This window comes from Methylobacterium sp. Leaf118 (assembly GCF_920984675.1).
In the GTDB taxonomy this organism is placed as follows: domain Bacteria; phylum Pseudomonadota; class Alphaproteobacteria; order Rhizobiales; family Beijerinckiaceae; genus Methylobacterium.
Genome location: NZ_CAKLBV010000002.1, coordinates 1 through 112277 on the forward strand (window position 1 = coordinate 1; position 112277 = coordinate 112277).

100 protein-coding genes, 1 tRNA gene and 1 riboswitch (1 of these 102 running past the window's edge) are annotated in these 112277 nt (G+C 70.4%); of the genes, 51 read left to right on the plus strand and 50 right to left on the minus strand.

Translation table 11 applies throughout. From position 1 onward, the window contains the following. Positions 1–685 precede the first annotated feature (685 nt). From LW587_RS01150 to LW587_RS01205, 12 genes are all read right to left on the minus strand, one after another. The gene (locus LW587_RS01150) at positions 686–1015 is read right to left on the minus strand and encodes a hypothetical protein (protein ID WP_232627773.1); all 330 of its coding nucleotides are present in this window, start codon (positions 1013–1015) and stop codon (positions 686–688) included. Between the two features lie 245 nt (positions 1016–1260). Continuing rightward, positions 1261–1476: a hypothetical protein gene (locus LW587_RS01155; RefSeq protein ID WP_232627774.1), complete on the minus strand. Its 216-nt coding sequence runs from the start codon at positions 1474–1476 to the stop codon at positions 1261–1263. Beyond that, entirely contained in the window at positions 1473–1769 is a 297-nt protein-coding gene (locus LW587_RS01160; protein WP_232627775.1) for a hypothetical protein, read from the minus strand. Before LW587_RS01160 ends, LW587_RS01155 begins: the two co-directional genes overlap by 4 nt. 217 nt (positions 1770–1986) lie before the next feature. Beyond that, positions 1987–2061: transfer RNA gene (locus LW587_RS01165), tRNA-Gly, on the minus strand. Between the two features lie 103 nt (positions 2062–2164). Next, positions 2165–3793 (minus strand): hybrid sensor histidine kinase/response regulator, encoded by a 1629-nt coding sequence (locus LW587_RS01170; protein WP_232627776.1) that lies wholly within the window; start codon positions 3791–3793, stop codon positions 2165–2167. Positions 3794–4106: 313 nt separating this feature from the next. Next, positions 4107–5390 carry a M48 family metalloprotease gene (locus tag LW587_RS01175; RefSeq protein WP_232627777.1) on the minus strand — a complete coding sequence of 428 codons (1284 nt, stop codon included), beginning with the start codon at positions 5388–5390 and terminating at the stop codon, positions 4107–4109. Between the two features lie 5 nt (positions 5391–5395). Then, the gene (locus tag LW587_RS01180) at positions 5396–6682 is read right to left on the minus strand and encodes a DUF898 family protein (protein WP_442919075.1); all 1287 of its coding nucleotides are present in this window, start codon (positions 6680–6682) and stop codon (positions 5396–5398) included. Between the two features lie 113 nt (positions 6683–6795). Beyond that, positions 6796–7026, minus strand: coding sequence for a YbdD/YjiX family protein (locus tag LW587_RS01185; protein ID WP_232627779.1), 231 nt, complete (start codon positions 7024–7026; stop codon positions 6796–6798). A 4-nt stretch (positions 7027–7030) separates the two neighbouring features. Continuing rightward, complete coding sequence (locus LW587_RS01190) at positions 7031–9088, minus strand: carbon starvation CstA family protein (RefSeq protein WP_232627780.1); 2058 nt, start codon at positions 9086–9088, stop codon at positions 7031–7033. A gap of 190 nt (positions 9089–9278) precedes the next feature. Then, positions 9279–9905, minus strand: a complete 627-nt coding sequence (locus LW587_RS01195) for a TPM domain-containing protein (protein WP_232627781.1) — start codon at positions 9903–9905, stop codon at positions 9279–9281. Beyond that, positions 9895–10698 carry a TPM domain-containing protein gene (locus LW587_RS01200; protein WP_442919076.1) on the minus strand — a complete coding sequence of 268 codons (804 nt, stop codon included), beginning with the start codon at positions 10696–10698 and terminating at the stop codon, positions 9895–9897. Before LW587_RS01200 ends, LW587_RS01195 begins: the two co-directional genes overlap by 11 nt. A 12-nt stretch (positions 10699–10710) precedes the next feature. Then, on the minus strand, positions 10711–11358 hold the full coding sequence (locus tag LW587_RS01205; protein ID WP_232627782.1) for a LemA family protein: 648 nt from the start codon (positions 11356–11358) through the stop codon (positions 10711–10713). A gap of 139 nt (positions 11359–11497) precedes the next feature. Between LW587_RS01205 and LW587_RS01210 the strand changes: the two genes are divergently transcribed. Together LW587_RS01210 and LW587_RS01215 are read left to right on the plus strand one after the other, a co-directional pair. Next, the gene (locus LW587_RS01210; protein ID WP_232627783.1) at positions 11498–11824 is read left to right on the plus strand and encodes a SelT/SelW/SelH family protein; all 327 of its coding nucleotides are present in this window, start codon (positions 11498–11500) and stop codon (positions 11822–11824) included. Positions 11825–11921: 97 nt separating this feature from the next. Next, positions 11922–14063: a sensor histidine kinase gene (locus LW587_RS01215; RefSeq protein WP_232627925.1), complete on the plus strand. Its 2142-nt coding sequence runs from the start codon at positions 11922–11924 to the stop codon at positions 14061–14063. 278 nt (positions 14064–14341) lie between these two features. Here LW587_RS01215 and LW587_RS01220 read toward each other — a convergent pair whose 3' ends face one another. The 4 genes from LW587_RS01220 to LW587_RS01235 all read right to left on the minus strand — a co-directional run bounded on the left by LW587_RS01220 (position 14342) and on the right by LW587_RS01235 (position 19576). Next, positions 14342–15178: an aldo/keto reductase gene (locus LW587_RS01220; RefSeq protein WP_232627784.1), complete on the minus strand. Its 837-nt coding sequence runs from the start codon at positions 15176–15178 to the stop codon at positions 14342–14344. Between the two features lie 158 nt (positions 15179–15336). Further along, complete coding sequence (locus LW587_RS01225) at positions 15337–16095, minus strand: Crp/Fnr family transcriptional regulator (RefSeq protein WP_232627785.1); 759 nt, start codon at positions 16093–16095, stop codon at positions 15337–15339. Positions 16096–16249: 154 nt separating this feature from the next. Then, positions 16250–17785 (minus strand): glycogen synthase GlgA, encoded by a 1536-nt coding sequence (gene glgA, locus LW587_RS01230; protein WP_232627786.1) that lies wholly within the window; start codon positions 17783–17785, stop codon positions 16250–16252. A 189-nt stretch (positions 17786–17974) separates the two neighbouring features. Beyond that, positions 17975–19576, minus strand: a complete 1602-nt coding sequence (locus LW587_RS01235; RefSeq protein WP_232627787.1) for an alpha-amylase family glycosyl hydrolase — start codon at positions 19574–19576, stop codon at positions 17975–17977. Positions 19577–19875: 299 nt separating this feature from the next. On the opposite strand from LW587_RS01235, the gene LW587_RS01240 reads away from it, so the two are divergent. Together LW587_RS01240 and LW587_RS01245 are read left to right on the plus strand one after the other, a co-directional pair. Continuing rightward, positions 19876–22410, plus strand: a complete 2535-nt coding sequence (locus tag LW587_RS01240; RefSeq protein ID WP_232627788.1) for a glycogen/starch/alpha-glucan phosphorylase — start codon at positions 19876–19878, stop codon at positions 22408–22410. A gap of 311 nt (positions 22411–22721) precedes the next feature. Next, positions 22722–23012, plus strand: coding sequence for a hypothetical protein (locus LW587_RS01245; RefSeq protein ID WP_232627789.1), 291 nt, complete (start codon positions 22722–22724; stop codon positions 23010–23012). 15 nt (positions 23013–23027) lie between these two features. On the opposite strand, the gene LW587_RS01250 is transcribed toward LW587_RS01245, so the two are convergent. The 3 genes from LW587_RS01250 to LW587_RS01260 form a co-directional block, all read right to left on the minus strand. Further along, on the minus strand, positions 23028–23984 hold the full coding sequence (locus LW587_RS01250) for a ferredoxin--NAD(+) reductase (protein ID WP_232627790.1): 957 nt from the start codon (positions 23982–23984) through the stop codon (positions 23028–23030). Between the two features lie 83 nt (positions 23985–24067). Further along, positions 24068–24421 carry a hypothetical protein gene (locus LW587_RS01255; RefSeq protein WP_232627791.1) on the minus strand — a complete coding sequence of 118 codons (354 nt, stop codon included), beginning with the start codon at positions 24419–24421 and terminating at the stop codon, positions 24068–24070. 114 nt (positions 24422–24535) lie between these two features. Next, positions 24536–27448, minus strand: coding sequence for an EAL domain-containing protein (locus tag LW587_RS01260; protein WP_442919077.1), 2913 nt, complete (start codon positions 27446–27448; stop codon positions 24536–24538). A gap of 311 nt (positions 27449–27759) precedes the next feature. On the opposite strand from LW587_RS01260, the gene LW587_RS01265 reads away from it, so the two are divergent. Continuing rightward, on the plus strand, positions 27760–28776 hold the full coding sequence (locus tag LW587_RS01265; protein ID WP_232627792.1) for a glycosyl transferase: 1017 nt from the start codon (positions 27760–27762) through the stop codon (positions 28774–28776). Then, positions 28773–29696 carry an NAD-dependent epimerase/dehydratase family protein gene (locus LW587_RS01270; RefSeq protein WP_232627793.1) on the plus strand — a complete coding sequence of 308 codons (924 nt, stop codon included), beginning with the start codon at positions 28773–28775 and terminating at the stop codon, positions 29694–29696. The genes LW587_RS01265 and LW587_RS01270 overlap by 4 nt, the downstream gene beginning before the upstream one ends. Positions 29697–29804: 108 nt before the next feature. On the opposite strand, the gene LW587_RS01275 is transcribed toward LW587_RS01270, so the two are convergent. The 8 genes from LW587_RS01275 to LW587_RS01310 all read right to left on the minus strand — a co-directional run bounded on the left by LW587_RS01275 (position 29805) and on the right by LW587_RS01310 (position 37012). Then, positions 29805–30206: a thiol-disulfide oxidoreductase DCC family protein gene (locus LW587_RS01275; protein ID WP_232627794.1), complete on the minus strand. Its 402-nt coding sequence runs from the start codon at positions 30204–30206 to the stop codon at positions 29805–29807. A gap of 5 nt (positions 30207–30211) precedes the next feature. Continuing rightward, positions 30212–30382 (minus strand): hypothetical protein, encoded by a 171-nt coding sequence (locus LW587_RS01280; protein WP_232627795.1) that lies wholly within the window; start codon positions 30380–30382, stop codon positions 30212–30214. Positions 30383–31350: 968 nt separating this feature from the next. After that, positions 31351–33315 (minus strand): polysaccharide biosynthesis protein, encoded by a 1965-nt coding sequence (locus LW587_RS01285; protein WP_232627796.1) that lies wholly within the window; start codon positions 33313–33315, stop codon positions 31351–31353. 65 nt (positions 33316–33380) lie between these two features. Then, on the minus strand, positions 33381–34232 hold the full coding sequence (locus tag LW587_RS01290) for a DUF1206 domain-containing protein (RefSeq protein ID WP_232627797.1): 852 nt from the start codon (positions 34230–34232) through the stop codon (positions 33381–33383). A 5-nt stretch (positions 34233–34237) separates the two neighbouring features. Continuing rightward, positions 34238–34573, minus strand: a complete 336-nt coding sequence (locus tag LW587_RS01295; protein ID WP_232627798.1) for a hypothetical protein — start codon at positions 34571–34573, stop codon at positions 34238–34240. Positions 34574–34597: 24 nt separating this feature from the next. Further along, complete coding sequence (locus LW587_RS01300) at positions 34598–34810, minus strand: hypothetical protein (RefSeq protein WP_232627799.1); 213 nt, start codon at positions 34808–34810, stop codon at positions 34598–34600. A gap of 103 nt (positions 34811–34913) precedes the next feature. After that, on the minus strand, positions 34914–35474 hold the full coding sequence (locus LW587_RS01305; protein WP_232627800.1) for a Uma2 family endonuclease: 561 nt from the start codon (positions 35472–35474) through the stop codon (positions 34914–34916). A gap of 89 nt (positions 35475–35563) precedes the next feature. Then, entirely contained in the window at positions 35564–37012 is a 1449-nt protein-coding gene (locus LW587_RS01310) for a homospermidine synthase (protein WP_232627801.1), read from the minus strand. 273 nt (positions 37013–37285) lie between these two features. Between LW587_RS01310 and LW587_RS01315 the strand changes: the two genes are divergently transcribed. Further along, positions 37286–37489: a hypothetical protein gene (locus LW587_RS01315; RefSeq protein WP_232627802.1), complete on the plus strand. Its 204-nt coding sequence runs from the start codon at positions 37286–37288 to the stop codon at positions 37487–37489. A 109-nt stretch (positions 37490–37598) separates the two neighbouring features. Here the strand turns inward: LW587_RS01315 and LW587_RS01320 are convergent, their stop codons facing one another. Further along, positions 37599–38156, minus strand: a complete 558-nt coding sequence (locus LW587_RS01320; RefSeq protein ID WP_232627803.1) for a GNAT family N-acetyltransferase — start codon at positions 38154–38156, stop codon at positions 37599–37601. A gap of 148 nt (positions 38157–38304) precedes the next feature. Further along, positions 38305–39471 carry a type III PLP-dependent enzyme gene (locus LW587_RS01325; RefSeq protein ID WP_232627804.1) on the minus strand — a complete coding sequence of 389 codons (1167 nt, stop codon included), beginning with the start codon at positions 39469–39471 and terminating at the stop codon, positions 38305–38307. A gap of 699 nt (positions 39472–40170) precedes the next feature. Here LW587_RS01325 and LW587_RS01330 point away from each other — a divergent pair. From LW587_RS01330 to LW587_RS01345, 4 genes are all read left to right on the plus strand, one after another. Then, positions 40171–41745, plus strand: a complete 1575-nt coding sequence (locus tag LW587_RS01330) for a glucan biosynthesis protein G (protein WP_232627805.1) — start codon at positions 40171–40173, stop codon at positions 41743–41745. Beyond that, positions 41742–42248 (plus strand): GNAT family N-acetyltransferase, encoded by a 507-nt coding sequence (locus tag LW587_RS01335; RefSeq protein WP_232627806.1) that lies wholly within the window; start codon positions 41742–41744, stop codon positions 42246–42248. Before LW587_RS01330 ends, LW587_RS01335 begins: the two co-directional genes overlap by 4 nt. Positions 42249–42436: 188 nt before the next feature. Continuing rightward, entirely contained in the window at positions 42437–43522 is a 1086-nt protein-coding gene (locus tag LW587_RS01340; protein WP_232627807.1) for an alkene reductase, read from the plus strand. A gap of 71 nt (positions 43523–43593) precedes the next feature. After that, on the plus strand, positions 43594–44271 hold the full coding sequence (locus LW587_RS01345; protein ID WP_232627808.1) for an HAD hydrolase-like protein: 678 nt from the start codon (positions 43594–43596) through the stop codon (positions 44269–44271). Here the strand turns inward: LW587_RS01345 and bamE are convergent. Continuing rightward, on the minus strand, positions 44265–44762 hold the full coding sequence (gene bamE / locus LW587_RS01350; protein ID WP_232627809.1) for an outer membrane protein assembly factor BamE: 498 nt from the start codon (positions 44760–44762) through the stop codon (positions 44265–44267). The two genes, LW587_RS01345 and bamE, sit on opposite strands and share 7 nt — an antisense overlap. Before the next feature lie 156 nt (positions 44763–44918). Between bamE and LW587_RS01355 the strand changes: the two genes are divergently transcribed. From LW587_RS01355 to LW587_RS01405, 11 genes are all read left to right on the plus strand, one after another. Then, complete coding sequence (locus LW587_RS01355) at positions 44919–45470, plus strand: ubiquinol-cytochrome C chaperone family protein (RefSeq protein ID WP_232627810.1); 552 nt, start codon at positions 44919–44921, stop codon at positions 45468–45470. Continuing rightward, positions 45467–45982 carry a YceD family protein gene (locus tag LW587_RS01360; RefSeq protein WP_232627811.1) on the plus strand — a complete coding sequence of 172 codons (516 nt, stop codon included), beginning with the start codon at positions 45467–45469 and terminating at the stop codon, positions 45980–45982. The genes LW587_RS01355 and LW587_RS01360 overlap by 4 nt, the downstream gene beginning before the upstream one ends. A 145-nt stretch (positions 45983–46127) precedes the next feature. Next, positions 46128–47198 (plus strand): phosphate acyltransferase PlsX, encoded by a 1071-nt coding sequence (plsX, locus tag LW587_RS01365; RefSeq protein WP_232627812.1) that lies wholly within the window; start codon positions 46128–46130, stop codon positions 47196–47198. 33 nt (positions 47199–47231) lie between these two features. Then, positions 47232–48218 (plus strand): beta-ketoacyl-ACP synthase III, encoded by a 987-nt coding sequence (locus LW587_RS01370; RefSeq protein WP_232627813.1) that lies wholly within the window; start codon positions 47232–47234, stop codon positions 48216–48218. A 211-nt stretch (positions 48219–48429) separates the two neighbouring features. Next, the gene (locus tag LW587_RS01375; protein WP_232627814.1) at positions 48430–48753 is read left to right on the plus strand and encodes an integration host factor subunit alpha; all 324 of its coding nucleotides are present in this window, start codon (positions 48430–48432) and stop codon (positions 48751–48753) included. A 193-nt stretch (positions 48754–48946) separates the two neighbouring features. After that, entirely contained in the window at positions 48947–49456 is a 510-nt protein-coding gene (locus tag LW587_RS01380) for a MerR family transcriptional regulator (protein WP_232627815.1), read from the plus strand. 131 nt (positions 49457–49587) lie between these two features. Then, positions 49588–49986: a hypothetical protein gene (locus tag LW587_RS01385; RefSeq protein WP_442919078.1), complete on the plus strand. Its 399-nt coding sequence runs from the start codon at positions 49588–49590 to the stop codon at positions 49984–49986. Positions 49987–50122: 136 nt separating this feature from the next. Then, on the plus strand, positions 50123–50593 hold the full coding sequence (locus LW587_RS01390) for a 4-aminobutyrate aminotransferase (RefSeq protein WP_232627817.1): 471 nt from the start codon (positions 50123–50125) through the stop codon (positions 50591–50593). Between the two features lie 271 nt (positions 50594–50864). Beyond that, positions 50865–52817 carry a PrkA family serine protein kinase gene (locus LW587_RS01395; protein WP_232627818.1) on the plus strand — a complete coding sequence of 651 codons (1953 nt, stop codon included), beginning with the start codon at positions 50865–50867 and terminating at the stop codon, positions 52815–52817. Positions 52818–52925: 108 nt separating this feature from the next. Further along, positions 52926–54224: a YeaH/YhbH family protein gene (locus LW587_RS01400; protein ID WP_232627819.1), complete on the plus strand. Its 1299-nt coding sequence runs from the start codon at positions 52926–52928 to the stop codon at positions 54222–54224. Between the two features lie 59 nt (positions 54225–54283). After that, complete coding sequence (locus LW587_RS01405; protein WP_232627820.1) at positions 54284–55855, plus strand: SpoVR family protein; 1572 nt, start codon at positions 54284–54286, stop codon at positions 55853–55855. A gap of 40 nt (positions 55856–55895) precedes the next feature. Here the strand turns inward: LW587_RS01405 and purN are convergent, their stop codons facing one another. Next, positions 55896–56558, minus strand: coding sequence for a phosphoribosylglycinamide formyltransferase (gene purN, locus LW587_RS01410; protein WP_232627821.1), 663 nt, complete (start codon positions 56556–56558; stop codon positions 55896–55898). Next, positions 56555–57622: a phosphoribosylformylglycinamidine cyclo-ligase gene (purM, locus tag LW587_RS01415; RefSeq protein ID WP_232627927.1), complete on the minus strand. Its 1068-nt coding sequence runs from the start codon at positions 57620–57622 to the stop codon at positions 56555–56557. The genes purN and purM overlap by 4 nt, the downstream gene beginning before the upstream one ends. Before the next feature lie 321 nt (positions 57623–57943). On the opposite strand from purM, the gene LW587_RS01420 reads away from it, so the two are divergent. The 6 genes from LW587_RS01420 to LW587_RS01445 all read left to right on the plus strand — a co-directional run bounded on the left by LW587_RS01420 (position 57944) and on the right by LW587_RS01445 (position 65047). Further along, the gene (locus LW587_RS01420; RefSeq protein WP_232627822.1) at positions 57944–59056 is read left to right on the plus strand and encodes an AI-2E family transporter; all 1113 of its coding nucleotides are present in this window, start codon (positions 57944–57946) and stop codon (positions 59054–59056) included. Between the two features lie 77 nt (positions 59057–59133). Further along, positions 59134–59841, plus strand: coding sequence for a hypothetical protein (locus LW587_RS01425; RefSeq protein ID WP_232627823.1), 708 nt, complete (start codon positions 59134–59136; stop codon positions 59839–59841). Positions 59842–59893: 52 nt separating this feature from the next. Then, complete coding sequence (locus LW587_RS01430) at positions 59894–60349, plus strand: hypothetical protein (protein WP_232627824.1); 456 nt, start codon at positions 59894–59896, stop codon at positions 60347–60349. Between the two features lie 284 nt (positions 60350–60633). Beyond that, positions 60634–62187: a malonate--CoA ligase gene (locus tag LW587_RS01435; RefSeq protein ID WP_232627825.1), complete on the plus strand. Its 1554-nt coding sequence runs from the start codon at positions 60634–60636 to the stop codon at positions 62185–62187. Positions 62188–62320: 133 nt separating this feature from the next. After that, the gene (locus tag LW587_RS01440; RefSeq protein ID WP_232627826.1) at positions 62321–63826 is read left to right on the plus strand and encodes an HWE histidine kinase domain-containing protein; all 1506 of its coding nucleotides are present in this window, start codon (positions 62321–62323) and stop codon (positions 63824–63826) included. Positions 63827–63877: 51 nt separating this feature from the next. Further along, a complete protein-coding gene (locus tag LW587_RS01445; protein ID WP_232627827.1) occupies positions 63878–65047 on the plus strand; it encodes a YihY/virulence factor BrkB family protein in 1170 nt (389 codons plus the stop codon). Positions 65048–65060: 13 nt separating this feature from the next. Here LW587_RS01445 and LW587_RS01450 read toward each other — a convergent pair whose 3' ends face one another. After that, on the minus strand, positions 65061–66101 hold the full coding sequence (locus LW587_RS01450; protein WP_232627828.1) for a DUF6925 family protein: 1041 nt from the start codon (positions 66099–66101) through the stop codon (positions 65061–65063). Positions 66102–66177: 76 nt separating this feature from the next. Next, positions 66178–66374: riboswitch (cobalamin riboswitch) on the plus strand. 198 nt (positions 66375–66572) lie between these two features. On the opposite strand from LW587_RS01450, the gene LW587_RS01455 reads away from it, so the two are divergent. The 4 genes from LW587_RS01455 (at position 66573) to LW587_RS01470 (ending at position 71335) form a co-directional block, all read left to right on the plus strand. Further along, positions 66573–68021: a PepSY domain-containing protein gene (locus LW587_RS01455; protein WP_232627829.1), complete on the plus strand. Its 1449-nt coding sequence runs from the start codon at positions 66573–66575 to the stop codon at positions 68019–68021. A gap of 140 nt (positions 68022–68161) precedes the next feature. Further along, positions 68162–68578: a peptide-methionine (R)-S-oxide reductase MsrB gene (msrB, locus tag LW587_RS01460; RefSeq protein WP_232627830.1), complete on the plus strand. Its 417-nt coding sequence runs from the start codon at positions 68162–68164 to the stop codon at positions 68576–68578. A 210-nt stretch (positions 68579–68788) separates the two neighbouring features. Beyond that, entirely contained in the window at positions 68789–70108 is a 1320-nt protein-coding gene (locus LW587_RS01465; protein ID WP_232627831.1) for a hypothetical protein, read from the plus strand. 180 nt (positions 70109–70288) lie between these two features. Then, the gene (locus LW587_RS01470) at positions 70289–71335 is read left to right on the plus strand and encodes a MaoC family dehydratase (RefSeq protein WP_232627832.1); all 1047 of its coding nucleotides are present in this window, start codon (positions 70289–70291) and stop codon (positions 71333–71335) included. 13 nt (positions 71336–71348) lie between these two features. Here LW587_RS01470 and LW587_RS01475 read toward each other — a convergent pair whose 3' ends face one another. Then, entirely contained in the window at positions 71349–72140 is a 792-nt protein-coding gene (locus LW587_RS01475; RefSeq protein WP_232627833.1) for a TSUP family transporter, read from the minus strand. 212 nt (positions 72141–72352) lie between these two features. Between LW587_RS01475 and LW587_RS01480 the strand changes: the two genes are divergently transcribed. Both LW587_RS01480 and LW587_RS01485 read left to right on the plus strand, forming a co-directional pair. Then, complete coding sequence (locus LW587_RS01480) at positions 72353–72595, plus strand: DUF6894 family protein (RefSeq protein ID WP_232627834.1); 243 nt, start codon at positions 72353–72355, stop codon at positions 72593–72595. A 250-nt stretch (positions 72596–72845) separates the two neighbouring features. Next, positions 72846–73589: a class I SAM-dependent methyltransferase gene (locus LW587_RS01485; RefSeq protein ID WP_232627835.1), complete on the plus strand. Its 744-nt coding sequence runs from the start codon at positions 72846–72848 to the stop codon at positions 73587–73589. A gap of 279 nt (positions 73590–73868) precedes the next feature. On the opposite strand, the gene LW587_RS01490 is transcribed toward LW587_RS01485, so the two are convergent. The 7 genes from LW587_RS01490 to LW587_RS01520 all read right to left on the minus strand — a co-directional run bounded on the left by LW587_RS01490 (position 73869) and on the right by LW587_RS01520 (position 79772). Continuing rightward, complete coding sequence (locus tag LW587_RS01490) at positions 73869–74360, minus strand: hypothetical protein (protein ID WP_232627836.1); 492 nt, start codon at positions 74358–74360, stop codon at positions 73869–73871. Between the two features lie 127 nt (positions 74361–74487). After that, positions 74488–74949: a hypothetical protein gene (locus LW587_RS01495; protein WP_232627837.1), complete on the minus strand. Its 462-nt coding sequence runs from the start codon at positions 74947–74949 to the stop codon at positions 74488–74490. 68 nt (positions 74950–75017) lie between these two features. Continuing rightward, positions 75018–75914, minus strand: coding sequence for a ParB/RepB/Spo0J family partition protein (locus LW587_RS01500; protein WP_232627838.1), 897 nt, complete (start codon positions 75912–75914; stop codon positions 75018–75020). Between the two features lie 33 nt (positions 75915–75947). After that, positions 75948–76778 (minus strand): ParA family protein, encoded by an 831-nt coding sequence (locus LW587_RS01505; RefSeq protein WP_232627839.1) that lies wholly within the window; start codon positions 76776–76778, stop codon positions 75948–75950. Then, a complete protein-coding gene (rsmG, locus tag LW587_RS01510) occupies positions 76775–77410 on the minus strand; it encodes a 16S rRNA (guanine(527)-N(7))-methyltransferase RsmG (protein ID WP_232627840.1) in 636 nt (211 codons plus the stop codon). The genes LW587_RS01505 and rsmG overlap by 4 nt, the downstream gene beginning before the upstream one ends. 7 nt (positions 77411–77417) lie before the next feature. Next, positions 77418–79298, minus strand: coding sequence for a tRNA uridine-5-carboxymethylaminomethyl(34) synthesis enzyme MnmG (gene mnmG, locus LW587_RS01515; RefSeq protein ID WP_232627841.1), 1881 nt, complete (start codon positions 79296–79298; stop codon positions 77418–77420). Between the two features lie 189 nt (positions 79299–79487). Continuing rightward, the gene (locus LW587_RS01520) at positions 79488–79772 is read right to left on the minus strand and encodes a DUF6894 family protein (RefSeq protein ID WP_232627842.1); all 285 of its coding nucleotides are present in this window, start codon (positions 79770–79772) and stop codon (positions 79488–79490) included. Positions 79773–80082: 310 nt separating this feature from the next. Here LW587_RS01520 and LW587_RS01525 point away from each other — a divergent pair, with 310 nt between their 5' ends. Further along, positions 80083–81099 carry a PAS domain-containing protein gene (locus tag LW587_RS01525; protein ID WP_232627843.1) on the plus strand — a complete coding sequence of 339 codons (1017 nt, stop codon included), beginning with the start codon at positions 80083–80085 and terminating at the stop codon, positions 81097–81099. A gap of 24 nt (positions 81100–81123) precedes the next feature. Here LW587_RS01525 and mnmE read toward each other — a convergent pair whose 3' ends face one another. Together mnmE and leuS are read right to left on the minus strand one after the other, a co-directional pair. Next, on the minus strand, positions 81124–82467 hold the full coding sequence (gene mnmE / locus LW587_RS01530; protein ID WP_232627844.1) for a tRNA uridine-5-carboxymethylaminomethyl(34) synthesis GTPase MnmE: 1344 nt from the start codon (positions 82465–82467) through the stop codon (positions 81124–81126). 14 nt (positions 82468–82481) lie between these two features. Further along, a complete protein-coding gene (leuS, locus tag LW587_RS01535; protein ID WP_232627845.1) occupies positions 82482–85091 on the minus strand; it encodes a leucine--tRNA ligase in 2610 nt (869 codons plus the stop codon). Between the two features lie 330 nt (positions 85092–85421). On the opposite strand from leuS, the gene LW587_RS01540 reads away from it, so the two are divergent. Further along, on the plus strand, positions 85422–86141 hold the full coding sequence (locus tag LW587_RS01540) for a YggS family pyridoxal phosphate-dependent enzyme (RefSeq protein ID WP_232627846.1): 720 nt from the start codon (positions 85422–85424) through the stop codon (positions 86139–86141). 5 nt (positions 86142–86146) lie between these two features. Here LW587_RS01540 and aroB read toward each other — a convergent pair whose 3' ends face one another. Further along, positions 86147–87871, minus strand: coding sequence for a 3-dehydroquinate synthase (gene aroB / locus LW587_RS01545; protein WP_232627847.1), 1725 nt, complete (start codon positions 87869–87871; stop codon positions 86147–86149). Positions 87872–88128: 257 nt separating this feature from the next. Here aroB and LW587_RS01550 point away from each other — a divergent pair, with 257 nt between their 5' ends. The 8 genes from LW587_RS01550 (at position 88129) to lpdA (ending at position 98745) form a co-directional block, all read left to right on the plus strand. Beyond that, on the plus strand, positions 88129–88860 hold the full coding sequence (locus LW587_RS01550; RefSeq protein WP_332839814.1) for a TetR family transcriptional regulator: 732 nt from the start codon (positions 88129–88131) through the stop codon (positions 88858–88860). A gap of 350 nt (positions 88861–89210) precedes the next feature. Then, positions 89211–90173 (plus strand): malate dehydrogenase, encoded by a 963-nt coding sequence (gene mdh, locus LW587_RS01555; protein WP_232627849.1) that lies wholly within the window; start codon positions 89211–89213, stop codon positions 90171–90173. A gap of 70 nt (positions 90174–90243) precedes the next feature. After that, positions 90244–91440 (plus strand): ADP-forming succinate--CoA ligase subunit beta, encoded by a 1197-nt coding sequence (gene sucC / locus LW587_RS01560; RefSeq protein WP_232627850.1) that lies wholly within the window; start codon positions 90244–90246, stop codon positions 91438–91440. Between the two features lie 8 nt (positions 91441–91448). Further along, a complete protein-coding gene (gene sucD, locus LW587_RS01565; RefSeq protein WP_232627851.1) occupies positions 91449–92333 on the plus strand; it encodes a succinate--CoA ligase subunit alpha in 885 nt (294 codons plus the stop codon). A 209-nt stretch (positions 92334–92542) separates the two neighbouring features. Further along, positions 92543–95527 carry a 2-oxoglutarate dehydrogenase E1 component gene (locus LW587_RS01570; RefSeq protein WP_232627852.1) on the plus strand — a complete coding sequence of 995 codons (2985 nt, stop codon included), beginning with the start codon at positions 92543–92545 and terminating at the stop codon, positions 95525–95527. Positions 95528–95535: 8 nt separating this feature from the next. Continuing rightward, positions 95536–95856 carry a YciI family protein gene (locus LW587_RS01575; protein ID WP_232627853.1) on the plus strand — a complete coding sequence of 107 codons (321 nt, stop codon included), beginning with the start codon at positions 95536–95538 and terminating at the stop codon, positions 95854–95856. Between the two features lie 75 nt (positions 95857–95931). Beyond that, positions 95932–97239, plus strand: a complete 1308-nt coding sequence (odhB, locus tag LW587_RS01580) for a 2-oxoglutarate dehydrogenase complex dihydrolipoyllysine-residue succinyltransferase (RefSeq protein WP_232627854.1) — start codon at positions 95932–95934, stop codon at positions 97237–97239. Positions 97240–97344: 105 nt separating this feature from the next. Next, positions 97345–98745 (plus strand): dihydrolipoyl dehydrogenase, encoded by a 1401-nt coding sequence (gene lpdA / locus LW587_RS01585; protein ID WP_232627855.1) that lies wholly within the window; start codon positions 97345–97347, stop codon positions 98743–98745. Between the two features lie 430 nt (positions 98746–99175). Here lpdA and LW587_RS01590 read toward each other — a convergent pair whose 3' ends face one another. Both LW587_RS01590 and ndk read right to left on the minus strand, forming a co-directional pair. Next, entirely contained in the window at positions 99176–99556 is a 381-nt protein-coding gene (locus tag LW587_RS01590; protein ID WP_232627856.1) for a hypothetical protein, read from the minus strand. A 201-nt stretch (positions 99557–99757) separates the two neighbouring features. Beyond that, a complete protein-coding gene (gene ndk / locus LW587_RS01595; RefSeq protein WP_232627857.1) occupies positions 99758–100180 on the minus strand; it encodes a nucleoside-diphosphate kinase in 423 nt (140 codons plus the stop codon). A 272-nt stretch (positions 100181–100452) separates the two neighbouring features. On the opposite strand from ndk, the gene LW587_RS01600 reads away from it, so the two are divergent. Together LW587_RS01600 and LW587_RS01605 are read left to right on the plus strand one after the other, a co-directional pair. Beyond that, on the plus strand, positions 100453–100974 hold the full coding sequence (locus tag LW587_RS01600; protein WP_232627858.1) for a DUF2147 domain-containing protein: 522 nt from the start codon (positions 100453–100455) through the stop codon (positions 100972–100974). Between the two features lie 344 nt (positions 100975–101318). Continuing rightward, positions 101319–103427: a carbohydrate porin gene (locus LW587_RS01605; protein WP_232627859.1), complete on the plus strand. Its 2109-nt coding sequence runs from the start codon at positions 101319–101321 to the stop codon at positions 103425–103427. Positions 103428–103602: 175 nt separating this feature from the next. Here LW587_RS01605 and LW587_RS01610 read toward each other — a convergent pair whose 3' ends face one another. From LW587_RS01610 to LW587_RS01620, 3 genes are all read right to left on the minus strand, one after another. Continuing rightward, on the minus strand, positions 103603–104631 hold the full coding sequence (locus LW587_RS01610) for a helix-turn-helix domain-containing protein (protein WP_232627860.1): 1029 nt from the start codon (positions 104629–104631) through the stop codon (positions 103603–103605). Between the two features lie 510 nt (positions 104632–105141). Then, positions 105142–106002, minus strand: a complete 861-nt coding sequence (locus LW587_RS01615) for a phosphoribulokinase (protein ID WP_232627861.1) — start codon at positions 106000–106002, stop codon at positions 105142–105144. A 140-nt stretch (positions 106003–106142) separates the two neighbouring features. Continuing rightward, positions 106143–107192, minus strand: a complete 1050-nt coding sequence (locus LW587_RS01620; protein WP_232627862.1) for a class 1 fructose-bisphosphatase — start codon at positions 107190–107192, stop codon at positions 106143–106145. A gap of 215 nt (positions 107193–107407) precedes the next feature. Between LW587_RS01620 and LW587_RS01625 the strand changes: the two genes are divergently transcribed. Beyond that, positions 107408–108373: a LysR family transcriptional regulator gene (locus LW587_RS01625; RefSeq protein WP_232627863.1), complete on the plus strand. Its 966-nt coding sequence runs from the start codon at positions 107408–107410 to the stop codon at positions 108371–108373. Then, complete coding sequence (locus tag LW587_RS01630) at positions 108370–109599, plus strand: NAD(P)/FAD-dependent oxidoreductase (RefSeq protein ID WP_232627864.1); 1230 nt, start codon at positions 108370–108372, stop codon at positions 109597–109599. Before LW587_RS01625 ends, LW587_RS01630 begins: the two co-directional genes overlap by 4 nt. A gap of 15 nt (positions 109600–109614) precedes the next feature. Here the strand turns inward: LW587_RS01630 and LW587_RS01635 are convergent, their stop codons facing one another. Continuing rightward, positions 109615–109887, minus strand: a complete 273-nt coding sequence (locus tag LW587_RS01635; RefSeq protein WP_232627865.1) for a helix-turn-helix domain-containing protein — start codon at positions 109885–109887, stop codon at positions 109615–109617. A 346-nt stretch (positions 109888–110233) separates the two neighbouring features. Here LW587_RS01635 and LW587_RS01640 point away from each other — a divergent pair, with 346 nt between their 5' ends. The 3 genes from LW587_RS01640 to cysK all read left to right on the plus strand — a co-directional run. Then, positions 110234–110734: an META domain-containing protein gene (locus LW587_RS01640; protein WP_232627866.1), complete on the plus strand. Its 501-nt coding sequence runs from the start codon at positions 110234–110236 to the stop codon at positions 110732–110734. Between the two features lie 134 nt (positions 110735–110868). Beyond that, positions 110869–111069 (plus strand): hypothetical protein, encoded by a 201-nt coding sequence (locus LW587_RS01645; protein ID WP_232627867.1) that lies wholly within the window; start codon positions 110869–110871, stop codon positions 111067–111069. Between the two features lie 298 nt (positions 111070–111367). Next, positions 111368–112277, plus strand: the 5' portion of a protein-coding gene (gene cysK, locus LW587_RS01650) for a cysteine synthase A (protein WP_232627868.1). It continues 71 nt past the right edge of the window; the window shows 910 of its 981 coding nt (coding positions 1–910); its start codon is at positions 111368–111370; its stop codon lies beyond the right edge, outside the window.

Sequence of the window (112277 nt, forward strand, 5' to 3'; positions counted from 1 at the left end):
CGAGAACGAGGTTAGGGGGTCAGAATTGGACGCCGATCCCCCGCCTCAAGGGGTCATAGTTGCACGCCGAAACACAGTCGGCGGAGGCATCGATGTTGGGTGCCTATCGGTCGGCCCGCCCCACCTCACGAGCTTCGCATTCTTCGGCTTCAACTAGATGGCTGGGGAGCGTTGTCCGGGTTTCGGGCTGCGGCGCAATCCAGTCCGGCGACCAGTACGAGGTAGGGCTACCTACAGTCAGGTTCCTGGAGTCCGGTTCGGACGCCTCCTGAACGACCGCGTCGGCCTGGTTGTGGAACGTGGCTGGCCACGGTCCGGTTTCGGCGCGTTTGCACGCTAGGTGCGGCCGCCGCACGTCTCGGCGACGCTGATCTCGCTGGTCTGCCGCTATACTGGTTGGCACGACTGGGCGAGCATACGGCACGGATCTCACCACGTCGAAGCAGACGACGAAGGCAGCAGATGGGAGGGACACCTACGGGTCACAAGGGTAGATTGTAGGCACGCAGACGGAATATCTTGGAAGGAATAGATTTCGTAAAAATACTGCCCTCGCGCCGAGGTTCGCCCACGCGCTGCGCGGGGCGGCCCTCTGTCAGGAAGGGCCGCCCCGCAATGCCGCCGAGCTCGGGGCCCGCTACGCCCGGCGCGATGCCGAGCGGCGGAAGGGGAAGGCCAAGGCCCGTTAGGCGGCGGCGCGGTCGTCGCCCCACACCAGGCACATGGCCGCTGCCTCAGCCTCTTCCCGGCAGGGGACGCGGAGGATGCGAAGCTGCACGGCCTCGCTGCCCGCGGCGATGGCCTTGAGGCGCTCCTCACCCTTCAGGAGGGCGCACGCGATATCGGTGCCCTCCTTCCAGTAGCCGTAGGCGAGGTCGGCCCCGGAGAAGGCGGCCCCCATCCAGGTGCTGTGGTTCACGCCGCTGGCGAGGCACTGCTCCTGAACGCGGCGGGCCTCTTCGAGCTCGCGGCGGAGGGTGTCGGCGTCGAGCTGGTGCTTGTCGATGATGCGCATCGGGTGTGCTCCCTGGTTTCGATGGTGCCACCATGACGAGGAGCGCTTCTGATTTATCTGAATCGATTCCATAAAATTAGACCGACCGTTCGGGAATATTGCGCTTACCGTTTGAACACCTTAACTACATCAGTAAAATGCAATTTATTAATGTAGTTTGTACGAGTCAGGTTCTCGTTCTGTTCTCAAGAATGACTTCTATAGAAGTCACTTTCAGGACCCGTCTGAGGCCCTCCGTTAACCTCTCAGGGCTGAAATTTTTCGCGGATAGCGGTCTCGACGGCGGGGCCCAGGCCGTCCGCCTCTGCCCCGTGCGGGCGGACCTCGTTAAGGAGCACCGGCTCCCCGCCGCGGCGGACGACGACGGTGCTGCGGTCCGGGCCGACCATGACGCGGACCACGACCTTGACGACCGCGCCGGCGCCGGGGCCGTCCTGGGATGGGTAGAGAGGGTCGCTCATGCCGACACGGTGTCAGCTCGCGCAGGCGCCGGCAACGCCTCGAACCGCCCGTACCGGCGCGTCGTCGGCCGGGCGATGAGGAGCTCCCGCCGGTACGCCAGGCAGACGTCGGCGACCGCGGCCTCGCCCGTGTAGCGCGTCGCCGGCGCCGGGCCCTCGATGCGGGCATGGTGGCGGCAGGCCGCGCACCGGCCGGCGGGGTCCTCGCGGCGGAATCCCCGCACGTCGTCGGGGACGGCATGCGGCCGCGTCCCGGAGAGCGAGGTCAGGCTGAGGTAGGCGTTGGCGGGCATGGCGGCCTCCGGAGGGTGACCACCTATCTTTCGTGCGAGGGTGCCGGAGTTCGACACAGGAAAGTTCGAGGGGCTGTCCCAGGCCGAATCAGGCGGGCCATGGGCCAGGCCTGAAACTGGTATCATGCTGGTATCAGGCCGAAATCTGATACCAGAACAGCCTCGAAAGAACTTGAGGAAGTCCTCGCAACCGCCTGATGGCAATGCGCTAAGGGGTTGGAGCGGGCGATCGGGATCGAACCGACGACATTCAGCTTGGGAAGCTGACGTTCTACCACTGAACTACGCCCGCAACGGATGCGTTTTGAACGGCTCCGGGGGCGCGAGTCAACGTCTTTCCTGAGGGCGCCGGGCGGGCGGTCGCGGATTCATCGCGGGCAAGCGGGGCGGAGGCCCTACCCCACGCCGGTCGGGCCATCGATGACGCGGCGCACCCGGCGGGCGAGCTCCATGCGCTTGTAGGGCTTGTTGATAATCTCGAACTCGGTACCGCCCGCGTCGGTGCGCTCCAGCGAGGCCTCGGCATAGCCGGTGGTGAGCAGCACCGTGATCTTCGGCTGACGCTCCCGGGCGGCGCGGGCCAGCATCACGCCGTTCATGCCGCCGGGCATGATCAGGTCGGTGAACAGGAGGTCGATGCGCTCCTCGCCGTCGAGGATGTCGAGGGCCGCCTTCGGCGTATCGACCACGACGACCCGGTAGCCGAAATCCTCCAGGATCGTGCCCGCCGTCGCCGCCACGTCCGGCCGGTCGTCGACGACGAGCACCCGTTCGGTGCCGTGCCGGTCGGCGGCGCGCTGGACGGGCTTGGCCTCTTCCTCGGCCTTCTGATCGGAGGCCGGGAACAGGAGGCGCACGGTCGTGCCGTGGCCGACCTCGGAATGGATCTTGACCGAGCCGCCCGACTGCTTGACGAAGCCGTAGACCATGGCAAGGCCGAGCCCGGTGCCCCGCCCCTCCCCCTTGGTGGTGAAGAACGGCTCCATCACCCGCGTGAGGATCTCCGGCGGCATGCCCGAGCCGGTATCGGTCACCGAGACCACCACATAGGCCCCCGGCGGCACCGTCCTGGTGAGCGCGGTGTCCTCGTCCTCGATCAGCTGGTTTCCGGTCCGCACCGTCACGGTGCCGCCGTCCGGCATCGCGTCGCGGGCGTTGATGAGCACGTTGAGGAGGGCCACCTCGGCCTGGGTCGGGTCGATGCGCGTCGCCCAGAGGTCCGCCGCCAGCACGGATCGCAGCTCGATGTCCTCGCCGAGCGTCCGGCCGATCATCTCGCTCATGCCCTCGACGAGGCCGTTGAGGTTGAGGAGCCGCCCCTCCAGGCGCTGCTTGCGGGAGAAGGCGAGGAGCTGGTGGGTGAGCTTGGCCGCGCGGTCGGTCGCCGCCCGCACCGCCTCGCCGGCCCGGCGCATCCGGGCCACGTCGAGGGTGGGATGATCGAGCAGCGCCAGCATCACCTCGTTGTGGCCGGAGACGACCTGCAGGAGATTGTTGAAGTCGTGGGCGATGCCGCCGGTGAGCTGGCCCAGGCTCTCCATCTTCTGCGCTTGGTAGAGCGATTCTTCCGCGTCGCGACGGCGCGAGACGTCGAGCTGGGAGCCGAAGAAGTAGACGAGGTCGCCCGAGCGGTTGAAGACCGGGCTCACGAACAGCGCGTTCCAGAACGAGGACCCGTCCTTGCGGTAGTTCAGGATCTCGGTGGCGAATTCCCGCTGCTCGGCGATGGCGGACCGCACCTCCGCGATGGTGTCGCGGTCGGTCTCGGGCCCCTGGAGGAAGCGGCAATTGTTCCCGATCAGCGCCTCGACCGTGTAGCCGGTCATGCGGATGAAGGCCCGGTTGGCGAAGATGATCGGGTTGTCCGGCTGGCGCGGGTCCGTGACGATCATCGGCATACGCGTCCGCTCGACAGCCGCGAAGAAGATGTCGTGGTGCTGATCGATGACGCCCATGGGGCCGCCGCTCCCGCTCACCGGCGTGTTGGGGCCAGGCGCCTGCGGCTTCTCGGGCGAAGTGGGCATGAAGACGGACGTCCCGTGGGAGCGACCCACGGGGTCGGATGCTGCGACCCTAATCCAATCGCACCGAAAGCTGTTCCCCGGAATTTCGGGAGATGAACAGGTGTTGAACGACAGAAGGTCGCATGGGGATCGGTGTGAGACCGCTCGCGACAAGTCTCCGTGCCGTGGCGAGGACTGAATTGTACGAAAGGATACAGTGGGCCGTGATCCGGGAACCTCCCGCCCGGGGGCTGCGGAGCGGATGAGTCTTCGAGGGGCCGACCGTCGCCGCCGCGTCTGCCGAGTGATGCTCCCGGGCGAGGCGGGGCACCGCTTACGGGGGCCGGGTGGGTGGGCTCGCGGCGCCATCCCCGGTCGTCCCGTCCTGCCGATCCTTCGGCTTCGGATCGTCCGCCTTCGGGTCTTTTGGGTTCGGTTCCTTGGCTGTCGGTTCCTTGGCTGTCGGTTCCTTGGCTGTCGGTTCCTTGGCCTTCGGATCCTTGGCCTTCGTCTCCTTGGCCTTCGTCTCCTTGGGCGGGCAGATGCCGCGCAGGGTCTGCCACTCGGCCTCCGTCAGGAGGCCACTCGTGCCCGGGACGTTGGCCGGGGTCTCTCCCGCCGTGGCGCGGATCGTCCTCGCCCGCTCGGCGGTGTAGGGGTGCGAGCGCAGGAAGGCGGTCGCGCTGGGTCGCTCATGCGCCCCGTCGGTGATGCGCTCCAGGATGCCGGCCAGCGCCCGCCCGTCGCCGCCGGCCCGGCCCACCGCCGACACGGCGGCGGCGTCCGCCGCGCGCTCCGCATCGCGGGAATAGCCCGCCGAGATCGCCGCCTGGCCGATCGTCACCAGCACGGTCGAGCCGGTCAGGTCGCCGAGGACGAGGCTGAGCAGGAACGAGGTGCCGCCCGCCCTGATGATCGAGCGCACGGGGTCGCGGGCGGCCACGTGCCCGAATTCGTGGGCGAGGATGCCGGCGAACTCGTCGGGGCTCTTCGACTTCGTGAGAATGTCCGACAGGATGATGACCCGGCCCCCCGGCAGGGCCAGGGCGTTGGCCAGGGCGTGGCGGCGCACGCTCACCTGCGGGGCCACCGGCAGGGACATGGTGGCGGAAAGCCGCGCCGTCAGCCGGTCGAGCACCGCCCGTCCCTCCGGCTCAAGGCACAGGGGCGGAGTGCCGAGAAGCCCGACCACCTGCCGGTCGACCGCCTCGCCGAGGCGCGCCTCGATCGCCGCGGGCACCAGCGGGGCGATCAGGCGGGAGGCTACCGGGACGCCGTAGAGCGCGGTCAGCACCACCGAGACCCCCGCCGCGATCGACCACAGCACGAGGCGGGTCAGCCCGCCCCCGCGCTCGGTCCGGGCCAGGTCGGGGCAGCACGCCGCCAGCGCGTCGGCGAAGGCCGTGTCCTCGAACTCGACGCTGCCCGGCGCGCTCGAATGCCCGATCCGGGTGAGCGGCGGCGCGGTCTCGGCGGCGCGCAGGTCGAGCAAGCTCCAATCGAGCCGCCGGTCCTCGCCCACGATCTCCAGCCGCTCGCCGAGCTGCAGCCGCACCCCATGGGCGCGGGCGCTGCGCCCGTCGAAGTAGCGGCCCGTGGTGGTCAGTGGCGCGCTCACCCGCCTCAGAACCCGATTTCCAGGGCGCCGCCGACATCGAGCGCGTCGGCGAGACCTTCGTTCAGGCCGCTCGCGGGCGTGCGCGAGGAGGCGACGATGGCCTCGAGGGCGGCGACGTTCTCGATGCGGGTCGCGTTCGCCACCGCCTCCCACAGGCCGAGCATCACGACGCGGGTGTAGATCACCGCCATGCCGAACACCGTGGCGACATAGAGCAGCCCGCCGCCGAACAGGGCCGCCGACTGCTGGCCGGGGTTGGCCGTCGGGCCGATGACGCCGAACACGATCGCGACGAGGATGCCGATCACCAGGCTGAAGCAGGCCACCGTCACCAGGTAGACGAAGTAGGGCCAGTAGAAGGAGCGCGCCTTCAGGTGCGAGGTGAGGCGCGCCTCCCCCAGATGCGTGGCGGAGAGGAAGGCGCGGGTCTCGCGGGCGCGATAGAAGGGGATCAGCAGCAGGATCAGCGGGAGGGCGAAGCCGAGCGTGGCCATGAACCAGCCGAAGGACGTGGCCACCGCCGTGCCCGCGTAGCGGGGATTGAAGATGAAGGCGTTCCCCTTGCCCTTCGGATGCGGCACGAACAGGTCCACGGGCGGAGAGAAGTCGACATTGTTCAGAAAGGCGAGTCCGGTCGCGAGGATCGGCAGCAGGCCGACCCCGTAGAAGGCGAGCCAGGGCAGCAGCACCGAGCGTCCCGTCGCGGTCGAGCGCAGCCGGCTCTCGCCGATCAGCGTGTGGTCGATGCGGTAGCGCTCCAGGCTGGCGCGCATGAACGGGAAGGCGAGGCCGAGCGTCAGGATCGTGAGGAGCCACCACAGGGTGGCGCGCAGCAGATACGCGGCGGCGGAGCCGTCCTGGCCCAGGCGGATGCCGCGCCAGCGGGTGCGCGAGGCGCGGTAGCGCCGCCCGCGGAAGACCGCGTATTGCCCGAGCAGGAACAGGAACACGCCCGACAGGATCGGCACGGCCGGCGCGAAGAGCGGCACGGCGAAGCCGAGGATGAACAGGACGAGGTAGACCGGCACCAGGATGGCGAGGGCCACGAGGAAGCCGAGAAACAGCTCCTTGCCGCGGCCGAGATACTCGGCCGGGCTGCCCGCGATCAGCGTGCGGCTCCAGAAGAAGCGCCGCAGGTCGGTCATGTACCAGAAGCGATAGATCGTGAAGGTCACGGCGGTGAGGAGCAGCCCCTTCACCACGAGGCCGGTCAGGCCCTTCGCTCCCTCGTCGAAGGCCACGAAACCCCTGGTCCCGCGCCGGTCGTCATCTGCGTGCATTGTCGTCCGCATCTCCATGCGGGCGGGAGAGTAGCCAAGCTTTCGCTACTTGCACGCGAAAAAGCGCCGCATCGCGGGAATTTCGCGGATGACGGCGCCTCTTCGTTCGTGCTGGTTTCCGCCGCTCAGCAGCAGCGGAAACCTGAGGTGTTGCCGACGCCGAAACGGGCATTCTCGCGGTTGCGAAAGAACTCCCGCTCGGTCATCGGCGCCTGGTCCGGGTGGGTCTTGGCGATGTGGGCGACGTAGGCGCCGTAATCGCCCTGTCCGACCATCAGGCGTGCGCCGTCGCAGACGCATTTGTTGAACGCCTTGAGGCGATCGCGAAAACTCTGCGACGGGGCCGGGACTGCCATGGTGTCACTCCGCCGGGGCGAGCCTGGGGTCGGCTTCCAGCGCCGTCCAGCGATCGGCACGGTAGGCCTTCACGCAGGCCATGACGCCGAACACCACGATCGCCACGACGAGGCCGACGAAGAACACGGCGAGGGCCGCGTCGATCCGGTCGTTGAAGACGATCTTGTGCATGTCGGCCATGTTCTTGGCCGGCGCCAGCACCTTGCCCTCGGCGATCGCCGTCGAGAACCGCTCCGCGTGGGAGAGGAAGCCGATCTTCGGGTCGGGCGAGAAGATCTTCTGCCAGCCGGCGGTCAGGGTGCAGATGCAGAGCCAGATCGTCGGGATGATGGTGACGAAGGCGTAGCGCTCGCGCTTCATCTTGAAGATCACTACGGTGGCGAGCGTCAGGGCCACCGCCGCCAGCATCTGGTTCGAGATGCCGAAGAGCGGCCAGAGCGTGTAGATGCCGCCCAGCGGATCGGTCACGCCCTGGTAGAGGAAGTAGCCCCAGGCCGCCACGCAGAGCCCGGTCGCCACCAGGCTCGGGGCCCAGGCCGAGGTGTCCTTGAAGCGCGGCGAGAGCAGGCCGAGCAGGTCCTGGAGCATGAAGCGCCCGGCCCGCGTGCCGGCATCGACGGCCGTCAGGATGAACAGGGCCTCGAACAGGATGGCGAAGTGGTACCAGAAGGCCATCATCGCCTTGCCGCCGACGGCCGAGGAGATGATGTGGGCCATGCCCACGGCGAGCGTCGGGGCGCCGCCGACGCGCGAGATGATCGAGTGTTCGCCGACATCCTTGGCGGTCTGGGCGATGACGTCGGCGGCGATCGGGAAGCCGAGGTTGGTCACGGCCGCCGCCGCGCTTTCCGGCGTGGTGCCGACGAGGCCGGCCGGCGAGTTCATGGTGAAGTAGATGCCTGGATCGATCACGCTGGCGGCCACCAGCGCCATGATCGCCACGAAGCTCTCCATCAGCATGCCGCCGTAGCCGATGAAGCGGGTGTCCATCTCGTTGTCGACGAGCTTGGGGGTCGTGCCCGACGCGATCAGCGCGTGGAAGCCCGACACCGCGCCGCAGGCGATGGTGATGAACAGGAACGGGAACAGCGAGCCCGCCCAGACCGGGCCGGTGCCGTCGACGAACTTCGTCATGGCCGGCATCTGCATGTGCGGCGCGACGACGACGATGCCGAGCGCCAGGCCGACGATGGTGCCGATCTTGAGGAAGGTCGAGAGGTAGTCGCGCGGGGCGAGCAACAGCCAAACGGGGAGGATCGCGGCGACGAAGCCGTAGCCGATCAGCATCCAGGTCAGCTGGGTGCCGGTGAAGGTGAAGGCCGGGCCCCAGACCGGGTGCTCGTTGATCTGGCCGCCGCCGAGGATCGCGGCCATCAGCAGGACGAAGCCGATGATCGAGACCTCGCCGATCTTGCCCGGCCGGATGTAGCGCGCGTAGAGGCCCATCAGGATCGCGATCGGGATCGTGGCCGCGACCGTGAAGGTGCCCCAGGGGCTCTCGGCCAGCGCCTTGACCACGATCATCGCCAGCACGGCGAGCAGGATCACCATGATCATGAAGGTGCCGAACAGCGCGATCACGCCGGGGATCACGCCGAGCTCGGCCCGGATCAGCTCGCCCAGCGAACGCCCGTCGCGGCGCATCGAGATGAACAGGATCATGAAGTCCTGCACCGCGCCCGCGAGCACGACGCCCGCCAGGATCCAGAGCATGCCGGGCAGGTAGCCCATCTGCGCGGCGAGCACCGGGCCGACCAGCGGGCCCGCGCCCGCGATCGCCGCGAAGTGGTGGCCGAACAGGACGGTCTTGTTGGTGGGAACGTAGTCGAGGCCGTCGTTGTGGCGGTGGGCCGGCGTCTCGCGCGTCGGATCGAGGCGCATCACCCGGTCGGAGATGTAGAGGGAATAATAGCGGTAGGAGATGAGGTAGACGCAGACCGCCGCCACCACGACCCACAGGGCGTTGATGGCCTCGCCGCGATGGGTCGCGACGATGGCGAGCGCCGCGGCGCCCAATGCTCCGACCAGGGCCCAGGGCCCGTGCTTCTGTAACGCGCCCATCGACGCCTCGCTCCGTGAGTGGCCGCGTTCTTGATGCAGGCGGCCTTAAGCGGGCTCTGTTTGGCGCAATTTTCTTCCCCCGACCAGTTGCCCGGACTTACACCGGCCGCGTTTGTTCAAGGCCTCCGGCCGGGGGTGGGCTTGCGCAAACGCGGCCGGCTCTCAACCGGGCGCTGCACGGTCCGACCGCTTAGTCCAGCACGATGACCCGGTTGGGCAGTTCGTCGCCCGCGGCGTCGCCCGGCAGGGCCGCTTCCAGCCGCGCGCCCACGCGCTCCACCGCGGCGGCGAGCCCGGCCCCGAGCGCCCCCTGCCCCGCCGCCGCGAGAAGGTCGGAGACGATGCCGTGCCATTCGCTCTCCGGGATGCGCGCGCGGACCGCGGAATCCGCGATGATCTCGGCGTAGCGCTCGGCCAGGGCCACGTAGATCAGGACGCCGGTGCGGCCCCGCGTGCCGGGGAGGCCGTGAGCCAGGAACTCGCGGCGGGCGGCCGCGTGGGCCCGCTCCCGTCGCCAGGGGCGGGGCGTGAGCGCGATCCGCACCCGCTCGTTCAGCGTGGCGGCCAGCGCCGCCAGCACCGCCCCGGCCTGGGCGAGCGCGATCTCGGCGGCGGACACATGCGTCAGCAGGATCAGCGGCCAGGGCAAGGCGAGGCTCACCCCGAGGGCCAGCCCCAGGGCCGGCGAGCGGTAGAGCCCGGCCCGGGCGGCCACCAGCACGACGATCTCGCCCGCGGTGCCGGCCTCGGCCCGGCCGATCGCCTGGGCGATCCGCGCGCGCTCGGATTCGGTCAGGATCGCCGCGCTACCAGTCACCGGAGGCTCCCCCGCCGCCCGACGAGCCGCCGCCGCCGGAGAACCCGCCGCCCCCTGAGAACCCGCCGCCGTCGGAGAAGCCCCCGCTCCAGCCGCCGGAAGACGGGCCCGGCACGAACACGATGCCCCCGCCCCGCTTGCGCCGCCCGCCGGAATTCATCCGGGCGAGCACGAGGATCAGCACCAGGATGACGACGATCCAGAACACGACCGTGACGGGATCGACCGCATCCCCCCGCACGGGGGCGCGGCGCTGCCATTCCTCGGCATCCCCCGACAGGATCGAGAGGATCGCGTCGACCCCGGCCTCGACGCCGCCGGAAAAGTCGTTCTGCTTGAAGCGCGGCGTGATCGCCGTGGTGACGATGACCTTGGTGAGCGCGTCGGTGAGCGCCCCTTCGAGGCCGTAGCCGACCTCGATGCGGACCTTGCGCTCGGTCGGCGCCACGAGGAGCAGCACGCCGTTGTTGGTCTTGGCCTGGCCGAGCTTCCACGCCCGGAACAGGCGGTTGGCGAAATCCTCGACGGTGAGGCCCTGGAGCGAGGGCACGGTGGCGACGGCGACCTGATCGCCCGTCTTGTCGTCATGCGCCTTGAGCTTGGCCTCGATCCGCGCCTTCGCCTCGGGCGCGAGGAGGTTCGCGCCGTCGACCACGCGGCCGGTGAGCGTCGGCAGGGCGGGCTCCGCGGCGAGCGCCGCCCCCGCGGCGAGGGCGAGCAGCAGGGCGGCCAGCGGCGCCAGCAGCCAAGGGCCGAGGCCGCGGGCCGCCGGTCCGTGCGCGGTCAGGCTCACCGACGGTGGACGCTAGAACTTCACGTTCGGCGCGCGCTCGGCGCCGGGCGTCGAGGTGAAGGTCTCCATGGGCTTGGCCTCGGGGTAGAACCACGCGGCGATCCAGCGACCCGGAATCGTGCGGATCTCGGTGTTGTAGGCCTGGACCGACTGGATGTAGTCGCGCCGGGCCACCGCGATGCGGTTCTCGGTGCCCTCGAGCTGGGATTGCAGGGCCAGGAAGTTCTGGTTGGACTTCAGGTCCGGATAGGCCTCGACGGAGGCGAGCAGGCGCCCGAGCGCGCCGGAGAGCTGGTTCTGCGCGTCCTGGAACTGCTTGAACTTCGCCGGGTCGCTGACCGTGGAGGCATCGACCTGCACGCTGGTCGCCTTGGCACGCGCCTCCGTCACCTTGGTCAGCGTCTCCTGCTCCTGCTTGGCGTAGCCCTTCACGGTCTCGACGAGGTTGGGGATCAGGTCGGCCCGGCGCTGGTACTGGTTCTGCACCTCGCTCCACGAGGACTTGGCCTGCTCCTCCAGGCTCGGCACGCGGTTGATCGCTCCGCAGCCCGACAGGCACAGCGACAGCCACAGCGCGGCGAGGGCGCTGGCGAGCCGGCCGAGCACGGGCGTGCGCAGCGGCGCGCGGGCCGCGGCGCGGGGGCTGAGGGAGACGGGCATGGGCGGCGAACTCCGGGACGGACGGGGACCTGTCCCGCCGAAAGCGGGACCTTGACGGGTCGGGAGATAGGGGCACGGGCCCATCGCGGGAAGAGCGGACGGTTGACAACGCCCGGCCGATAGGGACGCTGTCCCCGGAATGGACGAGGCTCCCGACGACCCCCTCCCGTCGCCTCCCGGCCGGCCGCGTGTCGCGATCACCTACTGCACCCAGTGCCAGTGGCTGCTCCGCGCCGCCTGGATGGCGCAGGAGCTTCTCTCCACCTTCCGCGACGATCTCGGCGAGGTCGCCCTGGTGCCGGGCACCGGCGGCGTCTTCGTCATCGCCTTCGAGGGCGAGACGATCTGGGAGCGGGTGCGCGACGGCGGCTTCCCCGACGTGAAGACCCTCAAGCAGCGGGTGCGTGACCGGATCGATCCGGCGCGGGACCTAGGGCATGTCGATCGTGCTGCACAGCGACCCTGATTCCCGCCCCCCGGTGCCGGAGGCCGCCGTCTCTCCCTCGGATGCCGGCCCCGCCCCGCCTGCGTCCCCGGCGCCGCGGGACGGCCTGATCCGGCGCCTGTCCGTCCGGTTCGGCCAGCGCGGCTTCTCCACCCAGTTCTACCTGATCATGCTGGTGATCGCGTTGATCGGGCCGGGCCTGATCTTCACCGCGATCCTGCTGACCCGCTATGCCGCGACGGAGCGCGCCCGCTTCGAGCAGGATGCGCGGGAGAACGTGCGCGGCATCGCCCTCTCGATCGACCGCGACACGGCGGGCCTCGTCTCGGTGCTCCAGACGCTCGCGACCTCGCCGCGGCTCAAGGACGGCGAATTCGCCAATTTCGAGAACCAGGCCCGCCTCGTGCGCGACGCCACCGGCCTCGACATCGTGCTGCGCCGCCTCGACGGCCAGCAGGTCGTCAACACTGCGCTGAAGGCCGGGGCGCCGCTGCCGGTCACCTCCCTGCCGATCGACCACGAGCTGCGCATCAGCGGCCAGCGCTCGATGGTGACGGGCTACCTCGCCGGCGTGACCCCGGATCAGGCGAGCTACGCCGTCGCCGTGCCGGTGCGGATCGAGGATGTGGTCACCTACTTCCTCAGCTTCACGGTGCCGGTGAGCCGGATCGAGGGGATCCTGGCCCGCGAGCAGGTGCGCGGCTGGGTCTCGGGCGTGTCCGACCGGGAGGGCATCGTCCTCGCCCGCCTGCCCGAGCTGCCCGGCGTGGTCGGGCGCCCGCGGCTGGCGACGCTGCGCCAGACCGCGACCGGGACCCCCGGCGTTTGGGAGGGCCGCGACCGTGCCTTCAAGCGCGTCACGGTGGTCGAGGCGCGCTCGCGGCTCAACGGTTGGACCGCGGGGGCGAGCATCCCGCGCGAACTCGTCGACGAGCGGCTGCATCGCTGGATCTGGGCCTTCGGCGGCTTCGGGCTGCTGGTGCTGGCGACCTCCTCGGTGCTCGCCGTGCATCTCTGGTCACGGGTCTCCAAGCCCCTGCGCCAGCTCGCGGCCTCCGGGCCGGCTTTGGCCCGCGGTCAGGCGATCCCGCGGATCGCCTCGCCGATCCACGAGATCCGTCGCCTCGGCGACGTGCTGTCGGAGGCCTCCCTGCGCCTGCGCACCCGCAGCGAGGAGCGCGACCGGGCGCTCGCCGAGACGCAGCGCGGCCTCTCCGCCCTCAAGGAGAGCGAGGCGCGCTTCCGCCACATGGCCGATTCCGCGCCGGCCCTGATCTGGATGACCGACGAGACCGCCCAGGTCGTCTTCGCCAACATGCATTTCGACCACCTGTTCGGCCGTCCGGCCGCGGAGATGGCGGGGGGCGGCTGGGAGACGATCGTGCATCCGCCGGATCTGCCCCTCTTCCTCTCGATCTTCGAGGAGGCGTTCCAGAGCCGGCAGCCGTTCCGGGCCGAGATGCGGGTGATCGACCGCAACGGCGAGATCCGCTGGCTGCGCTGCGAGGGCGTGCCGCGGCTCGATGACGGGGGGCACTTCCTCGGCTTCACCGGCTGCAGCGTGGATGTCAGCGACGCCAAGCGGGCCGAGGAGCATCTGCGCCTGCTCATCAACGAGCTGAATCACCGGGTGAAGAACACCCTCGCCACCGTCCAGTCCATCGCGATGCAGTCCCTGCGCAACCTGGAGGGCGAGGAGGCGGAAGCCGCCCGCGGGGCCTTCGAGGCCCGCCTTCTCGCCCTGGCCCGGGCCCACGACGTGCTGACCCGGGAGAGCTGGGAGGGGGCCGAGCTGAAGACCGTGGTGGCGGACGCGATCCGCCCGCTGGAGGCCACCGACGGGCAGGAGGCCCGCTTCGTTGTCTCGGGGCCGCGCCTGCGGCTGGCGCCGCGGCTCGCGCTCTCCATCGCCATGGCCCTGCACGAACTCGGCACCAACGCGGTCAAGTACGGGGCCCTCTCGAAGGAGGGGGGCAAGGTCACGATCACCTGGACGGTGCAGCGCCGGCCCGAGCTGAGCCTGTCCCTGCGCTGGAGCGAATCCGGTGGCCCTCCGGTGAAGCCGCCGACCCGCCGGGGCTTCGGCTCGCGCCTGATCGAGCGCAGCCTCGCCCGCGAGCTCGCCGGCACGGTCGCCCTGCATTACGAGCCCGAGGGCGTGGTCTGCACCATCGAGGCTCCGGTGCCGCCGCCGGGCCTGCTGGAGCGCAAGGGCGCCACCCAGCTCGCCGCGGCCAAGCCGCTGCCGCTGGCGGGATAGGTCGGTGCCGAGGCCGTGAACTCAGGTCGAGGACAGGAGCCGCCATCGATTGCGGCTGCTACGATCACACGATGCCCCTCATTCCGGGGCGCGCGGCGAACCCGGAATCCATGATTGGGCACAGTGCTCCGAGAGGCCGCGCAACACGGGTCGATTCCGGGTTCGCCTGCGGCGCCCCGGAATGACGTCGAGGAAAATAGCGGCCATGAGGTCGCGTTAGCCCGGGTCGGGAGCCTTGGCCCGGCACCGAAACGATGGCCGTTTCGGCCCGCAGGGTCCTAATGGAACGTCGCGGGGTCCGGCCCGATCCGGCCATCCGCCCGGTCGAGCCCGGCGATCGCCGCGCGGTCCCCGGCGGTGAGCGTGAATCCGAACAGGTTGAGATTCTCGCTGATGCGGGTCGGCGTGGCCGATTTCGGGATCGCCACGTGACCGGTCTCGAGATGCCAGCGCAGCACGACCTGGGCCGGGGTGCGGCCGAGGCGCCCGGCGATCCGGGCGATGACCGGATCGTCCAGAACCTGCGCCTTGCCCAGCGGGCTCCAGGCCTCGGTGACGATGCCGAGCCGGGCATGGGCCGCGCGCAGGGCATGCTGCTGGAAGTGGGGATGCAGTTCGATCTGGTTGAGGGCGGGAGCCTCGCCGGTCTCGGCCAGGAGCCGGTCGAGCTGCGCCTCGGTGAAATTGGAGACGCCGATCGAGCGGGCCCGGCCCTCCTCGCGGAGGCGGATCAGGGCGCGCCAGCTGTCGAGATAGAGCCCACGGTCCGGGCAGGGCCAGTGGATCAGGTAGAGATCGACATGGTCGAGTCCGAGCCGGACGAGGCTCTCGTCGAAGGCGCGCAGGGTCGCGTCGTAGCCCTGGCTGTCGTTCCACAGCTTGGTCGTCACGAACACGTCGGCCCGCGGCACGGCCGTCTCGCGCAGGGCCCGGCCCACGCCGGCTTCGTTGCCGTAGACCGCGGCGGTGTCAACCGAGCGGTAGCCGTTTCCGAGCGCCGTCCCGATGAGGGTCGGCGCCGCCGCCGCTTCCAGGCGGTAGACGCCGAGGCCGAGCTGAGGGATCGATCGCCCATCGTTCAGGGCGATCCGGGGGACGGGATCGGGGGATGCCATGGCTGCCAGCCTACGCGCGGCCCGGGCAACGGCCCAGGCGAAGGGCGCGGAGAATCGGCAAGATTCTTCCTGCCGTACAGGCATGACACCGCAGGGGGTGGGCTGCGCCGGGATCAGGGCCGCGCGGTCCGGCCGAGCGGCGCATCAGGTCCGGCGCATCAGGGTCTGGCCTCGCCCTCCGGCCGCCGGATGAGGTGGAGATAGGCCGGATCGAAATCGCAGAAGGCGCGCAGGCGCTCCACCTCGGGCACGTGGAGACGGCGGTCCTGAAGCCGGATCAGGCCCTCGGTGCGCAGGTCGCGCAGGATGCGGCTGACGTGAATCGTGGTGATGCCGAGGATGTCGGCGAGCATCGGCTGGGTCATCGGCATCGGGCATTCATGCGACCCGGCCGCCCCGACGATCTGCTGGCGCAGCAGCAATTCGCAGAACAGGTGCGCGAGGCGCCGGTCGGCGGTGCGCTGGCCCATATTGGCGAGCCATTCCCGCAGGATGCTTTCGTCGACGAGCGTCGCCCACCACAGGGCGCGGGCGAGGCGCGAGTCGCGGAAGACCAGGGCGTCGATCCGGTCCTGGGGCACGTCCGCGATGGTGCAGGCGGTCAGCGCCGCGATGTAGTGGTCGGAGGGGCCGAGCACGACCGATTGCAGATCGCAGAAATCGCCGGGCAGGAGGAGGCCGAGGATCTGGCGCCGGCCGTCGTCCACGAGCTTGTAGCGGAAAGCGACCCCCTCGACGACGAGATGGACGCCGACCGCCGGATCCCCCGCCCGGACGATGTCCTGCTGCGGCTCCGCGGTGCGGTCCGGCCGGAACAGGTCGGCCAGGATGGCTTGGTCGCCGGCGTCGAGATCGACGCCGTGGCGGAGCTTGCGGATCAGCGGGTTGCCGCGTGGGACGGTGACCAGGGCATCCATGGGCGCACGGCGCGAGGCCGGGTTCTCTGTCAGGAACCGGGTAGATGGGACGATGCCGCGTTCGGTCCATCCCTCCGCGGCGGTGGATTTGCGCTCCGTGCCCGTCGGGTGGGGATGATCCGTCTCGGTGTCCGGTAGGCCCGGAGGGCGCGCCTCAGGCGGCCTTCCAGCGGCGGGCCGCGTTGTTGCCGAAGGCGCGGGCGTAGAGGCCGCAATAGCTCAGCGCCGCCCGGTCCCAGCCGAAGGCGCGCGACATGGCGCTGCGGCGCATGGTGTTGAGCCGCTTCTTCTGCCCGAACGTCTCGAAGGCGCGGCCGATCGCCGAGACCAGCCCCCGGGGCGAGGCATCCGCGAAGGTGAAGCCCGTGACCCCGTCCTCCACCGTGTCGTTGAGCCCGCCGGTGCGGCGCACGATCGGCAGGGAGCCGAAGCGCTGGGCATACATCTGCGCCAGACCGCAGGGTTCGAAACGGGAGGGCATCAGGAGGAAGTCGCTGCCCGCGAAGATGCGGCGCGCCTCGGTCTCGCGGAAACCGACATGGACGCCGACATGGTCGGGGTGGCGTCCGGCCAAGTCACGGAGCGCCTCCTCGAAGCGGCCCTCGCCCTGGCCGATGACGACGAGCTGCCCGCCCCCGGCGACGATCGATTCGGCGGCGCTGATGCTGAGGTCGATCCCCTTCTGGTGGACGAGGCGGGAGACGATGGCGAAGAGCGGCCCGCGGGACACCGCCATGCCGAACTGCTTGCGCACCTCTTCGGCGTTGGCGCGCTTGCCCTTCCAGTCGTCCGGCTCGAAGCGGGCGGCCAGATGCGGGTCGGTGCGCGGGTCCCAGCTCTCGTCGATGCCGTTGAGGATGCCCGTCAGCCGCCCCTGCGCGGCGCGGGTGCGCAGGAGCCCGTCGAGGCCGCAGCCGCCCTCGGGCGTGGTGATCTCGCGGGCATAGGTCTCGCTCACCGTGGTGACGTGCGAGGCGTGGTAGAGGCCGGCCTTGAGGTAGGAGAGCTGTCCGTAGAACTCCACGCCATCCATCTGGAAGGCATAGTCGGGCGCTCCGATCCGCCCCAGGGTCTCCCGGGGAAACAGGCCCTGATAGGCGAGGTTGTGGATCGTCAGCACGCTCGGGCGGCGGATGCCGAGCCACGCCATGTAGGCGGGCGCCAGAGCGGTCTGCCAGTCGTTGAGGTGCAGGAGATCGGCCGACCAGAACGGGTCGAGCCCGGCGGCGAGTTCCGCCGCGGCCCGGCTGAGCCGGGCGAAGCGCAGGTCGTTGTCGCCGAAATCGCCCGCGGCGTCGCCGTAGGGCGTGCCCTCGCGCTCGTAGAGGTCGGGGGCGATCAGGGCGTAGACGCCGAGCCCGTCCGCCGTGGTGCCGAAGCCGAGATCGCAGGCCGGCACGCCCGCGAAGGCGGGAAGGCGGCCGACGATGGTGAGGTTCTGCAGGCCGGCAAGCACGCTGGCATAGCCCGGGATCAGCACGCGCACGTCGTAATGGTGCCGCAGGGCCCGCGGCAGGGCGCCCGCGACCTCGCCGAGACCGCCGGTCTTGACGAAATCCGACATCTCCGGGGTGGCGTAGAGAATCCGGGGAAGAAGAGAATGGCCGTGATCCGGCGGGAACCGCGTATCGGGTCCGTGTGAGAACGTCACCTCGGCGGCCGGCAGGTCGCCGAGATCCACGTATGCCATCGAAACGTCCCCGAGCCCCTGGCGCCGCGTCTGGACGGCAGTGATGGCCGCTGCGGCGCTTCGCATCACAATGCTCCGGACTACGCTCTGTTCCGTTGCATCGCACAATTCAGGCCATGTTCAGAGTATGATTCGCGTCGCGCCGCCCGCGTGCGCCTCATGGAGCGCATGTCGATGACGCATATGCGTTCATCTGGATGTTTCCGGCCGCAGCACCACGCCCTCGTCCGGCCCCAGGGGGAACGGCCCTCGCCCGCGCTCCCCGGCGCGGCCGGGCCGCGTCGAGAGCAGCACCTCCCACTCGTCCTCGCCCAGGGGAACCGCGCGGGGGTCTGCTCCGAAATTGAGCAGAATCTGGAGGGTGGCGCCCTCCGCGAAGCGCTCGTAGGCGAACATCTCCGCGGCGAGGTCCGGCGGCAGCTCGATCCCGCGCCAGCCGCCGACCGAGAGGGCGGCGTGGTCCCGCCGCAGGGCGAGCAGGCGGCGATGCAGCGTCAGGATCGAGCCGGGGTCGTCGCGCATCGCCTCGACGTTGCGGTGGTCGGCATCCGCGCTCAGCGGCAGCCACGGCTCGGCCGCGCTGAAGCCGGCGCCCGGGCCGTCGTCCCACTGCATCGGCGTGCGGACCGGATCGCGGCCATGGCCGGGCTCGTTCCGCTCCCACGGATCCCGGACCCGGTCCGGCGGGATCGGCACGTGGCCGAGGCCGATCTCGTCGCCGTAATAGAGCGTCGGCGTGCCGCGCAGGGTCAGGAGCAGCATCGCGGCGACGCGTGCCTGCGCCGGGCCGACCCGGGCGGCGATGCGCGGGCGGTCGTGGTTGCCGAGCACCCAGTTCGGCCAGCCGCCCTCGGGAAGCGCCGCCTCGTATTCCGCCACCAGGGCGGCCACGGCCTCGGCCCGCCACGGGGTCTCGAGAAGCTGGAAGTTGAAGGGCAGGTCGGCGGCCTTCAGATCCGGGCCGTAATAGGCCACCAGCCGCTCGATCGGAAGGTAGATCTCGCCGATCAGCACCCGCTCCCCGAACGCGCGCAGCACCGCCCGCAGGCCGGCGATCACCTCGATCACCTCGGGCCGGTCGCAGGAATAGACCTGGGCGAACCGGTTGATGCCGGGCTGGTGCGGCGCGAAATCGGGATTGTCCGGGTTGTCGCGGAATCCCTCGTCCTTGATGAGGTGCCAGATCACGTCGACCCGGAACCCGTCGACGCCCCGCTCCAGCCAGAAGCGCAGCACGTCGTGCATCGCCGCGCGCAAGGCGGGATTGCGCCAGTTCAGGTCCGGCTGCTCGGGCAGGAAGGCGTGGTAGTAATATTGCCCGGTGGCCTCGTCCCGGGTCCAGGCGGGGCCGCCGAAATTCGAGAGCCAGTTGTTGGGCGGGCCGCCATCGGGCGCCGGATCGCGCCAGATGTACCAGTCGCGCCGGGGCGAGGTTCGGCTCGCTCGGCTCTCGGCGAACCAGGGATGCGCGATCGAGCTGTGGTTGGGGACGAAGTCGAGGATCACCTTGAGGCGGCGCCGATGCGCCTCGGCGATCAGGGTGTCGAAGTCCGACAGCGTGCCGAACAGCGGATCGACGGCGCAGTAATCGGCCACGTCGTAGCCGAAATCCGCCATCGGCGAGCGGTAGAAGGGCGAGATCCAGACGGCGTCGACGCCGAGCCAGGCGAGGTAGTCGAGCCGGGCGGTGATGCCGGCAAGGTCGCCGACGCCGTCGCCGTCGGTGTCCTGGAACGAGCGCGGATAGACCTGATAGACGGTCCCGCTCTTCCACCAGATCGTCTCGGTCATGGGATCTCCCCGGCCGCCGTCGTCCGGTCCGGAGGGGTAGGGTCGTTCAGGCGCCCTTCAAGCGGGGAACGGCATTTCCCATCGCGGGGCCTTGCGGTGGGGGCAGCCCTGTGTCGACGAGGACACAGGACGGCAGGCACGCCACTTGCGAAAGCGGTCCCCGCCCATCTGTGTCTCGACAAGCCTCGGCATCCACAACACCATGCGGGCGCAGGGTTGTCGGACTTCGTCCCGCCGCAAGAAGCGGGCAGGGTTCGGCGCGAACCGATCGAATCGGCTGCGATGAAGGGGGTTTTCCGGTGCTGAACGAAGCTCTGTCCGTGTCCCTCAGGAGCGGCGAAGCGGACACATCCGCTTCTTCCACGAAGCCGGCTGCCGCCGCCGCCACATATGTGAAGCCGGCCGGCCGGGACGGGACCGATCCCGTGGTGGCCCTGCGCGAGGATATCCGCGCCAAGCTCATCTACATTCTGGGCAAGACGCCGGAGACGGCGCGCGAGCGCGACTGGTTCGCCGCCACCGCGCTGGCGCTGCGCGACCGGATCGTCGATGCCTGCCACGAGGGGCAGGCCGGCACCGTGCCGGACAAGCGGGTCTACTATCTCTCGCTCGAATTCCTGATCGGCCGGCTTCTGTCGGACGCGATGAACAATCTCGGCCTCGTCCAGGCCACCCGGCAAGCCCTGCGCGACCTCGGCGTCGACCTCGGCGAGGTCGAGGGCGCGGAGCCCGACGCCGCCCTCGGCAATGGCGGCCTCGGCCGGCTCGCCGCCTGCTTCATGGAGAGCATGGCGAGCCTGTCGATCCCGGCGGTCGGCTACGGCATCCGCTACGACCACGGCATCTTCCGGCAGTCGCTGGAGGACGGTTGGCAGCGCGAGGCGCCGGAGACCTGGCTCTCCGAGGGCAACCCCTGGGAGTTCGCCCGGCCGGAATCGACCTACAAGATCGGGTTCGGCGGCCACGTCACCATGACGAGCCACGGCGACCACCATATCCGCCGCCACTGGCACCCGGCCGAGACCGTCAACGCGGTGGCCTACGACATCCCCGTGGTCGGCTGGCGGGGCCGCCACGTCAACGCGCTGCGGCTGTGGAAGGCCGAGTCGGACGCGCCGGTCGAGCTCGCCCGCTTCAACGCGGGCGACCATGTCGGCGCGGTGGCCGGCCGCGCCCGGGCCGAGGCGATCTCGCGGGTGCTCTATCCGAGCGATTCGTCGGCCGAGGGGCAGGAGCTGCGCCTGCGCCAGGAATTCTTCTTCACCTCCGCCTCGCTGCAGGATCTCGTGCGCCGGCACGTCGCCGAGCGCGGCTCGCTGCGCACCCTCCCCGACCACGCCGCGATCCAGCTCAACGACACCCACCCGGCCATCGCCGTGCCGGAGCTGATGCGCATCCTGATGGAGGAGCACGACTTCCTCTGGGAGGATGCGTGGCAGGTCACCTGCAACACCCTCCACTACACCAACCACACCCTGCTGCCCGAGGCGCTGGAGACGTGGCCGGTCGAACTGATGGAGCGGCTGCTGCCGCGCCACATGCAGATCATCTACCTGATCAACTGGCTGCACCTCGAGGAGCAGAGCAAGAATGCCCGGGGCGGCGCGGCCCATATCGCCGCGGTCTCGCTGATCGACGAGTCGCACGGCCGGCGCGTGCGCATGGGGCCCCTCGCCTTCCACGGCTCGCGCCGGGTCAACGGTGTCTCCGCGCTGCACAGCGACCTGTTGAAGTCGACGGTGTTCAAGGATCTCCACGAGATCGAGCCCGAGAAGATCGTCAACAAGACCAACGGCATCACCTTCCGGCGCTGGCTGCACAACGCCAATCCCGAGCTCACCGCGCTCGCCGTCGAGACGGTCGGCGCGGGGGTGCTCGACGATCCGACCGAGCTCGCCAAGCTCGTGCCCTTCGCCGACGATCCGGAATTCCGCACGCGCTACGCGGCGGTGCGCAAGCTGCGCAAGAAGCGCCTCGCCCAGGTGATCGCCGAGCGCACCGGCATCGCGGTCGATCCGACGGCGCTGTTCGACGTGCAGATCAAGCGCATCCACGAGTACAAGCGCCAGCTTCTCAACCTCGTCGAGACGGTGGCCCTGTACCAGGCGATCAAGAAGGCCCCCAACAAGGATTGGACGCCGCGGGTCAAGATCTTCGCCGGCAAGGCGGCGCCGAGCTACGTCCAGGCCAAGCTCATCATCAAGCTTGCCGGCGACATCGCCCGGGTCGTCAACGAGGATCCGGACGTCGGCAACAAGCTCAAGGTGGTGTTCCTGCCGAACTACTCGGTCAGCCTGGCCGAGGTCATCATCCCGGCCGCCGACCTTTCCGAGCAGATCTCGACCGCCGGCATGGAAGCCTCGGGCACCGGCAACATGAAGCTGGCGCTCAACGGCGCGCTCACCGTCGGCACGCTCGACGGGGCCAATATCGAGATCAAGGACCATGTCGGGGCGGAGAACGTCTTCATCTTCGGCCTCGACGCCGAGGGGGTGCTCGCCCGCATCGACGAGCCGGCCTATGCCAGCAAGGCGATCGCGGCCTCGCCGCGGCTCGCGGCGGCACTCGACGCCATCGGCAACGGCTTCTTCTCGCCCGACGAGCCGCGCCGCTTCGCGCCCCTCATCGACGAGATGCGCCACCGCGACCGCTACCTGACGACCGTCGATTTCGACGATTACTGGCGCGTCCAGCGCGAGATCGACGCCGCCTGGAAGCGCCCGGCGCAATGGTGGCGCACCGCCATCCTCAACACCGCCCGGATGGCGTGGTTCTCCTCCGACCGCTCGATGCGGGAATATGCCGAGGAGATCTGGCGGGTGAAGCTCGGCTGACGGCCCATCCCCGGCGGCCCGGAACAGGACCGATGGTCCAGGGTCCCGTGCCTCCGGCGGAGGAAAGCCGCCCCGCCGTCGCGGGGGTCCTTCACGATGGGTCTCGACCAATTCGAACGAAGCGGGCGGGAGGAGCGAGGCTCCTTCCGCCCGTTCCATGCGAAAAGCCTTCGCCGTTCGCGGAGCCGGACGGCGACGGGCGCGGCCCGCGCGCTGAAGTTTGCGCCGCTCTCTCGAGACCGCGGCGCGGTGTGATGATCGGATCTTGGCCCAGGATCGCGTGGCGGGCGTGCCTCGGCGCGATCGCCGGCATGGCGGTGATCGCGCTGTCCTGCGGCGGCCGCATCCAGACCGAGACGATTCCGAGGCAATGGGGCATCGGCGGGCGGCCGACCTGGTATGCCGACAAGACGATCGGCCTCTGGGCGCCGGTCGCGATCCTGGCCGTGATCGCGCCTGCGCTCTTCCTCACGATCAAACAGACCTCGGACCAGGCGTGCCCCGGGGACTGGATCGGGATGATCGCGGCCTTCGTCGTCGTGCTGGCAGTCTCTACGTGGCACGTCTCGGCGGTTCTGGCCTGGGCCGCGGCGCAGCGCTGAGGGCTTCGGCCCGCCTCACGCCCCCGGCGGGAGGGGGATCGGGTAGAACCGCGCCCCGGCGGCGGCGGCCAGCACCTCCACCGCGCCCACCGTCGAGGCACAGCCGGAGGCGTGGACCGCGTCGGTCGTGCGCAGGGTCGGGACATGGGCCGTCAGCGGCCCCGGGCGCACGTCCGGCGGGCGCTGGCGGTGGCGGTCGGCGGCGAGCGTGATGCGGGAGACCCCGGTGGCCCTGAGCCATTCGAGGGCCGGGCGCATGTAGAGGTCGAGGGGATCGCGGGCGCCGACCACGAGGCAGATCTCGCGGGCGGGCTCGATGTAGCGGGCGGCCCGGGCGATCGCCCAGATCCCGGCAAAACCCGTCTCCGCGGCGACGAGCACGAGGCGTCCGCCGCCGGGTCGGTAGGTGCCGTGGCCGAGGGGGCCCTTCGCCTTGGCGAGGGTGCCCGGCACCGGCGCGCAGCCGAACAGGCCGGTCAGATCCTCCGGGCTTTCGCCGCGCAGGTGGAACACCATCTCGTTCAGCTCGGCCCCGCCCTCGACGCCGAGGGTCGGCGCGAGCGTCACCGGCCGGCCGCCCTCCAGGGTCAGGCAGATCTGATCGCCGGGCTCGACGGCCAGCCGCCGCTCCAGGGTCACGACGAGCTGGAGCACCCGCGGGGCGATCGCCGTGATCGCGTCGACGCTGCCGGTGCGGCGGGCGACCGTGCGGGCCGGCGCCTGGGCCGGGCGCAGGGACGGTCCGGATTCGGGATGGGCGAGGACCGGAAGCTCCGCCCGCCGGGCGCGGAGAGGCTGGCGCCGGGCGGCGGAGCCTCCGCCCTGGCCGAGCAGGCCGGCGCCGTGCAGGCCCTGCAGGGGGGCGATCACCCCGTCGGCGAGGGCGGTCTCCAGGGAGGTGTCGCCGGGCGAGACCCGCAGGGTCTGGCCGTTCACGACGAGGGAGCAACGGGCGCTCGTGGGCGCAGGCATCGCGGGCATCCCGCTCCGGAAATCGATGGGTCTCGGGGAGGCGTGGGGCGGCGTTTCGGAGGCCGGCGCGCTCTCGCCCGCGGTCACGTGAGACCGTGGATCAGGCGCCCGACCAGGGCGGCCCAGCGCTCGCGCTCGGCCCGGGCCTCGGGGCTCAGGGTCTCGCTGTCGGCGAGGCCGAGGCAGGTGCGCAGAGCGTCGCTCTCGCGGCGCTCGGCGGCGAGCGCCGCCTTCATCAGCAGGACTTCCATCCGCAGGCGGTCGAGGTCGCCCGTCCCGCCGGCGTCGGGGGCCGGCTCCGGCGCGGCGGGCACGGCCAGGGCCGGCGAGCACGGCTGGGCGGCGTTGGCCAAGTGGGTGCGGATCGGCCGCGTCATCAGGCGACGCACCGTGCTGCCACCCTCGCCCGGAATCCTGCGTCTGACCGCCTCGTGCATCGTCCATCCCCGGGACAAGGGGCCGGGATGCCCATCCGGCCTCCCGATCCTTCCGGGGATAACCTTGATCCGGTATGGTTAAGGGAGGCTTAAATCCGCTTCCCAGAGGCGCGGTCAGGCGGCTTCCGGTGCGGCACCGACGAGCTGGCGCGCCTGGAGCGTGGTCAGCGGCTCGCCGAAGGCCGCCCCTTGCGCGTAGGTGCACCCGAATTCCTGCAGGCCCTGGGCGTCCTCCTCGGACTCGGCGCCCTCGGCGACGATGGCGAGTCCGAGTTCCTGCGCCATCCGGACGATCGAGCGCAGCATCGCGGTCTGGCCCTGCCCCATCTGGCGCACGAAGGTCTGGTCGATCTTGAGCGTGTCGAAGGAGAAACGCTGCAGATAGGAGATCGCCGAGTAGCCGGTGCCGAAATCGTCGAGGCAGAGGCCGGCGCCGAGGTCGTGCACCCGGGCGAGCATCTGGGCGGCGTATTCGGGATTCTCCATCACGAGGCCCTCGCTCATCTCCAGCTTGAGCGAACCCGGCAGCACGCCGGTGCGGGCGATCACCGTCTTCACGTCGTGCAGGAGGTCGTGGCGCAGGAGCTGGCGCGAGGAGACGTTGACGATGGCGAAGATCGGCGGCTCGACGTCGAGGGAGCGCTGCCAGGCGGCGAGTTCGAGGGCGGTGCGCTCGATGGCGAAGTTGCCGAGCGCCACGATGACCCCGGTCTCCTCGGCGACGGGGAGGAAGGTCGCGGGCGGGATGCGCCCGAGCTTCGGATGGTCCCAGCGCAGCTGGGTCTCGAAGCCCGCCACCGTCCGGTCTTCCAGCCGCACCACCGGTTGGAACAGGACCCGGATCTCGTTGCGCTCGATCGCCTTGCGCAGGTCCGCCTCCAGCATGAGCCGGTCGGAGCGCTCGGTGCGCATGTTGGCGCGGAACACCTCGATGCGGTCGCCGCCGCCGCGCTTGGCCTGGATCATCGCGATCTGGGCGTTCTTGATCACCTCGTCGCGCCGCTGCTGGCCGGCCGAGGGCGTTCCCGGCCCGGCCTCGTACAGCGCGACGCCGACGGAGACGGTGAGGAAGACCTCCCGGTCGGCGTAGGTGACCGGGGTGGCGATGGCCCGGCGGATCATCTCGGCGAAGGCGAGAATGCGGTCGGGCTCGCGCTCCGAGAGCAGGATCACGGCGAACTCGTCACCCGCCACCCGCGCCAGGGTGTCCTGCGGGCGTAGGAGACGGCCGAGCCGGCGGGACAGGGTGAGCAGGATCGAATCGCCCGCCGAGAGGCCGATGGCGTCGTTGATGGTCTTGAAGCGGTCGATGTCGAGCACGATCACCGCTGGCCGCAGGCGCGGGTCCTGGCCCGCCATCGCCAGGCCGGCATCGAGCCGGTCGCGGAACAGCTCGCGGTTCGGCAGGCCGGTCAGGCTGTCGTGCACGGCATCGTGCAGCAGCCGCTCCTCGGCGGTCTTGAGTTCGGTCACGTCGCTGATGGTCCCGACGATGCGGATCACCTCGCCGTCGGTGCCGATCACGGGGCGGGCCTTGAGGCGGTACCACGCATAGGGGCCGGCGGCCGAGCGCAGGCGGAAATCGTGGACGATGCGCCCGCGCCGCTCCTCGATCACCGTGTCGAGGGCCGCCGAGTAACGCTCCACGTCGAAGGGGTGGAGCAGTCCGAGCCAGTTCGCCGCCGGGCCTTCGAGGGTGCCGCGCCGGAGCCCGAGCTGCGTCTCGATCTCGGAGCCGGCGAAGACGCGATCGCCCGGCACGTCCCAGTCGAACACCGTGTCGCCCGCCCCCGTGAGCGCCAGCGCCCGGCGCTCGGTGTCGGAGACGAGGCTGTGGCTGAGCCCGCCGCCCGCGAAGGCGTGCTGCATCACCGTGAAGCCGATCAGCATCACGATGAGGACGAGGCCGCCGATCAGCGCGGGCTGGACGAGGTCCGAGCCGAGATGGCCGGTGATGGCGAAGCCCGCCGCCACCACCCAGAACACCAGGAGGAGCCAGGTCGGCACCAGCAGGATCGCCCGATCGTAGCCGTTATGGACGGCGAGATAGAGGATCAGCAGCAGGCCGACGCCCGCGACCGCCGCGATCGAGATGCGCGCCACGCCCGCCGCCACCGGCGGATCGAACACCGCGAGGCCGACGAGTCCGGCGAGGAAGGTCAGCCAGAAGAAGGCGACGTGGCTGTAGCGCACGTGCCAGCGCGACAGGTTGAGATAGGCGAACAGGAAGACGAGCAGCGTCGCCCCGAGCACGGCCTCGGCGGAGGCCCGGTAGATCCGCTCGGCCAGCTCGGTGACCGGGAAGACCCGCTGCAGGAAGCCGAAATCGATGCAGGCATAGGCCAGCACCGCCCAGGACAGCGCCGCCGCGGCGGGAAAGATGATCGCGCCCTTGACCACGAAGATGATCGTCAGGAACAGCGCCAGGAGCCCGGCGATGCCGATGATGATGCCCTTGTAGAGGGTCAGCCCCGAGGTCTTCTTCCGGTAGGCGTCCTGGTCCCAGAGATAGACCTGGGGAACGTTGGGGCCCTTCAGCTCGGCCACGTAGGTGACCGTCGTGCCCGGATCGATGGTGATCAGGAACTGGTCGGCCTCCGGGCTCTCGTCGCGCTCGGGCCGGATGCCCTCGCTCGCCGTGATCGCGGCGATGCGCGAGCCGCCGAGATCGGGCCAGACCACGCCGGAGCCGACGAGGCGGAAATGCGGGGCGACCAGGAGCCGGTCGATCTGCTCGTCGGTGTCGTTGGTGAGCGCGAACACCATCCAGTCCGGCCGCGCCCCGGCCTCGCGGGCCTTGACCGCGATGCGGCGCACGATCCCGTCCTTGCCCGGGGCGGTGGAGATCTGGATCAGGTCGCCGTCCGAGCGGTAGCGCTCGATCATCGGCGTGAGATCGACCGCCGGCGCGTCGAGGGTGACGCGCACGGCCTCCACCGCGCGGGCGGGCTGGGTGACCCCGAGGAGACCGGTGAGGAGGCCGGCCAAGACCGTCAGGACCGCGAGGACCGGGGAGGGAATGCGCAACGGGCTTGTTCTTGGACCGGCGGATCGGCAGGGCGTGGCGGCGTCTCGAGCGGGCAAAGTCGTATCGGCGGTGCCCGGCCCCCGCAAGGCGCCGGCTCGACGGCGCGGGGCGTGCCCACCGCTGTTTCGGCACCCCGCGAGACCGAGCGGATCGCGCGGCTTTGCGGCCAAAACAAGCCGGGGCCTCGCCGATCCGGACGGCGCCCGTTAAGGCGGGCGGCGGATGCGGCGGCGCGGGAAACGCCACGGCGACCCCCTCCCCGACCGCGGGAGGGGGTCGGATCAGGTCCTGTCAGGAAGTTCGCTCGCCCATGAGCCTTGCTCCCCTCCTCGCCGTCCCGATCGCCTGCGGGCTCTGCGCCGGGCTGATCGTGCTGCTGAAGCCCGTGCTGCGGCGCTACGCGCTGGCCCGGCCGAACGCCCGCTCCAGCCACCGCGTGCCGACGCCCCAGGGCGGGGGCATCGCCATCGTCGCCGCCGGGCTGGCCGCGGCCGGGCTGGTGGCGGTGACGTCCGGGATCGGCCTCGGCGGATACGCGCTGCCGGTGCTGGCGCTCGCGGTGCTGGTGCTGGCCGCCGTCGGCGCGGTCGACGACATCCGGCCGCTCCCGGCCTCGCTCCGGCTCGTCGTGCAGGCGGTGGCGGTCGCCGCCGTCGTCCTGACGGCGCAGGGGCGGCTCGTCCCCGAGATCCCGCTGTCGCTGGAGCGCGCCGTCGCGGTGCTGGCGGGGGTGTGGTTCGTCAACCTCGTCAACTTCATGGACGGGCTCGACTGGATGAGCGTGGCCGAGTTCGTGCCCCTCACCGCTTTCTTCGCGGCGCTCGGGGCAGCGGGTCTGGTCGCGCCCGCGCCGGCCCTGGTCGCGGCCGCCCTCCTCGGCGGGCTCCTCGGCTTCGCGCCGTTCAACCGGCCGGTGGCGCGCCTGTTCATGGGCGATGTCGGCTCGCTGCCGATCGGCCTGATCGTGGCATGGCTGCTGTTCGGCCTCGCCACCGAGGGGGGGCTCGCCGCCGCCCTGATCCTGCCGCTCTACCCCGCCGCCGACGCGACGCTGACCCTGCTGTGGCGGATGAAGCGTGGCGAGCGGGTCTGGCAGGCCCATCGCAGCCACTTCTACCAGGTCGCCACCGTGAGCGGCCTGTCCGTGCCGCAGGTCGTGGCCCGCGTGTTCGTCGTTCAGCTCGCCCTGGCCGGGCTCGCCCTCGCCACCTTGCTTTGGCCATCCGGTCCGGTCACGCTCGTTTGCCTCGCCCTGGCGGCGGGGCTCGTGGCGGCGCTTTTGCGGCACTTCGCGACGCCGAGGGGACGGAAGGGAGTCGGAGCGTGACGGGACGGCTGATCGCGCTGACCGGGGCGACGGGTTTCATCGGGCGCCACCTGCTGACGGCCCTCTCGGCCCGCGGCTACCGGGTGCGGGTGCTGCTGCGGCGGCCCGTCGCCGTGCCCGAGGGGGCGAGCGGCGCGGTGGTGGGGGATCTCGCCCGGCCAATGAACATGGCCGCCGCGCTGACCGGGGTCGATGCCGTGGTCCATTCGGCGGGGCTCGCCCACGCCATGTCCGGCGCCCCCGACGACGATTTTCGCGATTCGAACACCGAGGCGACCCGCAAGCTCGCCGAGGCCGCGCAGCGGGCCAGGGTGGGGCGCTTCGTGTTCCTGTCCTCGATCCGGGCCCAATCGGGCCCCAGCGCCGCGGCGGCGCTCTCCGAGGCGGATCCGCCGGCCCCGACCGATCCCTATGGCCGCTCGAAGCTCGCCGCCGAGGAGGCGCTCGCCCAGGCCGGACTCGACTGGGTGGCCCTGCGTCCGGTCCTCGTCTACGGCGCGGGGGTGAAGGGCAACATGGCGGCTTTGCTCCGGCTCGCCCGAACGCCCTACCCGCTGCCGCTGGGGAGCCTGACCGGCCGCCGCTCCCTCGTCTCGGTCGAGAGCCTCGCGGGCGCGGTCGCGGCGGCGCTCGAGGCGCCGGGCCCCTTGGCCCGCCCGCTGATCGTGGCCGAGCCCGACCCGCTGACGCTGCCCGAGATGCTGACGGCGCTGCGCGCCGGCCTCGGCCGGGGGCCGGGCCTCCTGCCCTGCCCGGTGCCGCTGATCGGGCTCGCCTGCCGGGCGAGCGGCCGGAATGAGGTGTTCGATCGGTTGTCGGGTTCGCTGGTCGCCCGCGCCGACGGGCTGGAGGCCCTCGGTTGGCGGCCGGCGCACGGCCCCCGCGACGGGCTCGCGGCCCTGGCACGGGCGGGCGGGTGAAGCATCGGCCGAGAGGCGAATGCCGGCTCCCGGGACGAGGCCGCACGGGCGCTGCGGGAATCGCGCCCTGCCCGAGGGGCTCGGAGGATCGGGCTCGGAGGATCGGGCTCAAAGCATCCGGCCGCGCCGAAGAAGCCACACGAGCCGGGGCCGGAGGGGAAGCGAGAGGCGGTAGGCAGCCTCGGCGAGCACGAGGAAGGGGCGTCGACCCAAGATCCGCGCGTCGATCAGCCGCCCGAGCCAGCGCCAGCCGGGCAGGGTCCGCCACAGCCTCGCGAAGGCGGCGGCCCCGGAGACGAGCTGCCCGTCCCGACTGCGCAGATGGAACCGGCCCAGTGCCGCCGCGCGGGTCAGCCCAGGCCCCAGGGGCGCGGCCGCGTCGCGCCCGACATCGACGAAGGCGACCTGCCCGGCCCCCCGGCTGCGGCGATAATGAGCGATCTCCTTCCGGCAGAGCGGGCAGGCCCCGTCGAAATAGACCGTGACCTCCGCGTCCGCTCCCTCGCCCATGGCCGTCACGGACGGCGCGCGGCGGTGGTCACGGGCTCGGCGGGACCATCGATCGCGCGCCCCTGATCCCGGGTCGGCCCCGTGCCCATGAACAGCCCGACGATGGCGATGCCGGCCATCGCCACGGCGACGACAGAGGCGGCGTAGAACCGGAAATGGATATGGTCCACTCGCATGGCGCGGAGAGCCTCCTGGCGTGTCGCGAAAAGATGTTTCGCCGAACGACAATCGATCGATCGCGGAATTGCTCCGCCCGAATCGGTCACGATTGTGTTCCGAACAGCAAAACTTGGATCGACGCGAGTGTTGGTGCGAGAAGAAATGCGGGGACGATCTGAGCGAGACTGAGTTCTTGGATTCGACCGATTGTCGCAGTCTCGAGCGCGCGGCAAGCCTGGACGTTGAGCGGCCGGTTCCTTTGCCCGAGAGCCTTCTCACGGTGAACGCGGGTCTCTCCTCTCGGGCAGCCCGCCCGAGCCGGGATCCGAGTGCCTCGGGACCGCCTCGGAGCTCTGCGCCGCCCATGCGCGATGACCCCGGAGCCGTCCATGTCCCTGCTGCGATCCGAGCCCCCCGCCGCCGGCCTCGCTCGATATCGGCACATCCCCGCCCTCGGCGCAGCCCATATCGGCCCAGCGCGAGGCCGCCATCGACGGCGGCCTGCCCGGGATGAGCGCGCCGCTGCAGGCCATGAGCCGCACCCTGTCAGTCGCTGGAACACCCGGGCCGAGGCGCTCCTGCCGGGCCGGACGGATGGCGGCTGCGGGGGAGCGATCTCGAGACGGGCGGCTTCACCACGGTGCTCACGGCGCTGCCGGCCGAACAGACCGCCGACCTCGTGAGCGAACCCGCGCCCGCGATCGCCGCCGTGGCCCGGGCGACGCGGTCGGAGCCCTGCTGGACCGCTTCTTCGCCGAGACCGGCGGACGCCGGTGCTTCCGGTGCATCTCGCCGGGCCTCGCTGGCGCTATGCGGCGTCGGGCGCCACCGGACGCGATCTGCTGTGGAACCCCGCCCGCGGGCCGGGGGCCTGCGGTGACGGGCTCGCCGGGCCGGGGGTCGAGCAGGCGTGGCGGTCCGGCCGGCGCCTGGCCGCGGCCGTCGGGGCGCAGGCGCGGCCGGCCGGCCGATCGCGGCGCGTGACCTACGAGGCCGCCGCCACGGGTTCGGGCTGCGGCGCGCTGGGGGGGGCCGTCGGCACCGCCCGGGCCCGCTCGCGGAAATCGGGAATCGCCTCCTCGAACACCGCCTCGGCCGCCGCCCGGTCCCCGGCCTCCACGGCCGCGCGCAGACGCCGGATCCAGCCCTCCAGGATCACCCGGTCGGCGAAGACGGGCTTGGCGGCCATCACCCCGTCGATGCCGGCGAGCTGCACCCGCGGCTCCTCCTTGGCGAACAGGATCTCGTTGAGCCGCTCCCCGGGGCGCGCCCCGGTCACCTGGACCTCGATGTCCTCGCCGGGCTCGAAGCCGGCGAGACGAATCATCCGCTCGGCGAGATCGCGGATGCGGACGGGCTGGCCCATCTTGAGCACGTAGACCGCTGCGCGCTGCTCGCCCGTGTCGCCGCGCCCTTCCGCGTCGGCGTGGGAGGCCGCGGTGAGGACGAGGTCGGAGGCCTCGCGCACGGTCATGAAGTAGCGCACCATCTCGGAATGGGTGACCGTGACGGGGCCGCCCCGGGCGATCTGGGCCTTGAACACCGGCACCACCGACCCTGCCGAGCCGAGCACGTTGCCGAAGCGCACGGCGATGAGGCGGGTCGCGCCCACCCCCGATTGCTCGGCATCGAGGGATTGGGCCACCATCTCGGCGAAGCGCTTGGTCACGCCGAGCTGCGAGACCGGCTCGATCGCCTTGTCGGTCGAGATCATCACCAGCGCCCGGGCGCCCGCCGCGACGGTGGCCTCGGCGACGTTGATCGAGCCGAACACGTTGGTCTTGATGCCCTCGGCCCAGTCGCGCTCGAGATAGGGCACCTGCTTCAGCGCCGCGGCGTGGAAGACGTGGGTCGGCCGGAAGTCGCGGAGGAGGGCGTGCAGCCGCTCCCGGTCGCGGATGTCGGCGAGGGCGCCCTCGACCTCGGCCTCGGCGTGCAGCAGGGCGGGAGCGTTGAGGACGCCGTGGAGCGCCGGCTCCGAATTCTCGATCACGAGGAGCGCGGCGGCGCCGAAGGCGATCGCCCGGGCGCAGATTTCCGAGCCGATCGAGCCGCCGCCCCCCGTCACGACGACGCGGGCGCCGACGAGAAAGGCTTCGAGGCGCGGTCGGTCGATGGCGACGGTGGGACGAAGCAGCAGGTCCTCGATCTCGAGGGGGGCGAGTTCGGCGTCGCGCATCCCCTCGCCGAGGCTGGTGACGCGGGCGAGCGGCAGGCCGAGCCGCCGGGCGCGGGCGATCAGGTCGTCGGGCTCGGATTCCGGCGCCAGCGCGCTCGGCGTCGCCACGAGCCGGCGCACGGCCGCGCCGCGGCCGGCGAGATCGGTCACGACGCGTTCGAGGTCGCGGAAGCCTCCGAGCACCGGCACGCCGCGCATCATCTGGCCGGCCTCGTCGGCCCGCGGCGAGAGGATGCCCTTAGGCGCCAGCCGCTTGACCGAGCCCGACTCGATCGCCCGCAGCACGATCTCGATATCGGCCCCACGTCCGAGCAGCAGCGTCGGCGTGGTGGCGGCCTTCGCCTGGGTCTGCCGGGAGCGGGCGTATTTCAGGTAGCGGAAGGCGAGGCGCGGGCCGCCGAGCAGGAAGACCTGAAGCACCCAGTAGAGGGCGATGGCGACCTTGCCGAAGAAGTAGAAGCCGTACAGGTTGGCCGAGACCAGCACGTAGTCGATCACGAGAAGCGTCAGCGCCATGACGCTCGCCGCACGGACGATCCCGGCGAGATCGGGCAGCGAGGCGAAGCGCCACTTGGTCCGGTAGAGCTTGAACCACGCGTAGATCAGCCCGGCATAGACCAGGAACGGCGGCAGCAGGAGCGGCAGCGCGTGCAGCCGCTCGGCGAGCAGGTCGCCTTGGAAGCGGAACACGAAGGTCAGCACCACGGCCGCCGCGGTGGCGGCGAGATCGTGGGCGACCATCACCGCCGTCTTGAGGGTGCGCTTCTGCATGGGGCTTTTTGCGAGTGCGGGGCGGTATCGGCGCCGCCCCGGGCGATGTCAACGCGGGCGCGGCCTCAGCTTACCGCGCGCTTGGCCCGATCGAGGGCGGCATCCGCTCCCTCGATATCCGGAGCGTCGATGCGGCGGTAGCGGGCCTGGATCAGGCCGAACGCCCCGAAGGCGAAGTGCCCGGCGGCGACCACCGCGAGCAGCACCCAGCCATAGGGCTGCGCCCGCAAAGCCGCGAAGGCTCCCGAAAGGCCGTGCGCCTCGGAGGGACCCTGCGTCCAGGCGGCGGCGGCGAGGAAGCCGGCGATGATCAGGAACACCACGGCGCGGGCCGCATAGCCGAACCGGCCGACGGGCTTGGCCCAGCGGTCGCCCCCCGCCGGCAGCGAGAGCCGGTCGGTCACGTCGCCCTTCCAGGCCTTGGTGGCATAGGCGATCCCGGCCGTGGCAACCCCCGCGGCGAGGAGCCCGACGAGCCAGGCCCCGAGGGGCTGGCGCAGGAGCCAGGCGGTCCAGTCCCGCACGCCGTCGCCCCCTGCCGAGGCGCGGCCGATGCCGAAGGCGAGCTGCCCTGCCGTCACCGCGAGGCCGGCATAGATCGCGGCGCTGATGAGGTGGGCGCCGCGCACGGCGAGCGCCTTGGGCGAGCGGCCGCGCCGGTCGGCGTCGGTCGTGCCCTCGACGAGGCGCCACAGGGCGAAGCCCGCGAGTCCCACGGCGATCAGCCCGACGATGATCGCGCCGAACGGGCCGCCCAGCACGGCCCGCAGCGCGCCCTTGCTGTCGCTGGCCGAGCCGCCCTGGCCCAGGGCCGCGAGCAGGGCCAGCGCGCCGACCACGCAATAGACGAGGCCGCGGGCGCCGTAGCCGAAGCGGGCGAGATGTTCGAGGGCGTTGTCGTTCCGGCTCCAGGACATGCCGGTCAGTCGCGCTCGGGCTTGCCGGAGAGCGCCACGTAGAAGCCGAGCCCGTCGCCCGCCGGAAGCGTCTGGAGGCGATCGATCCAGCCGCGGCGCTTGCCCTCGAGCAGGAGGCGGCCGACCGGTTGGAACAGCGTCTCGCCGCCGCCCTCCGGCGGAGGTGCGAGGCGCACCGCCACGGTCTTGCCCTTGCCGAAGCGACTGCGCTCCAGCATGTCGCCGATCGAGGCCTCCGCGGTCGCGCGATTGGCGGTGCGCAGATCGAGCACCGACTCGGCATCGGTGACGCCCAGCGTGCCGCGCAGCTTGTTGGCGTAGAAATCTTCGAAATGGGGCAAGGCCGGTCCCGTACGGGTTCGTCGTCAGAAGTCGAGAGCGTCGTCGATGTCGGCAACGGCCAGGATGCCGTGGAGTTCGGACAAGCCGATCGCGCCGATCCGCGGATGGCGTGGGTTCGGCGACGGCATCGGCCCGCCGTCGATCCGTTCCGAAGGCTCCTCGTCGAGCCAACCGGCGACCCAGGCGTAAGACGCCGCCGCCCACATGCCGGGGTCGCGCCGCAGGGCGAGCGCCATCGAGAGGCCTCCGAAGACGGTGGCGATGCTAGCACTGCCCCGCCGCCAAGCAAGCGGGCAGCCAAGCAAGCGGGCAGCCAATCAAGCGGTCTGGAGCCCGAGGTCAGAGGCTGAGGCGCGCATAGATCTCCGCGACCGCCAGCGTGCCGCCGAGTTCGGGCAGGTCGATGACCCCGCCGGGGCCGGCGACCTGAACGATCCAGTCCGGAGCGCGGCGCCAGACCTCCACCCGCGCCTCGTTCTGATGCACGAGCAGGAGGACGGCGAGCGACGGAACGGTCTGGTAGAACTCGGTCTTGCGGCCGCGGTCGAGCACGAGGGTCGAGGGCGAGAGGACTTCCACGACGAGCAGGGGATCGCTCGTGTAGCCGTCTTCGGGCGGCGCGCCGCATGACACCACCACGTCGGGAATCGGCGCATAGTCGTCCATGGCCTCGCTGAGGATCGCGAGACCCGGATAGGCGCCACAGCCCTGTCGCTCGGCGAGATCGTCGAGACGCTTGACGAGGTTGGTGACGATGCGCTGATGCCGGCCTTTTGCCGGCGACATCATCGTCGGCATTCCGTCGATCAATTCCCAGCGCTCATCGTCCGGCCGGAGGGCGGCCCAATCCCGATACTCGGCGACCCGCATGCGGGTGTCGCGGCGCGCTGGCACGGCCATCGCTCAGCCTCCTGTGCGAAGGCCGGAACCGTAACAAAAAAGGGCCGCCCCGGACAGGGCGGCCCACGTCGCGTCAGGGCAGGGATGCCTCAGCGGTGCACGAGCACGTTGCGGAACTGCCAGGGATCGCTCGGGTCGATGTCCTCCGGGAACAGGCCGGGCCGGTCGGTCAGCGGCGTCCAGTCGGTGTAGACGCCGACCACCGGGCCGAGATACGGCGTCTGCACTTCGAGGCAGCGGCGGAAGTCGATCTCGTCGGCCTCGACGATGCCGGCCTCCGGGTTCTCCAGCGCCCAGACCATGCCGGCGAGCACGGCGCTCGTGACCTGAAGGCCCGTCGCGTTCTGGTAGGGCGCGATCCGGCGGGTCTCCTCGATGGAGAGCTGCGAGCCGTACCAGTAGGCGTTCTTGGCGTGGCCGTAGAGGAGCACGCCGAGCTCGTCGATGCCGTCGACGATCTCGTTCTCGTCGAGAATGTGCTGGCGCTCCTGCACCTTGCCGGCATTGCCCCACATCTCGTGGAGCGACAGCACGGCGTCGTTGGCCGGGTGGTAGGCGTAGTGGCAGGTCGGGCGGTAGACCGCCGTGTCGCCCTCGCGCACCGTGTAGTAGTCGGCGATCGAGACCGCCTCGTTGTGGGTCACGAGGAAGCCGAACTGCGCGCCCACGGTCGGCACCCAGGTGCGCACGCGGGTGTCGGCGCCGGGCTGAAGCAGGAAGATCGCGCAACGCGACCCCTTGGTCTGCGCCTCGGCATTGGCCGGCTTCCAGGTCTCGTGGGTGCCCCAGCCGAGTTCGGCCGGCTGGTTGCCCTCGGAGACGAAGCCCTCGACCGACCAAGTGTTGACGAACACGCCCATGGGCTTGGGGGTCTTGGCGCGCTGGGTGTCGCGCTCGGCGATGTGGACGCCCTTGACGCCGAGCGTCTGCATCAGCGCGGCCCAGCCTTCACGGCTGGTCGGCTCCGGATCGGTGACGCCCGTATCCCGGGCGATGTTCAGGAGCGCCTGCTTGACGAACCACGAGACCATGCCGGGATTGGCGCCGCAGCAGGACACCGCGGTCGGGCCGCCGGGGGCGGCGCGGCGGGCGGCCAGGATGTTCTCGCGCAGGGCGTAGTTGGTGCGGTCGGCCTGGCTCAGATCCTTGTCGAAGTAGAAGCCGGTCCACGGCTCGGCGACGGTGTCGATGTAGAGCGCGCCGAGTTCGCGGCAGAGTTCGAGGATGTCGCGCGAGGAGGTGTCGACGGAGAGGTTCACGCAGAAGCCCTGGCCGCCGCCCTCGGTGAGAAGCGGCGTGAGGACCTCGCGGTAGTTCTCCTTGGTGAGCGCCACCGTCTCGAAGCGCAGGCCGTGCTTCTCGGCGAGCGCCTTATGGGTGTCGACCGGATCGATCACGGTGAAGCGGGCACGGTCGTAGGCGAAGTGGCGCTCGATGAGCGGCAGGGTGCCCCGACCGATCGAGCCGAAGCCGATCATCACGATCGGGCCGGTGATGCGACCGTGGACGGGCCATTCCTTCTGCGGGCCATCGGACATGCGCGGACACTCCTTAGTCGGGCTGCTCTTTGCTCGAGAGCGGGGGATTGCTGCGTGGAAGTGACGAGCGGATGACGGTTCGGCGTCGGCCGGTCAACTGCGCCCACCACGGGTTAATTGCGGAACCGTGAAGGAGAAAGCAATTCGTTATGCACCTAATGCATGGCTGCGAGGAGGCGCGGCGGGGGTTCGCGGCCGAGGATCGCGCTTATATTGCACTGCAACACGGGAGGCACGTTCAGGGGCTCACGACGCCGTAAAGGGGAAAGAGCCATGTTGACCGTCATCACCGCACAGACCGTCCAGCCCGAAGTCGAGGCGATCGACCGCGACCCGGGCATCATCACCCTCGTCAGCAGCCTCGTCCGGGCCGTGCGCGGCACCGGCCGCCCTGCAACCGACGAGAGCGGCCACCGCAAGGGGCCCTATGCCAGCCCGTTCAGCGCGAGCGGCGTCCTGCCCTACCGGTATCGCTGAGGGTCGCAGCCGATCGGAGGGAGGCGAAAAGCCCGCCCCTCCGCGCCCGCCGACATCCCGCCCTGCATGGGCGGCCTCCCCCGCAGGCGGGAGAGGCGGGGTGTCGGCGTCAGGCGGCCTGTCGTCGTGCCGCCATCGCGGCGGCCTCGGCCGCGACCGCCGGGAGCGTGTCGAGGGCGCCGGTCGCCCGCAGAGTTCCGTTCGCCCCGTCGAGCGCGCGGGCTCTCAGGTCGAGACCGAGGAAACGCTCCCGCTCGAACGGGCCGGGCATGGCGAGCCCCGCCGCCCGGTCGGGGGCGAAGCCGAAGCGGGCGTAATAGGGGGCATCGCCCACGAGCAGCACCGCGCCGTGGCCGTGCTCGCCGGCCCGGGCCAGCGCGGCCCGCATCAGGAGGCCGCCGAGGCCCAGGCCTTGCGCGGCCGGATCGACCGCGAGCGGGCCGAGCAGCAGCGCCGGGCGTCCGCAGCCGGTCTCGACATCCCACAGGCGCACGGTGCCGACGACCCGGTCGTCGCGCGTGGCGGTCAGGGCGAGGCCGCGCGCGGGCAGGCGACCGTCGCGCAGGCGCTGCGAGGTTTTCAGGAATCGGCCCGGACCGAAGCAGGCGTCGAGCAGGCGCTCGCGCAGCCCGATATCCGAGGCGATCTCATCGCGGATCTGGATCACGGCCGTACCCTCCCAACATCGCCGACAGGCGGGAAGAAACAGCCCTCGCACCCGCCGGGAGGCGGGCCGTCCGGGACACATCGACAAGCGCGTCCCGTGGGACGCGCGGCTTCTCTGGGGGAAAAAGCGTGAATGAAGCGTGACCGGCTCAGATCACGATCTGCTCGAGCGGGGGGAAGCCGTTGAAGGCGACCGCCGCGTAGGTCGTCGTGTAGGCGCCCGCGCCCTCGATCCAGACCTTGTCGCCGATCGAGAGGGAGACCGGCAGCGGGTAGTGGTTCTTCTCGTAGAGCACGTCGACCGAATCGCAGGTCGGGCCGGCGACGATGCAGGGGGCCATGCGGTCCTCGTCGTGGTCGGTGCGGATCGCGTAGCGGATCGACTCGTCCATGGTCTCGGCCAGCCCGCCGAACTTGCCGATGTCGAGATAGACCCAGCGCACCTCGTCCTCGGCCGCCGACTTCCGGGAGACGAGCACGACCTCGGCCTCGATCATGCCGGCATTGCCGACCATGCCACGGCCCGGCTCGATGATCGTCTCCGGGATGCGGTTGCCGAAATGCTTGGTGAGCGCGCGGAAGATCGCGTCGCCGTAGGATTCCACGCCGGGCACCGCCTTCAGGTACTTGGTCGGGAAGCCGCCGCCGAGATTGACCATCGACAGGCCGATGCCCCGCAGCGCGCATTCCTGGAAGATCATGGCGGCGGCGGCGAGGGCCCCGTCCCAGGCTTCCGTGTTGGCCTGCTGCGAGCCGACATGGAAGGAAACGCCGTAGGCGTGGAGGCCGTTGCGGTGGGCGTGCTCCAGCACGTTCACCGCCATCTCCGGCTCACAGCCGAATTTTCTCGAAAGGGGCCAGTCGGCGCCGGCGCCGTCGCACAGGATGCGGCAGAACACCTGCACGTCGCCCCTCTCGATACCAGCCTCGCCGGCCGCGCGAACAATCTTCTCGACTTCCGCTTGGCAATCAACCGCGAACAGGCGGATGCCGAGCTTGAGGGCGCGGACCACGTCGCGCTCCTTCTTGATGGTGTTGCCGAAGGAGATGCGGTCGGCGGTGGCGCCGGCGGCGAGCGCCATCTCGATCTCGGCGACCGAGGCGGTGTCGAAGCAGGAGCCCATCTCGGCGAGCAGGCGTAGCACTTCCGCCGCCGGGTTCGCCTTCACGGCGTAGAACACCCGGGTGTCGGGCAGGGCACGGGCGAACTGGGAAAAGTTCTCGCGCACGACATCGAGGTCGAGGACCATCACCGGACCCTCGTCCCGGCCGAGATCACGGCGCGCGCGCAGGTAATCGCGGATGCGATCGGTCATTGGTCGTCCCAACCACAGGTTCGAGGGCGCCGTCGAGGGCGCGAGATCGAATCGAGACGGTCCGGGAAAGGGCCGTCGGCGTCAGGGGGCGATGCGTCGCGTCACCCGTGCGCTTTGGAGACGCGCGGATGGCAACAGGCGCAGAGCACCCGGAAGCTGCCGTGGATTGGATGGGGGAACCCCAACCGCACGCCGGGCAAGGAGAAACAAGCCTCTTCGGTGTCGGCCTTTGGAGGGCCGACGAGACCAAAAAAGCCCGTTCGTCGTTGCTTTAAGCTGCGTCCCCCGTGGAGAGCGGGGTTCGCCGGTTTCGCCTCCGGCTGCCGGTTGTTGTTGAGGTCTGGTGTCGCCACCCGGATGCCGGCCGTAGGGATCCACCCCTTGCGACCATCGATCCTTTAAGACCCCTGGCGGCTGTCCGGCAGTTGACCGGATGCCCACCAACCGACACGCGGCCACAGGCACGTGCGAAATTGGGCAGGGGCGATATACGCATCGCGTCCCCCCGGAACAAGCGGTTTCTCACAACCTGAGCCGGCGATATCGCTGCGCCGGGACCGATCGTGTCCGATCCGCATCACCGGATCGCGTCCCGGCCCTCGGCGGGCCTTTTCAAGGGCCGGCCGACGGTCCATTGAACCTGCCGCATCGCGGTGCCGGCCTGTCGGCGGCGCGCCATGGGGAGAGTCACCGGGAGCCATGACCGAGCCGTCCCGCCGGGCCGTCGTTTCGGGCCTCGCCGCCAGCGGCCTTGCGGCCCTTCCCCTTGCGGCCCTTCCCGTCGTCGCGCGGGCCGAACCGCGGCCCTTCGGCTTCGAGACGGTGGAAGCGGAGGCCCGCGCCCTCGCCGCCGCGCCCTTCGATGCCCGCGTGCCGCCCCTGCCCGAGGCGCTGGCCCGGCTCGATTACGACGCGTGGCGCGACATCCGCTTCAAGCCGGCCCGGGCCTTCCCGGTCGGCGCGGAGGGGCGCTTCCGCCTGCAGCTGTTCCACCTCGGCTTCCTCTATCCGCGGCCGGTAACGGTGAGCCTCGTGCGGGACGGGGTGGCGACGGCGATCCCCTACGATCCGACCCTGTTCGATCTCGGCCGCACCCGGCTCGACGCGCCGCTGCCGGCGGATCTGGGCTTTGCCGGCCTCCGTCTGCACACGGCCCTCAACCGGCCGGACGTGATCGACGAGCTGATCGTCTTCGTCGGGGCGAGCTATTTCCGCTTCCTGGGGCGCGAGCAGCTCTACGGGCTGTCGGCGCGGGCGCTGGCGATCAACACGGAGGCCGAGGGGGGACCCGAGGAGTTCCCGCTCTTCCGCGCCTTCTGGATCGAGGCCGACGGGGCGGAGCCCGGCGCCTGCACCCTCCACGCCCTGCTCGACAGCCCCTCGGTGACCGGGGCCTATCGCTTCACGGTGCGGCCGGGGGCGCAGACGAGCGTCGCGGTGACGGCCACCCTGTTCCCGCGGCGGGACCTCGACCGAGCCGGACTGGCGCCGCTGACCTCGATGTACTTCATCGGCGAGACCGACCGGGGCCACAGCGACGATTATCGGCCCGAACTGCACGACTCGGACGGGCTCCAGATCGCCGCGGGCTCGGGCGAGTGGCTGTGGCGGCCCCTCGACAATCCCCGCGAGCGCCGCATCTCAAGCTTCTCGGTTCAGAGCCCGAAGGGATTCGGGCTGCTCCAGCGCGACCGGGACTTTGCCAACTATCAGGATCTCGAAGCCGGCTACGAGCGCCGGCCCGGCTATTTCGTCGAGCCGCAGGGCGATTGGGGCGAGGGCAGCGTGGTCCTCGTCGAGCTGCCGACCGACAACGAGACGGCCGACAACATCGTCGCCTTCTGGCGCCCGAAGCGCCCCGCCCCGGCGGGCGAGGCCGTGCGGCTCGCCTATACGATCCGGGCGCTCGGCGCGGCGGATCTGCATCCGAACGGGCGCGTGAGGCATACCTTCCTCGCCGAGCCCGCCGCCAGCGGAGCCGCGCGCAGGACCACGGAGGGAACGGCCCGCCTCGGCCGCCGCTTCCTCGTCGATTTCGGCGGCGGCGACCTCGCCCGGTACGCCTCGGCGCCGACGCCGCCGGAGGTGGTCGCGAGCGCGAGCTTCGGGCGGATCACCGCCACCTCGATCGTGCCCAACCCCCATATCGGCGGCTTCCGGGTCGCCGTGGACGTGAGCCTCGACGCTCCCGGCACGACCGAGCTGCGCGCCTTCCTGCGCGCGGGCGACCGGACCCTGACCGAGACCTGGACCTTCCCCTGGAGCCCAGCGTGAGCCGCCGGACGGAGCGCGCGGCGCTCGGCGGGGCGGTGACGGTCCGGATCGCCCACGTGGCCGATCTCGATGCCCTGATGGCGCTGGAGCATGCCGCCTTCGCCATCGACCGGGCCGAGCGCCGGGCGATCCGCCACGCGATCCGCTCCTCCAGCATGAGCCTCCTCGTCGCGGTCGCGACGGACCCGGACGCGGAGGCCGAACTCCTGGTCGGGGCCGCGACCCTGGAGCGGCGGCGCACCAGCGCCGTCGCCCGGCTCTCCTCCATCGCGGTCGCCCCGTCCCGCGCCGGCCATGGCCTCGGCGGCCTGCTGCTGGCCGCAGCCGAGGCGGAGGCCCGCCGGCACGGTCTTGCCCGTCTGCGCCTGGAGGTTCGGGCCGACAACGGGGCCGGCATCCGCCTCTACGAGCGCCACGGCTACCGCCGCTACGGGACCAAGCCGGACTATTACGAGGACGGCATGGAGGCGTGGTGTTACGAGAAGGCCCTGGAACCGGCCTGACGGCCCGCTTGGGGGTCCTTCGGAGCCGGCCCCGTCCCCGATCGTTCATCCCGTCCCGGCCGCCGCCTCGGCGGGCGAGGTGCGCCAGCGCACTGGCAGGACGGGCGGGTGGGACCAAGTTGCGGGTATCTACCCGTGTCCCCACGACGGACGCGCGGATTGTCCTGGCGACCCACGAAGAGACCCGCATGCCGACTCTGTTCGACCCGATCACGCTCGGCGCCCTCGCGCTGCCGAACCGTATCCTGATGGCGCCGCTGACCCGCGGTCGCGCCACCCGCACCCATGTCCCGACGCCGCTCATGGCCGAGTATTATGCCCAGCGGGCGGGCGCCGGCCTCATCATCTCGGAGGCCACGGGCATCAGCCAGGAGGGTCTGGGCTGGCCCTACGCCCCCGGCCTCTGGTCGGACGAGCAGGTCGAGGCCTGGAAGCCGATCGTGAAGGCCGTTCACGACGCGGGCGGGCGCATCGTCTCGCAGCTCTGGCACATGGGCTACCTCGTCCACCCGGACTTCCTCGGCGGCGAGCCCCCGGTCGCCCCCTCGGAGGCGACCGCGCCGGATCAGGCCCACACCTACGAGGGCAAGAAGCCCTACGGGAAGGCCCGGGCGCTGGGCGAGGACGAGATTCCGCGCCTCATCGCCGATTACGAGCGGGCCGCCCGCAACGCCGTCGCGGCCGGCTTCGACGGGGTGCAGATCCACGCGGCCAACGGCTACCTGCTCGACGAGTTCATCCGCGACGGCTCCAACAAGCGCTCCGACCGCTACGGCGGCTCGGTCGAGAACCGGGTCCGCCTCGTCACCAAGGTGGCGCAGGCGGTGGCCGGCGTGGTCGGTCCCGAGCGCACCGGCATCCGCTTCTCGCCCAATGGTCCGATCCAGGGCGTCGACGATTCGAACCCCCACGAGACCTTCGGACTGGCCGCCGAGATGATGGAGCGCGTCGGCCTCGCCTTCATCGAGCTGCGCGAGCCGGGCCCGAACGGCACCTTCGGCAAGGCGACGGTGGCGCCGGTGGCGCCCGTCATCAAGGAGCGCTTCGGCGGGCCGGTCATCCTCAACTGCGACTACGATGGAGAGCGCGCGAAGGCGGCGGTCGCCTCGGGCGAGGCCGACGCCATCGCCTTCGGCCGGCCCTTCCTCGCCAACCCGGACCTGCCCGAGCGGATCGCCCAGGGCGCCCCGCTCAACCCGGACGACATGCAGACCTGGTACAGCCAGGGTCCGGAGGGCTACATCGATTACCCGACCCTGGCCCGGGCGGCGTAACCCGCCCGCCGGCGGACCCTCCTCTCGGCCCCGCGCGCGCGGGGCCGTTCTCGTTTCAGGGGCAGGCCTCGATGAACAGGTCCGACGTGCCCGGCCCTGCGGCCGTCCGGCCGCGCTACCGCCTCGTCGCCTTCGATTTCGACGGGACCCTCGCCGACACCTTCCCGTGGTTCTGCTCCGTCCTGAACGACGTGGCCGACCGCTACCGTTTCCGCCGGGTCGGGCCGGGGGAGGCCGAGCGGCTGCGGGCGCTCGGGGCGCGGGCGATCCTGAAGGAGCTCGGCATCCCGGCCTGGAAGGTGCCCGGCATCGCCCGCCACATGCGGGGGCTCGCGGCCCGCGACGCGGACGCCGTCCGGCTGTTTCCCGGCATTCCTGAGATGCTCGCGGCCCTCGACCGGACCGGCATCGCCCTCGCGGTGGTCAGTTCCAACGGGGAGGCCCAGGTGCGCCGCGCCCTCGGGCCCGATGCCGGACGCATCCGGCACTACGCCTGCGGCGCGTCGCTGTTCGGCAAGGCGCGTCATCTGCGCGCGGTGGCGCGGGCCGCCGGTGTGGCGCCCGGGGCGATGCTGGCGGTCGGGGACGAGATCCGCGACGCCGAGGCGGCGGCGAACGCCGCCTGCGCCTTCGGGGCGGTCGCCTGGGGCTACACCCTGCCCGAGGCGTTGGCGGCCCGCGAGCCGGCCCACCTGTTCGACGACCCGGCCGCGATCGTGCGGATCGCGGCCGGAACGGCGGATTACTGACCGGCGCGGGCGCCCGGCACGATGGAGGCGCCGGCGCCGCTGCCGAACGGCTCGTAGCGGGTCAGGCCGCGGAAGAGCTGGCTGAGGAAGGCGCGCTCGGCCCCGCTCGACGGCGTGGTCCGCTGAATGAAGTCGAACACGCGCCCGTCCTGCAGGCCGTAGAGCGACACGCGCTCGACCTTCATCCCGGCGTTGAAATAGACCGCGGTGACCTTCTGGTCCTCGATCTGCTCACCGAGGAACAACACCGTCCGGGTCGTGTTCTGGGTGATGTAATACCAGGACTTGTTGCCGACCGTGGAGACCGTGGAGGGCGTGCCGAGGATCTGGAGCACCTGCTCGGCGCTCAAGCCCGGCTTGACCGTCGCCAGTGCCGCCTGATCGATCTGGTAGCCGTGGCGGATCTGCTCGCCGATGCAGCCGGAGACGCCGAGCGCGACGGATCCGAGAACGGCCGCGCGGGCGAGCGACGAGACGAGACGGCGCGACATCGGCCCCCCTGATTTGCCTGAAGCGATGCATCGTCCGCGGCGCGATTGACTCGCGGCGTCTTCGGACTTGCACCCTGGTCGAGGGTTGCCGTACCGCGGGGTTATGGCTTTGACAAGGCAAGCGTGGCCACAGGCCCGGCCCAACCGGTGGACCGCATGATCGCAGGGCTGTTCCGCCGCGCCGACACGCGGCGCCGCACGATCCGGACGCTGCACGGGCGCATCAGCGATGCCGCGCGCAACCCGGTTCTGTACGGTGCCCTCGGCGTGCCCGACACCGTGGAGGGCCGCTTCGAGGCCCTGTGCCTGCACGTGATCCTCGTGCTGCGCCGCCTCGGCCAATTGCCGCCGCCGGCCGGCGACGTGGCCCAGGACCTCGTCGATGCCGTCTTCCTGCAGCTCGACGCCTCCCTGCGCGAACTCGGCATCGGCGACATGGGCATCCCCAAGCGCATCAAGAAGCTCGGGGCCTCGTTCTATGCCCGCGCCGGCGCCTATGGCAGCGCCCTCGACGCGGACGACATCGCCGCCTTGGCCGCCGCCCTCGCCCGCAACGTGCTCGACCGCGACGCGCCCGAGGCCGCCGAAGGGCTCGCGCGCTACGCCCGCGCCTGCGCCGCCGCCCTCGCGGAGCAGGACCTCGACGCCCTGCTCGGGCAGGGCCCGCGCTTCCCCCAACCCGACGGCACCGCAGGAGCGATCGGATGACCGCCGCCTCGAAAGGCCCGCTCTCCCGCTCGGTCCATGTCGAGCGCCTGACCAAGGACCGCGCCGAGATCGTGGTCGAGGCCACCCCCGAGGAATGCGCGGCTCTGGCCCGCGACTTCAAGGTCCCGGCGATCCGCGACCTCGTCGGGCGCTTCGTCCTGAGCGGCTCCCTCACCCGGCTCCAGGTCGGCGGCCGGGTCGAGGCGGTCGTCACCCAGATCTGCACCGTGACGCTGGAGCCGTTCGAGGGGCGGGTGAACGAGCCGGTGGACGTGGCTTTCACCAACGCCGACATCCTGAACGACACCGATGCCGAGGAGGTCGAGCTGCCCGACCCGATCGTGAACGGGCGCATCGATTTCGGAACGCTGACCGCGGAGTTCCTGGCCCTCGGGCTCGACCCCTATCCGCGCAAGTCCGGCGTCGCCTTCGAGCCGGTCACGGCGGGCGAGGAGCCGCAGCCGTTTTCCGACCTCGCCGCCCTGCGCGACCGGCTCGGCGGCAAGGACTGAACGCCGCGTCCAACGAATCTGTGAGTTTTTGTTTGCCCGGCCGGGCGCGACCGTTATTTTGCGCGCCGCCGATCCGGGGCCGGCTGTCTCCCCGAGCCCGCCCGCAGGACGCCTCCGCGGCGTCCGACGAGCCCCCGAAGGAATCATGTCGAATCGCGTTTGCATCTCGCTCGACGCCATGGGCGGCGATCATGGTCCCTCGACCGTCGTGCCCGGCGCGGCCATCGCCCGGGAGCGCCACCCCGAGACCACCTTCCTGATGTTCGGCGACGAGGCGGTGATCCGCCCCCTGGTCGAGGCCGAGCCGCGGCTGAAGGGGGCCGTCGAGATCCGCCACACCACGGTGTCCGTCGCCATGGACGACAAGCCGAGCCAGGCGGTGCGTCAGGGCCGCGGCAAGTCCTCGATGTGGCGGGCGATCCAGGCCGTGCGCGACGGCGAGGCCCAGGCCGCGGTCTCGGCGGGCAACACCGGCGCGCTGATGGCGATGTCGAAGATCTGCCTGAAGACCCTGGCGGGCATCGAGCGCCCGGCCATCGCCTGCCTGTGGCCGACGGTGCGCGGCGAGAGCGTCGTGCTCGATGTCGGCGCCACCATCGGCACCGATGCCGAGCATCTCGTCGAGATGGCGGTGATGGGCTCGGCCATGGCTCGCATCGTGCTCGACCTCGACCGCCCGACGGTCGGGCTCCTCAATGTCGGCACCGAGGAGATGAAGGGCAACGAGGCGGTCAAGGAGGCCGCCCGGCTGCTGCGCGAAGCGGAACCCGAGAACTTTTCCTATTACGGCTTCGTCGAGGGCAACGACCTCGGCCGCGGCACCGTGGACGTCGTCGTCACCGAGGGATTCACCGGAAACATCGCCCTCAAGACGGCCGAGGGCACCGCCCGGCAGGTCAAGACCTACATGAAGGCGGCCATGACGCGGACGCTCTCGGCCAAGATCGGCGCCTTTTTCGCCCGGCACGCGTTCCGGGAGCTCAAGGACAAGATGGATCCGAGCCGCGCCAATGGCGGCGTGTTCCTCGGCCTGGAGGGCATCGTCGTGAAGAGCCACGGCGGCGAGGACACCCGGGGCTTCGCCGCGGCGGTCGACCTTGCCCACGACATGGCGCGCCACGACCTGATGCGGACGATTCGTGACATGCTGGAGCAGACGCCGGGGGTCGCCACCGGGTTGAGCGCCGGGCTCGATGCCAGCCTGGCCCCGAAGTGAGCGCGGAACAGAAGTGAGAAAGGGACGGGTCTGATGGCGCAGGAGCGCTCCGTCGTGGTCGGGTGCGGTGCGTACCTGCCGGAGACGATCGTCACGAACACCCAGCTCGCGGAGCGGGGGGTCGAGACCTCGGACGAGTGGATCATCCAGCGCACCGGCATCCGCCAGCGCCACATCGCCCAGGCGCACGAGACGACGTCGGTGCTGGGCACGCGGGCGGCGCAGGCGGCCCTGGCGGATGCCGGCCTCTCGCCCGCCGACATCGACCTCGTGATCTGCGCGACCTCGACGCCCGATCACACCTTCCCCTCGACCGCGACGCAGATCCAGGCCGCGCTCGGGATCGAGGGCGGATTCGCCTTCGACCTCCAGGCGGTCTGCGCCGGCTTCGTCTACGCGGTGGCCACCGCCGACCGCTACCTCCGGACGGGGGGCGCCAAGCGGGCCCTCGTGATCGGCGCCGAGACCTTCTCGCGCATCCTCGACTGGGAGGACCGTACCACCTGCGTCCTGTTCGGCGACGGGGCCGGGGCGATCGTGCTGGAGGCCCGCGAGAGCCCGGACCAGGGGACGAGGGCCGACCGCGGCGTGCTGGCGAGCTGCCTGCGCTCGGACGGGCGCCACCGGGCCAAGCTCTATGTCGATGGCGGGCCGGGCTCGACCGGCACCACGGGCAAGCTGCGCATGGAGGGCCGCGAGGTGTTCCGCTTCGCGGTGGGCTCGGTCACCGACGTGATCGAGGAAGTGTTCCGCGCCACCGGCACCACGGCGGAGGATCTCTCCTGGTTCGTGCCGCACCAGGCCAACCGCCGGATCATCGAGGCGTCGGCCGACAAGCTCGGCATCGCCCGCGAGAAGGTGGTGCTGACCGTGGACCGCCACGGCAACACCTCGGCGGCCTCGATTCCGCTGGCCCTCAACGCCGCCCGCCGGGACGGCCGCATCCGCGAGGGCGACCTCGTGATGATCGAGGCGATCGGCGGCGGCTTCACCTGGGGCGCCGCCCTGATCCGCTGGTAAGAGTGCCTCGCAAAACGCCCGTTCGTCGCCGTTGTCCCGACAGGCTCGACCACGTCGCGGGAGTTTTGTGAAAGTCACGAAATCGCGCGTTCCGCCCGCAGCCTCGGGTTTGTGTCAACCGCAAGGTTCGGTTGACCGTCGATCCCGTGCCGATTAGCGTGTCCGATCATAGGGATACATCCGAGCCACGACTCGGCCGCGGGGGAATCGCATGGCGGGAAAGACGGTCACACGCGCCGATCTGAGCGAGGCCGTCTACCAGCAGGTGGGCCTCTCGCGCGCCGAGTCGGCAGCCCTCGTCGAGACGGTGCTCGCCGAGATCTGCAACTGCCTCTCGGCCGGCGAGACGGTGAAGCTCTCCTCGTTCGGCTCCTTCGTCGTGCGCGCGAAGGGCAAGCGCATCGGCCGCAACCCGAAGACCGGCGTCGAGGTCGAGATCGAGCCGCGGCAGGTCATGGTGTTCAAGCCCTCGAACGTGCTGAAGGCCCGCATCAACGGCACGGCCGTCAACGGCCACGACAGCGACGAGGACTGACGCCGGCGCCCTCCCCCGGATGCGCGAGAGCGCCGGGGCGCGGCGCGGCCCGGACAGGAAACGGGGCGATCGCCACCGGCGATGGCCCGGAGAACCGACGCGGACGCGCAGGACGGGGGCGGCGCGCGGCGTCCGACCTCCCCGAGGCCGGGGTCCCGCACCCGGCGCCCGAACCATCGATTGAGGCCGTGCCATGGGGCTCCCGCTCGCATCCGAGGAGGACCGTTCCGAGAAACATCCGAGCGCCTTCCGGACCATCACGGAAGTCTCGGAGGAACTCGGCGTGCCGCAGCACGTCCTGCGCTTCTGGGAGAGCCGTTTCGTGCAGATCCGGCCCCTGAAGCGGGCGGGCGGGCGGCGCTACTACCGGCCCGAGGACGTGGACCTGCTCCGGGGTGTGCGCCGACTCCTGCACGGGCAGGGCTACACCATCCGCGGCGCCCAGCGCATCCTCAAGGAGCACGGCCCGCGCTTCGTCCAGGCGATCGGACGGGGCGAGACCGAGGCCGGGCCGCCGCTGGCCCAGGAGCGTGACGAGCAGGAGCGTGACGCGCAGGCGCGTGACGGGGAGGGCTCGGTGCCGGCTGACGCCACGGCCTCGGGGCGCGCCTCGCTGGAGGCGGTCCTGGCCGAGCTGCATTCCTGCCGGGCCCTGCTCGCCGCCCTCGACACTCCCGATCCGGAGCCGCACGAGGCGGCGTGAGGCGCGCCCGCGCCAACTTGCTTGCGCGCAAGGCATTGTCGCGTCTCGCGGTTTCGGTGCGCATCGCGCCCCGGCCTCGAACTTTACTGTCGGATCGGCGTTGAGGCGCCATGGCCCCGTCCCGCCCTCGGATGTCCCCTGCCCAGGAACTGATCGCCCGCGTGATGCGGATCGTGCGCGCCTGCCCGGAAGCGGCGCATGAGGTGCTGGAACTGATGTTCCTCGTCAGCCAGATCGAGGCGTCGACCACCGTCGACCGGGAGTACCGCGACGCCCGGCGCGTCATCAGCCGGCTGCGGGCGCCCCTCTGGGAGATGGGTCCGGCCGATCGCGAGGCCCTGCTCAAGGCCGCCGAGACCATCCGGCGGGTCTGCGACTTGGCGGAGGCCGATATTCCCACGACCCCGGGGGCCGATCTGGGCGAGCGCGCCCGGATCGAGGCGGTGCTCGCCCGCACGCTCGCGGGCGAATTGAGCGAGGCGCAGATCGCCCGGGTGGCCGGGGCCGTCGCCGCCGCGATCCAGCACTGAGCCTCCGGCCCCGCCCTCCGCGCGGGTCAAGCCTCGACGGAAGCCCCTCGAGCTCCCACATCGGTCCTGCTCCCGCATCCGGCCGGATTCCCCGGCCACGGATCCGCGGTCCGCGAGACGACGCAAGGACACGCCGATGACATCGACGATTGCCGCCCTCCGACCGGTTCCGGCCCTGGCCGTGATCGCCGCGCTCTGCGCCGCGCCCGGTCTCGTCGGATCCGCATTGGCACAGACCACCGTCACGCGCAGCGAGTCCGTTCCGACCGGCAAGTCGACCCGCCTCGTGATCGTGCCGAACCTCAAGAAGGATTGCTCGAACGGGCCGATGCCGGAGATCAAGGTCACGACCGCCCCGAAATTCGGCTCGCTCATCACCAAGAGCGGCAAGCTGAAGACCCCGGCCAAGTTCCGCTGCCCGAACAAGGACGCCGACGTCCAGGCGATCTTCTACCAGTCCAACGGCGGCTATACCGGCCCCGACGCGGTGACGGTCGAGATCAAGAACTCCGACGGCGACATCGAGAAGCGGGATATCCGCATCACGGTCGATGCCGCCAAGGCCGACGACAAGGCCAAGGAGAAGAAGGAGACCACCGACCTCTGAGCAGCGGGTTTCGCAGCGGCCGTCCCATGCTGCAGCGCGGCAGGGTCGGTCGTCGGCGACGCCGAAACGGGGTGCCGGAACCGGCCCGTGCAGGCCGCCGGAGCCCGGTCCGACGGGGGAAAACGGTAGCTCGGCCGGGCGGACATGCGTCAGTGTGACCCGTTTGCGACGCGGATGGCCCCTCATGTTCGCGCTGCGACAAAACCCGCAATGTCAGTTGCATCCGAGCCGAGACAGGATGAAGCTGTCATCAGCCGAAGGGGGTGTTCGAATGCCGCTGCACTCGACGAACGACCTGTTCCAGAGCTTCGCTCGCGGCTATGAGGCGCGCCGCGACACGGAGATGACCCTCTCCGAGTATTTGGAAGCCTGCCGCGACACTCCGCTGATGTACGCCTCCGCGGCCGAGCGCATTCTCGACGCGATCGGCAAACCGGAGATGGTGGACACCGCCAAGGATGCCCGCCTCGGCCGCGTGTTCATGAACCGCACGATCCGGGTCTACCCAGCCTTCTCCGAGTTCTACGGGATGGAGGAGACGATCGAGCGGATCGTCTCGTTCTTCCGCCACGCCGCGCAGGGGCTGGAGGAGCGCAAGCAGATCCTCTACCTCCTCGGCCCCGTCGGCGGCGGCAAGTCGTCGCTCGCCGAGCGCCTCAAGGCGCTGATGGAGGTCCATCCGGTCTACGTGCTCAAGGCGGGCGACGAGGTTTCTCCCGTCTTCGAGAGCCCGCTCGGCCTGTTCGATCCCGAGGTCATGGGCCGGGAGATCGAGGAGCGCTTCGGCATCCCGCGCCGGCGTCTGACCGGCCTGATGAGCCCCTGGGCCCTCAAGCGCCTGGACGAGTTCGACGGCGACATCTCCCGCTTCAAGGTGATCAAGGTGCGGCCCTCGCGCCTGCGCCAGATCGCCATCGCCAAGACCGAGCCGGGCGACGAGAACAACCAGGATATCTCCTCGCTGGTCGGCAAGGTCGATATCCGCCGGCTCGAGACGCTGTCCCAGGCCGACCCCGATGCCTACAGCTACTCCGGCGGCCTCAACCGGGCGAACCAGGGCGTTCTCGAATTCGTCGAGATGTTCAAGGCGCCGATCAAGATGCTGCATCCGCTGCTCACCGCGACGCAGGAGGGCAACTATGTCGGCACCGAGAATATCGGCGCGATCCCCTTCACGGGCGTGATCCTGGCGCACTCGAACGAGGCCGAGTGGCAGTCGTTCAAGACCAACAAGAACAACGAAGCCTTCATCGACCGGATCTACGTCATCAAGGTGCCCTACTGCCTCCGGGTCACGGAGGAGCAGCGCATCTACGAGAAGCTGATTTCGGGCTCCGAGCTGTCCACGGCGGCCTGCGCCCCGGGCACGCTGGAGATGCTGGCCCGCGTCTCGGTGCTGTCGCGCCTGCGCGAGCACGCCAATTCCAACCTGTTCTCGAAGATGCGGGTCTATGACGGCGAGAGCTTGCGCGAGGTCGATCCCCGCGCCCGCTCGATGCAGGAATACAAGGATACCGGCGGCGTCGACGAGGGCATGGACGGGATCTCGACCCGCTTCGCCTTCAAGGTGCTGGCCGCGACCTTCAACCACGACACCACCGAGATCTCGGCCGATCCGGTCCACCTGATGTACGTGCTCGAACAGGCGATCCGGCGCGAACAGCTGCCGCCGGAGACCGAGAAGCGCTACATGGAGTTCATCAAGACCGAACTCGCCCCGCGCTACGCGGAGTTCATCGGCCACGAGATCCAGAAGGCCTATCTGGAATCCTATCACGATTACGGTCAGAACCTGTTCGACCGCTACATCGATTACGCCGATGCGTGGATCGAGGATCAGGACTTCAAGGACGCCGAGACCGGCCAGCTCCTCAACCGCGAACTCCTGAACCAGGAGCTGACCAAGATCGAGAAGCCCGCCGGCATCGCCAATCCGAAGGATTTTCGGAACGAGGTCGTGAAGTTCGCGCTGCGCTCCCGGGCGCAGCACGGCGGCCGCAATCCGTCCTGGACCTCCTACGAAAAACTGCGCGAGGTGATCGAGCGGCGCATGTTCTCGCAGGTCGAGGAATTGCTGCCGGTCATCTCCTTCGGCTCCAAGAAGGACAGCGAGACGGAGAAGAAGCACGGCGAGTTCGTCGACCGGATGACCGCCCGGGGCTACACCGAGCGGCAGGTCCGCCGGCTCGTGGAATGGTACATGCGGGTGAAGCAGGCAGGCTGAGGCGCGCGGGGTGAGGCGGGCCGCCCCCCGCCTCTCGCATCCGCCGCCGCATGTCCGCACCTTTGTCCCGGAACCAGGGACGCCAAACCAGGCGCTGAGCGACACCGGATGCACATCGTCGACCGTCGGCTCAATCCAGGCGGAAAGAGCCTCCCGAACCGCCAGCGCTTCCTGCGCCGGGTCAAGGACGTCGCCCAGCGGGCGGTGCGCGAATCCGCCCGCGAGAAGGACATCAAGGACCTCGGCAAGGACGGGCGCATCACCGTGCCGGGCGACGGGGTGCGCGAGCCGCGCTTCTCGCGCCAGCCCGGCACGGGGCATCAGGACTACATCCTGCCGGGCAACAAGACCTACGTGGAGGGCGACCGCATCGAGCGTCCGCCGGGCGGCGGCAGCGGGGGCGGCGCCGGAGAAGGGGGCGACGGCGGCGAGAACGGCGAGGACGCCTTCCAGTTCGTCCTGACCCGGGAGGAGTTCCTCGACCTCTTTCTCGAGGATCTCGAACTGCCCGACCTCGCCAAGCGCCGCCTCGCCGTGGTGGAGACGGAGAGCCTGCGCCGGGCCGGCTACACGGTGTCGGGCTCGCCGGCCAACCTCGCGCTCTCGCGCACGCTGCGCAATTCCATGTCCCGGCGCATCGCCCTCAAGCGCCCGAAGCTGGAGGAGGTGGCGGCCGTCGAGGCGGAGATCGCCGCGGCCGAGGCGGCGAACGATCCGCGCCTGCCCGACCTGCAGCTGCAGCTGCACGGATTGCGCGAGCGCTCGAAGCGCATCCCCTATGTCGATCCGATCGACCTGCGCTTCCGCCGCTTCGAGCCCTATCCGCGGCCGATCGCCCAGGCCGTGATGTTCTGCCTGATGGATGTCTCGGGCTCGATGACCGAGCACATGAAGGATCTGGCCAAGCGCTTCTATATCCTGCTGCACATCTTCCTGACGCGCCGCTACAAGCATGTCGAGATCGTCTTCATCCGCCATACCGACCGGGCGGCGGAGGTCGACGAGGAGACCTTCTTCGGCTCCCGCGAGACCGGCGGCACGCTGGTCTCCTCCGCGCTGGTCGAGATGAAGCGCGTCATCACCGAGCGCTACTCGCCCGACGACTGGAACATCTACGCGGCCCAGGCCTCGGACGGCGACAACGTCTCGTCCGACGGGCCGACCTCGACGGAGCTGCTGCGCGCCCACATCCTGCCGGCCTGCCAGCACTTCGCCTATCTCGAGGTGGGCGACGAGAACGGCCCCCGCGCCGGCTTCGTCGAGCACCGCACCACCCTGTGGCGGACCTACGAGGCCCTGGCCAAGGCCGGCGAGCCGCTGGCCATGCGCAAGGTGAACCACCGCCGCGACATCTACCCGGTCTTCCGCGAGCTGTTCGGCCGCAAGGATGCGCGGGCGGAGGCGTGAGCCAGACTTGACGCCTCCCCCGGCGGGGAGGACAGACAGCGTCGAAGAGAAGGGCCGACATGGTCGCGAGCCTGAGCCGCACGAAGTCCACGGCGCCCCCGCCCGGCGAGTTGCTATTCTCCGGCAACGACTGGGATTTCCAGACGATCCGGCGCATCCACGACGCCTGCGAGGCGGTTGCCGGGCCGGAGCTCGGCCTGTCCTGGTATCCGAACCAGATCGAGATCATCACCGCCGAACAGATGCTCGACGCCTATGCCTCGATCGGCATGCCGCTGTTCTACAAGCACTGGTCCTTCGGCAAGCACTTCGCCCAGCAGGAGGCGAGTTACCGGCGCGGCCTGATGGGCTTGGCCTACGAGATCGTCATCAATTCCGATCCGTGCATCTCCTACGTCATGGAGGAGAACACGGCGACGATGCAGACGCTGGTGATCGCCCACGCCGCCTTCGGCCATAACCACTTCTTCAAGAACAATTATCTGTTCCGGCAATGGACCGACGCCGAGGGCATCCTCGATTATCTCGATTTCGCCAAGAGCTACATCGCCCGCTGCGAGGAGCGCTACGGGCATCAGGCGGTCGAGCAGGTTCTGGACGCCGCCCACGCCCTGATGAGCCAGGGCGTCCACCGCTATCCCCGCAAGAAGCGGCCGGACCTCGCCAGCGAGCAGCGGCGCGAGCGCGAGCGGGAGGAGCACGGCGAGCAGATCTACAACGATCTCTGGCGCACCCTGCCGGCCAAGGCCGGCGCCCAGAAGGGCGACCCGGCCCTGGAGCGGCGCAAGGCGCTGCTCGAACTGCCCCAGGAGAACATCCTCTACTTCCTCGAGAAGGTGGCCCCGCGCCTGCGGCCCTGGCAGCGCGAAATCCTGCGTATCGTCCGGCTGGTGGCGCAGTATTTCTACCCGCAGCGCCAGACCAAGGTGATGAACGAGGGCTGCGCCACCTATTGCCACTACCGGATCATGAATGCGCTCTCGCAGAAGGGGCAGCTCAGCGAGGCCGCCTATCTCGAGTTCCTGACCTCGCACACCAACGTCATCCGCCAGCCGAATTTCGACGACCGCTCCTTCGGTGGCCACAACCCCTACGCTTTGGGCTTTGCCATGATGCAGGACATCGCCCGCATCGTGGAGAATCCCACCACGGAGGATCGCGACTGGTTCCCCGACATCGCCGGTCGGGGCGATCCCATGGGGGTGCTGCGCGATTGCTGGGAAAACTACCGCGACGAGAGCTTCATCGCCCAGTTCCTGAGCCCGAAGCTGATGCGCGACATGCGCCTGTTCCACGTGGTGGACGATCCCGACGAGCCGGAGATGCGCGTTCAGGCGATCCACGACGAGCGCGGCTACCGCAAGATGCGCCGCTCGTTCGCCCGGCAATACGACGTGGCGTGGCTCGACCCGGACATCGAGGTGGTCGATGTCGATCTCGAGGGCGACCGCCGGCTCATCCTCCACCACAAGGCGCTCAACCGCATCACCCTGCAGAAGGAGGATGCCCGGCGCGTGCTCCAGCACCTCGCCGATCTCTGGGGCTACGACGCGGTGCTCAAGGAGGTCGATCCGGCCACCGGCGCGGTGCTGGTCGAGCACGCGGCGAGCGCGCGGCCGATCTTCTTCTGAGGTTTTCGGATGTTCCGCGGGCGCGCTTGCGCCGAGCGCGTCAGAGCGAGAGGAGCGCGGCCGACGCATCGCGGGCGCGGTCCGTGAAGAAGCGCACCCGGCCGCCTTCGAGGGCTGCCCCGCCGCCGGCGATCAGGGCCAGCGCCGCCGGGTAGAGCCGGTGCTCCTGCACGATCACCCGCGCCGCAAGCGTGTCGGCGTCGTCGCCGGGCAGAACCGGCACGGCGGCCTGCGCCACGATCGGGCCGGCATCGAGTTCCGGCACGACGTAGTGGACGCTGCAGCCGTGGAGCCGCACGCCCGCTTCGAGCGCCCGCTGATGGGTGTGCGTGCCCTTGAACAGCGGCAGGAGCGAGGGGTGGATGTTGATCATCCGCCCCGCCCAGGCCTCCACGAAGGCGTCGGTGAGGATCCGCATGAAGCCCGCGAGCACGATCAGCTCGATCCCGGCGGCGTCCAGCTCCGCCTGGAGCGCGGCGTCGAAGCTGGCACGGTCGGCAAACGCCCGGTGATCGACGGCGCAGGCCGGGATGCCGGCCTCGCGGGCGCGGTCGAGCCCGGCGGCGTCGGGGCGGTTCGAGAGCACGAGCACGATTTCGGCCGGGTAATCGGGCGCGCGCGCCGCCGCGATCAGCGAGACCATGTTCGAGCCGCGCCCCGAGATGAGGATCGCGACGCGCTTCTTCGGAACCGCGGCGCTCACAGCGCCAGCCGCCCCTCGAACGTCACCGGCTCGGCGCCCCGCTCGGTGATGCGCCCGAGCCGGACCGGCGCCTCGCCGGCCTCGGTCAGCGCGTCGGCCACACAATCCACCGCGTCGGCGGCGGCGATCACCACCATGCCGATGCCGCAGTTGAAGGTGCGCAGCATCTCGGCCTCCGCGACGCCGCCCTCGCGGGCGAGCCAGCCGAAGACCGGCGGCACGGCGATCGCCGAGAGGTCGATCGCGATGCCGACGTCGTCCGGCAGGACGCGGGGGAGGTTGTCGGGAAAGCCGCCGCCGGTGATGTGGGCGAGCGCCCGGATGCCGCCCGCGCGCTTCAGGGCGGCGAGCAGCGGCTTCACGTAGATCCGGGTCGGCTCCAGCAGCGCCTCGCCGAGGGAGCGGCCCGGAGCGAACGGCGCGTCGGCGTCGTAGGCGAGGCCGGTCTTGGCCACGATCCGCCGTACCAGCGAGAAGCCGTTCGAGTGGACGCCCGACGCGGGCAGGCCGAGCACCGCGTCGCCGGGCAGGATGCCGGGCCGCGGCAGCAGCGTCCCGCGTTCGGCCGCCCCCACCGAGAAGCCGGCGAGATCGTAGTCGGACCCGTCGTAGAGGCCCGGCATCTCGGCGGTCTCGCCGCCGATCAGCGCGCAGCCCGCCTGCCGGCAGCCCTCGGCGATGCCCCGGACGATGTCGGCGCCGACGCCCGGCACCAGCTTGCCGGTGGCGTAATAGTCGAGGAAGAACAGCGGCTCGGCGCCCTGGACGATGATGTCGTTGACGCACATTGCCACGAGGTCGATGCCGATCGTGTGGTGGCGCCCGGTCTCGATGGCGATCTTCACCTTGGTGCCGACGCCGTCGTTGGCGGCCACCAGGATCGGGTCCTTGAAGCCGGCCGCCTTGAGGTCGAACAGGCCGCCGAAGCCGCCGATCTCCGCATCCGCCCCGGGCCGGCGCGTCGCGCGCACCAGCGGCTTGATGGTCTCCACGAGCGCGTTGCCCGCGTCGATGTCGACGCCGGCCTGCGCGTAGGTGAGCCCGTTCCCGTCCTGCGCCGTCATCGCCATCCCGCCGTCCGGCCTCTCCGATTCAGGAACATGCGCTGCCACATCGCGGCCGGAATGGCCACTGCCCCGCGTGCAAGGCGCCGCGCCGGGACACAGCATCCTGCGGGATGCTGCGGTGTCGGACCAAGCGATAGGGACGTCACCGCGGGTCCCCTCCCCCGCCTCCCGCGGACGAGCGCCGCCCCGCCGCGGGAGGGATCGACGATGCGGCATCGTCGTCAGGGCGATCGCGGGGCGGGCGCAAGCTCCACCTTGACCCCGGCGCCGCGCCGACCACTCTTCCCGCCCGACGGACACGGACGAAAGGGGGCCTCGATGCGCGGCCGGGCAATCATCGGGCTCTCGATCCTCGCGGTCGCGGTCTTCCTGCTCTACGAGCTGCGCGAGGTGATGCTGCCCTTCGTGGCGGGGCTCGCCCTCGCCTACCTGCTCGATCCCCTCGCCGACCGGCTGGAGCGGCTCGGCGTCGGGCGGCTCGCCGCCACGCTCATCATCCTGGCGGGCTTCGTGGTCAGCTTCGTGGTGCTGCTCATCATCGTGGTGCCGCTGGTGGCCGGGCAGGTCGCCTCCCTCGTCAACGCCCTGCCGACCATGGTCTCGCGGCTGCAATCGATCCTCGTCGAGCGGGCCGGGCCGCTCCTGCAGCGGGTCGGCGGCAGCGAGGTCGTCAACGAGCTGCAATCCTCCGTCGGCACGCTGGTCGGTCAGGGCGGCACGTGGTTCCTGGCCTTCCTCAAATCGCTCTGGACGGGGAGCCAGGCGCTGGTCTCGATCGCCTCCCTCCTCGTGGTCACGCCGGTCGTCGCCTTCTATCTGCTGCACGACTGGGACCGGATGATCGCGGCGCTGGACCGCTGGGTCCCCCCGCGCCACCGCCCGACCGTGCGGCGGCTCGCGGGCGAGATCGACGGGGCCGTGACCGGCTTCGTGCGCGGGCAGAGCCTCGTCTGCCTCATCCTCGGCTCGTTCTACGCGATCGGTCTGTTCATGGTCGGGCTGAATTTCGGCGTGCTGATCGGGATGATCTCAGGGTTTCTCACCTTCATTCCCTATGTCGGCACGCTCACCGGCTTCATGCTCTCCGTCGGCGTCGCCCTGGTGCAATGGTGGCCCACCGGCGACTGGCTCCATATCGGGCTGACCGTCGGGGTGTTCCTGGTCGGCCAGTTCCTGGAAGGCAACGTGATCTCGCCCAAGCTCGTGGGCGATTCCGTCGGCCTCCATCCGGTCTGGCTGATGTTCGCGCTCCTGGCCTTCGGCTCGCTGTTCGGCTTCGTCGGCCTGCTGCTCGCCGTGCCGGTGGCGGCCTCGATCGGCGTGATCGTCCGCTTCGGCATCGAGCAATACCTGCAGAGCCGGCTCTATCGCGGCGACGGGCCGGTGCTGATCGGGGAGACCGACCGGCCGCCGCTGCCGGTGCGCGACTGACGACGCCCGCGATCGCCGTGTCCGAAGACCGGCCCTCCCCTGTCGGGACGCGGCGCGAGAGGGTGTAGACTGTCCCCATGCGCGACACCGCTCCCCCGAAGCAGCTCGCCTTCGACCTGCCGCTCGATCCCCGCTACGGCGCGGAGGATTTTCTCGTGAGCCCCTCCAACGAGGAGGCCTACGGCCTGATCGAGGCGTGGCCCGACTGGCCCGACACCGTCTTCCTGCTGCGCGGCCCCCCGGGCAGCGGCAAGAGCCACCTCGCCTCGATCTGGGCGAGCCGCGCCCAGGCCTGGACGGTGGCGGCCGCCGAGATCGACATGGGCCGGGTCGCCCACCTGATCTCCAACGGCGCCCTCGTGGTCGAGGACGTGGACCGGGCCGAGGGGCGCGACGAGGCGGCCCTGTTCCACCTGCTCAACCTCGCCCGGGAGCGGCGCTTTCCGGTGCTGCTCACCGCGTCGGTACCCGTCGACGATTTCGGGCTGAAGGTCGCCGATCTGCGCTCGCGCCTGCGGCTCGCCTCGGGCGCCGAGATCGGGCCGCCCGACGACGCGCTGCTCAAGGCGGTGATCGTCAAATTGTTCGTGGACCGGCAGCTCGTCGTCGATCTCTCCGTGGTCGAGGCCCTGGCGCTGCGCATCGACCGCTCGCTGGCCCGCGTCCGCGAGGTGGTGACGGAGCTCGACCGCGACGCCCTCGGCCGCGGCCGCCGCATCACCAAGCCGCTGGCGCTCGCCGTGCTCGACCGCCTCGACGCGGCGGGGGCGGGCGAGGAGGCGTGAGCCGATCCACCCGCCATCCACACCGTATCCACAGCCTGCCCACAGAGATCCCATGCGACGCCTCCTCCTCGCCGCGCTGCTGACCGTCCCGGCGCTCGCGCCGATTCCCCTTCGCGCCGCCGACGCGTGCGACGCCCTGGCCGCCCGGATCGCGCAGGCCACGGGCGCGGGGAAGGCCGGGCGCCGGGTCGGCCCGAGCGTCGACCTGCGGGCGGGCAGCGGCGTGAGCCTCAACCTGACCTGCCGGGCCCAGCCGATCGTGCAGGCGACCTCCGGCGATCCCTCCCCCTCCGCCGCGTTCTTCCGCGACTTGTCCGTCGCCTCCGAACTCGTGATCGGCGAGCCGGCGCAGACCCTCCAGCCGATCCTGGTGAAGGCCTACGAGACCGCCCTGCGCGAGGGGCGCAAGTCCTTCCTTCAGCAGGGCGGCTGGTCGGCGAGCTGCTACACCGACAGCGCGGGCGCCCTGCGGACCCTCTGCTCGGTCGGGCGCATCCCGACCGAGTGAGACCAGGCGGCGCGAAACAGGACCGATGGTCCATGTTCGTGCCTCCGGCGGATGCCCGTCGCCCCGCCGTCGCGGGGGCCATCGACGATGAAGCACCCTCATCGCCGATGGGGATGCGCGGGCGCGAGCCTGCCGGCGGATGCGGGGACGTGGCGGGCTTCGCGTCCCCCTGACGGGAGGGGCCGGCACCGTCCGTCCGCCCCTCCCGCGCGTTCCCGCTTGAATGGAACGCCGCCGCGCGCCAATGCGGACGGCGCGCGCAAACCGGGGAGGAGACGAGATCGATGGCCGAGCGAGCCGCCAACCACCTGTTCGACCTCGTGCGCGCCCATCTCCCGGCGGAGCCCGCGGCCCGGACCTTCATCGAGGCGGTCACCCCGTCGGGCGAGGCGCGCTTCACCTATGCCGACCTGCTCGCGCGCTCCGCGGCCTACGCGAACGCGCTGGTCGCCCTCGGGGTGCGGCCGGGCGATCGGGTGGCGGTGCAGGTGGAGAAGAGCCCGGAGGTCCTCTTCCTCTATCTCGGGACGGTCCGGGCCGGCGCGGTCTTCCTGCCGCTCAACACCGCCTACACGGCCCCCGAGGTCGCCTATTTCCTCGGGGACGCCGAGCCCGCCCTGTTCGTCTGCGATCCCGCCCGTGCGGCCCAGCTCGCGCCGGTCGCGGACCGGGCCGGCGTGGCGCTGCTGCACACCCTCGACGGGGCCGGTCGCGGCAGCCTCGCCGACGCCGCCGACGCCGCCGGGGACGCGTTCGCCGATCGCCCCCGCGGGCCCGAGGATCTCGCCGCGATCCTCTACACCTCGGGCACGACCGGGCGCTCCAAGGGCGCCATGCTGAGTCACGCCAACCTCGCCTCGAACGCCCAGACCCTGGCGCAATACTGGCACTTCACGGACCGCGACGTGCTGATCCACGCGCTTCCGGTCTTCCACACCCACGGCCTGTTCGTGGCCACCAACGTCGTGCTCGTCACCGGCGGCACCATGCTGTTCCTGCCCCGGCTCGATCCGAAGACGATCCTGGCGCTGATGCCGCGGGCGACCGCGATGATGGGGGTGCCGACCTTCTACACCCGGCTCCTCAAGGAGCCGGGCCTGACCCGGGCGGCGACCGCCCATATGCGCCTGTTCGTGTCGGGCTCGGCGCCGCTGCTCGCCGAGACGCACCGGGAATGGTCCCAGGCCACCGGCCACGCGATCCTGGAGCGCTACGGCATGACCGAGACCAACATGAACACCTCGAACCCCTACGAGGGCGCCCGCCGCCCCGGCACGGTCGGCTTCCCCCTGCCGGGCGTCGCGTTGCGGGTCGTTCATCCTGAGACCGGCGCGCCGCTCGGCGCGGAAGAGGTCGGGATGATCGAGGTGAAGGGCCCCAACGTCTTCCAGGGCTACTGGCGCATGCCGGACAAGACCGCGGCCGAGTTCAAGGTGGACGGGTTCTTCATCACGGGCGACCTCGGCAAGATCGATCGCGACGGCTACGTCCACATCGTCGGGCGCGGCAGGGACCTCATCATCACCGGGGGCTACAACGTCTACCCGAAGGAGATCGAGGACGAGATCGATGCCCTGCCCGGCATCGTCGAATCGGCCGTGATCGGTCTGCCCCATCCGGATTTCGGCGAGGGGGTCACCGCGGTGGTGGTGCCGGGCGAGGGCGCCCCGGACGAGGCGGGCGTGCTCGCCGCGCTCGAAGGCTGCCTGGCCAAGTACAAGTGTCCCAAGCGGATTCTGTTCTGCGATGCGCTGCCGCGCAATGCCATGGGCAAGGTGCAGAAGAACGTCCTGCGCGAGTCCCATTCCGGCCTCTACGCTGGGTCGTCCAAGACCTGAGCGGGTGGTGGCGCTCTCGGCCCTGTGATGCGATGGTGCGGGGCGAGATGCTATGGGGGCCTGCCCCCGTCCGGGGCGCGGAGCGCTGTCCCGGGTGGAGGCGCCGCGAGGAACCGTCGGGACAAGCTCAATCGTGACCAGCCGCCAGGAGCACGACCGGATCGATGCGGAGCTCCACCGCGTCGCCAAGAGTTCGGACCCCTTCGCCGCGGCCGTGCGGGCGACCCGGATGCCGATGCTGATCACGGATCCGAACCAGCCGGACAACCCGATCGTCTTCGTCAACGACGCCTTCAGCAAGCTGACCGGCTACGAGCGCGACGAGATCCTCGGGCACAATTGCCGGTTCCTCCAGGGACCGAAGACCGACCGGGCGGATGTCGCCCGCATCCGCGACGCGATCGAGCGGCGGGTGCCGATCGAGATCGACCTCCAGAACCACAAGAAGAACGGCGAGGTGTTCTGGAACCGGCTCCTGATCTCGCCGGTCTTCGACGCGGACGGGGCCCTCACCTACTACTTCGCCTCGCAGTTCGACGTGACGCTGGAACGCGAGCGGCTGGTGCGGCTCCAGCGCGACCGGGACGCCCTGGAGCAGGAGGTCGAGCGCCGCAACGACGACCTGACCCGCAGCGAGAGCCGCTTGCATTTCATGCTCGCCGCCGGGCGTCTCGGGGCCTGGAGCCTCGACCTCGGCGACAAGCGCCTCGTCGCCTCCGACCTGTGCAAGCTCAATTTCGGGCGGCCGGTCGACGAGCCCTTCACCTTCGAGGACCTCGTGACCGCCGTGGTGCCGGAGGACCGTCCCAAGCTCGAGACGGCCATGCGCGCCGCCATCGACCGGCGGGGGGATTACGACGTCGAGCACCGGGTCACCGCGCCGGGCGGCGAGGTGCGCTGGGTGCAACTGCGCGGCCGGGCCTTCTACCGGGCGGACGGGGCGCCGCTCTCCATGGCCGGCATTTCCCTCGATGTGACCGACCGCAAGCGGGCCGACGAGCAGCGCACGCTGCTGGCCGCCGAGATGAAGCACCGGGTCAAGAACTCGATCGCCACGGTGCAGTCGATCGCCCACCAGACCCTGCGCAACGCGGCCTCGATCCAGGACGCCCAGAAGACGCTGGACGCGCGTCTCAACTCGCTGGCCTCCGCCCACGACATCCTCACCTCCGAGAGCGATGTCGGCGCGACCCTGGCCGAGGCGGTGGAGAGCGCGCTGCAGCCCTTCCGGGTCACCCCGCGCGGACGCATCCGGGTCGGCGGGCCGGAGGTGCGCCTGACACCGCGCCTCACGCTCGCCGTGGTGATGGCCCTGCACGAACTCGCCACCAACGCCGCGAAGTATGGCGGCCTTTCGAACGATTCCGGCCGGGTCATCCTGAACTGGGAGGTCGAGGGGCGCCGCGCGGGCGAGGCGCCCGGCCTCCTGCGGATGCGCTGGGAGGAGTTCGACGGCCCTCCGGTGGAGAAGCCGGCCCGGATCGGCTTCGGCACCCGCATGATCGAGCGGGTGCTCTCCGCCGAGCTCGGCGGCAGCGCCGCGATCGAGTACCGGCCGCGCGGCCTCGTCTTCACCGTCGAGGCGCCTCTGCCGGAGGAGCGGGCCCCGCCGTCGCCCTTCGGGAACGGCCAAGCCTGACGCCACGTTGAAGGGGCAGTCCCGCCGCCGCAGGCCGCCCCCCGCCAAACGATGTCGTCCTCACCCCGTCCCACCCCCCGGCCGGCCGGAGAGGCCGCCGCCGCGTCCCTGCTCTGGACCCTGTTCGCCGGGATGGCCCTGGTCGCGCTCGCGGCGGCGCCGAAGCGCCGGCTCGCCGCGGACCCTGCCCTCCCGGACCCGGCGCCGAAGCGCGAGGAGGCGGGCTCCGGCGGCGCCCATTCCCATGAGGGCCGCGCCGCCCGCTGGGTCGCGGCGACGCAGGGCGACCGGGGCCGCCACGCCGAGCATCCGGGCGAGATTCCCGCCCCCGGCTGGTGGGACATCGCCGTGCGGGTCTACCAGGAGTTCACCAAGGACCGGGTGCTCTCGGTCGCGGCCGGCGTGACCTTCTACAGCCTGCTCTCCCTGTTCCCGGCGATCGCGGCGCTGGTGAGCTGCTACGGCCTGATCGCCGACGTGAACACCATCAACGTGCACCTTGCCACGCTCCAGGGCGTGCTGCCGTCCGGCGCCATCGAGATCGTCGGCGAACAGGTCAAGCGCATCGCCGCCAAGGGCGGGGGCACCCTCGGGCTCACCTTCTTCACGAGCCTGACGCTGTCGCTGTGGAGCGCCAACGCCGCCATGAAGGCGATGTTCGACGCCCTCAACGTGGTCTACGAGGAGGAGGAGAAGCGCAACTTCTTCTGGCTCAACGTCCGCTCGCTCACCTTCACGGCGGGCGCGCTGCTGTTCATCATCCTGGCGCTCACCGCGATCGTCGTGCTGCCGGTGGTGTTCAACTTCCTCGGCCTCGGCGACGGGGCCCGGCTGATCGCCATGGCGCGCTGGCCGGCCCTGCTCCTCGTCCTTCTCTGCGGGCTCGCCGTGCTCTACCGCTACGGCCCGAGCCGGGAGCGGGCGCGCTGGCGCTGGGTCGGCGCGGGCAGCGTGGTGGCGGGCCTGCTCTGGCTCCTCGCCTCGATCCTGTTCTCTTGGTACGTCTCCAGCTTCGGCAACTACAACGAGACCTATGGCTCGCTCGGCGCCGTGATCGGCTTCATGACCTGGATCTGGATCTCGGCCACGATCGTGCTGCTCGGCGGCGAGATCAACGCCGAGATCGAGCACCAGACCGCGCGCGACTCGACCACGCTGCCGACACTGCCGCTGGGGCAGCGGGGGGCCCGCATGGCCGACACGGTCGGCGCGGCGGCCTGAGCCGCGCGGCCCCTCACCGCGCCTGCGACCCTAGGGTCGGTTCGGCCTCGCCACTCCAGTAACGCGCCTGCGCCTCGGCCACCCGCCGGGCCCCGCGGGCATGCCGGGGGGCGACCGCGCTGGCGGGCCCCTGCCTGCCGACGCGCTTGATCGCGAGCAGTTCCGGATCCCCCCATCGCTCGAGCAGGGATTGGAACGCCGCGTGGCGGGCCGGATCGAACGGGATGCGCCGCCCCAGCCGGTCCTTGTAGGGATGGGGCGGGTGCAGCGCCCCGCAGGGCACGAGGCCCGTCGGGATCGGCGCCGTGGCGGCGTGGGTGCGCCCGCCCTTGAGCAACTGGGGCAGGATGTGGCTGTGGGGTCCCTCCCCGCGGAGGGCGCCGGGTTCGGGGATCGGCGTGAAGACCTCGATCCGCCCGATCCGGGTGAGGAAGACCCGGTGCGGGCTGGTCGCAGCGGCCCGGGGGGAGGCCGGCGCTCGCAGAAGAGCCGAGGCCCCCCATAAGTCTCGCGACGCGTCCGGGCTCCGATTGCCAGGCGGGGGCGCGAGGGCCGCGAGACTCGGCCCGATCGGGTTCCCGGCGTCGAACAGCGGGCGGCCGACACCGGCCCGCAGGACGGCGATCGCCTCCGGATCGGACACGCGCAGGCAGGCATCGATCGCCAGGAGATCGAGGCCGAGATCGAACAGGAGGGCGTGGCGGTCCTCGGGCCGCGCCGCCGCCGTGTCGGGACCGAGTTCGGTCACGACCCGGCGCCGGCTCATGGCGCAGGCGGTCTCCGGCAGGCACAGGGCGACGGCGTGGTTCCAGCCGCCATCGACACCGGTCTCGTACGCGAACGGGCGCAACTCCGCGCCCGGGGTCAGGACGATGGCGCCGCGGGCGGTGACGAGCCCCATGCGGCCGTCGGACAGGGGCCATGCCGGCTCCGCCGCAGGACGCTCGAACCCGGCGAGGGCGCCGAAGCTGTTGAAGCTCCAGGCGGTGTCCGGATCGGCCAGGGCCCCAGCGAGGAGGGAGGCCACCGCATGGGGGCCGGTGTCGCGCGTCATCGGTCTCCTCTCGGCGGGCGCCCGTCGGGGGCCGCCGCGGCATGTCCTCCGGCAACATTGACCGGGACGGGCGTCCCGCTATCACGGATGCGACGGTTTCCTTCGGGAATCAAAAGGGAACGCGGTGGGAGCCAAGCTCCGATGCCGCGGCTGCCCCCGCAACTGTGAGCGGCAAGCCCTCCATCACGCATGTCACTGGGCTGCCCGGCCCGGGAAGACGATGGGGGACGACGACCCGCGAGCCAGGAGACCTGCCGTCAGCCGTGGTCACGCGCGGAACGCGCCGGGCGGGGTGCCCCGGCGGGTGTCGCGGCCGTGCGTCTCTCCCGAGGCGGCGGCCGAGGCCTCGTCCGCGGTGACGTGCCACCCGTCCCGCCCGAGGCGTCCGTGCCGCTCCCCCGTCCTCTCGTCCCGCCCCGAGCCACGCCGCCGCGCCCCGCGCCGCTCGTGGCCGGACCCCTCGCGAAAACCTTGCGGCGCTGGCTCCATCTCGGTCATCGCTGGCTCGGCATCGCCACCGGCCTGCTCTTCGCGACGTGGTTCGTCTCGGGGCTGGTCATGCTCTTTGTCGGCTTCCCGGGCCTTGGAGAGGCGGAGCGCCGGGATGGCCTGCCCGCCCTCGATTGGGCGCAGGTCCGGCTCTCGCCGAGCGCCGCCCTGACGGCGGCGGGCGAGGACCGCTTCCCCCGCGATCTGCGGCTGGCCATGCGCGACGGCGTTCCGGTCTATCGGATCACCGGCTGGGACGGGACCCGGCGGACCGTGTCCGCATCCGAGGGGCGATCGCTCCCCGCCATCGATGCCGACGCCGCCCGACGGATCGCCCGGTCCGATCCGCGGGCCGTCCAGCCCCATGCACTCGGCCTGGTCGAGCGCGATCAGTGGAGTGTCACCGCGCGCTACGATCCGCTGCGGCCGTTCCACCTGGTCGCCCTGGGGGATGCCCGCGACACCCGCCTCTACGTCTCGGCCCGGACCGGCGAGATCGCCCTCGACACCGATGGGCGCGAGCGGCTCTGGAACTGGTTCGGCGCGATCCCGCACTGGATCTATGTCACGCCCCTGCGGGCCCAGGCCGATCTGTGGCGCGACGTGGTCCTGTGGGTCTCGGGCGTCGCCATCGCCGCCGCGCTCAGCGGCGTCGCCGTCGGCCTGCTGCGCGTCCGTTTGCGGCGGCGCTACCGCGGCGGACGGGTCACGCCCCATCGCGGCTGGATGGCGTGGCACCATCTCGCCGGTCTCGTCGGCGGGGCGACGCTCCTCACCTTCATCGTCAGCGGCTGGCTCTCGATGAACCCGAACCGCTGGTTCGGCCCGCGGGCCCCCTCCCCGGCCATGCTGGAGCGTTACGCGGGCACGACGGCGCTGCAGCTCGACCTGTCCCTTGCCGACCTGCGCGCCGCCGCCTGCCCCGACGCGGTCGAGATTCGCCTGAGCCATCGCGGCGGCGCGCCGCTCGCGATGACGGTCTGCCGCGACGGACGGCAGGTGCCGTGCTGCGCCAACCCGCCGCCGGGCCGCGAGCGCTGGGCCCGGGCCGCCCGTGCGCTCCTGCCGGAGGCCGACCCGCCCGCCATCACCCTCCTCACGGAGGCGGACGCCTACTGGCAAGGGCCCGGCGATGCGCGCCCGCTCCCCGTGCTGCGCGTGGTCTTCGCCGATCCGGAGGCCACGTGGTTCCATATCGATCCGGAGAGCGGGGAGATCCTGAACCGGATGGACCGGTCGGGGCGGATCGAGCGGTGGCTCTTCGGGGCCCTGCACACCCTCGATCTCGGCCTGCTGCTGCGGCATCCGCCGGCCCGGGAGGCCGCGATCGGGTGCCTCTCCCTACTCGGCCTCGTCACCGCCGTCTCCGGTATCGTGATCGGCTGGCGGCGGCTGCGCAGGGCCGGAAAACCGGCCCGCGGGCCGGCGTGAGCGCCGGGGCCGAGGACGCCCCCTCCGGCCCGGACCAAGTCCGCCGAGTTCGGCCGAGGGACCTGTGCCGCACTCCCCGGGTGCCCGGGGACGCGCCACATGGCATCCTGTCGTCACGCAAGAACGCTCTGGAGGATCCCATGGCCGCATCCGAACCGCGCGACAGCGCCGCGGACACCCGCACCGAAGCCGAGTGGCGCGCCGCGCTCACCCCGGAGCAGTTCCAGGTCCTGCGCGAGCACGCCACCGAGCGGGCCGGCACGAGCTGCCTCAACGCCGAGAAGCGGGCCGGCACCTTCTTCTGCGCCGGCTGCGGATCGCCGCTGTTCGAGAGCGGCACCAAGTACGAGTCCGGCAGCGGCTGGCCGAGCTTCTTCGCCCCGCTCGAGGGGGCGGTGGAGACCCAGGTCGACCGCAGCCACTGGATGACCCGCACCGAGGTCCATTGCGCCCGCTGCAAGGGCCATCTCGGCCACGTCTTCGAGGACGGTCCGGCGCCCACCGGCCTGCGCTACTGCATGAACGGCGTCGCCCTGGACTTCGAGCCGGCGGACTGAGAAGACCGCCTGTCCCGTGCGAAATCGACGGCATTTCCTCTCCGAGGCTTGCCGTGTGATCCGTCGCGCGCCATCACTTCGCCATGAAAGCCGTGGTCAAGACTTGGTGAAGGTCTGCATGTGTCGCGCGGTCTCCGCCCGCGGAGGTTCCCCGGGGACGAACCGGACGACCACCGCGCGACGGGTCGAGCCGGCCCCGGAGGAAAGTGTATGAGTGTCGTTCGCCGGTTTCTCGTGGCGCCCTCTCTGGTCCGCCTGCTGCGCAAGGAGCGTGGCGGTTCGCGCATCACCGAAGGCTATTTCGCGCCCCAGGCCGGTCGGACCTCGTTCGTGCGCGCCCAGGGCACCAATTGCTTCCTCGTGCTCGTGACCGGGACCGAGGGCGCGCAGATCGAGGAGCGCACGGAAGTGCCGCGCGCCCACGGCGACGCGCTGCTCGATGTCTGCGCCGGCAAAGTGATCTACGAGCGCACGGCGGTGGCGTTCGGCGGAGCCGAGGCGCAGATCGACCGCTTCGTGCGGCCGGCCGGGCTCGACATCGTCAGCCTCGCCTTCGAGTCCGCCGAGGCCGCCAAGGCGTTCGTGCCGCCGGCCTGGTTCGGGGCGGAGGTGACCACCGACCGGGCCTACGAGGGCGCCGCCATCGCCCTGACCGGGATGCCGTCGCCCGGCGAGATCCCGCTCTCCAACGCCGCCCTCGACGCGGTGCTGGACCTGATCGAGCCGCGGTTCGGCACGAGCCGTCCCAGCGTCCCGCCGACGCCCCAGAAGCCGCCGGCACCCAAGGAGAGCGCGGCGCCCCCGCCCAAGCCCGCCGGCGCGCCTGCGGCCGCCGCAACCACGGCCACCGCCCCCGCCAAGCCCGCGGAGCCGGCCAAGCCCGCGGAGGCCTCCACATCTGCGGAAGCCCCCAAGGCCGTGGAACCTCCGCCGGCCGCCAAGGTGCCGCCCCCCGCCGCGGCGCCCAAGCCCCCTGAACCTGCCAAGCCTGCCGAAGCGCCCAAGCCTGCCGAAGCGCCCAAGCCTGCGGCTGCCCCGGCCCCGGTCCAGGCCGCAAAGCCGCCGGCCGAACCGGCGAAGGTCGAGAAGGCGCCCGAGCCGCCGGCGCCTGCCAAGCCGACCGAGCCGCCGAAGCCGTCGGCGCCCGCCGCCCCGCCGCCCGAGGCGAGAGCGGTGCAGGCCCCGGCCCCCACGCCTCCGAAGGTCGAGAGTCCGCCCGCGCCGGCGGCCTCCGAGCCCGTCAAGGAGCCCGTGCGGGAGGTGGCGAAGGAGCCGTCCAAGCCGGACGAGGCGCCGAAGCCGCCCGAGGCCAAGCCCGTTCCGCCCCTGCCCGCCGCCGCCGAGGCGGTGGCCGCGCCGGAGACTGCGGACCGTCTGCCGCCGGATGCGCGGATCGACGACGTGATCGAGAGCCTGTCCAAGGCCCTCGGCGCCGCGATCCGCAATCCGCAGGAATCGAGCGGCGACGAGAGCGTCGCCGAGGCCTTCGAGCGCTGGCAGGTCCGGCCCCGCCGCACGCAGCAGACCTGAGCCGCGAACCGGCCGCCCCTCGCGCGAGCCGCCCTGGCTCGAATCGGGGGCGGCGCGGACGATCACCTTCGAGCGAGCGTCCCGGCTCCGGCCCGACGCGCGGCATTGCGCTCGGGTCGGCCTCGTTGCTAAGGCGGCAGGAACGCCAGCACCGACTGCCGACGAGGGGCGAGACCACGCATGAAGACCAATCCAGGCCGCTTCTTCGAGGATTTCCGCCTCGGCGAAACCATCCGCCATGCCACGCCCCGCACGGTGACGAGTGGCGACGTCGCGCTCTACACCGCCCTCTACGGGCCGCGCTTCGCGGTGCAGTCGTCGGACGCCTTCGCCAAGGCGCTCGGCTACCCGGCGAGCCCGCTCGACGATCTGCTGACCTTCCACGTCGTGTTCGGCAAGACGGTTCCGGACATCTCGCTCAACGCGCTGGCCAATCTCGGCTACGCCGAGGGCGGCTTCCACCGGCCGGTCTATCCTGGCGAGACGCTCTCCACCGTCTCCGAGGTGATCGGCCTCAAGGAAAGCTCGAACCGTCAGACCGGCGTGGTCTATGTGCGCTCGACGGGCTCGGATTCCTCCGGCCGGACGGTGCTGAGCTATTGCCGCTGGGTCCTGGTGCGCAAGCGCGACCCGAACGCGACGATCGCCGAGGAGCACGTGCCGAGCCTCGCCAAGGTCGTGAACCCGGCCGACCTCGCCAACGCACTCCCGCCCCTCGACCCGGCCGCCTACGACACCGCCCTTGCGGGCAGCCCGCACCGCTTCGCCGATTACGCCGTCGGCGAGCGGATCGACCACGTCGACGGCATGACCGTGGAGGAGGCGGAGCATCAGATCGCCACCCGCCTGTTCCAGAACACCGCCAAGGTCCATTTCGACGCCGTGGCGACCCGCGAGACGAAGTTCGGCAAGCGGCTGATCTATGGCGGCCACGTCATCTCGCTGGCCCGTGCGCTGAGCTTCAATGGCCTCGCCAACGCCTTCGCCATCGGCGGCATCAATGCCGGGCGCCACGTCGCGCCGTTGTTTGCCGGCGACACGGTCTATGCGTGGTCGGAGGTGCTGGAGGCCGCCGAGCTCCCCGGCCGGTCCGATATCGGCGCGCTGCGCCTGCGGACCGTGGCGGCCAAGAACCAGCCCTGCACCGCCTATCCGGATCGGCAGGGCGACGGCTACGACCCGGCGGTGATCCTCGATCTCGACTACTGGGCCTTCATCCCGCGCTGAGCCGCGGGTCCCGTCACGAGAAGAGCCCGGCCACGGCCTGCCGCAGGGGATTGGCCGGGTTCGACAGCAGCCGCAGCGCCATCGCGCAGGCGATGACCACGAGGAGCGGGCGGATGAGCCGGGCGCCGAGCCGCACGGCCAGCACCGAGCCCACCTGCGCGCCGAGGAAGGCGCCCACCGCCATGGCGAGGCCCACGGGCCAGACCACCGCCCCCTGGAGGGTGAAGAGGGCGAGGCTGCCGATATTGCTCGCGGCGTTCGAGAGCTTGGTGTGGGCCGTGGCCCGCACCACGCCGAGGCCGAGCAGCGTCACGAAGCCGATCATGTAGAACGAGCCGGCGCCGGGCCCGAACACGCCGTCGTAGAAGCCCACCGCGGGCGCCAGCGTCAGGGCGAACAGGCCCGGGGTGATCCGCGCCGTCGCGTCCTCGTTGCTCATGCGCCGGGCGGTCGCGAAATAGAGGGCGATCCCGACCAGCAGCACCGGCACCAGGGCGTCGAGCAGGGGGCGCGGCAGCAGGCTCACGCACAGGGCGCCCGCGACCGAGGCGAGCCCGGCGCCGAGCGCGGTGGGGCCGGCCTCCCGCCAACGGATCAGCCCGCGCCGGGCGAAGGCGATCGTCGCCGAGGTCGATCCCGCCGTGCCCTGGAGCTTGTTGGTGGCGAGCGCGCTCACCGGATCGAGCCCGGCGAGCAGCAAGGCTGGCAGGGTCATGAGCCCGCCGCCGCCCGCGATGGCGTCGACCGCGCCGGCCACCACCGCGACGCCGAACAGGCCCACGATCGTCTCGAGATCGAGGATCATGCGCGGGCCACCGCAGCGGCGGACAAGGGCGGACGGAGGGAAACGGGCATCGGCTCGGCTTCTCGGGGGAGGCGCCCGTCCCTACCGGTTCGGCCGACCCGGGTCACCCTCGGATCGGATCCCCAGCCTGGGTCCTGCGACGCCGCGCGCCGTCGCGGAAAAGCCCGAACTCGTGCCATAAGTGGGACAAAATCCCACAATAAGCTGCCACGATGCCCCGCTATTTCTTCGATCTTCACGACGGCTCGAACTTCGTCAAGGACGATCAGGGCTTCGATCTGCCCGACCCGGACGCGGTACGGGAGCGACTGGCCCGGCTCATGACCAAGGTCGCCCGTGGCATCACCGCCTCGTCCGACCGGCAGGACTTCTTCGCGATCGCCCGCGACGAGCACGGCACGGTGCTGTTCCGGGCCCATCTCTCCCTCGACATGGAGACGGTGGAGCGGGCGTGACGCCTCGGTTCAGCGGCCCGCAGGGCCGTGATCGAACCGTCTCAGTAATCTTCGGGGAAGCCAGGGCGACGGGCTGCCCTCAATATGGTGCGGAACCCCGGGCGCCGGGGGCCGTCCGTCGCCGCGGCATCTGGGTCGCGCGCTGCGGGCAGCGCGCGAGGCGCGTCGGAGCCGGACGGACCACCCGGGGCGCCCCACGCCTCCCGCGGTGGCAGCGGGGGCGACGCGTCTCTGAGTGGAAGGCGTAGCAATGGGATTCCAGTTCCGGACCGGCGAACTGAACGCGCATTACGACAAGGTCTACACCGACACTGAGCGCCGCTGGCGTCAGGTCTGCGCCATCGACAAGGCCCAGCACATCGCCGAGATGCTGGGGGCCCACGCGCCCGAAATCGAGAGCGTCCTCGAAGTCGGGTGCGGCACCGGCGACGTCATCGCCCAGCTGAGCACCCTGGGGGTCGGCCAATCCTTCGTCGGCGTCGACGTGATCGACCCGGGCATGAACAACGACCACGTCCGCGACCGGGGCAACCTGTCCTTCGTCCAGCAGACCGGGCCCGCCCTGCCGTTCGCCGACCGCGCGTTCGACGTGGTCTTCGCGAGCCACGTGCTCGAACATGTCGAGGACGAGCGCGCCTTCCTGAAGGAGATCGCCCGCGTCAGCCGGCGCTACGTCTATCTCGAAGTGCCCTGCGAACTGCACGCCCGGACGAGCCAGGGCGATCTGCAGGCCTCCCTCGATATCGGCCATATCAACGCCTACACGCCGCATTCCTTCGCCCTCACGCTGGCGACGGGGGGGCTGAACGTGGTCGATCTGCGCTGCTTCGACCACAGTGTGGAGGTTCACGCCTTCCACACCTCGAAGCTCGCCGGACACCTGAAGCGCACGGTTCGCTCGACTCTCCTGAACGTCAGCCGCGACCTCGCCCCAAAAGTGTTCACCTACCATTGCGGCGCCCTCTGCACGCCCGCCACGCTCGCGCAGTCCTGAGCCAAATCAGGGATCGGGAATCGGCCCGAGCGGCGGCTGCTGGCGCTCGGTAAAAGTGTTATACATCAATGGCTTATACGATCTCCTCGGATCCCAGATCCTGGGCGACTGTTTCGGTATCGGGAAGCCTCCACGAGGCAACCGACACGCGCAACGGGCCAATCATGGAACGGCCCTGCACAAAGCTTACGTGGCCATGACGCGCGCCGATCGGCCGAGCATTTCGGCTCAGCCTCACGCCGAACGCATCACCTTTTGAAATAGGATCCGAGTCCCCCGTTAGGGAGCGGGTGCGGGCGGGGGCCGCCGGATCAGCCGCGGACGCCAGATGCCGAGCACCACGTTGGCGGTCGCCACGGCGAGCAGGACCCAGAGGGTGTTGCGCTCCGGCGCCAGGGTCTGGGCCAAAGTCGCCGGATCGATCCGGCCCGCCAGCGCCTCGGCGCTGCGCCGGGCCTCCTCCTGCATCGGCCCCTGGACGCCGACGAAGCCCCATTCGAACATCACGACACCGGTGGCGAGCTTGGCCCAGGCCCAGCCCGCGCTGTGAAACGCCCGCTGCGCGATCGACAGGAGGCCCGCGAGTAGGGTCAGCGCCAGGGAGGGCAGGAACAGCCAAGTGGCGACGGCGCCCATCGCGCCGCGGATCAGGGCATAGTCCGAGAGCGCCGTCGGCGGGGGCGCGACGGTGGCGAGGACGAGCAGCGAGGCCATCGCGCCCATGAGGCCGATGGCGCCCATCGTGTGCAGGAACTTCAGAAGGCGCCGCATCGCGTCCCGCCCCCATGCCGGATCACCCCGAACCTAGCGCAGACGGAGACGCGGCGGGAGGCCGAGGGCGAGGCTTGCCGCGCACGATCGCGCGGGGTGAGGGCCGCCGCCCACTATCGGCAAGCGCTCATGGACCATCGGCGAACAGGTCGAGCTGCACGGTGGGTGCGGCCCGGCGACGGCGGGCGGGGCCCGGCGATGGAGCCGGGACAGGGGCGAAATCCGGCAGCGTAACGCCGGGCTTGCCGTGCAACACCGCTCCGACCACCCGGCTTCCCCCCTCCCCCAGGAGGACACAGCAGGTATGGGGGCCGGCCCGCAGGATCTCCTGGGTCAGGGCTTCGGCCGCCGGGAGGGCGGCGACGGCCGTCAGCAGATCGGTGAGGCCGGCCGCGTGTGTGCCGAACACCCGAAACTCGAAAGCCTGTCCGCTCCAGAGCTGCCGGGCCGCCCCGGCGCTCGTGGTCCGGAACGGGTTGCTGGCCTGAACGGTGGCCGCGTCGCGGATGAAGGCTGCGATCGCCTCACGCTCCGCGAGGGCGGAGGCGGCGAGGACGAGGTCGGCGAGCTGGTGCTTCGTGAAGGACACGACGGGAGGCTCGCATGCCCCCTCCCCCACGGTCGAGGTGACGCCCGCAGACGCCTGTGGACAGGCCGCTACCCGCCCCCGAGCTTGCGGCAGAGGGCGTCGCGTTCCGCGGCGCTGGCGTAGCGGATGCGGATTTCCCCCTCCCCGCTCGCCTTGTCCTTCAGGGCCACGGCATGGCCGAGGGCGCGGGCCAGGACATCCTCCAGGGAGCGCAGGGCCGCGTCGGCCTCGCCGGAGCGGCGCGGGCGGCCGGGACGCGGGGCCGCCTCGGGCTCGGGAACCTCGGCGGCGGCAAGCGCCTCCACCTCGCGCACCGACAGGCCCTCGGTCACGATGCGGCGGGCGATGGCCTCCGGGTCGCGGACCGACAGGAGCGCGCGGGCATGGCCCGCCGTGATCTCGCCGGCGGTGACCCGATCCTGGATCGTCGGCGGCAATTGCAGGAGCCGCAGGGTGTTGGCGAGGTGGCTGCGGCTCTTGCCCAGCAACTCGGCGAGTTCGGCCTGCGTGTACTGGAACTCGCGCATCAGCCGCTCATAGCCCCCCGCCTCCTCGATGGCGTTGAGGTCGGTGCGCTGGACGTTCTCGAGGATCGCGTATTCGAGCGAGGTGCGGTCGTCGATCTCGACGACGACCACCGGCACGTCGGTGAGACCGGCCCGCTGGGCGGCCCGCCAGCGTCGCTCGCCCGCCACGATCTCGAAAGTGCCGGGCACAGCCGGCAGCGCTCGGACCACGATGGGCTGGATCACCCCGCGCTGGCGGATGGACGCCGCGAGCTCGTCGAGCTCGGGCTCCGGGAAGCGGCGCCGGGGATTGCGGGGGTTCGGCCGCAGGAACTCCACGGCGACCTTGCGCTGGGGCTGAGGGGACCGTCCGCTCTCGGGGGCGGCCTCGTCGGGGAAGTCGCCGATCAGGGCCGCAAGGCCGCGTCCGAGCCGCGGCCGGGCCGCATCATCCGCCATCGCCACAGGGGAACTCCGTTACGCTTCAAGGGGTCAGGCGGCGGCCGCGGGCGGGGGCGCCCGGCCCTCGCGTTGGATCACCTCGGAGGCGAGCCGCAGATAAGCCTGCGCGCCCGCGCATTTCAGGTCGTAGAGCAGCACCGGCTTGCCGTGGGACGGCGCCTCGGACACGCGCACGTTGCGCGGGATCATGGTCTCGTAGACCTTGTCGCCCATGAAGCCCCGCACATCCGCCACGACCTGCGTGGAGAGGTTGTTGCGGGGGTCGTACATGGTCAGCACGACGCCCTGGATCTGCAGCTTCGGGTTCAGGGCGCCTCTCACCTGCTCGACCGTGCGCAGGAGCTGGCTCAGCCCTTCGAGGGCGAAGAACTCGCATTGCAGCGGCACCAGCACGGCGTCGGAGGCGGCAAGCGCATTGATGGTGAGCAGATTGAGCGAGGGCGGGCAATCGATCAGGATGTAGCTGATCGGATCGCCGCCGGGGGTGTCCGTGAGCCCCTTGAGGATGTTGCGCAGGCGATGGGCCCGGTCCGGGGCGCTCGCGAGTTCGAGCTCCAGGCCGAGCAGGTCCATGGTGGAGGGGGCGACGGACAGGCGCGGCACGGCGGTCGGGGTGATCGCCTCGGACAGAGGCGCCTCGCCCGCCATGACGTGGTAGGTCGAGACCCGGCGGCGGCGGCGGTCGATCCCGAGCCCCGTGGAGGCGTTGCCCTGGGGATCGAGGTCGATCACCAGGACCTGCTCGCCAATGGCCGCGAGGGCCGTGCCGAGGTTGATCGCGGTCGTCGTCTTGCCGACGCCACCCTTCTGGTTGGCGAGCGCGAGCACGCGAAGCGGTTTAGCCTTGATCGGGTCGGTCATGGATCCACGCGGGAAAGCGACGTGACGCGCACAATCCGTGCCTGCGAGTCGGTGCGGCTCGGAATCAGATCGCGGGCGAATGTCCACGCATCCTCGGCCTCGGTCAATTCCGCGGCTGCATCACGTCCCTTCGGAAACAGCCCGGTGGTGCCGGTTGTCAACAGCGGCTCGGTCCAGGCCAGGAGCTGACCGAGCGGGGCGAGCGCCCGGGCACAGACGATGTCGGTGCCGACGAGGTCGGACACCACCGTCTCGATGCGGGCGTTGCGGACCGTGACCGGCGCAAGGGTAAGGCGGGCGGTCTCGGTGAGGAAGGCGCATTTGCGCGCATTGCTCTCGACGAGCGTGACGCGGAAGTCCGGGCGGCTTCGGCCGGCGATCGCCAGGATGAGGCCGGGGATGCCGGCCCCGGATCCGAGATCGGTCCAGCTCTGCGCCTCGGGCGCGAGGGCGAAGAGTTGGAGCGCATCGGCGATGTGGCGGTGCCAGACCTCGCCCAAGGTGGCCGGTCCGACGAGGTTCTTCACCGATTGCCAGCGGCGCAGCTGCTCGACGTAGAGGTCGAGGGCGGCGGCTGTTTCACGTGAAACATCGTGCTCAGCGAGCACGCGGGCGCGTTGGGCATCGGTCATAAGATGCTCACGCCGGCCGCTCGACCCGGCCGCGGCTGCGGCGGGCATGGGCCGCGAGCAGCGTCAGGGCGGCCGGGGTCACCCCTTCGATCCGGGCCGCCTGCCCGAGAGTTCCGGGGCGCACGCCGTCGAGCTTGATCCGCATCTCGTGGGAGAGCCCGGCGATGGCCCCGTAATCGAGGGAGGCCGGCAGGCGCACCGCCTCGTCCCGGCGGAAGGCGGCGATGTCGGCCTGCTGCCGGTCGAGATAGACCGCGTAGGTCGCGTCCGTCTCCAGGCGCTCTGCGACGCGGGGCGGCACGGCGGCCAATTCAGGCCAGACCGCCGCGAGCCGCTCCCAGCCGATCTCCGGATAGGACAGGAGCTGGAAGGCGCTGCGGCGCAGGCCGTCGCGGTTGAGGGCGAGGCCATGGGTGGCCGCCTCGTTGGGCGTGAGGCTCAGGGCATCGAGGCGGGCGCGGACCTGCGTGAGGGCCTCCTGCGCGGCCGCGAAATGGGTCGCGCGGGCGGAGCCGACGCAGCCCAGGGCCGCCCCGCGCGGCGTCAGGCGTTCATCGGCATTGTCGATGCGCAACGACAGCCGGTACTCGGAACGCGACGTGAACATGCGGTAGGGCTCGCTCACCCCGTGGGTGACGAGGTCATCGATCATGACGCCGAGATAGGATTCGGCCCGGTCGAAGATCGTCGGCTCGGCGCCGCCTGCGCAGCGTGCCGCGTTCAGACCGGCGACCAGCCCCTGGCCGGCGGCCTCCTCGTAGCCGGTGGTTCCGTTGATCTGTCCGGCCAGGAACAGGCCCGGCAGGCGCTTGGCCTGGAGACCGGCATCGAGTTCGCGGGGATCGACGTAGTCGTATTCGATGGCATAGCCCGGGCGCAGGATGCGGGTCCGCTCGAGGCCGGGGATCGCGGCGATGATCTGGGTCTGGACCTCTTCGGGCAGGGCGGTCGAGATGCCGTTGGGGTAGACGGTCGGGTCGTCGAGGCCCTCCGGCTCCAGGAAGATCTGATGGCCCTCGCGGTCGCCGAAGCGCACCACCTTGTCCTCGATGGAGGGGCAGTAGCGGGGGCCACGGCTGCTGATGCCGCCGGAATACATCGGCGAGCGATGGAGGTTCGCCCGGATCAGGTCGTGGACGGTCTGCGTCGTGCGGGTGATGCCGCAGGCGATCTGGGGTGTGGTGATGCGCTCGGTCAGGGTCGAGAACGGCACCGGCAACTCGTCGGCGTGCTGCATCTCCAGGGCCCCCCAGTCGATGCTGCGCCCGTCGAGGCGAGGCGGTGTGCCGGTCTTGAGGCGGCCGAGGCGGAAGCCGTAGCGGTCGAGGGTGCAGGCGAGGCCGAGGGCCGGTCCCTCTCCCACGCGCCCGGCGGGGATCTGGCGCTCGCCGATATGGATCAACCCGCGCAGGAAGGTGCCGGTGGTGATGACCACGGCCCCCGCGGCCAGGCGGCGTCCATCGGCCAGAACCGCGCCGACGATGCGGTCGCCGGCCACGATGAGGTCCTCGACCTCCCCCTCGATCACGGACAGCCCGCCGGTTTCGGCGACAGCGGTCTGCATGGCGCGGGCGTAGAGCGCCCGGTCCGCCTGGGTGCGGGGGCCGCGCACGGCCGGCCCTTTGCGGCGGTTGAGGAGGCGGAACTGGATGCCGGCGGCGTCGGCGACCCGGCCCATCAAGCCGTCGAGGGCATCGACCTCGCGCACGAGATGGCCCTTGCCGAGCCCGCCGATGGCCGGATTGCACGACATGGCCCCGATCGTCGCCGCCCGGTGCGTGACGAGGGCGGTGCGCGCACCGACCCGCGCCGCCGCGGCGGCCGCCTCGACGCCGGCATGGCCGCCGCCGACGACGATGACATCGTAGCCCGAAGAGGATGCGCTCATGACGCCGATGGGGGTGTCTTTCCCGAAGCCCCTGCCCCGCTTCGGCGCACGCGCGGGCGTGGCGGATCATGGGGAGGCTTGCCAGGAACTCTTATGCGGGCCTACCCCGCATGGTCAACGCAGACGCGCGCCGGCGCTCGACGCCCGGGGCACGGCGCCGGTCCCGCACGGCGGGCGTGCTGCCACGGATCACGGCGTTGGGCTTGCATTCGCGCCAGAGACGGGGGCGGCGTGAATCTGGAGATCGATGCGAAACAGCGGGCCCTCCGTGGCGTCGCTCACCTCGAGGCTCCAGGCATCGCCGATCCGCAGGCGCGGGCCGGATTCGCGTAGGACCGACCCGGCATAGTGGACCGCCATGGCCAGGGCCGCATCGAGGTCCGGGAGCTCGACCCCGTCCTCGTCCGAGAGGTCGAGACCATCGTAGAGGTTGAAGAAGTACCGGGGCATGGAGAGCTTCACGAGGGCTGACATCGCACCTTAAGTCTGCACCTGGCACTGTGCGCGATGAAGCAAAAATTGATTCATTTCGATGAGCGGTTTCTGCGCATTTTGGTGTTGGTGTGGGGGCCTATGGTGCAATATCTGCTCAAGCGTTCGTGATCGGGTCTTTCCCGGCGCCTTGCCGGCGCTGGACCCGGATCGTCCGGACCTCGAGAGGGGCGAGTACTGAATTATCCTGTGTGAGACGACGGATGGACGAGGGATTTCAAGGATCGCGCGGCGCGCGAGGATCGAGTCTCGCGGTGGATCGACAGCCACGCAAGGCGGCTTCTGCCCGGCCATGATGGATGTCGATTTCCGGTTCTCCTCGCGCGAATTCCTGCGCCTCCTCGAAGACGCCGCTCTCACCGGAACCTGGGGTTGGACGTTCGCGACGCGGGAGCAGGTCTGGTCGCCCGGTCTGTTCAAGCTGCTTGGCCTCGATCCGGCCATCGTCTCGCCGAGCTACGATCTGCTGACCCAACGCGTGCATCCGGATGATCGCGACCGCATCGAGAGTGGCAGCGACATCGCGATTCACGGCGTGCTGGGCGATCACACGGTCCGCGTCCTGCGCCCTGACGGGCGGCAGCGCATCCTCCAGACGCGAGGCACCGTCTACCACTCGCCCGAGGGACGGCCCTACGCGGCCGCGGGTGTCGTGCTCGACGTGACCGATCGGGAGCAGATGGCGACGGCCCTGAGGGCGGAGCGTCGCCGCCAATGGGCGCTGTTCGAGGCGCTGCAATCCTGGACCAATTCCGCGCTCTACACGAACGGTCAGCGCACCGCCTCCCCTGAAATCCTGACCCTGACCGGCATCACCCAGGAGATGTTCCGGGACCATTGCGACCGGATCGTTGCGGCACCGGACCGGTCGCGGACGCGGGCCGAGATCCAGGAGAGGATCGCCCTCGGCGAGGCGTTCGAGGTCTCCAAGCAGATCCTCCTGGCCGATGGCGATTCCGGTGAGTTCCGCTTCCTCTACACGCCGGTCCGCGATGCCGAGGGGAGAGTCGAGACCTGGGCGACCTACGCCGCGCGGGTGGGCCGCGAACGCGCGCCTGTGGTCGATCAAGCGCGCAAGGGATTGGAACAGGCGATCCAGGGGCGGCATGTGCGGGCGGCGCGGGCGCTCCTCGGCTGGTCGATGCAGGACCTCGCCAAGGCCGGGGGCTTTCCTTCGCCACGGTCCGGCGCCTTGAGGAGACCGACGGCCCGCTTCGCCCCCGCAGCCACGGCATCGCCATCGCGGCCCTGCGGCGGGCGGGCGTCGGCTTCCAGATCGTCGAGGGCAACCGGGTCGCCGTCTTCCTGACCTGACGGGGCGTGCCGCGGGCGCCTATTTCCCGATACAGAAACCGGCAAACAATCGGTCCAGCATCTCCTCCACGCCGACATGGCCGCCGACCTCGCCGAGCGCCCGCACGGCGAGTCGGAGATCCTCGGCGATCAGTTCGGGGGGGAAGCCGGGGAGGGCGCCGGACACGCGGTCGAGATGGGCGGCGGCGCGGGTCAGCGCCGTGCGATGGCGCTCCCGGGTGACGAGGGCGTCGCCCCCGCCGAGCGCGGCCTCGGCCTTGCGCCGGATGGCCGCGAGCAGCGCGTCGAGCCCGGCGCCGGTCCGTGCCGAGATCGCCACGCTGTCTCTCTCGCCGTCCTCTCGGCCCTCACCCTCGGACAGATCGGATTTGGTGCGCACCCGCAGAAAGGCGGTCTGGTGCCCCTCCTCCGGCAGGGGATCGCCCATCGGCGCGAGCCGCAGGACGAGGTCGGCGGTCTCGATGCGGCGGCGGGTGCGGGCGACGCCCTCGGCCTCGACCGGGTCCGCCGTCTCGCGCAGGCCGGCGGTGTCGACGAGCACGACCGGCAGGCCGCCGAGATCGCAGCGCACCTCGATGGCGTCGCGGGTCGTGCCGGGGCGGTCGGAGACGATGGCGGCATCGCGCCCGGCGAGGGCGTTGAGCAGGGTCGACTTGCCGGCATTCGGCGGTCCGGCCAGGACCACGACGAAGCCTTCGCGCAGGCGCTCACCGCGACGCCCGTCGGCCAGAACCGAGCGAATCTCCGTGCTCAAGGCGCCCGCCCGCCCGGCCTGCGCGGCGTCGAGCCCGTCCGCATCCACGTCGCCCTCGTCGGCGAAATCGAGGGCCGCCTCCGCCGAGGCCAGGAGGTCGATCGCGACCGCCCGCCAGGCCGCGACCTGCTGGCCCAGAACCCCGTCGAGCTGGCGCAGGGCCTGGAGGCGCTGCGCCTCGGTCTCGGCGTCGATGAGATCGGCGATGCCCTCGGCCTCGGTCAGGTCGATGCGGCCGTGCAGGAAGGCGCGGCGGGTGAAGGCGCCGGCTTCCGCCGGTCGGCATCCCGGCACCGTGGCGAGCGCCCGCAGCACCGCCATCCGCACGGCGAGGCCCCCATGCAGGTGGAGTTCGACCATGTCCTCGCCGGTGGCGGTCCCGGGGCCCGGTAGCCACGCCACTAGCGCGCGATCGAGGAGGACCCCGGAGGCCGGATCCCGCAGGCGACGCAGGGACAGGGTCCGCGGCGCGGGCCGCGGGCCGGTCAGGGCGTCGAGGGCGTCGCCGGCCGCCGGTCCGCTGATCCGCACCACCGCCACTGCCGCCCGGCCGAAGCCGCTGGACGGCGCGTAGATGGTGTCGGCGCGATCAGGCAGGGCAGGGGGCATGGCGGGTCAACGGCTCAGACGACGAGGTTCACGATCCGCCCCGGCACGACGATGACCTTGCGGGGCGGCCGCCCCTCCAAGACCTTCTGCACCGCCTCGAGGGCGAGCGTCGCCGCCTCCACGGCCGCCGCGTCGGCATCCCGCGGCACGGTCACGTCCGCCCGCTTCTTGCCGTTGATCTGGACCGGGAGGGTGATCTCGTCCTCGACCAGCAGCGTCCGGTCGGCCTCGGGCCAGGGGGCCTGCGCGACGAGGTCTGGGCCGCCGAGCACGGTCCAGCATTCCTCGGCGAGGTGGGGCATCATCGGCGCGATGAGCTGGACGAGGATGCGCGCCGCCTCCCCCGCGGCCGTGCGCGAAGCCCCGCCCCGCAGGCCCTCGTCGAGGGCGTTGGCGAGCGTGTAGATATGCGCGACGCAGCGGTTGAAGCGCAGCCGCTCGACATCCTCCCCCACCGCGGCCAGCGCCTTGTGAGCGGCCTTGCGCAGGCCGGCATCGGGCGCGGCGGCTCCGCCGTTCGCCGCGGCGGCGCCATGGACGAGGCGCCAGACCCGCTGAACGAAGCGAGCGGCGCCTTGCACGCCCTCCTCGGTCCAGATCACGTCGCGCTCCGGCGGCGAGTCGGAGAGCATGAACCAGCGGGCGGTGTCGGCGCCGTAGCTGGCGATGATGTCGTCGGGATCGACCACGTTCTTCTTCGACTTCGACATCTTCTCGGTCGGGCCGACCGTGATCGCCGCGCCGGTTTTCACGTGAAACGCCCGGCGCTCGCCGCCCTGCGTTTCGAACCGGATCTCGGCCGGGGGCACCCAGGCGCCGGCCGGATCCTTGTAGGTCTCGTGGACGACCATGCCCTGCGTGAACAGGCCGGCGAAGGGCTCGGAGACGCCGGCCCAGCCGGTCGCGCGCATCGCCCGCATGAAGAAGCGTGCGTAGAGCAGGTGCAGGATCGCGTGCTCGACGCCGCCGATATACTGGTCGACCGGGAGCCAGTGGTCGGCAGTCGCCCGGTCCGTGGGAGCGTCCGCGAGCCAGGGCGCCGTGAAGCGCGCGTAGTACCAGGACGAATCGACGAAGGTGTCCATGGTGTCGGATTCGCGCCGGGCGGCCGCGCCGCAGCGCGGGCAGGGCACCTGCCGCCACGCCTGGTCGCGCTCCAGCGGATTGCCGGGCTGGTCGAACGAAACCTCCTCGGGCAGCTTCACCGGCAGGTCGGCGACCGGCACCGGCACCGGGCCGCAGGTGTCGCAGTGGATGATCGGGATCGGGCAGCCCCAATAGCGCTGGCGCGAGACGCCCCAGTCGCGCAGCCGGAACTGCACCTTTCGACGCCCGACGGCGGTGCCGTCCAGCCTCTCCGCTTCGAGCCGGTCGGCGACGGTCTTGAACGCCGCGTCGGTGCTCATCCCGTCGAGGAAGCGCGAATTGATCATCAGACCGTCACCGTCATAGGCGGTGTCGGTGATCACGAAGGTGGCCGGGTCCTGCCCCTCGGGGCAGACCACGGGCGTGTTGCCGAGCCCGTACTTGTTGGCGAAGTCGAGGTCGCGCTGGTCGTGGGCCGGGCAGCCGAACACCGCGCCGGTGCCGTATTCCATCAGCACGAAGTTCGCGATGTAGACCGGCAGCGACCAATCCGGATCGAGGGGGTGGCGCACCGTCAGCCCCGTGTCGAACCCGAGCTTCTCCGCCGTGTCGATCGCCTCCTGGGCGGTGCCGATGCGGCGGCACTCGTCCGCGAATGTCTTGAGGCTCGCGGCGTCCGGACCGCTCTCGGCAAGGGCGCGCGCCAACGGGTGATCGACCGAGATGGCGAGAAACCGCGCGCCGAACAGCGTGTCGGGGCGCGTGGTGTAGACGCTCAACGCGTGCGTGTCGGCGAAGGGGGTGGCGAGGGCGAAGCGGACCTCCAGCCCCTCCGAGCGGCCGATCCAGTTCCGCTGCATCAGGCGAACCTTGTCCGGCCAGCGCTCCAGACCGTCGAGGGCGTCGTGGAGGTCCTGCGCGAAATCGGTGATCTTGAAGAACCACTGGGTCAATTCGCGCTGCTCGACGAGCGCGCCCGAGCGCCAGCCGCGCCCATCGATGACCTGCTCGTTGGCCAGCACGGTGTGATCCACCGGATCCCAGTTCACCTTCGCGGTGCGGCGGGTGACGAGGCCCTTCTCCAGGAAGTCCAGGAACATGCGCTGCTGGTGCTTGTAGTAGTCGGGATCGCAGGTCGCGATCTCCCGGCTCCAGTCGAGCGAGAGGCCCATGCTCTGCAGCTGCCCGCGCATGGTGGCGATGTTGGCGTAGGTCCAGTCGCGCGGGTTGACCTTGCGCTCCATGGCGGCGTTCTCGGCCGGCAGGCCGAAGGCGTCCCAGCCCATGGGATGGAGCACGTTGTGCCCCCTGGCGCGCTTGTAGCGGGCCACCACGTCGCCCATGGCGTAGTTGCGTACGTGGCCGATATGGATGCGCCCGGACGGGTAGGGGAACATCTCCAGCACGTAGTATTTCGGTCGACCGTCGTCGTTCTGCGTCTCGAACAGGCGGGCCGTGGCCCAGGCCTCCTGCCAGCGCGGCTCGGCGTCCTTGGCGTTGTAGCGCTCGACGGGAGCGGGGGCAGCGGAATCGGTCATTGCGGGCGCCGGAGATCAGCAGGAAGGGGAGGGGCCGCACGAGGCGTCGCCGGAGCCTCGGCACCTAGCATATCCGGCCGGTCAAGGGTCAACGATGCGACACGCGACCGGCCCGTGATCCGACCCGGGGCCCGGTTCCGGGATGGGATCGGGATGGGATCGGGCCTTCTGAGCCGACCGACGTCTTGCGCACCGCGGCACCCGGAGCCGATCGAACCTCGGCCGCGCTCGTCCGTTTTCCGGAGACGAACCGACGGGGGCAGGGCGTACGTGACGGAAACGCATGAGCCCGGTCTTGAAGTCCCGGCCGCCCGGCGACTAGGTGGGGCCATGACGGATCCAGCAGCCGCCCTCGATGACAAGCCGCCGGTGGGCGAGGCCGACGTGGCCGCGGGGCTCGCCGAGGTGCGCGCCGCCATGCAGCGGGCGGCGCAGGACAGCGAGCGCGATCCGGCGAGCGTCCACCTCGTCGCGGTCTCCAAGACCGTGCCGGCCGACGGCATCCTGCCGGCCCTGGAGGCCGGGCACCGGCTGTTCGGCGAGAACTACATCCAGGAATCGGTGAACAAGTGGCCGGCCCTGAAGGAGCGCTTCCCGGACACGGAGCTCCACTTCGTCGGCCCGCTCCAGTCCAACAAGGCCCGGGAGGCGGTCGCCCTGTTCGACGTGATCCACTCCCTCGACCGGCTCTCGCTGGCCGCCGCGCTGGCCAAGGAGATCGACCGGAGCGGACGCACCCCCAAGCTGCTGATCCAGGTCAATACCGGCGACGAGACGCAGAAGGCCGGGGTTGCGCCCGATCAGGTCGAGACCCTGCTCGCGGAATGCCGCGAGACCCATGGCCTCGCGATCCAGGGCCTGATGTGCATTCCCCCGGCCGAGGACCCGCCCTCACCGCATTTCGCCCTGTTGGCGCGCCTCAGCCGGGAGCACGGCCTGCCGATCCTGTCGATGGGCATGAGCGCCGATTACGCGGCGGCGATCCAGATGGGCGCCACCCATGTCCGGGTCGGCACCGCGATCTTCGGGCGGCGGGCGAAACGGGGCTGATCGGTTCAGCTCCGCAGCTCGTCCTCCAGGAAGGCCCGCACCTCCGCCCCGTCGATCCCGGGAGCGATGAAGCTCTGTCCGATCCCGTGGGCGAGGATGAAGGTCAGACGGCCGTCGCGGACCTTCTTGTCCTGGGCCATGGCATCGAGCAGGGAATCGGGGTCGCCGGCCCCGCCCGGCACCTGGCTCAAGCGGGTCGGCAGGCCGGCCAGCGCGAGGTGGTTGGCCACGCGGCCCGCATCCTGGCCGGGGCAGAGGCCGAGCCGGGCCGAGAAGCGGAAGGCGAGGGCGAGCCCAATGGCGACCCCCTCGCCGTGGACGAGGCGGGCCGAATCGTATTCCGTCAGCCGCTCCAGGGCATGGCCGAAGGTGTGGCCGAGATTGAGTAGGGCGCGCTCGCCGTCCTCGCGCTCGTCGCGCACGACCACTCCGGCCTTGGCCCGGCAGCAGGCGGCCACCGCCTCGTCGCGCTCCGGACCGCCGGAGAAGATGCCGGCCCAGTGGGCCTCGCACCACTCGAAGAACTCCGCATCCCCGATCAGGCCGTACTTGGCGACCTCCGCGTAGCCCGCCCGCATCTCGCGCTCGCTGAGGGTGTCGAGGGTCGCGGTGTCGGCCAGCACGAGCCGCGGCTGGTGGAAGGCGCCGATCAGGTTCTTGCCGTGCGGCGAGTTGATCCCGGTCTTGCCGCCCACCGACGAATCAACCTGAGCGAGCAGGGTCGTCGGTGCCTGGATGAAGCGGACGCCGCGCCGCAGACTCGCCGCGGCGAAGCCCGCGAGGTCTCCGACCACGCCGCCGCCGAGCGCCACCACGAGATCGCCCCGCTCGATCCGTTGCTCCAGCAGCCCGTCGCAGACCCGCGCGAACGAGGCGTAGCTCTTCGAACTCTCGCCCGGTGGCACCGCGATGAGACCGCAGCGCAGGCCGGCCGCCTCAAGGCTCGCCCGGACCCGCTCGCCGTAGAGGCCGGCCACGGTCTCGTCGGTGACGATGCCCGCCGCCCGCGCGCCGAGGTCCCGCGCCTCGGCGCCGATCTCGTCGAGGAGGCCGCGGCCGATGCGGATGTCGTAGTCGCGGCCGGCATTGAGCGGAACGGTCACACGCAGGGGTTGCGTCATGGTGAAGCTTTTTCGGGCGGCGGAGGGGTTCATGTGGATGTCGAGCGCCTCCATCACGTCCTGCACCACCCGGTCGTGGGAGACTTCACGGGACAGGACCGTCAGGTCGGCCCCTCCATAGACCGGATGGCGCACCTCCATGAGGGCGCGCATGGTCGCCTCCGGATCCTCGGTCTGGAGGAGGGGCCGCGTGTTGCGCTTGCGGACGCGGCGCATCAGCACCTCGAGGTCGGCCTTGAGCCAGACCGAGATGCCGCCGGCGGCGATCCGGGCGCGCGTCGCCTCGCGCATGAAGGCGCCTCCGCCCGTGGCGAGCACCATCGGCCCCTCGCGCAGCAGGCGGGCGATGACCCGTTCCTCGCCCTCGCGGAAACTCGCCTCGCCATAGATGGCGAAGATGTCGGCGATGGTGAGCTTGGCCGCGGCCTCGATCTCGTGGTCGGCGTCCTTGAACATCAGCCCGAGACGGCTGGCGAGGCGGCGCCCGACCGTGCTCTTGCCCGCCCCCATCAGGCCGACGAGCACGATCGACCGGGCCCCGAGGCCACGGCGCAGACGCGCTTCGATCGGTTCGCCGGGCGGGGACGCCGGCGTCTCGGGGAGGGTCATCGGGCGGTCTTAGACGGTTTTGCAAATGCGACGAAACCGTCCGGTACCGCGCGGGGCGCGGCGCCGAAAGCCCCGGTTTGGGCCTCCTAGTGCGTTTTAAGTGCAATCTCCCCGGCATCGGACGCGAATCCTGACCCGGACGGGGTTGCCATTTGTTGCTTTGACGGAAAGGCTCACGCGAGCGCGTGGGACGGCACCGCTCTCGACCGGTCCCGGTCGAGTGCCCCCACGCTATATCGCTTCGTGCCAGGAAACACATGCTGCCGTATGGACCTGCCTCCCTTCCTTTTACCCTGGATGACGATGAGCGAGAGGCGACAGGTTCCGGATTAGAACCTCGATCCAACGGCCCACGGTTACCCAGGCTCAGCGGGCCCGCCGCCCGCGCACGCCCGACTCCCCTCTCCACCGACGCGCGGTTGCTCGCCATCGCCAGCGAGCACCTCATGCGCCTCGGGCCCAAACGCGTCACGGTGGTCGCCGTGGCTGCGGAAGCTGGCATGACTCATGCCAACGTCTATCGCTACTTCCCCTCAAAGGACGCCCTGCTCGATGCCGTGGCCGGACGCTGGCTGCGCGATCTCGAGACGGAGCTCGCCGGCATCGCCGACGCGCCCGACCCGGCCGACGACAAGATCGAGCGCTTCATCAGCGCGCTCGCCACGGCGCAAAGCGACATGCTGGCCCACGAGCCGCACCTTTTCGCGGTGCATCTCGATGCCACCGTGGCGTCGCGCCCGATCGCCCGCCGCCATCGGGTCCGCCTGCGGGCCTTGGTCGAACGGGTCGTCGAGGAGGGCATCGGCACCGGCGTGTTCGCCGCCCGGGACCGCGAGCGGGCCATCGCGGTGATCTTCGACGCCAGCTACCGTTTCACGCATCCGGTCGCGATCCAGCACGATTCGGATGTCCCGCGCGACCTGCTCGACGCCCGGCTCGGGGCGGTGATCCAGTCGATCCAGCGGGCCCTGCGAACCGGCACGTTCTGAAGGCCGACGGACACGGGCGCTGCAACGCGACGTGCCCGGCCGGACCTTCAAAAATGACAGAAACAAAACCTTGTTACCGACCCCTTGCCGGGTATCCATCTGCGGTGCGGCGTCCTGTAATCGCCTGCGAAAGCTAGGCATTCCTGGCTCTCACGCCCATTCGACCTTAGTCCGAGGCTGGCTTGAGGTGTGCTTGCCTCGCCCGGCATCGGGTTGAAGCGCTGTGGCTTTTCCGCCAAACACCGGCCGCATCGCACGTCATCGGCGAAGGTTCGGCTGCAACGCACCATCCGACTGGACAAGTCCGACAGGGCCGAACCACACGATTTCCGACCGGAGGCAGGACCACCATGGCACGCAGCAAGATCGCCCTCATCGGCGCCGGACAGATCGGCGGCACGCTGGCCCATCTCGTCGGCCTGAAGGAATTGGGGGACGTGGTCCTGTTCGACATCGTCGACGGCGTGCCCCAGGGCAAGGCGCTCGACATCGCCGAATCCGCCCCGGTCGACGGGTTCGACGCCCGTTACGCGGGCGCGAGCGACTATTCGGCCATCGCCGGTGCCGACGTGGTGATCGTGACCGCCGGCGTGCCGCGCAAGCCCGGCATGAGTCGCGACGACCTCATCGGCATCAACCTGAAGGTGATGGAGGCGGTCGGCAACGGCATCAAGGAGCATGCGCCCGACGCCTTCGTCATCTGCATCACCAACCCGCTCGACGCGATGGTGTGGGCGCTGCAGAAGTTCTCCGGATTGCCGGCCAACAAGGTCGTCGGCATGGCCGGCGTGCTCGATTCCGCCCGCTTCCGCCACTTCCTTGCCGAGGAGTTCGGGGTCTCGGTCGAGGACGTGACCGCCTTCGTGCTCGGCGGCCATGGCGACGACATGGTGCCGCTGACCCGCTACTCGACGGTGGCCGGCGTGCCGCTGACCGATCTGGTCAAGCTCGGCTGGACCACTCAGGAGAAGCTCGACGCCATGGTCGAGCGGACCCGGAAGGGCGGCGGCGAGATCGTCAACCTGCTCAAGACCGGCTCCGCCTTCTACGCGCCCGCGGCCTCCGCCATCGCCATGGCCGAGAGCTATCTGCGCGACAAGAAGCGCGTCCTGCCCTGCGCGGCCTATCTCGACGGCCAGTACGGCGTGACCGGGCTCTATGTCGGCGTGCCGGTGGTGATCGGCGAGAACGGTGTCGAGCGCGTCCTCGAAGTGACCTTCGATGAGGCCGAGAAGGCGATGTTCGAGAAGTCGGTCGGCGCCGTGAAGGGCTTGATCGCCGCCTGCCAGAGCGTCAACGAGAAGCTGGCTTAAACGCCGTCAGGCCGCACGCGGCGGGCTCACCCGCCGCGTCCCGTCCCCTGCCCGTCCGACGAGGGTCTCGATGAACATCCACGAATACCAAGCCAAGGCGGTCCTGAAGGAGTTCGGCCTGCCGGTCTCCCGCGGCGTGGCGATCTTCAAGCCCGAGGAGGCGGAGGCCGCGGCGAACGAACTTGGCGGCCCGGTCTGGGTGGTAAAGAGCCAGATCCATGCGGGCGGGCGCGGCAAGGGCACCTTCAAGGGCGCGCCCGAGGGCGCCAAGGGCGGCGTGCGCGTCACCAAGTCGATCGACGAGGTGAAGCAGTTCGCCTCCGAGATGCTGGGCGAGACCCTGGTGACGATCCAGACCGGCCCGGCCGGCAAGCAGGTCAACCGCCTCTACATCGAGGAAGGCGCCTCCATCGCCGCAGAGTTCTACCTGTCGATGCTGGTCGATCGCGAGACCGGACAGGTCGCCTTCGTGGTCTCGACCGAGGGCGGCATGGACATCGAGCAGGTCGCCCACGACACGCCCGAGAAGATCGTGACCTTCTCGGTCGATCCGGCCACCGGCATCATGCCCCATCACGGCCGCGCGGTCGCCAAGGCTCTCGGCCTCTCGGGCGCCCAGGCCAAGGAGGTCGGCGAACTGACGAGCAAGCTCTACGCGGCCTTCACGGCCAAGGACATGAGCATGCTGGAGATCAACCCGCTGGTGCTCACCGGCGACGGCCAGATCAAGTGCCTCGACGCCAAGATCTCCTTCGACTCCAACGCGCTCTACCGCCATCCCGAGATCGTCGCGCTGCGCGACGAGACCGAGGAGGATGCCAAGGAAATCGAGGCCTCCAAGTACGACCTCGCCTATATCGCGCTCGACGGCACCATCGGCTGCATGGTCAACGGCGCCGGCCTCGCCATGGCGACCCTCGACATCATCAAGCTCTACGGCGAGGAGCCGGCGAACTTTTTGGACGTCGGCGGCGGCGCCTCGGAAGAGAAGGTCACGGCGGCGTTCAAGATCATCACCGCCGACCCGCAGGTGAAGGGCATCCTCGTCAACATCTTCGGCGGGATCATGAAGTGCGACGTCATCGCCCGCGGCGTGATCGCGGCGGTGAAGGCGGTCGGCCTCGAAGTCCCGCTGGTCGTGCGTCTCGAAGGCACCAACGTCGAGGAGGGCAAGGCGATCATCCGGGGCTCGGGCCTCAACGTGATCCCCGCGGACGATCTCGACGACGCCGCGCAGAAGATCGTCGCCGCGGTGAAGAAGGGCTGAGCTGACCGATGTCCATCCTGATCGACGCATCCACAAAAGTCATCTGCCAGGGCTTCACCGGCAAGAACGGCACCTTCCACTCCGAACAGGCCATCGCCTACGGCACCAAGATGGTCGGCGGCACCTCGCCGGGCAAAGGCGGCTCGACCCATCTCGGCCTGCCGGTGTTCGACACCGTGGCCGAGGCCCGCGAGGCCACCGGCGCCGAGGCGTCCGTCGTCTACGTTCCGCCGCCCGGCGCCGCGGACGCGATCTGCGAGGCGATCGCCGCCGAGATTCCGCTGATCGTCTGCATCACGGAGGGCATCCCGGTGCTCGACATGGTGCGGGTGAAGCGCGCGCTGGAGGGTTCCAAGTCGCGGCTCATCGGGCCGAACTGCCCCGGCGTCGTCACGGCGGGCGAGTCGAAGATCGGCATCATGCCGGCCAACATCTTCAAGCCGGGCTCGGTCGGTATCGTCTCGCGCTCCGGCACGCTGACCTACGAGGCGGTGTTCCAGACCACCGTCGAGGGTCTCGGCCAGACCACCGCGGTCGGCATCGGCGGCGATCCGGTGAAGGGCACCGAGTTCATCGCGATGCTCGAGCTGTTCCTGGCCGACGAGAAGACCCAGTCGATCGTGATGATCGGCGAGATCGGCGGCTCGGCCGAGGAAGAGGCGGCGCAGTTCCTGGCCGACGAGGCCAAGCGCGGGCGCAAGAAGCCGATGGTCGGCTTCATCGCCGGCCGCACGGCGCCTCCGGGCCGCCGCATGGGGCACGCCGGCGCGATCATCTCCGGCGGCAAGGGCGGCGCCGAGGACAAGATCGCGGCGATGGAGGCCGCGGGCATCCGCGTCTCGCCCTCGCCGGCCCGGCTCGGCCGCACGCTGGTCGAGGTGCTGAAGGGTTGAGTGGGTCTGTAACCAGGAGCCGCGCGGCTGTGTTGCACCGCACGCGGGCTCGGGCGACCCATATGGAACAAGTCGGGGCGCATGCGCGGCCCGACGTTATCCGGAGGCCCGACGCGGCTCGTTAGCGCCCCGCCCGCGTCGGGCGCGCCGGATCGATTGAGGGGCGGCCCGCGGCATGCGGCACCGCTCAAGCGGCAGGACAGGCACCGATGGCACGTCAGGACGCGAACGAAGCGCTTCTCCAAACCTCCTTCCTCTACGGCGCCAACGCCGCGTGGATCGAGGAACTCCAGGCGTCCCACGCCCGCGATCCGGGCTCGGTCGATCCGGAATGGCAGCGCTTCTTCGAGGCCCTGGGCGAGGACGACGCCCTGGTCAAGAAGAACGCCGCAGGAGCCTCCTGGGAGAAGCCGAACTGGCCGGTTCCGCTCAACGGCGAGATGGTCTCGGCGATGGACGGCAACTGGGCCGCCCTGGAGAAGGGGCTCGGCGAGAAGATCCAGGCGCGGGCCGGCAAGCCGGTCGATGGCGGCCGCGGCGCGGCGATCGTGGCCGCGACCGGCGTCTCGGTCGAGCAGGCCACCAAGGATTCCGTGCGCGCGATCATGCTGATCCGCGCCTACCGCATGCGCGGCCACCTCTACGCCAAGCTCGACCCGATCGGGCTCGCGCCCCGCAGCGACCACGAGGAGTTGCACCCGCAGCATTACGGCTTCCAGGAGACCGACTGGGACCGCAAGATCTTCCTCGACAACGTGCTCGGCATGGAATTCTCCACGATCCGCGAGATCGTGGCGATCCTGGAGCGCACCTACTGCCAGACGCTCGGCGTCGAGTTCATGCACATCTCCGATCCCGAGGAGAAGGCGTGGCTCCAGGAGCGGATCGAGGGCAAGGACAAGGAGATCTCCTTCACCCCCGAGGGCCGCCGGGCGATCCTGAACAAGCTGATCGAGGCGGAGGGCTTCGAGAAGTTCCTCGACCTCAAATATACCGGCACCAAGCGCTTCGGCCTCGACGGCGGCGAGGCGATGGTCCCGGCCCTCGAACAGATCATCAAGCGCGGCGGTGCGCTGGGCGTCGAGGAGATCGTGCTCGGCATGGCCCATCGCGGCCGGCTGAACGTGCTCACCAACGTGATGGCCAAGCCGTTCCGGGCGGTGTTCCATGAGTTCAAGGGCGGCTCGGCATCGCCTGCCGAGGTCGAGGGCTCGGGCGACGTGAAGTACCATCTCGGTGCCTCGTCCGACCGCGCCTTCGACGACAACAACGTCCACCTCTCGCTCACCGCCAACCCGTCCCACCTCGAGATCGTCGATCCGGTGGTGCTCGGGAAGGTGCGGGCCAAGCAGGACCAGAAGGCCAAGCCGAATGTCGAGCGGCGCCGGGTGCTGCCGCTGCTCATCCACGGCGACGCGGCCTTCGCCGGCCAGGGCGTCGTGGCGGAGTGCTTCGGCCTGTCGGGCCTGAAGGGCCACCGCACCGGCGGCTCGATCCACTTCATCATCAACAACCAGATCGGCTTCACCACCGATCCGCGCTTCTCACGCTCCTCACCCTATCCCTCCGACGTCGCCAAGATGGTCGAGGCACCGATCTTCCACTGCAACGGCGACGACCCGGAGGCCGTCACCTTCGCCGCCAAGGTCGCGGTCGAGTACCGGCAGAAGTTCGGCAAGCCGGTCGTCATCGACATGCTCTGCTACCGCCGCTTCGGCCATAACGAGGGCGACGAGCCGGCCTTCACCCAGCCGAAGATGTACCAGCGCATCCGCAAGCATCCGACCGCGCTGGAGACCTACGGCAAGAAGCTCGTCGCGGCCGGCGACCTGACCCAGGAGCAGCTCGACGCCCGCAAGGCCGAGTTCCGCGCGATCCTGGAGAGCGAGCTGGAGGTGGCGGGCGGCTACAAGGCCAACAAGGCCGACTGGCTCGACGGGCGCTGGTCCGGCTTCAAGGCAGTGCGCGAGGACGTGGACGATCCCCGCCGCGGCCGCACCGGCGTGCCGTTGGAGACCCTGCGCGACATCGCCACCCGGATCACCACGCCCCCGCCGGGCTTCCACCTGCACCGCACGATCCAGCGCTTCTTCGACAACCGCGCCAAGGCCGTCGATTCGGGCGTCGGCATCGACTGGGCGACCGCCGAGGCCCTCGCCTTCGGCTCGCTGCTGATCGAGGGCCACCGGGTGCGCCTGTCCGGCCAGGACGTGGAGCGCGGCACCTTCTCCCAGCGCCACGCGGTGGTGATCGATCAGGAGAACGAGCAGCGCTACACGCCGCTGAACTCCGTGCGCGACGGGCAGGCGATCCTGGAGGTCATCAACTCGATGCTCTCCGAGGAGGCGGTGCTCGGCTTCGAGTACGGCTATTCCCTCGCCGAGCCGAACGCGCTCGTGCTGTGGGAGGCGCAGTTCGGCGACTTCGCCAACGGCGCCCAGGTCGTCATCGACCAGTTCATCTCCTCGGGCGAGCGCAAGTGGCTGCGCATGTCGGGCCTCGTGCTGCTGCTGCCGCACGGCTACGAGGGCCAGGGGCCGGAGCATTCCTCCGCCCGCCTCGAGCGCTACCTGCAGATGTGCGCCGAGGACAACATGCAGGTCGCCAACTGCTCGACGCCCTCGAACTACTTCCACATCCTGCGTCGGCAGCTGAAGCGCGATTTCCGCAAGCCGCTGATCCTGATGACGCCGAAGTCGCTGCTGCGCCACAAGCGGGCGGTCTCGAAGATCGAGGACATCGCCGAGGGCTCGACCTTCCACCGCATCCTCTGGGACGATGCCGAGCAGGACGAGAGCGGCGTCAAGCTCACCCGCGACGACAAGATCCGCCGCGTCGTGCTGTGCTCCGGCAAGGTCTATTACGACCTCTTCGAGGAGCGGGAGAAGCGCGGCGTCAACGACGTCTACCTGATGCGCGTCGAGCAGCTCTACCCGTTCCCGCTCAAGGCGCTCGCCAACGAGATGACCCGCTTCCGTAACGCGGAGGTGGTGTGGTGCCAGGAGGAGCCCAAGAACATGGGCTCGTGGTCCTTCGTCGAGCCCTATCTCGACTGGGTCCTCGGCCAGGCCGGCTCCGCCTCGAAGCGGGCCCGCTACGTCGGACGCCCGGCCTCGGCCTCGACGGCGGTGGGCCTGATGTCGAAGCATCTCGCCCAGCTCCAGGCCTTCCTCAACGAGGCCCTGGCGAACTGAAGCCCGCGATGCCCTACTTCCTGCTCCGCCTGGACCCGCCTCGCCCGACCTTCCCGTCCGACGCGACGGAGGCCGAGAAGGCGCTGTTCTCGGAGCACGCGGCCTACTGGATCGCGCGGGCCGGAGAGGGGAGCGCCATCGCGGTGGGGCCGGTGTTCGAGCCCGGCGGCGGATCGGAGCCGGGCCGGGCCTGGGGCCTCGCTCTGGTCGAGGCCGCCGACCAGGCGGAGGCGACGGCCCTCGGCGCGGCCGATCCCGTCATCACCGCGCAGGCCGGCTTCGCCTATAGGGCGGCGCCGGTCCCGTCCCTGATCCTGCGGCAGCCGTGAGGACGACCTTAAGGCCCGCTTCCCCCTTTCCAAGATCCTGAAGAGGAGGCCCCCGCGAGGGGGCGCGAACAGAGCATGGCAACCGACATCCTCGTCCCGACGCTCGGCGAATCCGTGAGCGAGGCCACGATCGGCCGCTGGTTCAAGAAGCCCGGCGACATGGTGGCCGCCGATGAGCCCCTGGTGGAGCTCGAGACCGACAAGGTCACCCTGGAGGTGAACGCGCCGGCTGCGGGCCAGCTCGGCGAGATCCTCGTCAAGGACGGCGAGACGGTGGAGCCCGGCGCCGTGCTCGGCTCGATCGTCGAGGGCGGCAAGGGGGTGGCCAAGCCCGAGGCCAAGCCCGAGGCCAAGTCGGAGGCCAAGTCGGAGAAGGCCGCCCCGAAGAGCGCCGAGCCGGCCGAGACCAAGGCGGAGAAGCCCGCCCAGACCTCCTCCGCTTCCTATGGCAGCCACGGCGATGCGCCGCCCGCGGCCGGCCGCAGCTCCGACGAGAGCGGCCCGGCGGTGGCCAAGCTCGCCCGGGAATCCGGCGTCGATCCGGCCTCGCTGAACGGCAGCGGCAAGGACGGCCGCGCCACCAAGGGCGACATGCTCGCCGCCATCGCCAAGGGATCCGAGAAGGGCAGCGAGAAGCAGGAGGCCAAGGCGCCGCCCCGCGCCCCGTCCGCCCCGGACGACGCCGCGCGCGAGGAGCGCGTGCGGATGACCAAGCTGCGTCAGACCATCGCCCGGCGCCTCAAGAGCGCCCAGGACAATGCGGCGATGCTGACCACGTTCAACGACGTGGACATGGGCGCGGTGATGGCGCTCCGCGCGCAGTACAAGGACATCTTCGAGAAGAAGCACGGGACGAAGCTCGGCTTCATGGGCTTCTTCACCAAGGCGGTGATCGGCGCGCTCAAGGACGTGCCGGCGGTCAATGCCGAGATCGACGGGCAGGACCTCGTCTACAAGAACTACTACCACATCGGCATCGCGGTCGGCACCGATAAGGGCCTTGTCGTGCCGGTGGTGCGCGACGCCGACGACCTGTCGATCGCCGGGATCGAGAAGAAGATCTCCGGGTTCGGCAAGAAGGCCCGCGAGGGCAAGCTCTCCATCGACGAGATGCAGGGCGGCACCTTCACGATCACCAACGGCGGCATCTACGGCTCGCTGATGTCGACGCCGATCCTCAACGCCCCGCAATCGGGCATTCTGGGGATGCACCGCATCGAGGAGCGCCCCGTCGTGCGCGGCGGCAAGATCGAGGCGCGGCCGATGATGTATCTGGCCCTGTCCTACGATCACCGCATCGTCGACGGGAAGGAGGCCGTGACCTTCCTGGTGCGGGTCAAGGAGGCGCTGGAGGACCCGGCGCGCCTCGTCCTCGACCTCTGATCCGCCTTTCCTCGGCTGACATCGACATGCGCGGGCCGTCAGGCCCGCGCACCGGACTTCCTGCGGGCCCGGCGCGGTCCGCCCTGATCCGCGAGCCCTGAACGCATGTCCTACGATCTCGTCGTCATCGGCACCGGCCCCGGGGGCTATGTCTGCGCCATTCGGGCGGCCCAGCTCGGCCTCAGGACCGCGGTGGTGGAGAAGCGGGCGACCCATGGCGGCACCTGCCTCAATGTCGGCTGCATCCCGTCAAAGGCGCTGCTGCACGCCTCCGAGGCCTTCGAGGAGGCCAACAAGCATTTTCCGGAGCTCGGCATCGACGTCGGTACGCCGAAGCTCGATCTCAAGAAGATGCAGGCGTTCAAGCAGAGCGGCGTCGACGGCAACACCAAGGGCGTCGAGTTCCTGCTCAAGAAGAACAAGGTCGACACCTATCACGGCCGCGGCCGCATCGCCGGGGCGGGGCGGGTCGAGGTGATCTCGGACGACGGCGGCAACCAGATGCTCGAGACCAAGAGCATCGTCATCGCCACCGGCTCCGACGTGACCCGGCTGCCCGGCGTCACCATCGACGAGAAGACGGTCGTCTCCTCCACCGGGGCGCTGGAACTGGCCCAGGTGCCGAAGCGGCTCGTGGTGATCGGCGCGGGCGTGATCGGGCTGGAGCTCGGCTCGGTCTGGCGCCGGCTCGGCAGCGAGGTGACGGTGATCGAGTATCTCGACCGGGTCCTGCCGGGCATGGACGGCGAGGTCGGCAAGCAGTTCCAGCGCATCCTGGCCAAGCAGGGCATGGTCTTCAAGCTCTCGACCAAGGTGACCGGCGTCGAGACGGGCAAGAAGGGCGCGACCGTGACCGTCGAGCCGGCGCAGGGCGGCGCGGCCGAGAGGATCGAGGCAGACGTGGTGCTCGTGGCCATCGGCCGGGTGCCCTACACGGAGGGGCTGGGCCTCGAGACGGTCGGCGTCGCGACTGACGAGAAGGGCCGCATCCAGACCGACAGCCACTACGCCACCAACGTGACGGGCCTCTACGCCATCGGCGACGTGATCAGCGGGCCGATGCTCGCCCACAAGGCGGAGGACGAGGGCGTGGCGGTGGCCGAGATCCTGGCCGGCCAGTCGGGCCACGTGAATTACGGCGTGATCCCGAACGTGGTCTACACCTTCCCGGAGGTCGCCTCGGTCGGGAAGACCGAGGAAGAGCTGAAGAAGGACGGCATCGCCTACAAGGCCGGCAAGTTCCCCTTCACGGCCAACGGCCGCGCCAAGGCCAACGGCACCACCGACGGCTTCGTGAAGATCCTCGCCGACGAGACGAGCGACCGGGTGCTCGGCGTGCACATCGTCGGCGCCGATGCCGGCAATCTCATCGCCGAGGTCGCGGTGGCGATGGAGTTCGCGGCCTCCGCCGAGGACATCGCCCGGACCTGTCACGCCCACCCGACGCTGACGGAAGCCGTCAAGGAAGCTGCCCTCGCCGTCGACAAGCGGGCGATCCACGTCTGAGCGCCGGGTGCGACGCGTCCCGTCGCATCGGACCGGGCGGCGGGCGCCGTCGCTCGGGATTCTGCCCGGTGCGATCAGGGCCGCGTAGATCATCCTGGGCTGCCGGACCGGGCAGGGCCGCCGCGGGCGGTCGCCAGAGGCTCGCGCAACGGCCCTCATCCCCGATCGTCCCCCTCGGACAGGTTCTTCAGGATGGGGGGCCGGGAGCCATCGGCCGCCTTTTGCAAGGGAACCGCTCGGGGCGCTCGGGTCCAGGGCGATGCGCGCCGTTCGCGTTCCCCATCGCCTTGGTCCGAGACCCGGAAACCCGTTCGGGCCGATGCTCTCGGGATGGACTTGGGCGGGCGAGGGCCGCCGCCGGGGCGCTTCTCCGATGGGACGAAGCGCCCCGGCCGTCGCGGACGGGGTTCTGGGTCGGGCCTTCGCCGCCTTAGACCGGGCGCGGCAGCTTGCAGCTGTCGAGGGCCGTCAGGGCCTTGGCGGTGGCGGTGTCGTTGAAGTAGCCGGTCGTCCGGTAGGAGGCGATCTCCCCCTTGTCGAGGGAGGCGAGGGTGCGGTCGGCGTAGCAGCCGCAGGGAGCGGTCAGCGCGGCTTCCTCGACCTTCTGGAGCCGGGCCTGGACGACGGTGCAGGCGTGGCGCACGCGGCCGGTCAGGTTGCTCTTCGAGGCGCTCTTCAGCGTCGGGTCGGGGGTGTAGCCGTCGAGCGCCGCATATTGCCCGGGGCGGCCGGCGGTGTTGCAGGCGGCGAGCAGCGAGAGCAGGCCAGCCGCGAGCACGAGGCGGCCGGTGCGCGGGAGCGATGAGCGCATGAAGGGAACATCCGTGAGGTGACGGGAAATCGTCCCCTCCGGTTTCCGGCCAAGCTTGCCCGCGCCGCTAGGGCTGGGGAGTCACACCGGCGCGGAATGCGCCCGGCCCCGCGCGATTGGCGCGCGGGTGAGTCCGCCGGGCGACGCTCGCCCGGCCAAACGCACGAGGCCGGTCGGGACCGGCCTCGGCGAGGACGCAGCTTACGCCGCGATGTCGGCGTCCGTGAAGAACTGGGCGATCTCGTTCTTGGCGTTGTCCACGCTGTCCGAGCCATGCACCGTGTTCTCGCCGACCGACTCGGCGAACTGCTTGCGGATGGTGCCCTCGGCGGCCTGGGCCGGGTTCGTGGCGCCCATCACTTCACGGTACTTGGCGACGGCGTTCTCGCCCTCGAGCACCTGCACGACGACCGGGCCCGAGGTCATGAACTCCACGAGCTCGCCGAAGAACGGGCGCTCCTTGTGAACCTCGTAGAAGGTCTCGGCCTGATCGCGGCTCATGCGGATGCGGCGCTGGCCGACGATGCGCAGGCCGGCGGCCTCGATCACGGCGTTGACGGCGCCGGTGAGGTTGCGGCGGGTCGCGTCGGGCTTGAGGATGGAGAAGGTGCGCTCGAGGGCCATGGGTTCGGTCCGGATGCTGAAAGAAGGGGGATTCGCGCGACGCGCGGGGCAGCCGGCGCGGGCGGCTTATAGCGGCGCCCCCGGGAAGCCTCAACCGAGGCGAGGCGCGCGGCGGAATCCGCCTTCGCCATGGCTTTTACGCAACAGCGCCGAAAAATCGCCGGATTGCGCGGGCTTCATCGGGAATGAACGCGCCGCCCGTCCGAGCGGAGGGCGGCGGTCCCGATCTCCGTAAAGCCCCCGCCTTCGGGCACCGCCTCAGGAGCCGATCCATGCGCCTCATCCTCGCTTCCGCCGCCCTCCTGGTCTCCAGCTCGGCCTTCGCCGCGCCCAAGGACCCGACCGGCACCTGGCTGACCGGCGACGGCCGCGCGAAGATCCGCGTCGAGCGCTGCGGGCCCGGCGGCACCAATGCCTGCGGCAAGGTGGTCTGGCTCAAGTCGCCGACCACCGAGGCCGGTGCCGCGCGCACCGACGTGAAGAACCCCGACCCGAAGAAGCGCGCCCGCCCGATCATCGGCATGACGCTGCTCGACAATCTCAAGCCCGATGACGCCAGCTTCGCGGGCGAGATCTACAATGCCGACGAGGGCAAGATCTATCAGGTGAACCTGGAGCGCGAGAGCGAGGGCGAACTGAACGTCCAGGGCTGCATGCTCAAGGTGCTGTGCGGCTCGCAGACCTGGACGCGCGTGCCGGACGTGAACCAGCAGGCGGCGATCCAGCCCGAGGCCGCCAAGCCCGTGCCGAAGCCGGCGGCCAAGCCTGCCGCCGCGAAGGCTGCCGCCGAGTAAACCGCTTCCTTCGCGAGCCGGCGAAACGAAAGAGGGCGCATCGTCACCGATGCGCCCCTGAAGTCGTTGCCCAACCTGATGGGGGTCTAGGCCACGCCTACATACGGCAGCGCTTGGCCGCCGCAAGGGCGCGCGGCGGCCCGGCCCCCACCTTTCCGGGGTTCAGGCCGCGAGGGCGCCCCAGCGGCGCGTGGTTCGCCGGCTGTCATCGTCCTGTCGGACGAATCCGTCTTCCCTTCCGCCGTGGCGCAACGGCAACCCTCCGGGATGCTCGTCGCGGCACGGATTGCGGCGGCGGGACGATCTGATACCTCGCTTGTCGGATTAAGCGAGGATGGCCGGACGTGCGGACGCAGGGCGGAATCGGACGAGGGGTCGCCCGGAGCGCGACGGTCCTCGTCGCCGTGACCCTCGGCCTCTGGGCGCGGGAGAGCGCGGCCGCCGATCCCGCGGCTCGGCCGCCGGCGGGCGTGATCGACTGGTCCGGTCCCTCCTTCGGCCTCCAGGGCAGCGCGGGGGCCTCGTTCGGCAATTACGAGATCGGTCCGACGACGATCGGCGCCCGGCGGGTCTCGGCCATCGGGACGGGCGACGCCACCGGCAGCCGCGATCTCGGCGCCGACGCCACCACGGTGGTCGGGGGCGCCTTCGCCGGCTGGACCTGGCAGGACGGCGCCTTCGTCTACGGCCTCGAGGCCGACCTCGTCGGCGCCAATCTCAAGCGGGGCCTGCGCTCCGACGCCGCCGGCTTCGGCTACCAGGCCGTCGACCCGCCCTTCGCCCTGATCCGCGAGAAGACCGACCTGTTCGGGACCCTCCGCGGACGCCTCGGCTACGCCTTCGGCAACAGCCTGATCTACGCGAGCGCCGGGCTCGCGGGCGCCAATGGGCGGGTGCTCGCCACCTATCCGGACCCGGCGGGCGGCCCGGCCGGAACGGCCTCCCGCGATCTCGCCTATCTCGGCTTCACGCTGGGGGCGGGCGTCCAGTTCGCGGTCCATCCCCACCTCTCCCTCGGGATCGACTACCGCTACAGCGATCTCGGCGAGAGCCGCCGCTTCGATCTTGGCATCCTGCCCGGGCCTGCGGGCGGACCGGTCTCGACCCGCACCGCCTTCGTCTCGAACCAGATGATGGCGCGCCTGATCTGGCACCCCCAGGCGCTGGCGCTCCAGCCGGACGAGGCGGACGACGCCCCGCGGGACAGCCGCTTCTCGCTCCATGGCCAGACCACCTTCGTGAACCAGGCCGTGAGCGGGTTCCGCGCGCCCTATCGCGGGCCGCAGAGCCTCGTGCCGGACCAGGCCCAGGCCACCACCACCGCGACGCTCTTCCTCGGCCTCAAGCTCTGGGAGGGGACCGAACTCTACTACAACCCGGAATTCAGCCAGGGCTTCGGCCTGTCGCGCACGCTGGGCGTCGCCGGCTTCGTCAACGGCGAGGCCCAGAAGGCGGGCGCGCCCTTCCCGAAGCTGCGCTCCAACCGCTACTTCGTGCGCCAGACCTTCGGCCTCGGCGGCGAGACGGAGGAAGTGCCGGACGGGCCGAACGCCATCGCCGGCACCCGCGATGTCGAGCGCATCACCGTGATCGCCGGCAAGTTCGCCCTGGGCGACTTCTTCGACGGCAACCTCTACGCCCACGACCCCCGGGTCGACTTCATGAACTGGGGCCTGTGGGCGTCGGCCGCCTGGGACTTTCCGGCGAACCTCCCCGGCTTCACCCAAGGCGTGATGGTCGAGTACAATCGGGCCGAGTTCGCGATCCGCGCCGCCTACACGCAGGTGCCGAAGGAGCCCTCGTCCGACGTGCTCGACCCGCGCGTGTTCGAGCGGGCGGGCGCCAATCTCGAGTTCGAGGGGCGCTATACGCTGCCGGTCCTCGTCCAGCCGGGCCGCCTACGGCTCGGCTTGTTCTCGAATGTCGGCAACGCCGCCGATTTCCGGCAGGTCGTGGCGCTGACGCAGGGCGGGGCCTTCGCCGACATCAACGATGCCGCCGCCGCGACCCGGGCGCCCCGGCGCAAGAGCGGCCTCTACGTCAACCTCGAACAGGCGCTCACCCCCGATCTCGGCCTGTTCGCCCGCGCCAGCGCCAATGACGGGCGCAACGAGAGCCTGTCCTTCACCGATGTCGACGGCTCGGTCTCCGGCGGGCTCTCGCTGAAGGGCAGCGCCTGGGGCCGCCCGCAGGACACGGTCGGCCTCGGCGCCTCGCGGAACACGATCTCCCGGGCGCACCAGGCCTATTTCGCCAATGGCGGGCTCGGCCTCCTGATCGGCGACGGGCGCCTCCGCTACGCGCCGGAGCGAGCGGTCGAGGTCTATTACGCGATGAACCTGACCAAGGCCGTCACCGTGACCGTCGACTACCAGCACGTCGAGAACCCGGCCTACAACCGCGACCGGGGCCCGGCCGACTTTTTTGGGACGCGCCTGCATACGGATTTTTGAGCTTGGGAGCGCAGCCTAATCCGCTTGACCATGCGAGAGGCTGATTTTCAGGCTATGTAGCAAGCTTTGAGCGTCTCACAGACTTGCCGCTTGACTTTGAAATCTGCAAGCGAAAGGCTTGCCGAGATTTGGGGGCGGTCGCATAAGACTCCATTATGGGACAGCGTCCGTTGCGCTAAGGCAGAGACATATATCTTGTGACATCTGGAAACTGTTCGATACGATGCTGTTCGCAAATCAGGAATATACAATTTCCAAGCCAACGGTCATCAGGGGTAGAAAACAGCGGTTGAAGAACTGCGCTGTCAGTATTCTGGATTGTTTTAAGCTCTGATAGTGTTTCGACTATAAAAAATAAGCGCCATAGCGACGCCCACTCTCTTTGGTCTATATGATCCACAAAGCCACATGTAAGTTCTTTATATTTACCACGAAATTCGAGAATAAAATATTTGCCTTTTAGATTGCCGGCATCATAAAAGCCTACACGTAAGTCACATTCAGTATTAATTCTATCAGCTAAAGCGCCATCTGAATGAACGCGATATATGACAAGTGTACTGGCATCAAAACCTGCCTGACCAATCTCACCGTCAGCAACCTGAAATCTTATCGTATCGCCTTCAGCCGTACCAGCAGCACCAGAGAGACCGTCATCATTATCAACAATGAAATCATCGAATGCAGCCTGCCCAATCTGATCTACGCAAATGCTGTAGAATCGACCAATATATGTTTTAGGAAGCCGGTTTATATTATTTTGCTCTGTCCTCGTAAGCTCGGTTATATTATTAATGATCGCGGGAGCGGAGGCACTGGCGCCGGCTTTTGGCGCCAAATATTTCTCAGGCTGAATTTCGAGAAGTGAGCAAATCGCCATTGCCGTTTCGTATGACACGGGCTTGCCGCGCTCCGCGCGTTGAATACTAGAAAGGCTCAGGTCAATACCGACCATGTTTTCTTGAGTTCGATCGGTGGCTTCACGCGCTTGCTGCAAGCGATCCCCATAAAATACAACGCTTCGCTTCGGCCCTCGAATTTTCTTATGCTTGATTCTGACGGATTGCTGCATCGTTATCACCGGGTTGGTGCTGGGGTCTCGGGAGATGTGAAATGCAAAAACAGCGGTGCGCCGTGTCGCACCTGCTACTCTAGTGAGCTTCTTCACATGAAAAAACACCGGGCAACCCTTATATCGTCCCATGTCGATGTGTCTTTGACAATAAAAAAAATTTAACCGTAAGATTCAAAGGTAATCTGGTCATATTGGCCGCCGTAGCTGTCGTCGTAATAATTGCATCCCTGTTCTGAGTAGTGCGAAGGCCGGGGCACAAATGAGGCCCCGGCCCGCAGAAATAGGCCACACGAGCAACGCTCGATGCACAATGTGCTGTGCATAAATCAAGATTTATGAACAGCGCGATAGGTGCTGTAACATCAACGGGTTAGCCCGTGCAAAAATCCGGTGCGCCATGTCCGCACCGGATTGGATGGCCGTCACACCGGAAGCCGCGTCCAAGGGCGGAAATCGACTCTCGGCAGCCCCTCAGAGGGTCGAGCGAATCGTCATGGTCTTATCCGGGCCGATGATCTTGGGCCTCGTGACGCATCGGCGGTTCCGGGAGCCAGCTTCTCCCTCTTGGGCCGATGCTCCCCCCTTGACGCTTCGTCATCGACAGACCGGCCCCCTTCGCCGACCAGCCCCCGCGCCCATTCAAGCCAGCCGCCGCCGTCGCTCCACGAGTTGCATGATGATCGGCGTCAGGATCAGCTGCATGGCCAGATCGAGCTTGCCGCCGGGGATGACGATGGAATTGGCCCGGCTCATGAAGCTGTCGTGGATCATCGACACGAGGTAGGAGAAATCGATCCCCTTCGGATCCTTGAAGCGGATCACCACCATCGATTCGTCGGCGGTGGGAATCCAGCGGGCGATGAAGGGGTTGGAGGTGTCGACCATCGGCACCCGCTGGAAGTTGATGTCCGTCCACGAGAATTGCGGGCAGATCGTCTGCACGTAGTCGGGCATCCGCCGCAGGATCACGTCGGTGACGGCATCGGTGGAATAGCCCCGGGTCGAGCGGTCCCGGTGCAGCTTCTGGATCCATTCGAGGTTGATCACCGGCACCACCCCGATCTTGAGGTCGGGATAGCGGGCGATGTCGACGGCGTGGTCGACCACGCAGCCGTGCAGGCCCTCGTAGAACAGCAGGTCCGAGCCCGGGTCGAACGGTTCCCAGGCCGAGAAGGTGCCCTCGGGGATCCCGTATCGCGCGGCGTCATGGGCATCGTGGGCGTAGTGGCGGGTACGCCCGGTGCCGTTCTCGCCGTAACTCCGAAACACCTCCTCCAGGTCGGGCAGGAGGTTGGCGCGGGGCGCGAAATGACTCAGCGTCGGCTCCCGCGCCATCATCGCCCGCATCGTGTCGCGGTCGAAGGCGTGGAAGCCGTCCCCCTCGATATAGACCGCACTCACGTCTTCGCGGCGGAAGATCTGCTCGAAGGTGTTGCGGACCGAGGTGGTGCCGGCTCCCGAGGAGCCGGTGACCGAGATGATGGGGTGACGCGCCGACATGGGCTTCTTCTGAACGAAATCGCGCCGAAAGCCGAGAGAGCCCCCTCCTCGAAGGTGTTGGCGGCGGTCCGGGAGGGGACGGCGGGACAACACCGGTCGGTTCCCATCCCGGCTCCGAGAGCCGGGATGGGGGTCGATCCTCAACTGCGCATCAGGCCGCGCTGGCCGAACAGGGGCGAGCGGCCGGCGGCGGGATGGCGCCCGTCATAGTACTTGGCGACGCAGGCGACCTCCTCGGTCGAGCCGAACACCAGCGGCGAGCGCTCGTGGATCTTGCTCGCCACGAGCTCGAGGATGCGGCCCTGCCCGTCGGTGGCGGCTCCGCCCGCCTGCTCCATCAGGAAGGCCATCGGCGCGGTCTCGTAGAGGAGCCGCAGGCGCCCCTGCGCGTAGCCCTTGCGGTTGTCGCCCGGGTACAGGAACACCCCGCCGCGGATCAGGACGCGCTGCGCGTCGGCCACCAGTGCCGCGGTCCAGCGCATGTTGAAATCGCGGTCGCGCGGGCCTTCCGAGCCCCGCTGGCAATCCTCGATGAAAGCCTTGATCGGCGCCTCCCAATGGCGGGCGTTCGAGGCGTTGATCGCGTATTCGTTGGCCGAGGGCACCACCGTGAGGGCGTCGTGGGTGAGGCGGAACACGCCTTCGGCCCGGTCGAGGGTGAAGATGCGGGTGCCGTTGCCGAGGGTGACCACGAAGGTGGTGGCTGGCCCGTAGACCACGAAGCCGGCGGCGGTCTGGGTGGTGCCCGGCGTCTTGAACGAGGCGTTGGGATCCTCCCCGCCCGCGACCTTCGGCCGGATGCCGAAGATGGTGCCGACCACCATGCCGACGCCGATGTTCGAGGAGCCGTCGAGGGGGTCGATCGCGACCGCGAGCGGCGCGTCGAGGTTCAGGACCACCACGTCGTCGGCCTCTTCCGAGGCGACCTCGGCCACGGGGGCCTCGGCCAGTGCCTGCATGAAGCGCTTGTGGGCGATCACGTCGAGCGCCTTCTGCACGTCGCCGTCGCTGTTGTGCTCGCCCTGCGCACCAAGATCCCCGGCGAGCGCCCCGCGGCCCACGGTCTCGCTCACGTCGATCGCGGCGGCGGCCAGCGCCCGGATCGTCGCGGCGGTGTCCGCGAGGCCCGCGTCGCGCGCGACCTCGGTATCGAGATGCTCGTCGAGGGAAGACCCGGTCAGCTTCGTCATCGTCTTGAACGCTCGCTCCCGTGGCCGCCGCCCCTTGCGCCGGCTCCCGCGGCCCTGAAGCGGCTCCTCGACGCGAAGCGCCCGGCCCGGGCCGCCAGGCCGTCCGACCCCGATGATACGCTGCCCCACACCGGCTGCGCCAGACGGTCGAGCGTAACCCGGGGAAGGATTTTGAAAAAACTTGTCGAGCCGCGCAAAAAAACTAAAAGCGAACCATGCGCAATCTCTCGCTCAAGCAGCTCCAGGCGGTCGCCGCGGTGGCGCGGCTCGGCACCATGACGCGGGCCGCGCAGGAACTCAACGTGACCTCCGCGGCGCTCTACGCGCGGATCCGCCAACTCGAGGAGGAGGCGGGCCTCCTCCTGTTCGACCGCACTCCCACCGGCCTCAAGCCGACCGATGCCGGCCGGGAGATGCTGTGGGCGATCAACAGCATCAACACGGTGCTGGAGACCTGCACCGACCGCCTGCGCACCCTGAAGGGCGGCGGCGGCGGCCGGGTCACCCTCGGCGTGGTCTCGACGGCGAAGTATTTCGCCCCCGCCGTGATCGCGGGCTTCATGGACAGCCATCCGAAGGTCGAGATCGCCCTCTCGGTCGGCAACCGCCAGGACACGATCGAGAACCTCCGCAACTACGACATCGATTTCGCGATCATGGGCCGGCCGCCGCGGGACTTCGCCATCGAGGCGGAGACCTTCGGCCCCCACCCCCTCGTCCTGATCGCCGCGCCCGACCACCCCTTCGTCGGCCGCCGCGGCCTGACCCGGGCGGACCTGGCCGAGGAATCCTTCCTCGTGCGCGAGGAGGGCTCGGGCACGCGCTCGGTCTTCGAGGAATTCATGAGCGGCGTGATGATCCGGCGGGCCAAGCTCGGCATCGATTCCGGCTCCAACGAGACCCTCAAGCAGGCGGTGATGGCGGGGCTCGGCATCGCGCTCCTCTCCGGCCACACGGTCTCGGCGGAGGTGAGCAGCGGGCGCCTCGCCCTGCTCGACGTGCAGGGCCTGCCGATCCGCCGCGACTGGTACGTGGTGCGCCGGGCCGACAAGGTGCTCGGCCCCGCGGCGGACGCGTTCTGGGACTACCTCTCCCGCGAGGGACGCCAGTTCCTGCCGGCCCTGCCGGCCGAGGCGCTGGCCGGCATGGACAGCGAGATGGCCGCGGAGGCCGGGGAATGAGCGGACTCGTCGTGATCGGCGCGGGCCAAGCCGGCTTCCAGGCCGCCGCCTCGCTGCGGGAGGCGGGATATTCCGCCCCGATCACCCTGATCGGCGACGAGGCGGCGTTGCCCTATCAGCGCCCGCCGCTGTCGAAGGCCTATCTCGCCGGCAAGACGGATGCCCGCGGGCTGCTGCTGCGGCCGGAGAGCTTCTTTGCCGAACACCGCATCGCCCATCGCCGGGGCGTCAGCGCCGTGGCGATCGACCGGGCGGCCGGCCGCGTCGCGGTGTCGGAGGGCGAGGGGATCGCCTACGACCACCTCCTGCTCGCCACCGGCACCCGCAACCGCGCCCTGCCGGTGCCCGGCGCCGATCGCGCCGGCGTGCATCAGCTCCGCTCCCTCGAGGATGCCGACCGGCTGAAGGCGGCGATCGAGGACGCGCGGCGGATCGTCGTGGTCGGGGCGGGCTTCATCGGGCTCGAATTCGCCGCCGTCTGCGCCGGTCGCGGCCTCTCCGTCACGGTGATCGAGGCGGCCGGCCGCGTCATGGCCCGGGCGGTCTCGCCGGAGACCTCGGAGGCCTTCCGCGCCATCCATGCGGAGGCCGGCGTGACGCTCCTGTTCGGAGCCGGGGTGAGCGCGATCGAGGGGCCGGAGGGGCGGGTCGCCGCGGTCACCCTGGCCGATGGCACGAGCCTGCCGGCCGACCTCGTCCTCGTCGGCATCGGCGTGGTGCCGAACCACGAACTGGCCGAGGCCGCGGGCCTCGCGGTCCGCGACGGCATCGCGGTCGACGCGTTCCTGGCCACGTCCGATCCGGCGATCTCGGCCATCGGCGATTGCGTGCGCTTCCCGACCCGCTTCGCCCACGGCCTCCCGGGGGGCGACCGGGTGCGGATCGAATCGGTGCAGAACGCCGTCGATCAGGGCCGCTGCCTCGCGGCCCGGCTGACGGGCCGGCCCGCGGCCTATGACGCGGTGCCGTGGTTCTGGAGCGACCAGGGCCCGCACAAGCTCCAGATCGCCGGCCTGGCCGGGCCCGGCGATGCCAGCGTCGTGCGGCGCACCGGTCCGGGCTTCTCGGTGTTCCGCTTCCGGAACGGGCGCCTGAGCGCGGTCGAATCGGTCGACCGCCCGGCCGACCACATGGCGGCCCGCCGCCTCATCGCCGCGAGCCGTCCCCTGACGCCGGAGCAGGCCGCCGATCCGGGCTTCGACCTGAAGGCGCTGGCGACCGGCTGATCGGCCCGCTCGGCGTCAGCGGTCGTTCTCGGTCGTCAGGTCGCCGAGCCGGGTGCCCTCGTCGCCGCCCTGCTGCCGGCCGGACAGGCGCACGCCGTCGCCCTCGGTGAAGACGAGGCCGGCCCGCATCAGGGCGCTGCGCAGGGCCTCGACCTGACCCGAGGCGGGATCGCCGGTGCCGGCCTCGAACCGCTCGACGAAGCCCGCGTCGAGCCCGGATTCCCGGGCGAGATCGGCCGCTTGCCAGCCCAGAAGGGCGCGGGCGGCCCGGGATTGCTTCGGGGACATCGTGTTGACCGCGGAGCCGCTCGCCCCCGCTTCGTCCGATCCTGTCAAACCGCTCTCCTCCGCATGGATCCGGGCGCGCGCATCCGCCCGCCCGGGACCAACCGACGAGGGGGGACAATCGTTTCTGCGGCCCCTCCGGGAAAGCGTCGCGGCCGGAAGGCGGCTGTGCACGAGCCCGGCCGGAGGGGCCTCGACCATAATTGTGCTTGAATCGCCGCCGATTTCCCCTCTCGGTCGCGGCCGGATGAACGATTCGGCTCGGTGCGCGCGAACCTCACGGAGGGGCGCGCCGGGGCCGGGGGCGCGACATGGGGCGAGCCGCCGAGCGAGAGAGGGGGCCTGAGGAATGAACGGGAAGCTGACCGCCGCGCTGGCCGGCGCGGTCGCCACGATGACGCTGGCCGCCGCACCGGCGCTGGCGCAATCGACCAACAACATCACCGGGTTCGGCCAGGGTGGGCGCACGCCGGAGAAGAAGCCGCAATACATTCCCGGGGCCAAGGCCCAGGAGAAGATCTTCCCCCTCGGGGCGACCTGGACGGCGGTGAGCCTGAACGGCAAGCCGTTCACCGGGGCGGAGCGTCCGAGCTTCATCATCGACGCCCAGTACCGGGCCCGCGGCTACGGCGGCTGCAACACCTTCACGGCCACCGCCTTCCCGCTGCGCGAGCAGCATCTCGCGGTCGGCCCGCTCGCGATCACCAAGAAGAGCTGCGACAAGTCGCTGGCCGCCCTCGAGCAGGCCTTCCTGGTCGCGCTGCGCACCGCCGGGCAGTGGGATCTGGTCGATTCCCAGCTCGTGATCCGCACCCAGAACGGGGAACTGCGCTTCGACCGCGCCCTCTGAGGCCGGTCTTTACGCGCCATTGACGACGATTCGCGGTCGCTGCCGCGGATTCATTCCTCGTCAGCCATCCCGGCCGTTTCCTGATCCCGCACCGGCCGCGCCCCCCGCGCGGCCGCGCTCCCGCGGAGGACGGAATGCGGATCGGCCGGGTTCACCAACACGTCGTTCCCCGGGTCGTGCCGCGGGTGGTGCCCCGTGTCGGGCCCCGCGCCCTCGCCGTGCCGCGCATGGCCTTCATCCGCGCCCATCACGAAGGCGCCGCCCTGCTCGCCGCCTGGACCACCAGCGCCGGCCTTGCCCTGATCGTCCTCGCCGCGGCCCTGCTGGGCGCCTGATCGCGGCGCGCAAAGGTCGGTCTTCCGTCGTTTCGGGCTTTCGGATTACAATACTGTCGTCGCAAGTGCCGGGAGGGGAAGAAAATTCTCCGCCCAAGCTCAGCCGCGGATATTTCCTGTAAAGCCCTCGTAAACCTCGACGCTCGTTGGGAAATCGGCTAGAGCCCTCGGCACCGGGGCCGAGGCCGGCCCGGCCCGACGGCGCGCGCGGCCGCGCGCCTCCGCAGGGCCTGAGGCCCGGCCCCTCGACGTCGCCGCGCGTGGGTTCGCCGCCGAAGCGCCGCAGGGAAGGACAGCCATGACAGACACCGCGAATCCGGGCGCCGCCCGCAAGCCCGGCCACGGCCGCGTGTACGGCTCGATCACCGAGACCATCGGCAACACGCCGCTGGTGCGCCTCAACCGGCTCACCAAGGCGCGCGGCGTCGATGCCGAGATCCTGCTCAAGCTCGAGTTCTTCAACCCGATCGCGTCCGTGAAGGACCGCATCGGCGTCAACATGATCGACGCCCTGGAGGCCTCCGGCCGGCTCAAGCCCGGCGGCACGCTGGTCGAGCCGACCTCGGGCAATACCGGCATCGCGCTGGCTTTTGTCGCCGCCGCCCGCGGCTACCGCCTGATCCTCGTGATGCCCGAGACGATGTCGCTGGAGCGGCGCAAGATGCTCGCCTTCCTCGGCGCGCAGCTGGAGCTGACCCCCGGCCCGAAGGGCATGAAGGGCGCGATCAGTCGCGCCGAGGAACTGTTGGCCGAGATCGACGGCGCGGTGATGCCGCAGCAATTCGCCAACCCGGCCAACCCCGAGATCCACCGCAAGACGACCGCCGAGGAGATCTGGAACGACACCGACGGCACGCTCGACGCCTTCGTGGCCGGCGTCGGCACCGGCGGCACCGTGACCGGCGTCGGCGAAGTGCTCAAGCCGCGGCTCCCGAACCTCAAGGTGTTCGCCGTCGAGCCGGTGGATTCCCCCGTCATCTCCGGCGGCCAGCCCGGCCCCCACAAGATCCAGGGCATCGGCGCGGGCTTCATCCCCGAGAACCTGCACACCGACGTGCTCGACGGCGTGCTCCAGGTGACGAACCAGCAGGCGATCGACACCGCCCGCGAGCTCGCCCGGCTCGAGGGGATTCCCGGCGGCATCTCGACTGGCGGCAACGTCGCCGCCGCGCTGGAACTGGCCGGCCGGCCGGAATTCCAGGGCAAGC

Excerpts from the sequence above, each read along its gene's own strand:
- LW587_RS01210 (WP_232627783.1), top strand. The coding sequence starts at position 11,498 with ATGGACGAGGCTCCCGACGACCCCCTCCCGTCGCCTCCCGGCCGGCCG.
- LW587_RS01420 (WP_232627822.1), top strand. The coding sequence starts at position 57,944 with ATGCGCGGCCGGGCAATCATCGGGCTCTCGATCCTCGCGGTCGCGGTC.
- LW587_RS01615 (WP_232627861.1), bottom strand. The coding sequence starts at position 106,002 with ATGTCGGCGCGTCACCCCATCATCTCGGTCACCGGCTCCTCGGGAGCC.
- LW587_RS01620 (WP_232627862.1), bottom strand. The coding sequence starts at position 107,192 with ATGACGAAGCTGACCGGGTCTTCCCTCGACGAGCATCTCGATACCGAG.
- LW587_RS01310 (WP_232627801.1), bottom strand. The coding sequence starts at position 37,012 with ATGTCCGATGGCCCGCAGAAGGAATGGCCCGTCCACGGTCGCATCACC.
- LW587_RS01275 (WP_232627794.1), bottom strand. The coding sequence starts at position 30,206 with ATGGGCGAGGGAGCGGACGCGGAGGTCACGGTCTATTTCGACGGGGCC.
- mnmG (WP_232627841.1), bottom strand. The coding sequence starts at position 79,298 with ATGAGCGCATCCTCTTCGGGCTACGATGTCATCGTCGTCGGCGGCGGC.
- glgA (WP_232627786.1), bottom strand. The coding sequence starts at position 17,785 with ATGGCATACGTGGATCTCGGCGACCTGCCGGCCGCCGAGGTGACGTTC.
- LW587_RS01385 (WP_442919078.1), top strand. The coding sequence starts at position 49,588 with ATGTCCCCTGCCCAGGAACTGATCGCCCGCGTGATGCGGATCGTGCGC.
- LW587_RS01280 (WP_232627795.1), bottom strand. The coding sequence starts at position 30,382 with ATGCGAGTGGACCATATCCATTTCCGGTTCTACGCCGCCTCTGTCGTC.
- LW587_RS01470 (WP_232627832.1), top strand. The coding sequence starts at position 70,289 with ATGAAGACCAATCCAGGCCGCTTCTTCGAGGATTTCCGCCTCGGCGAA.
- LW587_RS01465 (WP_232627831.1), top strand. The coding sequence starts at position 68,789 with ATGAGTGTCGTTCGCCGGTTTCTCGTGGCGCCCTCTCTGGTCCGCCTG.
- LW587_RS01505 (WP_232627839.1), bottom strand. The coding sequence starts at position 76,778 with ATGACCGACCCGATCAAGGCTAAACCGCTTCGCGTGCTCGCGCTCGCC.
- LW587_RS01610 (WP_232627860.1), bottom strand. The coding sequence starts at position 104,631 with ATGGGACGATATAAGGGTTGCCCGGTGTTTTTTCATGTGAAGAAGCTC.
- lpdA (WP_232627855.1), top strand. The coding sequence starts at position 97,345 with ATGTCCTACGATCTCGTCGTCATCGGCACCGGCCCCGGGGGCTATGTC.
- LW587_RS01330 (WP_232627805.1), top strand. The coding sequence starts at position 40,171 with ATGACCGAGCCGTCCCGCCGGGCCGTCGTTTCGGGCCTCGCCGCCAGC.
- odhB (WP_232627854.1), top strand. The coding sequence starts at position 95,932 with ATGGCAACCGACATCCTCGTCCCGACGCTCGGCGAATCCGTGAGCGAG.
- LW587_RS01430 (WP_232627824.1), top strand. The coding sequence starts at position 59,894 with ATGCGACGCCTCCTCCTCGCCGCGCTGCTGACCGTCCCGGCGCTCGCG.
- LW587_RS01625 (WP_232627863.1), top strand. The coding sequence starts at position 107,408 with ATGCGCAATCTCTCGCTCAAGCAGCTCCAGGCGGTCGCCGCGGTGGCG.
- LW587_RS01635 (WP_232627865.1), bottom strand. The coding sequence starts at position 109,887 with ATGTCCCCGAAGCAATCCCGGGCCGCCCGCGCCCTTCTGGGCTGGCAA.
- LW587_RS01640 (WP_232627866.1), top strand. The coding sequence starts at position 110,234 with ATGAACGGGAAGCTGACCGCCGCGCTGGCCGGCGCGGTCGCCACGATG.
- LW587_RS01575 (WP_232627853.1), top strand. The coding sequence starts at position 95,536 with ATGCCCTACTTCCTGCTCCGCCTGGACCCGCCTCGCCCGACCTTCCCG.
- LW587_RS01525 (WP_232627843.1), top strand. The coding sequence starts at position 80,083 with ATGATGGATGTCGATTTCCGGTTCTCCTCGCGCGAATTCCTGCGCCTC.
- LW587_RS01190 (WP_232627780.1), bottom strand. The coding sequence starts at position 9,088 with ATGGGCGCGTTACAGAAGCACGGGCCCTGGGCCCTGGTCGGAGCATTG.
- LW587_RS01445 (WP_232627827.1), top strand. The coding sequence starts at position 63,878 with ATGTCGTCCTCACCCCGTCCCACCCCCCGGCCGGCCGGAGAGGCCGCC.
- LW587_RS01265 (WP_232627792.1), top strand. The coding sequence starts at position 27,760 with ATGAGCCTTGCTCCCCTCCTCGCCGTCCCGATCGCCTGCGGGCTCTGC.
- purM (WP_232627927.1), bottom strand. The coding sequence starts at position 57,622 with ATGACGGCGCAGGACGGGAACGGGCTCACCTACGCGCAGGCCGGCGTC.
- LW587_RS01590 (WP_232627856.1), bottom strand. The coding sequence starts at position 99,556 with ATGCGCTCATCGCTCCCGCGCACCGGCCGCCTCGTGCTCGCGGCTGGC.
- LW587_RS01500 (WP_232627838.1), bottom strand. The coding sequence starts at position 75,914 with ATGGCGGATGATGCGGCCCGGCCGCGGCTCGGACGCGGCCTTGCGGCC.
- LW587_RS01325 (WP_232627804.1), bottom strand. The coding sequence starts at position 39,471 with ATGACCGATCGCATCCGCGATTACCTGCGCGCGCGCCGTGATCTCGGC.
- LW587_RS01305 (WP_232627800.1), bottom strand. The coding sequence starts at position 35,474 with ATGGCCGTGCCAGCGCGCCGCGACACCCGCATGCGGGTCGCCGAGTAT.
- LW587_RS01370 (WP_232627813.1), top strand. The coding sequence starts at position 47,232 with ATGGCGCAGGAGCGCTCCGTCGTGGTCGGGTGCGGTGCGTACCTGCCG.
- rsmG (WP_232627840.1), bottom strand. The coding sequence starts at position 77,410 with ATGACCGATGCCCAACGCGCCCGCGTGCTCGCTGAGCACGATGTTTCA.
- LW587_RS01380 (WP_232627815.1), top strand. The coding sequence starts at position 48,947 with ATGGGGCTCCCGCTCGCATCCGAGGAGGACCGTTCCGAGAAACATCCG.
- LW587_RS01395 (WP_232627818.1), top strand. The coding sequence starts at position 50,865 with ATGCCGCTGCACTCGACGAACGACCTGTTCCAGAGCTTCGCTCGCGGC.
- LW587_RS01405 (WP_232627820.1), top strand. The coding sequence starts at position 54,284 with ATGGTCGCGAGCCTGAGCCGCACGAAGTCCACGGCGCCCCCGCCCGGC.
- LW587_RS01570 (WP_232627852.1), top strand. The coding sequence starts at position 92,543 with ATGGCACGTCAGGACGCGAACGAAGCGCTTCTCCAAACCTCCTTCCTC.
- LW587_RS01630 (WP_232627864.1), top strand. The coding sequence starts at position 108,370 with ATGAGCGGACTCGTCGTGATCGGCGCGGGCCAAGCCGGCTTCCAGGCC.
- LW587_RS01435 (WP_232627825.1), top strand. The coding sequence starts at position 60,634 with ATGGCCGAGCGAGCCGCCAACCACCTGTTCGACCTCGTGCGCGCCCAT.
- LW587_RS01150 (WP_232627773.1), bottom strand. The coding sequence starts at position 1,015 with ATGCGCATCATCGACAAGCACCAGCTCGACGCCGACACCCTCCGCCGC.
- LW587_RS01520 (WP_232627842.1), bottom strand. The coding sequence starts at position 79,772 with ATGTCAGCCCTCGTGAAGCTCTCCATGCCCCGGTACTTCTTCAACCTC.
- LW587_RS01355 (WP_232627810.1), top strand. The coding sequence starts at position 44,919 with ATGATCGCAGGGCTGTTCCGCCGCGCCGACACGCGGCGCCGCACGATC.
- LW587_RS01235 (WP_232627787.1), bottom strand. The coding sequence starts at position 19,576 with ATGACCGAGACGATCTGGTGGAAGAGCGGGACCGTCTATCAGGTCTAT.
- LW587_RS01315 (WP_232627802.1), top strand. The coding sequence starts at position 37,286 with ATGTTGACCGTCATCACCGCACAGACCGTCCAGCCCGAAGTCGAGGCG.
- LW587_RS01475 (WP_232627833.1), bottom strand. The coding sequence starts at position 72,140 with ATGATCCTCGATCTCGAGACGATCGTGGGCCTGTTCGGCGTCGCGGTG.
- LW587_RS01345 (WP_232627808.1), top strand. The coding sequence starts at position 43,594 with ATGAACAGGTCCGACGTGCCCGGCCCTGCGGCCGTCCGGCCGCGCTAC.
- LW587_RS01360 (WP_232627811.1), top strand. The coding sequence starts at position 45,467 with ATGACCGCCGCCTCGAAAGGCCCGCTCTCCCGCTCGGTCCATGTCGAG.
- bamE (WP_232627809.1), bottom strand. The coding sequence starts at position 44,762 with ATGTCGCGCCGTCTCGTCTCGTCGCTCGCCCGCGCGGCCGTTCTCGGA.
- LW587_RS01600 (WP_232627858.1), top strand. The coding sequence starts at position 100,453 with ATGCGCCTCATCCTCGCTTCCGCCGCCCTCCTGGTCTCCAGCTCGGCC.
- LW587_RS01540 (WP_232627846.1), top strand. The coding sequence starts at position 85,422 with ATGACGGATCCAGCAGCCGCCCTCGATGACAAGCCGCCGGTGGGCGAG.
- LW587_RS01160 (WP_232627775.1), bottom strand. The coding sequence starts at position 1,769 with ATGCCCGCCAACGCCTACCTCAGCCTGACCTCGCTCTCCGGGACGCGG.
- LW587_RS01180 (WP_442919075.1), bottom strand. The coding sequence starts at position 6,682 with ATGCGGACGACAATGCACGCAGATGACGACCGGCGCGGGACCAGGGGT.
- LW587_RS01375 (WP_232627814.1), top strand. The coding sequence starts at position 48,430 with ATGGCGGGAAAGACGGTCACACGCGCCGATCTGAGCGAGGCCGTCTAC.
- aroB (WP_232627847.1), bottom strand. The coding sequence starts at position 87,871 with ATGACCCTCCCCGAGACGCCGGCGTCCCCGCCCGGCGAACCGATCGAA.
- mdh (WP_232627849.1), top strand. The coding sequence starts at position 89,211 with ATGGCACGCAGCAAGATCGCCCTCATCGGCGCCGGACAGATCGGCGGC.
- LW587_RS01285 (WP_232627796.1), bottom strand. The coding sequence starts at position 33,315 with ATGCAGAAGCGCACCCTCAAGACGGCGGTGATGGTCGCCCACGATCTC.
- LW587_RS01170 (WP_232627776.1), bottom strand. The coding sequence starts at position 3,793 with ATGCCCACTTCGCCCGAGAAGCCGCAGGCGCCTGGCCCCAACACGCCG.
- sucD (WP_232627851.1), top strand. The coding sequence starts at position 91,449 with ATGTCCATCCTGATCGACGCATCCACAAAAGTCATCTGCCAGGGCTTC.
- LW587_RS01480 (WP_232627834.1), top strand. The coding sequence starts at position 72,353 with ATGCCCCGCTATTTCTTCGATCTTCACGACGGCTCGAACTTCGTCAAG.
- LW587_RS01645 (WP_232627867.1), top strand. The coding sequence starts at position 110,869 with ATGCGGATCGGCCGGGTTCACCAACACGTCGTTCCCCGGGTCGTGCCG.
- LW587_RS01205 (WP_232627782.1), bottom strand. The coding sequence starts at position 11,358 with ATGCCCGTCTCCCTCAGCCCCCGCGCCGCGGCCCGCGCGCCGCTGCGC.
- LW587_RS01245 (WP_232627789.1), top strand. The coding sequence starts at position 22,722 with ATGGCGGTGATCGCGCTGTCCTGCGGCGGCCGCATCCAGACCGAGACG.
- LW587_RS01340 (WP_232627807.1), top strand. The coding sequence starts at position 42,437 with ATGCCGACTCTGTTCGACCCGATCACGCTCGGCGCCCTCGCGCTGCCG.
- LW587_RS01390 (WP_232627817.1), top strand. The coding sequence starts at position 50,123 with ATGACATCGACGATTGCCGCCCTCCGACCGGTTCCGGCCCTGGCCGTG.
- LW587_RS01220 (WP_232627784.1), bottom strand. The coding sequence starts at position 15,178 with ATGGCATCCCCCGATCCCGTCCCCCGGATCGCCCTGAACGATGGGCGA.
- LW587_RS01485 (WP_232627835.1), top strand. The coding sequence starts at position 72,846 with ATGGGATTCCAGTTCCGGACCGGCGAACTGAACGCGCATTACGACAAG.
- LW587_RS01450 (WP_232627828.1), bottom strand. The coding sequence starts at position 66,101 with ATGACGCGCGACACCGGCCCCCATGCGGTGGCCTCCCTCCTCGCTGGG.
- LW587_RS01490 (WP_232627836.1), bottom strand. The coding sequence starts at position 74,360 with ATGCGGCGCCTTCTGAAGTTCCTGCACACGATGGGCGCCATCGGCCTC.
- mnmE (WP_232627844.1), bottom strand. The coding sequence starts at position 82,467 with ATGCCCCCTGCCCTGCCTGATCGCGCCGACACCATCTACGCGCCGTCC.
- LW587_RS01225 (WP_232627785.1), bottom strand. The coding sequence starts at position 16,095 with ATGGATGCCCTGGTCACCGTCCCACGCGGCAACCCGCTGATCCGCAAG.
- LW587_RS01425 (WP_232627823.1), top strand. The coding sequence starts at position 59,134 with ATGCGCGACACCGCTCCCCCGAAGCAGCTCGCCTTCGACCTGCCGCTC.
- LW587_RS01250 (WP_232627790.1), bottom strand. The coding sequence starts at position 23,984 with ATGCCTGCGCCCACGAGCGCCCGTTGCTCCCTCGTCGTGAACGGCCAG.
- msrB (WP_232627830.1), top strand. The coding sequence starts at position 68,162 with ATGGCCGCATCCGAACCGCGCGACAGCGCCGCGGACACCCGCACCGAA.
- plsX (WP_232627812.1), top strand. The coding sequence starts at position 46,128 with ATGTCGAATCGCGTTTGCATCTCGCTCGACGCCATGGGCGGCGATCAT.
- LW587_RS01550 (WP_332839814.1), top strand. The coding sequence starts at position 88,129 with ATGCTGCCGTATGGACCTGCCTCCCTTCCTTTTACCCTGGATGACGAT.
- LW587_RS01155 (WP_232627774.1), bottom strand. The coding sequence starts at position 1,476 with ATGAGCGACCCTCTCTACCCATCCCAGGACGGCCCCGGCGCCGGCGCG.
- ndk (WP_232627857.1), bottom strand. The coding sequence starts at position 100,180 with ATGGCCCTCGAGCGCACCTTCTCCATCCTCAAGCCCGACGCGACCCGC.
- sucC (WP_232627850.1), top strand. The coding sequence starts at position 90,244 with ATGAACATCCACGAATACCAAGCCAAGGCGGTCCTGAAGGAGTTCGGC.
- LW587_RS01400 (WP_232627819.1), top strand. The coding sequence starts at position 52,926 with ATGCACATCGTCGACCGTCGGCTCAATCCAGGCGGAAAGAGCCTCCCG.
- LW587_RS01300 (WP_232627799.1), bottom strand. The coding sequence starts at position 34,810 with ATGGCGCTCGCCCTGCGGCGCGACCCCGGCATGTGGGCGGCGGCGTCT.
- LW587_RS01255 (WP_232627791.1), bottom strand. The coding sequence starts at position 24,421 with ATGCACGAGGCGGTCAGACGCAGGATTCCGGGCGAGGGTGGCAGCACG.
- LW587_RS01185 (WP_232627779.1), bottom strand. The coding sequence starts at position 7,026 with ATGGCAGTCCCGGCCCCGTCGCAGAGTTTTCGCGATCGCCTCAAGGCG.
- LW587_RS01290 (WP_232627797.1), bottom strand. The coding sequence starts at position 34,232 with ATGTCCTGGAGCCGGAACGACAACGCCCTCGAACATCTCGCCCGCTTC.
- leuS (WP_232627845.1), bottom strand. The coding sequence starts at position 85,091 with ATGACCGATTCCGCTGCCCCCGCTCCCGTCGAGCGCTACAACGCCAAG.